Raw genomic sequence first — 115,343 nt, 5'->3', positions numbered from 1 at the left:
GCGCGAAGAACGAATTCAGATAAAAAATCTGCGCACACCTGATGAAGTATAACGAGCAGGAGTTGCTCTGAAATGACCATGGAATTGCACTCTCAAATACAGCCACAGGTCGATGGCTGGCCGGCTCAAAATCATCAGGATAATCCGGTGATCGGTGAGCTTATTTCTCGTTTTGGCCGTGAGATGTTCACGTTACAAACGAGCAAAACAGGCATGCCGGTTATTTGGTTGCCTAAATCGGCATTAGTGGATGTTATTTCCTTTTTAAAAAAAATTCCTAAGCCTTATAACATGCTGTATGACTTGCATGCTGTCGATGAGCGGTTACGCACACATCGTGAACAGCTGGTCGCGCAGGATTTTACGGTTTTCTATCATTTATTGTCGGTTGAGCGAAACAGTGATGTTTTACTCAAAGTGGCATTGTCGGAAAAAAGTCTCACTCTCCCAAGTATCACTTCAATTTTCAGTAACGCTAACTGGTATGAGCGTGAGGTTTGGGATTTATTTGGTATCACTTTTACCGGCCATCCTCATCTGACTCGCATCATGATGCCAAAGTCTTGGCAAGGTCATCCTCTGCGCAAAGATTTCCCAGCGCGAGCAACCGAATTCGACCCGTTTGCATTGGATGTGGCTAAACAAGATTTAGAACAAGAGGCGCTGCGTTTTAAACCCGAAGACTGGGGGATGCGCAAGGGCACCGATAACGAAGACTTCATGTTCTTGAACCTTGGCCCTAATCATCCATCGGCACACGGCGCATTTCGCATCGTTTTACAGCTCGATGGCGAAGAAATAGTCGATTGTGTCCCTGATATTGGCTACCACCACCGTGGTGCGGAGAAAATGGCCGAGCGCCAGTCTTGGCATAGTTATATTCCGTATACCGATCGCGTCGAATACTTAGGCGGAGTGATGAATAACTTGCCTTATGTCTTGGCGGTTGAAAAACTGGCTGGGATCCAAGTCCCCGCCAAAGTAGAAGTGATCCGGGTAATGCTTGCCGAGCTGTTTCGAATCAACAGCCATCTTCTGTTCCTCGGCACCTATATTCAGGATGTCGGCGCGATGACGCCGGTGTTCTATGCATTTTCCGATCGGCAGCGCATTTACAACATCATTGAAGCGATCACGGGGGCGCGCATGCATCCTGCGTGGTTTCGCATTGGTGGCGTTGCACATGATTTACCACAAGGCTGGCAGCGTCTGGTGCGCGAGTTTTTGGACTGGTTACCAAAACGCTTAGAAAGTTACGTTACCGCAGCGCTGCGTAATAGCATTTTGCGTGGACGTACCATTGGGGTGGCGGCTTACAACACCCAGCAAGCGTTGGAGTGGGGCGTGACGGGCGCAGGCTTACGGGCCACTGGGTTAGGATTAGATATCCGCAAGTGGCGGCCTTATTCAGGTTATCAGAACTTTGATTTTGAGGTGCCAACCGGTAGCAATGGGGATGCTTACGATAGGGCATTAGTGCGAGTCGAGGAGATCCGCCAGAGCTTGCGTATTGTGGAGCAATGTTTGAACAACATGCCGGAGGGGCCGTATAAAGCCGATCATCCACTGACCACGCCACCGCCAAAAGAGCGCGCATTGCAGCATATCGAAACGCTTATCAACCACTTCTTGCAAGTCTCGTGGGGGCCGATTATGCCTGCTAATGAGTCGTTTCAGATGATTGAGGCGACCAAGGGTGCTAACAGCTATTACTTGACTAGCGATGGCAGCACCATGAGCTACCGTACCCGCATTCGTACTCCAAGCTTTGCGCATTTGCAGCAAATTCCGAGTGTGATCCGTGGCAGCCTTGTATCAGATCTGATTGTTTATCTGGGCAGTATTGATTTTGTTATGTCGGATGTGGATCGGTGATTATGGACAATCAAGCAGAAAATTCACTACAACAGTTTGTCTTGCCGGCGGCGCTAAAAGCCGAGATCCAGCATGAGATGTCGCATTATGAAGATCCACGCGCGGCATCCATTGAAGCGCTGAAATTAGTGCAAAAACATTTCGGTTGGGTTTGTGATGAGGCCATTGAAGCTATTGCTGAAGTGTTGTCTATTCCCGCGAGCGATGTTGAAGGCGTGGCGACCTTTTATAGTCAAATTTTCCGCCGTCCAGTGGGGCGTCATGTAATTCGCTATTGTGACAGTGTGGTGTGCTATATCACCGGTTATCAAGCGATACAGAAAAAATTAGAGACCCGTTTAGGCATCAAACCAGGGCAAACCACATCAGATCAGCGTTTTACACTCTTGCCGGTGTGTTGTTTGGGTAACTGCGATAAAAGTCCCACACTCATGATTGATGACGATACGCACAGCCATGTCTCGCCCGAAAGTGTTGATTTGCTGCTGGAGAAATATGAATGAGTATTTTGAGCGCAGATTCGCATCCTTTAACTTGGCGTATTCGCCCCGATTTACAGCCGGTTTGGATTGATGAGTATCGTAAGAAAGATGGCTATGCCGCTGTCGAGAAAACGCTGACCAGCATGTCAGCCTCAGATGTCATTACAGTGGTGAAAAACTCCGGTTTGCGTGGCCGTGGTGGTGCAGGTTTTTCTACCGGCATCAAATGGGGCTTGATGCCCACAGACAGCAAGTTCGATCGCAAATATCTGTTATGTAACGCCGATGAGATGGAGCCGGGTACTTATAAAGACCGTTTGCTGATGGAGCAGCTACCGCATCAGCTCGTTGAGGGCATGATCTTATCGGCCTATGCGCTAGGTGCCTATCGAGGCTATATCTTCTTGCGCGGCGAGTATGTTGAGGCTGCCGAGCGTCTGCGCCGTGCAATCAAAGAAGCCAAAGCGGCAGGGTATCTTGGCAACAATATTTTAGGCTCCGGCTTTAATTTTGAGCTGTTTGTGCACACTGGCGCGGGTCGTTATATCTGTGGTGAAGAGACCGCGTTGATTAACTCATTGGAAGGTCGGCGTGCCAATCCTAGAGCAAAACCGCCATTCCCCGCGATTGCAGGGGCGTGGGGTAAACCGACCTGTGTAAATAACGTCGAGACGCTCAACAATATCCCTTACATTCTGCATTTTGGCAGTGATTGGTATAAAGGCTTGTCTGCTGGGAAAAGCAGTGATGCAGGCACCAAATTAATGGGGTTCTCTGGCCGCGTTCGCCGCCCTGGTGTATGGGAAGTACCGTTTGGCACCACCGCGCGTGAGCTATTGGAAGAGTATGCCGGTGGCATGTTAGAGGGCTATCGCTTTAAAGCGTGGCAACCGGGTGGTGCGGGTACAGACTTTTTAATGGAAGAGCACCTTGATTTGCCGATGGATTTTGACTCTATCGCCAAAGCTGGAAGCCGTTTAGGAACCGGGCTGGCGATGGCGGTGGATGACAGCATTAACATGGTTGGCTTGGTGCGCAATCTGGAAGAGTTTTTTGCGCGCGAATCTTGTGGTTGGTGCACGCCATGCCGCGATGGATTGCCATGGAGTGTGAAGATCTTGCGTGCGTTGGAGCAAGGCCAAGGTCAGCCCGGTGATATCGAAATTCTGGAGCAGCTGTGCAGCTTTTTAGGCCCTGGGAAAACGTTTTGCGCCCATGCTCCGGGAGCCGTAGAGCCATTACAAAGCGCACTTAAATATTTCCGGTCTGAATTTGAAGCTGGGATCAGCCGTGATATTCACGGGGCGCTGCGTCAGGTGGCGGGGATACAACCGAATTTACTCAAGCAAACTTGGTAAGCGGTATGCCGGAAAGCAGGTCAGTCGTGCGAGGTTAGCAACACCTGCTGTATTAACCACCAGCTCAGTTCGTGTGGGCATAAAATAAGATTGTTAGGTATGGCGACGATTCACATTGATGGAAAGGATTTCGAGGTCAATGGTGCAGATAATCTCCTGCAGGCGTGCCTCTCATTAGGACTCGATGTCCCGTATTTTTGTTGGCATCCGGCACTGGGAAGTGTGGGCGCTTGTCGGCAATGTGCGGTGAAGCAATATCAGAATGCCGATGATAAACGCGGCCGCTTGGTGATGTCTTGTATGACACCGGCGACAGATGGCACTTACATCTCGATTGAAGATGAAGAGGCCAAAGCGTTTCGTAAAAGTGTCGTTGAATGGCTGATGCTCAACCATCCCCATGATTGTCCAGTTTGTGAGGAGGGCGGAGCTTGCCATCTGCAGGATATGACGGTGATGACCGGCCACAATACCCGCCGTTATCGCTTTACTAAGCGCACGCATAAGAATCAGGATTTAGGCCCGTTTATTGCTCATGAGATGAACCGGTGTATAGCCTGTTATCGCTGCGTTCGTTATTACAAAGATTATGCGGATGGCACTGATCTGGGCGTGTATGGCGCGCACGATAATGTCTATTTTGGGCGAGTTGAAGACGGGGCGTTGGAAAGTGAGTTCTCCGGCAACTTAATCGAAATTTGTCCTACCGGTGTATTTACCGACCAAACCCACTCTCAGCGTTATAACCGTAAATGGGATATGCAGTTTGCTCCGAGCATCTGCCAGCATTGCAGTGTCGGTTGCAATATTAGTCCGGGTGAGCGCTATGGCGAATTGCGCCGTATTGAGAACCGCTATAACGGTGCGGTGAACCACTACTTCTTATGCGATCGTGGCCGTTTTGGTTACGGTTTCGTTAATGCCAAAGATCGTCCGGTACAAGCGCAGCTGAATACCGGTGAAGGCTTTGTCACGCTAAGCCAAGAGCATGCCTTGAATTTGGCCGCCGATACGCTGCGCCATGCCAAACAGGTTATCGGTATTGGCTCTGCCCGCGCCAGCGTGGAAAGCAATTTCGCATTGCGCTCACTGGTCGGGGAACATAATTTTTATGCTGCGGTTGATGAGGCTGAGTGGCAACGCCAGCAGTTAATTTTGGATATCCTGAACACAGCCAATATTGAACTGCCTTCATTGCGTGATATTGAAGAGTACGATGCGGTTTTGGTGTTAGGCGAAGACATTACCCAAACAGCCCCGCGTATTGCTTTAGCGGTGCGTCAAGCGGCGAAAGGCAAAGCGCGCGAGATGGCGGCCGCGTTACGTGTCGATAGCTGGCAAACTGCCGCGATTCAAAATATAGGGCAACATGCCCGTCATCCCGTGATGATCACCGCGTTGGCTCCGACGCGCCTCGATGACATCGCATCAGTGACGTGGTTTGCTCATCCTGAGCAGCAAGCGGAGTTAGCGTTTAACGTTGCTGATTGTATTCAGGGCGCAGGGCATGAGTCGGTCGGTAGTGAGTCTACTACTGATGTCGCCCAGCAAATAGCGTCTTACTTATTACAAGCGAAAAAGCCACTGATTATTTCTGGCTCCTCGGCTGGCTCTGAGGCGTTGCTAAAAGCGGCCGCCAATATCGCTTTGGCATTAAAGGCGCGTCAGTCAGCGGTAGGTTTAAGTCTGGTTGTTCCCGATGTTAATAGTTTAGGTCTGGTGATGTTGGGCGCGCAGCCGCTGCAACCGGCTTTAGCGCGTTTAGCGCAAGTCGATGTCGCAATTGTGATGGAGGCGGACTTATACCGACATGCCTCGGCGGCAAGTGTGAGTCATGCGCTGTCGTCAGTGCCTCACCTGATTGTGCTTGATCATCAGCACTCCGCGACGACGGATAAAGCGACTTTACTGCTGCCAGCAGCCAGTTTTGCAGAAGCCGATGGGACAGTGATCAACCATGAAGGGCGAGCGCAGCGTTTTTATCAGGTCTACGCACCATCTTACTATGCGGAAAATAACCATGTCGCAGAAAGCTGGCAGTGGTTAACCGCATTGCAAAGTCATACGGCGACTCGGCAATCGGAGTGGACGCATTTTGATGTGGTGTCCAAGCAATGTGCGCAGACGATCCCGGCGTTGGCAAATTTGACCGCCGTCGCACCGAAGGCGGATTTTCGTATTCGCAGTTTAAAACTGGCGCGCTCTCCGCACCGTTACAGCGGTCGTACCGCGTTGCGTGCCAATATCAGTGTGCACGAGCCACGTGTGCCACAGGATGTTGACACTCCATTTGCATTTTCTATGGAAGGGTACTCTGGCTCGAAAGAGCTGTATCCCGATATTCCGTTTGTCTGGTCGCCCGGTTGGAACTCACCGCAAGCTTGGAATAAGTACCAAGATAAAGTGGGGGGACGATTAAAAGCCGGTGATCCTGGCCTGCGTCTTATCACACCGCAAGTGCATGAGCCAGCTCACTTGCATTCGTATCCTCACCAAAAGGCCGAGGTGGTTGCGGAAGGTCAGGGTTATCAAGTGGCGGGTCAGTACCACATTTTTGGTAGTGAAGAGCTGTCACAGCGCGCGGGGGTGATCCAGTCGCGTACTCCGGTGGCCACGATTGGGATCAGTGAGACGGATGCACAAAAACTGGCGGTGAATGAAGGAACGCTACTCAGCTTTAGTTGGGATAAGAATTACTTCCGTTTGCCGGTGCGTATCGACAAGCACTTGATGGCGGGCGTGGTTGCGTTACCGGTTGGTTTTGCTGGGATCCCGCTGGGCTTGTTGGGACAGGTGATCACAGATATGCAGGAGGCGGTGTTATGAGCGCATTGTCGCCAACTACGTGGTTGATCCTCACTGACGTAGCCAAAGCCATCGTGATCTTGTTGGTGGTGGTCAGCTGTGGTGCTTTTATGAGTTATGTCGAACGGCGGCTGTTAGGACTGTGGCAAGACCGTTATGGCCCGAACCGCGTTGGGCCGTTTGGCATCCTGCAGCTGGCCGCTGACATGATTAAGATGTTTTTCAAAGAAGACTGGATCCCGCCATTTGCCGACAAATTGATTTTCATGTTGGCACCACTGATAGCGATGGGCGCGTTTTTGCTGACCTTCGCCATTATTCCGATTACCCCGACTTGGGGGGTTGCGGATCTGAATATCGGTATTCTGTTTTTCTTTGCCATGGCTGGGCTCGCTGTTTATGCGGTGCTCTTTGCGGGCTGGTCGAGTAATAACAAATATTCACTGCTGGGTAGCTTACGTGCGTCGGCCCAAACCTTGAGTTACGAGGTTTTTATGGGGTTATCCCTCATGGGGATAGTGGCAATCACCGGCTCATTTAATATGCGCGACATCGTCGCAGCCCAAGAACATGTGTGGTTTGTCGTGCCGCAATTTTTAGGATTTGTCACCTTTTTGGTGGCGGCGATTGCAGTGACTCACCGTCATCCTTTTGACCAACCGGAGGCAGAGCAAGAGCTGGCTGATGGTTATCACATTGAATATGCCGGGATGAAGTGGGGCATGTTCTTTGTGGGCGAATACATAGGGATTGTCTTAATTTCAGCACTGCTAGTCACTTTGTTTTTTGGTGGCTGGCTGGGGCCAGTATTGCCGCCGATAGTCTGGTTTGTGTTGAAAACGGGCTTTTTTGTGATGTTTTTTATCCTGCTCCGGGCTTCATTGCCCCGGCCCCGATATGACCAAGTGATGGCGTTCGGCTGGAAGTTTTGCCTGCCGTTGACGCTATTCAATTTGATCGTAACGGGCGTAGTTGTGCTGTACAACGCCCAGTAACGGGTATTGCAAGGATGATGGCGATGTTAAAAGAAATTCTCATAGGAACAGGAACCCAGCTGCGCAGTTTATGGATGGTGTTTACCCATGCTTGGCGCAAGCGCGATACGCTGCAATATCCTGAAGAGCAGGTTTACCTGCCGCCACGCTACCGTGGTCGGATAGTGTTAACCCGAGATCCTGATGGCGAAGAGCGCTGTGTGGCGTGCAACTTGTGTGCTGTCGCCTGTCCGGTTGGCTGTATCTCATTACAAAAAGCGGAGCAGGAAGATGGCCGTTGGTATCCGGAGTTTTTCCGGATTAACTTCTCGCGCTGTATTTTCTGCGGTTTGTGTGAAGAGGCGTGTCCAACCACCGCTATCCAATTGACCCCAGATTTTGAGATGGGAGAGTACCGTCGCCAAGATCTGGTGTACGAGAAAGAGGATTTGTTGATTTCGGGCCCCGGTAAATACCCCGATTACAACTTTTATCGGGTATCCGGTTTGGCGATTGCCGGTAAACAAAAAGGGACGGCGCAGGATGAAGCCTTACCTATCGATACCAAGGGCTTATTACCATAAGGAGTCGGTCATGAGCTGGGCATTTTATTTATCGGCGCTGGTGGCATTGCTGGCAACGTTTCGCGTGATCAGCAATCGCAACCCGATGCACGCGTTGTTGTACCTGATTGTTTCACTGCTTTCGGTGGCGATGGTGTTTTTCTCCCTAGGCGCTGAATTTGCAGGAGCCATCCAGATAATTGTCTACGCGGGTGCCATTTTGGTGCTGTTTGTCTTTGTGGTGATGATGCTTAACTTAGGCTCAGCGCCAAAGCAAGAGCAGCAGTGGTTAACGCCTCGGGTGTGGGCAGGGCCAGCGCTACTTTCTGCGTTATTGTTTGCGGTATTGGCCTTTGCGTTAATGGGCGTGTCGGCGGGCGGGGCTGGTTTACAAGATGTGCCGTCAAAAGCTGTCGGTATTGCGCTGTTTGGCCCTTACGTTTTAGGGGTAGAACTCGCCTCGTTATTACTGCTGGCCGGTATGGTATCGGCTTACCATCTTGGCCGCGAAAACAAACCGGAAAATCATAAGGCACAAGGAGATAAGCGATGAATGCTGTCAGTGCTATTCCTATGGAGCATGGATTGTTGTTGGCAGCAGCGCTGTTTGCGCTGGGCCTGACAGGCGTGATGATCCGGCGTAACTTGCTGTTTATCTTGATGAGCCTTGAGATCATGATGAGTGCGGCAGGCTTGGCCTTTGTGGTGGCGGGAAGTCACTGGGGACAAGCCGATGGCCAAGTCATGTATATCTTCATCGTGACGCTGGCGGCGGCAGAAGCCAGTATCGGGTTGGCGTTGTTGCTGCAGATGTACCGGCGGCACCACACCTTAGACGTGGACGTTGTGAGTGAGATGCACGGATGAGCCTACTCTTTTTGACGATTTTGCTGCCACTGCTCGGTTACCTGCTGCTGGCATTCTCGGCTGGGCGCTGGAGTGAAAACACCAGTGCGTTGATTGGTGTGGGAAGCGTGGGTTTATCGGCGTTGCTCACTGCTTATATTGGTTATGACTTTTTAGTTCTGCATCCGCAAAACACCTACACTCAGCCACTATGGACGTGGATGGCGGTGGGAGATTTGCAGGTTAACTTATCCTTATATCTGGATGGGTTATCGCTGACCATGCTGTCGGTAGTCACCGGCGTTGGCTTTTTTATCCACCTGTTTGCCTCGTGGTACATGCGCGGTGAAGAAGGCTATTCACGCTTTTTTGCGTATACCAACCTGTTTATCGCCAGCATGCTGTTCTTAGTGCTGGGTAATGATTTGTTGTTTGTTTATTTAGGCTGGGAAGGCGTGGGGCTGTGTAGCTATTTGCTGATTGGTTTTTATTACCAGCAGTCTAAAAATGGCGCCGCCGCAATGAAAGCCTTTATTGTCACGCGCGTGGGCGATGTGTTCCTCGCTATCGGGTTGTTTATTTTATATCAGCAGCTCGGTACGTTGAATATCCAAACGATTTTAACGTTAGCGCCTGAGAAAATGGCCGCAGGCTCTTGGCCGGTGACGTTGGCGGCCTTGATGTTACTGGGCGGTGCGGTAGGTAAATCGGCGCAATTGCCGTTACAAACTTGGTTGGCGGATGCGATGGCCGGTCCAACACCGGTATCGGCGCTGATCCATGCGGCGACCATGGTGACCGCAGGGGTGTACCTGATTGCTAGGACCCATGTGATTTTTACTTTGGCGCCGGATGTTTTGTATCTAGTGGGCTTTATCGGTGCAGTGACCTTGTTACTGTCCGGTTTTGCCGCGTTGGTGCAGACCGATATCAAGCGCATTTTAGCCTATTCCACCATGAGCCAGATTGGTTATATGTTTCTGGCGCTTGGCGTCAGTGCGTGGGATGCGGCTATTTTCCACTTGATGACCCACGCCTTCTTTAAAGCCTTGCTGTTCTTGTCGGCGGGGGCGGTGATTGTGGCCTGTCATCATGAGCAGAACATTTTCCGCATGGGCGGTTTACGTAAATCGCTACCGTTAGTGTATGTCTGCTTTTTGATTGGCGGTGGCGCACTGTCAGCCTTACCGTTTATTACTGCGGGTTTTTACAGTAAAGATGAGATTTTGTGGCAGGCGCTGGCATCTGGGCATCCCGAATTGCTGGCGGCGGGGTTAGTGGGCGCTGTGTTGACATCCATTTATACCTTCCGTCTGATTTTTGTGGTGTTTCATGGCCCTGTGCAAACGCAGGCGCATGCCGGTCATGGATTGGCGTATAGCGTGCCGTTGGTGGTGTTGGCCCTGTTATCGACCTTTATCGGCGCATTAATTGTACCGCCATTACACGGGGTATTACCTGCGGGTGCTGAGGGGGAATTATCGGCCAAGCATTATCTGGAGTTGATATCCGGCCTGATTTCTATCGGTGGGATCTTGATTGCTGCGTGGTTGTTCTTGGGTGAGCGGCGCTGGGTATCGCGGATGGCACAAACCGCCGGTGGTAAAACACTGGTGCAGATCTGGCTGCATGCATGGGGCTTTGATTGGTTGTATGACAAGGTGTTTGTCCAACCGTATCTATGGCTGACGCGTTTGTTAGGTGGCGATCCGTTTAACCGAACCTTGAATATTGTCGCCAGTGCGGTGCGTCAGGCGAACCGACTGGTGGTGTTTACTGAGACCGGACAATTGCGCTGGTATGCAACGTCCGTGGGATTCGGTGCGCTGTTCATTTTGGCGTTGCTGGTGTTGTTTTAATTAGAATGGATTCTCTCAGCTATGACACTACTGTGGCTTATTCTTATCCCCTTTGCTGGCGGATTTCTTTGCTGGCTGACTGAGCGGGATCAATCCAGAGTTCCGCGCTGGATTGCGCTGGCGTCGATGACGCTGGTTTTGGGGTTGGCATTACAATTGTGGTTCAGTGGTGATTATTCGCTGCCACAAACGGCCGGCTCTCCACAATGGCGGTTGGAATTTCAAATGCCGTGGATCCCGCAATTAGGGATCTCCTTTCATCTGGCCCTCGATGGCCTATCACTCTTGATGGTGATCCTGACCGGTTTGCTTGGGGTGTTGGCTATTTTATGTTCATGGCGTGAGATTCAGCGTCATCTGGGCTTTTTCCATCTGAATTTGCTGTGGATCCTCGGTGGCGTGATCGGGGTGTTTTTGGCCGTCGATCTGTTTTTGTTCTTCTTTTTCTGGGAAATGATGTTGGTGCCGATGTATTTCCTGATTGCGCTTTGGGGACACAAAGCGTCTGACGGGAAAACGCGGATCACGGCGGCAACCAAGTTTTTTATCTATACCCAAGCAAGTGGCTTGCTGATGCTGGTGGCTATTTTGGCACTGGTGTTTGTGCATTATTCGGCCACTGGCATGTTGACCTTTAACTATGCCGATTTACTCAATACGCCGATGAGCAAGAGCGTCGAGTTTGTGTTGATGCTCGGCTTCTTCATTGCTTTTGCCGTCAAGATGCCGGTAGTGCCATTGCATGGCTGGTTACCTGATGCGCACAGTCAGGCTCCGACCGCGGGCTCGGTCGATTTAGCGGGGATTTTATTGAAAACCGCCGCCTACGGCTTACTGCGCTTTGGGATCCCGTTATTTCCAGAAGCCTCCATTGAATTTGCTCCGGTGGCGATGGCGCTGGGGATTGTCGGGATTTTCTACGGCGCGCTATTGGCTTTTGCACAGACCGATATCAAGCGGTTGGTGGCATACACCAGTATTTCTCACATGGGATTTGTGTTGATTGCGATTTATTCGGGCAGTCAGCAAGCACTGCAAGGGGCGGTGGTGCAGATGATTGCGCACGGCTTATCGGCGGCGGGGATGTTTATTCTGTGTGGTCAGCTGTATGAGCGCTTGCATACCCGGGATATGCGTCAGATGGGCGGCTTGTGGGGGCGGATTAAGTTCTTGCCTGCGATATCGCTGTTTTTTGCGGCGGCGTCGTTGGGGCTACCGGGAACCGGTAACTTTGTCGGTGAGTTTTTGATCTTACTGGGCACGTTCCAGTTGTTACCAAAAGTGGCGGTAGTGGCAACGTTTGGTTTGGTGTTAGCCTCGGTCTATTCCTTGATTATGGTGCAACGCGCCTTTTTCGGGCCAGCCAAAGAAGCGTCAACATTACCGGCGATGAGTTCACGCGAGTTGTTTATTGTCCTGCTGCTGGCGGTATTACTGGTATTGCTGGGCGTGTATCCTCAACCGATTTTGGATACCACGAATACCGTGATGCTGAGTGTGCAGCAGTGGTTTGTGCCTTTGTCTCTGAGTAAGGTGTAAGAATATGGCATTGTCATTACAGTCGTTAGTCGCCGAGTTGCCATTGATTATTACCGGTCTCACCGTGGTGTTATTGATGTTGCTGATTGCATGGCAACGTCATCACTTGCTGGTTGCCACAGTGTCTGTGGTGGGGCTAAATCTGGCATTGTTATCGCTGTTTATTTGTGCGCAAGTGATCCCGGTGCAGGTAACGACACTTTTACAGGTGGATGGCTATACCCTGTTTTTCTCCGCATTGGTGCTAATTGCTACCTTGGCCTGTTGCACGTTTGCTTACTTGTGGCTGCAAGATTATCCCGACAATCGAGAAGAGTTTTACCTGCTGCTGTTAATTGGCTGTTGTGGTGGCTTGGTCTTGGCGGGGGCGCGGCATCTGGCGGCACTGTTTATTGGTATCGAGTTGATGTCGGTGCCGCTATTTGGCCTGATTGGTTATGCCTATCGACAAAAACGCTCTCTTGAAGCCAGTATCAAATACATGGTGCTGTCTGCGGCGGCGTCGGCGTTTATTTTGTTTGGCATGGCATTGTTGTACGCCGAGACCGGAACCTTGGTCTTCGGTGAAATCGGCGCTCTGCTGCAAAACAAAGAGCTCTTTATGCCGGTGTTGCTGGCCGGGCTTGGCATGATGGTGGTTGGCTTTGGTTTTAAGCTCTCTTTAGCGCCGTTTCATCTGTGGACGCCAGATGTGTATGAAGGGGCGCCGGCTCCGGTGGCAACGTTTATCGCGACCGCCAGCAAAGTGGCGATTTTTGCCGTACTGGTGCGGTTTTTACTGACCACACCAGTAGCCGACAACGGCGTGTTGCAGCAAGTCCTGGGTGTGTTGGCGGTATTGTCTATCTTGTTCGGTAACTTGTTGGCGTTGAACCAGAACAATATCAAGCGACTGCTCGGTTACTCCTCGATTGCGCACTTTGGTTATGTGCTGGTGGCGTTGATTGCTGCTGATACGCTGCGTCTGCCCCAAGAGGCCGTTAGCGTGTATTTGGTTGCGTACATGTTCACGGCACTGGGTGCGTTTGGCGTAGTGAGTTTAATGTCGAGCCCTTACAAAGGGCGCGATGTGGATTCTTTGTATAGCTATCGAGGTTTGTTTTGGCATCGTCCGGTACTCGCTGCAGTGTTAACCGTGATGATGTTGGCTTTGGCTGGTATTCCTTTGACGCTGGGCTTTATCGGTAAGTTTTATGTGATTGCGGCCGGTGTGCAGTCTGAGTTGTGGGGATTAACGTTGGCGGTGGTGCTGGGTAGTGCCATAGGTTTGTACTATTACTTGCGCGTGATGGTAGCGTTATATCTGGCGCCGCAAGTGCAGCGCGTGCGTGATATTCAGGATAACTGGGCGCGTACTGCCGGCGGGGTGGTGCTGTTGCTGTCAGCCGCATTGGTACTGTTGTTGGGGGTGTACCCACAACCGCTGTTATCGCTGGTTGCTATGGTACGGATTTTACCGCTGCTGTAATTGCTATCTTGCGCGGTAAGCAAGTGCCTATGCAGGCATGTTAAAAACACTAAGCGCCCCAGAAGGGGGCGCTTAGTGTTTATCCGGTATCCTTGCTCTTCGTGCTATCACATTAAACTGATTAGCGACTGCGTTTCTCAACCATGACGGTGAGCGGCTGTCTTCCCAGAGTTTAAACGGCTTACAGTTTAAATTGACCCACTTCTTGTTGCAGCTGACGGGTCAGAGTCGCCAGCTGCTCCGCTTGGGTTGCCGAGTGCTGCGCTTCTTGCGCCAACATAGCGGAGACTTCACGGATGGATTCCGTATTGGTGTTGATCTCTGCTGTTACCGAGGTTTGTTCTTCTGCCGCAGTAGCAATATGGCTCGCCATGTCGGAGATTTTGGTAATGGCACCGCCAATGGATTGCAGATTCTCACTGGCCAAATCGGCATCATGAACGCTGGTATTCGCTAACTCATGGCTGGTGGTCATGGTGCTCACCGCCCGGTTGGTGGTGTTTTGCAGCGTTTCAATCATGGTTTGAATTTCTTGAGTAGAGGCATGAGTGCGCTGCGACAGAACGCGCACTTCATCAGCCACGACCGCAAAGCCACGACCTTGTTCGCCAGCACGCGCTGCTTCGATGGCCGCATTCAACGCCAACAAATTGGTCTGCTCTGCAATTCCCGTAATGGTAGCCAAAATCGAGCTAATGGCATGCGCATGCTGATTCAGCTCGCTAATGATTTGACTAGCACTGGCGACCTCGGCAGCCAGATCGCGAATTGAGCTTTGGCTTTGTTGAACTTGCGTTTGGCCTTGTTGACACAGAGATACCGCATTTTGCGATGTGTGGGCGGTTTCCTCGGCATGGTTAGCGATCTCTTGGGTGGCGCTGGCCATCTCGGTGACGGCTGTGGCGACCATGGTGATTTCGTCTTGCTGGGTAGAGATGGCCACATTGTTGCTATTGGCAATATTAAAGGCCGCACTGGACTGATTTGTCAGCTCATCGGAGATCTGACTCAAGCGGCTGACCATGGCGTGCAAACGCTCAGTAAAGCGGTTAAATCCGGCGGCGAGCACCCCGATTTCATCGTGTGGATGTTGAGTATTGATGCGAACGGTGAGATCGCCTTCACCTTCCGAAATGTCATTAAGAGCGGTAGCAACGCGTTCGAGATCTTTAAATTGGCTACGGAAAAAGATCACGAGGAAAATACTAAAGACGATCAAAATGCCCAATGCGATCGCGCTTTGCAATAAGATCAAATTATTGGCATGAGCGAGAATGGCGTCTTTATCCATAATATAAATCATGGACCAGTCAGTTTTTTTAATCGGGGTGGCATAAATCAATTTTTCATCATCGCCGAGCATCAGTGTGGTGAGAGCATGCGTGCTGTCGAGTTGATGAATATAATCCGGGGTAAAGACGCTGCTGATGGCGTTGATATTCTTCTGCCACATCTCTTTTTGCGGGTGGGCCACGATAGAGCCATCGTTGCTGACTAAAATGGCATAGCCATTACCCGGCACGTCCATGTTAATCACTTCGTCGACCAGCTGCTGCAAAGATAAATCTGCGCCCACGACGCCAATAATTTGACCATTTTCTTTTACTGGCTCCGCCATGGTGACAACCATAACTTGCTGGGTAGCGCTGATGTAAGGCGCGGTGGTGGTCAGTTGTCCTGCGCTGATGGCAGATTTATACCAAGGGCGTTCACGCGGATCGTAACCGGCACGGTTTAACGACGGGTCTTGGCGGTACATCTTGCCATCGGCGGTGCCGTAGTAGGTCAGGCTGAAGTTAGCGGCTTGATGGGTTTGCAGTAATGCGGGAACCATATCGGCGGGCGGCGTTTTCTCCAGATGGTACTTTAAGGCGGACAGCGCATTTTGCCGATCGGCTATCCAATCGGTGACACTTTGTGAGTAGGTTTTTCCCAGACGGTTCACTTCGATATAGGCATTGTTTAGAGCATCGTCTGTTACCGTTTTGTTGGAGATCAGCGATAAAGATAACGCGGTAATAATAACTGCAGCGAGACTGCAAATAAGCAGCCTCGCTTTAAGCGAAAGGCGCATAATATACTCCGTTATGTATAGGGTTATTTTCCGTAAAACGGCGGGCAGGAATAATATGGGCAGTGTAAGTAATTAAGCGGGTTTTATCTTTGAATAGGATCACAAGAAATAGGCCCGTGTGGGCTGTTTGCTTTACTATCAAAATGGCCTTAATGGAGTATTTATACATGAAATAGTCAAAGGTGCGTCATTTAAATGGCAGGGTGATTTGTTTTTGACGCTCTGGATGGTTTTTGCTGAAGTAAATAGCGTGATGGTGGCGCAAGCATTTGATGCCCTGTGTTTCATATTCTGAGATTGAGGCGTGTTGTGATATCTGCTGCGTGAATGATTGGCTTTCTATCAGTATCACCTGTTTTTATTGTATTTGTTCTGTTTCTGCTTGGTTTGATTATCCCTCTGTATATTTTTATCGGAGTTTATTAATTACATGGGATGTATATTTTGAATAACATACGAGTGAATATTAACAACAGCAACAATAATAACGCGTAAATAAACGTTTAAGCTCTTATTTTTTTAAGCGCCGATCTTCCATTTTCTTCAATGCCATATCACACAGCTTATCGGCTGCATTTAATTCGCTGAGAACCAAATGGGCATCTTCGATTTGTTGCTGCAGTTGGATGCGTTTATCTTCGATGAGATTTTGCATGCTGCGGATTTGCGCGCGGTTATCCCGCTCTGAGTCGTACCAATCAAACAAAATTTTGATTTCCGCGAGGGTAAAACCAAGGCGCTTGCCACGCAGGATCAGCTGCAGACGGATGCGATCTTGTTTGCCATAAATACGGGTATTGCCTTTGCGCCGAGGCGACAGCAGGCCTTCATCCTCATAAAAACGGATGCTGCGGGTAGTGATCTCAAACTCATTAGCCAGTTCGGAGATACTGTAGTGGATGGAGTCCGGCATAACCTGCGATCCTTGCAAGATAAACGGTTGCTTTATAGATAAACGAGATCTCCCTTTATTTCAACGAATTGCGCGAAATAGCGGTAAATTTGTGTCGGTTATCTCACCGCTTGCTTGTGACGCTGGTCATACAAAAAGGCACGAATCGGTTCAGGAAGAGTGGAGATGCGCAGGTTCGAGGGGGAAGAGTCAGGGGCCGCTCTGCCAGAACAATAGGCAGAGCGGAGCGCCGCAGATTAGGCTTGGATTCCGGACATGGCTAATTCATATTCCGGATTGTCCGTTTTTGGCACTGGACGTGCGCGACCTTCAGGGTCAACGGCTACATAGGTGAAGGTGGCTTCGGTGACGCAATAACGCTGGCCGATAGGCTCGCTGGCCACTTTTTTCACCCAGACTTCCATGCGCACTTTCATGGAGCTGTTACCGACATGGACGGCTTTACCATAGCAGCACACGACATCGCCAACAGCGACCGGCTTGAGGAAGGTAATACCATCAACAGCGACGGTAACCACTCGTCCGTGAGCAATTTCTTTCGCCAAAATGGCACCACCAATATCCATTTGGGACATGATCCAGCCACCGAAGATATCGCCGTTTGGATTGGTATCTGCTGGCATGGCAAGGGTGCGCAGCAATAAGATGCCTTCAGGTTTGCGAGGTTGTTCAGTCATACAGAGATCTCAAATGCTAACGGGCAGGCCCGGACATCAGCAAAGACCTCCACAAGGGAGGTCTTTTATTCAGGTTAATGGGTAATTATCGCTTACAACGGCGTGGCTGACTACGGCTGCTTATCGTTGGAGGCCGAATTGTCAGATTGTTCTGTCTGCGGAATATGGCGGTAGATATAGACTCCGCTGAGGAGGGTAAAGGCCAGTGTCAGCAGTAACAGGCCAAACACTTTGAAGTTAACCCAGACCGATAACGGCAGATAGAACGCCACATAGATGTTGACCAGTCCGCAGGTGGTAAAGAATAACGCCCACGCCAGATTCAACTTCTTCCAAATGGCGTCAGGCAGGGTAATTTCCTTGCCAAACATGCGTTGTACCAGTGTTGTTTTGGTCATCCACTGGCTGATCAGTAATGCAACCGCAAACAAGGCGTATACGGCGGTAACCTTCCATTTGATGAATACCGGATCATGCAAGACCATGGTCAAGCCGCCAAACACGGTGACGAGGCCAAACGTAATCAGCTGCATCTTTTCCACTTTACGCAGCAAGAACCATGTCAGGATAATCTGCACGGCGGTTGCAACAATCAGCGCACCCGTGGCGGCGTAGATGTCATAAAGTTTATAGACCGCAAAAAAGACGATCAGAGGAATGAAATCTAACAGCTGCTTCATTAAATCCGTCTCTTGGTTGTAATGGAGGGCAAACTATACTCCATGATGTGGGGCAAGATAAATCCGTGTCAGGGATAAATTGCCCTTAATTGTTCGATGTCGGGCTGATGAACGCACCTGACTTACTTATCGAGCTTATCGAGCGCGCGAATCAGTACGGAGGTGTCGCAGCGGCCATAGCCGGCGTCTTGCAGTGCGGCATACGCGTGGTCTACTTGACGGGTGATCGGCAGCTGGCTTTGATTACGCGCGGCTTCGTCAAAACAAATGGCCAAGTCTTTACGCATCCAGTCGATAGCAAAACCAAAATTAAACTGATTGGCGGCCATGGTGGCGGCGCGGTTTTCCATCTGCCAAGAGCCGGCGGCGCCCAATTTAATCACATCGCGCACTTGCTCGACATCTAAGCCGGCATTTTGCGCAAAACGCACGCCTTCGGATAATCCGGCCAGTACACCTGCGATGCAGATTTGGTTGACCATTTTGCACAGCTGACCACTGCCGGCAGGACCCATCAGTGTCACGGCTTTGCCATAGGCGGTCATCACTTGCTGTGCGGGCGCAAAATGATTGGCGTCACCACCACACATGATAGTCAGCGCGCCATTTTCAGCGCCAGCTTGGCCGCCAGAGACTGGCGCATCGATGAAAATCAGCTGATGAGCGGTGGCGTATTCGGCCAGCTCACGGGCTAAATCTGCCGAGGCGGTAGTGTGGTCAATTAAGGTTGCACCGGTTTTGGCGCCGGCAAAAATACCGTCGTCACCGAAATAGACGGAGCGAACATCCTGATCGTTGCCCACACAGGTCATGATAAAATCGGCATCTTGCGCGGCTTCGCGTGGTGTGGCAGCCGCTTTACCACCGTGCTCAGCGACCCATTGCGCAGCTTTAGCTGCGGTACGGTTATACACGGTCACCTGATGTCCGGCTTTTAATAAATGAGCGGCCATTGGGTATCCCATTACGCCCAGCCCGATAAAACTCACGTTTGCCATGCTATCAACTCCTTGTGTGTTTTCTGGTGTATTCGCATTATGAGGGGAGTAGGGTATACAACACCAGCATCGATCAGCTTTTTGAGGAAAACGTTTTGCAGGCACCGAAAGCGAAAAAAATCCCCTGTACCCACGTCAAACATGGTGAAGTCCGCCATGATCCCTATTACTGGATGCGAGAGTTGGACACCTCACCCGCGGTGATGGTGCACATTGAGGCGGAAAATGCGTATTGTGCGCATGTGATGTCGACGACGGCGACGCTACAGACGCAGATTGCTCATGAGATCCGCAGTCGGATCCGCGAAGAGTGGTGCTCGGTGCCAGTGAGCGATGGGCCTTACCAATATTATTCGCGTTACACCCAAGGGGCGGAGTATCCGCTGTTTTGTCGTCGTCAAGGTGAGCATGGCGCTGAGGAAGTGTGTCTCAATGAACCTGAGTATGCGCAGGACAAAGCCTATTTTGATGTGGCCGGTGTTGAGGTGAGCCCCGATCATCGGTTGCTATTATGGGCAGCCGATGAGCAAGGGGATGAGCAGTTTTCCCTGCATTTACGTGACTTGACGTTAGAGGCGGATTTACCGCTGACGCTGGCGGCATGCTCTGGCAGTTTCTGCTGGTTTAATGATAATCGACATTTTGTCTATATCCGTTTAGATGAGCAAAACCGGCCGCTTTCGGCGTGGCGCCACCGTTTAGGAACCACACAAGCTGAAGATGTGTGCTTGTTGGATTTGCCAGATGGCGATCTGTTTTTATCGGTTGAGCGCACGCGCGACAACCAATATCTGATTATTACAGCCGGTGGTTCGAGTTGCAGCCAGTGCTGGTATTTGCCGGCGGATAATCCGCAGGCGCAGCCGCAGTTGGTGAGCCCACTGCGCGAAGGCGTGGAGTATTACGTTGACCACCGCCTTGGCGAGTTTTGGCTGTTGACCAACGATGAGCACCCGAATTTCCGAATTGCTCGTACTGCGGTTGCCACCCCATCGGCGGAGCATTGGCAGACGGTGATCGCGGGCAGTGATGAGCGGCTGCTGGATAGTGTCTCTTGCTTTGCTGGGTTTGTGGCTTATAGCGCGGTACGTGAAGGCTTAAGTGCGTTGTATGTCTGGTTTGAGGATCGGCCCGAGCAGCAATTGCAGTTTGCCGATGCGGCTTGGGAGTGCGGGTTTGGCTCCAATCCTGATTTTATGACTCGCCGTTTGCGTTATAGCTACTCGACACTCGTACAGCCAGTGGCTATCTCGGAATACGATGTGGATAGCGGTGAGACGACCTTGTTACAGCAATATCCTTTGCCGGGATTTGATCCGCAGCAGTATGAGATCTTGCGTTTGTGGGCCACTGGTCATGATGGGGTGAAAATTCCCCTGACCATGGTGAAGCCAACGCGTGTAACTGGGGCGGCGCCACTGGTGCTGTGCGGTTATGGTGCGTATGGCGAAGTGGATGACTTGGGGCTGGCACGTAGCTGGTTGCCATTGCTGGAGCGCGGCATGATTTGTGTGCAAGCACACGTGCGCGGTTCGGCGACGTTGGGGCGTGATTGGTATGAGCAAGGTAAACTTGCCCATAAACAAAACAGTTTCCGCGATCTGATTGCCTGCACCGAATACCTGATTGCACAAGGCTACACCCGCGCAGGGATGGTCGGTATTTCAGGTGGTAGCGCGGGTGGTTTGTTGGTGGCGGCGGCGTTGAATTTGCGCCCAGAGCTGTTTGGGGCAGTGGTGGCAGCTGTGCCGTTTGTCGATACGTTGACTACCATGCTGGACCCTTCTTTACCGCTGACCTGCTTGGAATATGATGAGTGGGGCTGTCCAGAAGAGGAGGAAGCGTATCAGTGGATCCGCGCCTATTCCCCGTATGACAATCTGCAGCCGAATGATTTTCCTCCGGTTTTGGCTACGGCTGGACTGCACGATACGCGCGTAACCTATTGGGAGCCGTTAAAGTGGATTGCCAAGCTGCGCGATATGCAGCAGGGCAACGCGCCGCTGTTGTGTCGCACCGAAACCGAAGCGGGGCACGGTGGAGCATCGGGTCGCTATGGCTGGATTGAGGAAGTGGCCTTGATTGATGCGTTTTTAATTCGCTTTTTGCAGGCCAAGACCGAACCGCAAGTTTCAGGCGCGTAATTCGTAAACGTAATGGCGACAGTATTTATGGCCGCTTGATTCGCTGATAACGCGCTCAACGGCAGATAAATAAAGCACGGTAATGTAGCGGAGGACGTGAGCGATCTGTGCTGGGATCTGCTAACGTAACTTTATAGGGCGGAGTAAATATTGCGCTATTGCTATTAAAGTAAAGTTGCTGAGCGCGTGGGTATAGCTTAGGCGTGGCAGGCTACTGCATTTATACAAGGAGTGTCACCGATGTTCCGTAAGGTCATGGCTCGCTGGTTTCCCGGCTTGGCCGCATTAGGCCAGTATCAAAAGGAGTGGTTACGCACGGACATCCTTTCCGGCATCTCGGTGGCGGCGGTTGCGTTGCCGGTCGCTATTGCGTATTCCAGTTTGGTCGGGGTTCCGGCGGCGGCAGGGCTTTATTCTTGTATTTTGCCGATGCTGGCGTATGCCGTGTTTGGTTCATCCCGCCAGCTGATTGTGGGGCCGGATGCGGCAACGTGCGCAGTGGTGGCGGCGACAGTCGCGCCTCTGGCGATGGGTGATAGCGAGCGTTATTGGCAGTTGGTGGTCATGATGACGGTGATGACCGGCATCTGGTGTTTGATTGCCAGCCGTTTTCGCTTAGGGATGTTGGCCGATTTTCTTTCGCGTCCGATTTTGGCCGGCTTACTCAACGGCGTGGCGGTAACCATTATCGTCGGTCAGTTCAGTAAAGTGTTTGGTTTTACCTATGAGCAGCGCGGTTTGATTGAGCGGGTACTGGCTGGGGCGCAGTATTTGCAGCATTCACATGTGGTGACGACTGCGCTCAGTATCCTAACGTTAGCGACCATTTTGGTGTGCCGGCGTTTGCGCCCACGGTGGCCTAATGCGCTGGTGGCGATGATTGTTGCGGCAGCGGCGGTTTGGTTGCTCAATTTGGGGCAGCAGGGTGTTGCGACCATTGGTTATGTGCAGGCCGGATTGCCGGTTGTGCAATGGCCGGTGTTTCCACCTGAGTTACTGCGCAATATGGTGATGCCGGCCCTGAACTTGGCGGTGGTCAGTTTTGTCAGCATGATGCTGACAGCGCGCAGTTTTGCTGCTCGTAATGGCTATGATATCGATGCCGATCAGGAGTTTCGCGCGCTCGGTATTATCAATTTGGCGTCGGCGTTTTCCCAAGGCTTTGCGATTAGTGGCGCAAGTTCGCGTACCGCAGTTAATGATGCCAATGGCGGTAAATCGCAGTTGGTGTCGATTGTCGCGGCGTTGATGATTGCGTTTGTGATGTTTTTCCTGACCAATCCTTTGCAGTATGTGCCCACCGCCGCTCTGGGCGTGGTGCTGATTTACTCCTCGTTTTATCTGATGGATCTGCGTGGGTTATGGGCGCTGCGTAAGCGCAATAAAGGCGCGTTTGGTCTGGCGGTGTTTACTTTTATCAGCGTACTGGTGATTGGCGTGATCCCCGGCATCATGATGGCGGTATTGCTGGCATTAGCGCAGTTTATGAAAACGGTGTTTCGTCCGACCGAACAGCAATTGGGCCTTGATAGCAATGGGCTGGTGCGTTCGCGCGGTAACGGTAATGGGATCCGACCGCTGCCAGAGGTATTAATGTACCGTTTCAATTCACCGCTCACCTACTTTAATGCGCCTTATTTTAAAAAGCGGGTGCTGGAGCTGGTGGATGAGGCCGAAGAGCCGGTGCGTTGGGTGGTGGTGGATGCGGTCTCTAGCTTTACTCACGCGGATGTTAGTGTCATGGCGGTGTTGGAAGAGCTGAAAAATGAACTGCGTAAGCGGCGTACTCGTTTAGTCATGGCAGGGCGTACGACGGAAATCTCGCGTTGGATTAAAAACTCCGATTTGCAAAGTGGCGATGATGGCATGGTGCTGGTACCGGATATTTATCTGGCGGTACGGCTAGTACAAAGTGCGCAGTGTGTGGAGTGTTCACTGGATGGTGGTGGTACGGCGTAATCTGATTACTGCATGTAGGATTTGTGTGTAGAGAGGGAATAGAGATCACCTCTTCGTCCGCTCAAATATCCCCGAATATCCCGAGAACAAAAACGCAAAACGGCAGATTTCTCTGCCGTTTTTTGATGCAATGCCGTTTTATCGAGGCACTTGCTCGTGCTAGCGATTGATTATTACTCCACGCTTGGTGTGCTGGTTTGCTCCTGTTGTGGAGCTAATTTCAGCATATACAGACGGAACAGGAAAATCAGCATCAGGGCGCTGGTCAGGTTGTAGACCACGCTTACCAGCAGAGCAAACAATGATGGATACAGGTTCAGCGCATTATCAATCAGCCCCAAAATGTAGACCGATGGCAGACGCAAACCTAGGTAGATAAACAAATAGCCTTGTAAGACCAAACGCATCCACGGTGTCGCACCGGCCCAGCTTGCTTTCATGGCATCTAGCATGTGCAAACGTTCGCTAACTAAAAAGCAAGGGGCGAAAGACAGACGGATCGCCACATAAATCCCTGGCAGGATCAGCGCTAAAAAGCCGACAAAGGTCGCGAGTCCAGATAATACTTCCAGCCCTAACATCGAGAAATAGAGCGGCACACCGGCTTTCAGTGCGGTCATGGTGTTAGCTTGAAAACCACGGGAGCTTAGCAATACCAGACTCAGCAGACTGACGCTAAACAGCGGAGTGGTCAGGATGTTCAGCAAAGTTTGTGTGCGCATGCTTTGCATCATGATCTGGTCTTGCGACAGTTCGATGGAGTCTGGAGTTCCTATCATCAGGTATTCTGCCAGAACCACAATCACAGCAACGATCAGTGAAAGCAGCAGCACCGTATTCAGGTGATTACGGATAAAGTTAGCGCTGTCGCGTAATAAAGTTTGAGCGGTGATAGGCATGAAGTCTCCCCACAGTTCATGCAAGATTCTGTTTCGGGGGCTGATTGTAGCGGGTAGCAGCCCTCAAATGAAAGGGCTGCAGTGTGGTAATCGGTGTTTGTTCGCTGATGTGGGCTAATTCTGCTGAAAATTTCAGTCTTAGATTAAGGCTCAGGCCGGTTCAGCCTCCGGTAGAGACGGTTGCCAAACGGGAACCGGTAAGGGCGGTAAACCATGTGCGGCGCGGGCTTTATCGCAGTCAGGGTTGTGGACGCCGTTTTCACCGGACATGGCAAATTGCCGACAGGTGCTGGAGCGTTGATGATACATACTGCAACTGACCGACTCGCCAATCTGACCGGTTAACGCCACACAGCGCGCCGGGCGTTGACCGGTGCCCTGCATGCAAACCAGATGCGGGGTCACTTGTTCAGTGAGATGTTCAGGTACTAAACCACCGCCTTCGGTAGTTTCGCCCCAGTAGAAAGAAACGCGGAAATAGGCGCAGCACGCGCCGCAGCTGACACAGGGATTTAACTCATCACTCATGATTGCACACAAACTTCACTGTTATGGAGCAGACCACCACGCCTTTCGTATGCCTCAATGCTCATTTCTATGAGCGGGCGGGCGAAAGGGGTGTTTTCAACGAACTAATTCACTGCTGCGTTTTATAGCGCGGCGGCTACCGCTCTTCAAGAGGGGGCAATAAATATCGCTGTAAATCAGTGCGATGACGGGATGTAGCTCGTAAGTATGCGTTTAACTGCCGCGGCAGCGGTGTGAAATAGGGCATGGTGAGAGCTGATGCGCTCAATCCTCTGGATGTGGAAAAAACAGGCCGGTGGCGCCGACCTGTTATCGGGGATTGGGGTTACGCCCGGTTATGCTGCGAATTAGCCGCGCTGAGTGGCCGCTTTCATGGCCTGAACAAACGCATGCAAGTGTTGCAGCATCTGCTCTGGCTGGGTTTGGTACTGTTCGATGATTTTCACCACCGCTGAGCCGGAAATAGCGCCTGCCGCGCCGGCATCCAGTGCTGCTTTGACTTGAGCTGGCTCTGCAATTCCAAAGCCGAGCAGGGCTGGCGGCGCATTATGATCGCGAAGCTGCGCCATAATGTGCTCCAGTGGCATCACGGCTTTTTGCTCAGCACCGGTTACGCCGGCGCGCGAGAGCAGATAGGTATAGCCTTGTGAGCTCGCAGCCACACTTTGCACGGTGGCACTGTTCGCATTCGGTGGGCAGATGAAGATAGTTTCGATGCCGTGCACTTGCGCCGCCACACGAAACGGCAGTGATTCTTCAACGGGCACATCGGCAATTAACACGGAGTCTACGCCGCTTTGTACACACGCAGCGTAAAACGCATCAATGCCGCGGGCATAGACCAAATTGGCGTACATCAGCAGCCCAATGGGGATTTTGGGATGGCGAGCGCGGATTTCGCTCAGCATGGCGAAGCACTGAGTTGGCGTGATGCCAGATTGCAATGCGCGCAAATTGGCACCTTGAATGGTGGGGCCATCAGCAGACGGATCCGAGAACGGAAAGCCCAGCTCTAGAGCATCGGCACCAGCTGCAATTAAGGTGTCGATAATGGCCAGAGACTGTTCACGGTTGGGGTCGCCCAGCGTAACAAAGGGGACAAACGCGCCTTCATGGCGTTCGGCCAGTGTCTGAAACAGTGTTTGATAACGGCTCATTGCATCACCCCGCGCGCTTGCAAGATCTTGTGAACAGTAAAAATATCTTTGTCGCCACGACCGGAAAGGTTAACCACCAGCAATTGCTCTTGCTGCGGATTTTCGCGCGCCATTTTCAGGGCATGCGCCAGTGCATGTGAGGATTCCAGCGCGGCAATGATCCCTTCGTGACGGGCAATTTCTTGGAATGCGTCTAACGCTTCGTCATCGGTGATCGAAACATAATCCGCACGGCCAATGCTATTCAGGTGTGCATGCTGCGGGCCCACAGAGGGGAAATCGAGACCGGCAGAGATGGAGTAGGACTCTTCAATTTGTCCTTCTGCGTCTTGCATTATGGGGCTTTTCATCCCAAAGAAGATCCCCACTTTGCCATGCTTGAGTGGCGCACCATGTTGGCCGCTCGCAATGCCGAGTCCACCAGGCTCGACACCGATGAGGCGCACGGAGGTTTCATCAATAAAGTCCGCGAACATGCCGATGGCGTTGGAGCCTCCGCCGACACAGGCGATCACGGCATCTGGCAGTCGGCCTTCTTTTTCCATAATTTGGCGCTTGGTTTCTTCACCAATCATGCGCTGAAATTCACGCACAATGGTGGGGAAGGGATGCGGGCCTGCTGCCGTGCCCAATAAGTAGTGGGCGGTGGCATAGCTGGCAGACCAATCACGCATTGCTTCGCTGCAAGCATCTTTTAAGGTTGCCGAGCCTGAGGTGACCGGGATCACCTCTGCGCCCATCAGTCGCATGCGAAACACATTCGGCGATTGACGCTCCACATCTTTCGCGCCCATGTAGATGCGGCATTTGAGTCCGAGCAGCGCGCAGGCCAGCGCGGTGGCGACGCCGTGTTGCCCAGCACCGGTTTCTGCGATGATCTCGGTTTTGCCCATGCGACGCGCCAGCAGCGCTTGTCCCAATACTTGGTTGGTTTTGTGCGCGCCGCCGTGCAGTAAATCTTCGCGCTTGAGGTATAGCTTAGTGCGCGTGCCGGCGGTGAGATTACGGCACAGGGTCAAGGCGGTCGGGCGTCCGGCGTAGTTGACCAACAGGTCGTGCAGTTCAGCTTGAAACGCAGGATCTTGGCGAGCCTCAATGAACGCTTCTTCCAGCTGCTGCAAGACAGGGATCAAAATCTGGGGGACGAACATCCCGCCAAATTCACCAAAATACGGATTAAGCTTGGTCATGCTGAAACTCCCTGCTGACGTAAACGTGAGAAAACGGTACTGATTTTGTCCTGACTTTTGATCCCCGGCGCACTTTCTAAGCCGGAGTTAAAATCGAGGCCGACGGCACCTAAGTGCTGCGCTGATTCGGCGTTATCGGGGTTTAGACCACCGGCGAGCAACACGTTATCGAGCGGTAATCCTTCTAATAACGCCCAGTTAAAGGTGCGCCCGGTGCCGCCGAACTGGCCTTGTGCTTCGCTGTCGAGCACATAGCGATCGACATCCGGCAGATCCAGTTTAGGGACGTGCTCGCCCACGGGCAGTGCTTTCCAAATTTGGCACTGGGTTGGTAATGTTTGCCGTAAGGCGTGGATATACGCCGCATCCTCACTGCCGTGGAGTTGCACCGCATGTAAACCTAGGCGCTCAACGGTCAGTGCGATGGTTTCTGGTTTGGCGTTGCGAAACACGCCAACGTATTGCAGCGGTGCGGCGGCTTGAATGGTTTTTGCTGTGGCAATATCCACATAGCGCGGCGATTTGCCAACAAAGATCAGCCCGCCGTAGTAAGCGCCGGCTTGATAGGCGGCCAGGGCATCTTCAGGGCGCGTCAAACCACAAACTTTGTTTTCCCCCAGCAGCACGCGGCGCACCGCTTGATTCAAATCAGGCTCGGCCATCAGGGCGCTACCAATCAAAAAGCCATGTGCGACTTGCCCGAGTTGACGGATCTGGCGATGTTGGTGGATACCGGATTCGCTGATCACCAGCACATCTGGTGGTAACATGGCGGCTAATTCAACCGTGCGCGAGGTATCAATGCTCAAATCCCGCAGATTGCGGTTATTGATGCCAACTACTCGCGCCCCGAGAGTCACCGCTCGTTCAGCTTCTTCTCGATTGCTCACTTCAGTCAGCACGCCCATGTGCAGGCGATCGGCCACCGCGTGCAGTGTGCGGTAGGTTTCATCATCGAGCACAGACAGCATCAGTAAGATGGCATCGGCTTGATGATGGCGTGCCAGATAAATCTGATATGGGTCAATGATGAAATCTTTGCACAACACGGGCTGGCGCACTTCTTGTCTGACTTGCGGTAAAAACGAAAAGCTGCCCTGAAAGTATTTTTCGTCAGTCAGTACCGAAATGACCGAAGCATAAGGTGCGTAGATCCGAGCAATCGCTGCGGGATCAAAATCAGCGCGGATCAGCCCCTTAGAGGGGGAGGCTTTCTTGCATTCCAAAATAAATGCCGGTCGGTTTTGGCGTAGCGCCGCATAAAAATCCCGATCGCTGGGGTGAATATCCAGAATAAAGCTTTCCAATGGCTGCGCGCTTTTTTGCTGCGCAATCCAATGGTGTTTGTCGGCGACAATGCGACTTAATACAGTCTCTTTCATCCTTAACCTCGGGCTGCAAGAAGTTGAACTTTGCGCAGGGCCTGATCTCCGGCCAGCACAGCTAATGCCTGTTCTGCATTGTGCTTGAGATCCTCGTGCCCGAATAGCCGCAGCAGTAAGGCAACGTTAGCTGCTACGGCATGACGTTGTGCGGTAGTGCCTTGTCCTTGCAGTAATTGCGTGAGAATGCGCGCATTTTCACCCGCATCGCCACCGCGTAAGCTTTCCAGTGGCGCGGCGGTTAAACCAAAATCGTCCGGCGTTAAGGTATAGCTGTGGATATCACCGTCGCGCAGCTCAGCTACTTGGGTAGGGCCGTGCAGTGCCACTTCATCTAGGCCGCTACCGTGGACGACCGCGGCGCGCGTAAAGCCCAATTCGCGCAGTGTTTCGGCAATCGGTAACAGCAGCTCTGGCGAATAGACACCCATCAACTCCAACGGCGGACGCGCAGGATTAATCAAGGGGCCGAGCACATTAAAGATGGTGCGCGTTTTTAGCTGCTGGCGCACCGGCATGGCGTGGCGCACGCCGCCGTGGTATTGCGGCGCGAATAAAAAGCACACGCCTAAGTCATTCATGGCTGCGCGCGCTTGCTCGGCCGGTAAGTCGATGCGAATACCCAGAGCACTTAATACATCGGAAGAGCCGGTTAAGCTCGATACGCTGCGATTGCCATGTTTGGCAATGCGAACATCACAGCAGGCGGCAACAAATGCACTGGCGGTGGAGATATTGATGCTGCCACTGCCATCGCCGCCAGTGCCGACGATATCGGCAAACAGATAATCTGGGCGTGGGAACGGCTGGGCATGGGCCAGCAGCGCTGAAGCCGCGCCGGCGATCTCTTGCGGGGTCTCGCCACGCATTTTCAATGCGATCAAGACTGCAGCCAGCAATTCTGGCGGCATAGCGCCTTGAATAATGCTGTCAAACAGAGTGTGGCTTTCGTCGCGCGTTAAGCTGTCGCGGCGGAATAATTTGTCCAGAATGGCTTGCATCGTCTATTCCTTCTTCGAGCAGTTCCGTATTCGGTCGGTGTCGTGATTCGGGCTGTTGAGCCAGCCTCAAGCTGTTGGGATGGCGCTCTTGGCGCTGGCCCAACGCAGTGCATTCGCCAGCAAGACAGCACCTTGTGTGGTGAGAATCGACTCTGGATGGAACTGGAAACCACAGACGCGATCGCTATCTTGGCGAATGGCCATTGGGATCCCTTGATATTCCGCGCAGACCGTCAGTGTGCTCGGTAGATTGCTACCGGCTAGCGAGTGGTAACGGGCCACGGGCAGTGGTTGTGGCAGGCCGGCGAACATGGCTTGCCCATCATGGCTAATAGCGGAGGCTTTACCGTGAATAATCTCACCGGCCGTGCTGACGGTGCCGCCATAAGATTCGATCAGGGCTTGATGGCCAAGGCAGATGCCAATAATCGGTACTTGCCCTTTGATATCTGCAATCAAGGCTGGCATGCAGCCCGCCGCACTCGGTGCGCCTGGCCCTGGCGAGAGCACTAAGACGGCGCTCGATTGCTGGTTTAGCTCACGTAATTGCGCGGCGATATGCTTGGCATCGACACTGTTACGAAATACGGTGACCGGGCATCCGAGCAAGCGGAATTGGTCGACCAAGTTATAGGTGAACGAGTCAAAGTTATCGAGTAGCACGACATGCGGCATCGCAGCGGTATTGACGTTGGACATCATGGTGCCGGATACAGTGGCCGATGAATTTAGCATGATGATGCCTCCTGTACGTTGGTTTGCCCGAGCAATGCCGCTTGGCTCTGAGGCACGGATTCGTGCAGCGTAAATTGGTGAGCGCGGGCGATAGCACTGATCACCGCTTGTGCCTTAGCGCGGGTTTCGTCGGCTTCGGCTTGTGGTACCGAGTCGTACACCACACCGGCACCGGCTTGCACACAGGCGATACCATTTTCGACGTAGGCTGAGCGGATCACGATGCAAGTATCCAGATCGCCTTGGCCATTCATGTAACCTACTGCGCCACCGTAGCTGCCACGGCGAGTTTGTTCGGTTTGATAAATCAGCTGCATCGCGCGAATTTTGGGCGCGCCGGTCAGGGTGCCCATGTTCATGCTGGCTTGATAGGCGTGCAGGGCATCAAGATCACTACGCAGAGTGCCAACAACGCGTGAGACTAAATGCATGACGTGGGAATAGCGGTCGACGTGCAGCAGATCGGCCACATAGCGGCTACCCGGCTCGCTGATCCGGGCAACGTCATTGCGCGCCAAGTCGACCAGCATCATGTGCTCGGCTAGCTCTTTTTTATCCAACCGTAAATCCAGCTCCAGTCGGCTATCCAGATCGCGGTCTATGTCGCCCTGTACAGTTTTACCGCGAGGACGGGTGCCGGCGATGGGGTAGATTTCGACTTGGCGTGTATCGGCGCTGAACTTCAAGGCACTTTCCGGAGATGCCCCGAATAGCGTGAACAGCGGATCTTGCAGGTAAAACATGTATGGGCTGGGGTTACTGCGCTTGAGTTCGCGGTAAGCCGCTAACGGGTGTGGGCACGGCAAGCTGAAACGGCGAGACGGCACCACCTGAAAAATATCGCCGCACAAAATATGCTGCTTCAGCGTTTGCACGGTGGTACAAAATTCCGCATCCGATTGGCTAAGGTGCAAGTGGGCGATGCTCGCTTCTGGTGCCTGCGCCGGCGCTGGCAAGTGGTGCAGTTGTTGGTTGAGCTGCAATAAGCGGTCACTTAAGCGCTGCTGCTCATGCTGGCAGTGCGCAAATAAAGACGCCTGCAGGTGCGCTTGGCGGTGCTGGTGGTCGATGATCAGCAACGTTTCGGCCACATAAAGGCAAAAATCAGGGCATTGCTGCTGGCTTCCCACCTCGGGCATTGGCTCGAATTGGGCCGCTAAATCGTAGGCGAACAGTCCACCGATAAACAGGGCATGCGGGTGCTGAGGGTCAAAACTCAAGCCGTGCAGTAACGCGCGCACACTGTCAAATACTGACAAACTTTTCAGCCGTGAATCTTCATCTTGCGCCGTCGCAGAGTGGGCGGCTCCTGCGGGAAAGCGTAGTGTTAACGCAGCAGACTCACGCAGGGCATCTACGCTGTCTGGTAGCTTGTGTTGCAACACATCCAGCAGGCGGCGTCCGTTATCACTGTGCGCCTGCACGTTGACCTGATTCCCTTGGCAAGCGATCCGCAATGCGGCATCAATCAGCAGCAAACTTTTCAGGTTTTCCTTGCTATCAATTTCAGCTGAATCCAGCAGTAAGCAGGCCGCTTGTTCGGCGCACAGAGCCTGAAAAATCAGGGTGGGATCCTGATGATACGGAACATCGCGCTGTAAAATCTGAATCAGTGAGGCCATATCGTTTTATTCCTTTAATACTTCTGTTATCTCGTGGCGCGTATAAACACGCATAAAAAAACCCGCAAAGTGCGGGCTTGATGGTGTGACGAGCTGAGTTAACCTCAGGTACGTGCCACAACGCTGCCCGCATAGGTATCACGCCACCAACCTGCCAGAGGCAGAGTGCAGATAGTTGTGTGGTAGTGGCGGACGAACAGCGTTGACATAACAGACTCCTCATTGGTCACAGCAGCAAGAGTGGGTGTGGTGCCGGGTGTGTTACACGGTTATTCGGCATGCCAAACTTGCTTGGCTTGTGTACTATTAAGCTGATACGAGTGGGTGTTGTCAATCCCTTATTGTGAGTTTTTATTATAAAAACGCTGCGATGGTGTTAGTGACGGGTTGTTTTACTGTTTGGCTGCGTGATGTGTCACAACCTCAGGGGTAACGAATATCCGTTTGCATTGCACCGTTTGAACATCATTTTGTTTGGGCGGCGAGTAAGGGATGTGTGTTATAAGGCTGCTGTTAATTTTTTGGAAAACGGAAATGAGTCATGACCGACAACGCAGAACGCGGCGTAGAGCAGGGTGCAGAACAGAGCGCAGGACAGAACTTAGTGCCTTTGTTTGATTTACACAGCCACAGTCAGGCTTCTGATGGCAGTTTATCGCCGGAAGAATTGGTCCTACGGGCAGCCGAGCAAGGCGTTACCGTGTTGGCGTTGACTGATCATGATACGGTGGGCGGGTTAGACGCGGCCCATCACGCCATTGTGCAGCATGCGCTTGCGCTGCGTTTGATTAATGGCATTGAGATATCCACCTGTTGGGAAAATATCGAAATTCATATTGTGGGTTTGGGCATTGCGCCAACGCATCCTGAATTGCAGCAATTGATTGGCGAGCAGCAGCAAAAACGTACCGAACGCTCGGAAGAGATGGCGCGCCGTTTGGAAAAACACCGCATTCCTGATGCCTTGGCAGGTGCGCGCAAATATGTGCAACGCGGCAGTGCAATTACTCGAGCCCACTTTGCCCGTTACCTGATGGAACTGGGCGTAGCGTCCACCATGCAAGGTGTGTTTAAGAAATATCTGGCAAAAGGGAAAATAGGATATGTTCCCCCGCAATGGTGTACAATAAATCAAGCAATTAGCGTGATTCACGCTGCCGGCGGACAGGCCGTGCTGGCTCATCCGGGGCGCTATGGTTTATCGGCAAAATGGCTGCGAAAATTGTTAGAGACATTTTCGCAAGCCGGCGGTGATGCCATGGAAATTGCACAGTGCCAGCAGGCCCCGCAGGAGCGGGCTCAACTGGCGGCGTATGCAAGAGAATTTAATCTGCTGGTTTCACAGGGATCTGATTTCCATCAGCCTTGTTCGTGGATCGAGCTGGGGCGGAAATTGTGGCTACCAGCAGACTGCACGCCGGTGTGGCATCAGTGGCCTGACCCTGACACACGGCAGGAGGAATAATATGAGCCAGTTTTTTTACATTCATCCCGATAACCCACAAGCGCGTCTGATTAATCAGGCGGTGGCTTTGCTGCGCGAAGGCGCGGTGGTGGTGTATCCGACCGATTCGGGCTATGCCATGGGCTGTATGCTGGGCGATAAGCATGCGATGGATCGAATTGTTCGCATCCGTCAATTAGACCCAGAGCATAACTTTACCTTGGTGTGCCGCGATCTGTCTGAGATCTCGTTGTACGCACAGGTCAGTAACTCCGCTTTTCGCTTGATCAAAAATAACACGCCGGGCGCTTACACCTTTATTTTGAAGGCGACTAAAGAAGTGCCGCGCCGTTTGATGACGCCAAAGCGTAAAACCATAGGTCTGCGGGTGCCGGATAACAATATTGCGCAAGCTTTGTTGGAGGCGTTGGGTGAGCCGTTGATGTCCACCTCGCTGATTTTGCCGGGCAATGATTTTACTGAGTCTGATCCAGAAGAGATCCGCGATCATTTAGAACATCAGGTCGATTTGATCATCAATGGCGGTTACCTTGGCCAACAGCCTACCACCGTGATTGATTTGACCGAAGATGCACCGGTTATCGTGCGTGAAGGGGTTGCCGATAGCGCGCCATTTCATTGATGCGCGGCGGTGCATCAGGTATGATGCTGCCCCCTTTGGGTAAAGCCTCAATCGGGCAGCTTACCGAAACGAAATCCGAAACGAAACACACTAGCGACGCCTGTGAAGGCGACAATGAGAGGTTGGCTCAATGAGCGAAAAACTGCAAAAAGTATTGGCCCGTGCCGGTCACGGCTCCCGACGTGAAATTGAAGCAATGATCGAGCAGGGACGTGTCAGTGTCGATGGCAAAGTAGCGACACTCGGTGATCGTGTTGATACTCGCCAACCGCTGAAAGTGCGTATTGACGGTCATATTGTTTCCATCAAAGAAAAAGACGAAGTGATTTGTCGCGTTCTGGCGTATTACAAGCCGGAAGGTGAGCTTTGTACGCGTAAAGACCCGGATGGTCGTCCTACCGTATTCGATCGTCTGCCACGTATGAAAGGGGCGCGTTGGATAGCCGTAGGTCGTCTGGACGTGAATACCTCAGGTCTGCTGCTGTTCACGACCGATGGTGAACTGGCGAACCGTCTGATGCACCCAAGCCAAGAAGTTGAACGTGAGTACTCTGTACGTGTGTTTGGCGCGGTGGATGATGCTATGTTGCAACGTCTGCGTCTGGGCGTGCAGTTGGAAGATGGTCCGGCGTCCTTTAAGTCCATCAAGTTCCAGGGCGGTGAGGGTATCAACCAGTGGTTTAACGTCACCCTGACCGAAGGCCGTAACCGTGAAGTGCGTCGTCTGTGGGAATCACAGGGCGTGCAGGTGAGCCGTCTGATCCGTGTGCGCTACGGTGACATCAAGCTGCCTAAGCTGGTGCCGCGTGGTGGCTGGGCAGAGCTGGAACTGAAAGATGTGAACTACTTGCGTGAGCTGGTGGGTCTGAAGGAAGAGACTCAGACCAAAGTGGCGGTGGAACATCAGCGTCGGACCAAGAATCCGAACCAGATCCGTCGTGCAGTGCGCCGTCATACTCAGCAACAGCAGCAGCAGCGTCGTCCGCGTCGTCCTGCTTAACTGGATGTGCAAATACAGCGAACAACAAAAATACCCGCCATTGGCGGGTATTTTTTTATCAGCACTAATTAACGATTATCTGTGGTCAGTGCTTACTGAGCGGGATCAGGATAGTTACCGCTGGCATCCAGTTGTTGTGCAGGATGAGCGTTACTGGCCGGAGCGGGTGAAGCGGCATTGGTGCTGCCATTCTCACTCTGCGCAGGTTGTGCGGGTTGATTCGTCACGCTCTGCCAGACTTTTTTGCCTTGCAGCATCATGCCATCCCACGACGATTTTAACTGATTTTCTGCTTCTGCGCGGGCCGCTTTATTCTCCGGTGCATTCCATGTGTTTTGCACGTTGCCAATGGTGGTGTCTACCGAGCTTTTCACCGAGTCATACTTTTGCTGCAGTTGCAGCTTTTCACTGGTTTTGTCCCAGCCGGTTTTGACTTGTTCGGCAGCCTTGTCGACCGAGTTACGCGCCGCATCGTATTTTTGCGGCAGCTCTAGCTGCTCACTGGTTTTGCCTGCCCACTCTTTAGTGGTATCCGCTGCTTGCTCCAGTGCTTCGGTAGAGGTGGCTACTGCCTGATCATACTGACGATAAAGGGTTTCGGCATGTGCGGTTGCTATGCTGCCACTGAACAGCATCAACACAGCAATCAGTAACTGACGGTTCATAGAGTAACCTCACGGCTTTTATGATGTTCTGTCATTTATGACCACCATTTTAGGCCGAGATTCCCGTAGCGGCAGGATTTTGTGCGGTGATTATGTAAGCTGATTTGTCTAATTGATGGGGAAGCGGTATTACATGGTACCGCTTCCCTTGATGCCGGTTATGCTTAGTTGATGAATGTGCGCTGTAAAACGCAGGTGTGATACGCTAAATACGCGTGCTCTTAGCGCGCGATTCCCGGTAAGCGATTAGGCTGCGCATCAAAACTTTGGCCGTTTTCTTGTTTGCTGTCATCGCCCATCAAGTAGAGGTAAACCGGCATGATCTCGGCGGCGGTTTTCAGTAATTCTGGATTTTCCGCAGGGAAGGCTTTGGCGCGCATTCCGGTACGGGTACCGCCCGGATTGATGCAGTTGACACGCACTTGCGTGTTTTCCAGCTCATCGGCCAGCACTTGCATCATCCCTTCGGTTGCAAATTTGGATACCGCGTAGGCACCCCAAAACGCTCGGCCTTTTTTCCCGACACTCGAAGAGGTGAAAACCAAGGAAGCAGACGGGGCCGCATGCAGCAGTGGCAGCAAGGCTTGCGCCAGTAAAAACTGCGCCGTGACATTCACTTGCATCACTTCCCGCCACGTTTTCTCATCATATTGGGCAAGCGGTGACAGCACCCCCAAAATACCGGCGTTCAGCAGCGCACCATCAAGGCGACCAAATTGTTCGCGAATTGACTCGGCAATCTGCTGATAATGCTGACCGGTCGCGCCCATCATATCCAGTGCGATGATGGCGGGCTCTTGGCCGCCTTGCGCCACAATAGCATCGTAGGTCGCTTCCAGTTTGCGCACCGTTTTACCCAGCAGGATCACCGTTGCACCATGACGGGCATACGTGAGTGCGGCTTCCTTTCCGATCCCATCTCCGGCACCACTGACCAGAATAATACGGTCAGTCAGTAAGTTTTCAGGGGCTTGATAATCCACGTAATACCCTCTTTTGACAGTCAGACAATGACGCATTGTTAATATTTGCGCATTGTAACCTGATTGTGACGTAATCGCGACATTGGGCATTGGCCAAGCATTTGTTAGGATGTACACAGGATATGCCAAATAAATAAGGTGAACTGTGGAATTTCTTTATCAATACGGTGTTTTTCTGGCCAAATCACTCACCGTATTTGCGGTTATCGGTGGATTACTGTTGCTGGTGTTTGGTTTGGCGCAGCGAAGCAAACCGGGCAAACGCGGCGAGTTGCAGGTAACCGACCTAGGCCAGCAATACCGTGAACTGGTGGATGAGCTCAAAGAGATGCGCTTGGATGAGCATGCGCTGAAAACTGAGCGTAAAAAGCAGAAAAAAGAGGAAAAAGCGCAAGAAAAGGCACGTAAAAAGGCCGAAAAGAGCGTTGAAAAAGAGGGCGCTGAGCGCGAAGAGGGTAAGCCTTGTGTGTACGTTCTGAACTTTAAAGGCAGCATGGATGCCCATGAAGTGGCGTCATTACGCGAAGAGGTCACCGCAGTGTTGGCGATTGCCTCTGAGCGCGATGAAGTGCTAGTACGCTTGGAAAGCCCTGGCGGTGTGGTGCATGGTTATGGGTTGGCTGCATCGCAGTTGGCACGGTTGAAAGCCAAAGGGCTGAAAGTTACAGTCGCCGTGGATAAAGTGGCTGCCAGTGGCGGTTACATGATGGCCTGTATCGCGGATCATATTGTGTCGGCACCTTTTGCGATTATCGGCTCTATTGGCGTGGTGGCGCAGATCCCCAACATCCATCGTTTACTGAAAAAACATGATGTGGATGTGGAGCTGATGACGGCGGGTGAGTACAAACGTACGTTGACCATGTTGGGTGAGAATACCGACAAAGGCCGAGAGAAGTTCCGCCAAGAGTTGGAAGAAACCCATCAGCTGTTCAAAGACTTTGTGTCTCAATATCGCCCTTCTTTGGATATCAACAGTGTGGCGACCGGTGAACACTGGTTCGGCCAGCAGGCGCTGGATAAAGGCTTAGTGGATGAAATTGCCACGAGCGATGATGTGTTGCTGCGCGAAATTGCCGAAAAAGATGTGCTAGAAGTCCGCTATATTTTGCGGAAAAAGCTTACAGACAAACTGGCCCACAGTGTGGAAGAGGGCACTGATCGCCTGCTGCTACGCTGGATGCAACGCGGACAGCGTCCACTGCTGTAAGACAACGTACGACAAAATGTAATGCGTTGTGGCTAACCTGTTCCGGTATGGGCTACTGCCATATCGGAGCGGGATGTGGTTTACTGCATCCATAAGAATATGCGTGCAGAAGTCATTTCCCCGGCTTGAATCTGCCGGGATCAAAACATGCTGTGCACTTATCCAATTGATTAATTGAAATAAAGGTCACCGTGATGTACTGGGCGTGGTTGGTGTTGTCGTTTCGCGGCCGGATTTCAAGGATGCAATTTGGTTTGGGGTTAGGGTTTGCCGTTGGGGTGATGCTGTTTTTCCACGGTCTGGGCGGGTTTGTCACGCTGCTATGGCCGGGGATGGACTTAAACTGGATGGATGCCAGTTTGGCCGTATTCATGGTCTGCGCCTTACTGGCCTTGCTGGTTAAGCGACTGCGCGATGCGGGGTTGAGTGCGTCATGGTTATGGCTGAATGTGTTGCCTGGCGGTGGAACATTATTGCTGCTGTGTGTGGTGCTAATTCGCGGCACTGTGCCTGCATCGGCGAGCCAGACGGGTATTTCTGCATCATCAGTGAGTCAATCTAGCGCTCTATCTATAACGGATGCTACAACGGATGCGTTACAACAGCGTCGCGTGTGAATAACCCGCCGCCAGCGGCTCACGATGGTGATATCGCTGCGCTGTTGGCGGGGCGCTGATGGCCGGATGTGCTAAGCCGGTGTTATGTCGGCGTCATCCCGCAGGGCGCTTTAGTCAATCAGAATGTATTTCTCTGACAGACGGTGCGCCAGATGCTTGAACATGTTGAATACTGCGGTGCTTTTTCCGGTAGGCATGCCTTTCTCATCCAGAAAGTAGTTACCACGGAAAATTAGCACGCCGTTTTTCTGCTCTACATCATCAGCATGCATGCCGTGCATAAAATCTTCGTGTTCCGCAATCATCTTGTTCGCCAGCTCCAGCATGGCAGCACGGGTGATTGGTTGTTTTTCGTCAGTATGAGTAGCAGAAGACATCGTCATTTTATTTCCTTGTACAGCGGTGTAACACAAACAGCCACTATTCTAGCATGACTGCGGTCACTCGCATGCCTGACGTTAATGATTCCACTATTTCACCATTCAATTACTCCTCTGCAGAGTGTCCGACTTGCTGAAAGCGATAGAGACTGCCCAAGTGCAGAATTTGTGTCAGTTCGTCTAGGGCGCGGCATGATTCGTCAAGCAAGGCCGGATCGCGCAAATCTGACAGTGTCAGTCGGTCGCGATAATGCTTGTTCACCCAATGTGTGAGTTGATCGATTTTCGCGTTATCAAGTAGGCAATGGGGCTGAACGGCAGCCATCTCATCGGCAGTGAGTACTATGCGCAAGCGCAGGCAGGCGGGCCCTCCGCCATTTTGCATGCTTTGGCGCAAATCCAGATAAGTGATCTGACTGAGCCGCGGATAGCGCTCTGGCAAAGCTTGCAGATAGGCACTGATGACCGGATGTTCTTGGCATTCGTAAGGCGCGATCAGGGCCATGCTTTGGTCCGGCAAGGTCACTAATTGTGAGTTAAACAAATAACTTTGTACCGCGTCGGTGACGCTCACTTGTTGTTCTGGAACTTCGATAAAGGCGATATCTGCAGCGCTTAAACGTTCTGTTACCGCTTGTTTTAGGCTTTCGGTCGCCAAAAAGGCCTGTTGGTGGTAAAACAGGACGCTTTCATTGCCCACGGCAATAACGTCGTTATGAAATACACCCTGATCAATGACTTGCGGATTTTGCTGAATGAATATCGCATTATCATGATCTAAGCCGTGTTGGCGAGCAATGGCCTGCGAGGCCTCCAGCGTTTGTCTGGCAGGAAAACGGTGCGGGAAAGTGCGGCTTTCATCAAAAAAAGAACGCCCGTACACAAAAATGTGAAGACCTGACATTCCATGCGTGGGGCATATTCGGGTATGGTTGGCCGCACCTTCATCGCTGAACATATCATGCGGTGGTAATGCGGGATGATGAGTAAAGTACTTGTCATCCGCAAAAACGGCACGCAGAATGCGCGCTGTTGTTTCTGATTCCAATGACCGATGAAATTTATTCAGCAAATTGGCCGGGGTAAAGTGAACTTTCCCATCATGGCTATCGGCGCTGGGCGTAACAGTAGCAGCGTTCGCCGTCCACATGGATGAGGCAGAGGTCACAGCGGCCAGCAAGCGCGGATTATACTGATAGGCTTTCTCCAAGATTTGGGCTCGGCTACCCGAAAACCCTAAATGGCGTAGCGCGCTCAGTAATGGCCGCTCGTGCGGTGGCAAAATGCCTTGCGCCAACCCTAGATTTAGCATCAGGCGCATCTTTTCTAGCCCTTGCAGCGCGGCTTGGCGCGGGTTGGAAGGGTGGTGAGCAAAGTGCGTGGATGCGATGTTACCGGCAGAAAGTCCGGCGTAGTTATGCGTCGGGCCGACTAATCCGTCGAAGTTGATTTCGCAACTGGTGTTCCGTGGTCGTGGCATAGGCAGTCATCCTGTCAGTGACAACCAGCATAGGGACATTAACGTCTAGGGAAGCGCTTTCGTTCTGTGTCATGCGATGCGGCATGCCTTCTTGAAGGAATAACAGCAGTCTTGGTTTTGTGCAAGTTGCACGGTCAGGATTGTATAGGTACTAAACAACAAATCAGTGGATAACGAAAAAGAGGTTGATCTCCTGAGTTTGTACCGCAATATAAATAAGAGACATTTTTACGGGCCAGCAGCTTACAGTGAGCGATGCGGTCGGAAAGGATAAATTTAGGTAATCACCACTATGGGTAAATCGCTCGTTATCGTAGAGTCCCCTGCGAAAGCAAAAACAATTAACAAATATTTGGGTAGCGATTTCATCGTTAAGTCCAGCGTGGGTCATATCCGCGATTTACCGACCAGTGGTTCGGCTTCGACCGCCGCTAAAAAAGCGCCGGTAAGCACTAAGGGCCTGTCGCCGGAAGAAAAAGCGATCGTCACCAAGAAAAAAGAGCGTGATTCGCTGATCTCTCGCATGGGGATAGATCCCTACCATGACTGGAAGGCGCATTATGAGATCCTGCCAGGCAAGGAAAAGGTGGTTACCGAACTGAAAACCTTGGCCGAAAAAGCCGATAAAATTTACCTCGCAACGGACTTGGACCGCGAAGGGGAAGCCATTGCTTGGCACCTGCGGGAAGTGATTGGTGGCGATGACACACGTTATCAACGTGTGGTGTTTAACGAAATTACCAAAAATGCGATTCAACAGGCGTTTGAAGCGCCGTCTGAGCTAAATCTGGATCGCGTTAATGCTCAGCAAGCGCGTCGTTTCCTCGACCGCGTGGTGGGCTATATGGTTTCGCCACTGCTGTGGAAAAAGGTTGCGCGTGGTTTGTCGGCAGGTCGTGTGCAGTCAGTTGCGGTGCGTCTGGTGGTAGAGCGTGAGCGCGAAATCAAAGCGTTTATCCCAGAAGAGTACTGGGAGCTGCATGCTGATTTGAATGTGGGTGAAACCCCACTGCGCATGCAAGTGACGCAGCGTAACGGCAAAGCCTTCGAGCCGGTTACCGGTGAAGAAACTGCGGCCGCGGTTTCTTTGTTGCAACGTGCGCAATACGTGGTGGCCGAGCGTGAAGATCGCCCGACCTCCAGTAAGCCATCCGCACCGTTTATCACGTCAACATTGCAGCAGGCAGCCAGTACACGTCTGGGCTATGGCGTGAAAAAGACCATGATGCTGGCGCAGCGTCTGTATGAAGCCGGTCACATCACCTATATGCGTACTGACTCTACTAACTTGAGCCAAGATGCGCTGGGTATGGTGCGTGGTTACATCGAATCAGAGTTTGGTGAGAAATACTTGCCAACCAATCCGGTGGTGTATTCAAGCAAAGAGAACGCTCAGGAAGCGCACGAAGCTATTCGTCCATCTGATGTCAATGTGCTGGCTGAACAGCTCAAAGACATGGAGCAAGACGCGCAGAAGCTGTATCAGCTGATTTGGCGTCAATTTGTGGCTTGCCAGATGATGCCAGCCAAATATGACTCCACCACTTTGCTGGTGTCGGCGGGTGAATTCACCTTGAAAGCTAAGGGCCGTACTCTGCGTTTTGATGGTTGGACTCGTGTGCAACCGGCGATGCGTAAAAACGACGAAGATCAGACTCTGCCGCACGTCGAGCAAGGTCAGATCTTGAGTATGATCGCACTGGATCCAAGCCAACACTTTACCAAGCCGCCAGCACGTTTTAGCGAAGCGTCATTGGTAAAAGAGCTGGAAAAGCGTGGTATTGGCCGTCCGTCAACGTACGCAGCGATTATCTCTACCATCCAAGATCGTGGTTATGTGCGTGTTGAGAACCGCCGTTTCTACGCCGAGAAGATGGGTGAGATTGTTTCCGATCGTCTGGAAGAGAACTTCACCAAGCTGATGAGCTACGATTTTACTGCTCATATGGAAGGTGAACTGGATGATGTGGCAAACGGCAAAGAAGAGTGGCGTCAGGTTCTGAATCGCTTCTTTAAAGATTTCACTTCACGCTTGGAAGTGGCTGAAAAAGATGAAACTGAAGGTGGCATGCGTGCTAACCCAATGGTGCTGACGGACATCGATTGCCCGACATGTGGCCGTCAAATGGGGATCCGCACGGCGACCACTGGCGTTTTCCTGGGCTGCTCTGGCTATGCGCTGCCACCGAAAGAGCGCTGCAAGACCACCATCAACCTGATCCCAGAAGCTGAGCTGCTCAACATTCTGGAAGGGGACGTGGCCGAGACCAACGCACTGATGGCGCGTCGCCGCTGTGCTAAGTGCGGCACGGCGATGGATAGCTATCTGCTGGATAACACCCGTAAACTGCATGTGTGCGGTAATAATCCAAGCTGTGATGGCTATGAGATTGAAACCGGTGAGTTCCGTCTCAAAGGCTATGATGGTCCGGTGATTGAGTGCGACAAGTGTGGCGCTGAGATGCACCTGAAAGTGGGCCGTTTCGGTAAATATATGGGTTGTACTAACCCAGATTGTAAGAACACCCGTAAGATTTTGAAGAGCGGTGAGATCGCGCCGCCGAAAGAAGATCCTGTACCGCTGCCAGAGCTGGCATGTGAAAAATCGGATGCATATTTCGTGCTGCGTGATGGTGCAGCTGGTGTGTTCTTGGCGGCCAATACCTTCCCGAAATCGCGTGAAACACGTGCTCCGCTGGTGGAAGAGTTAGTCCGCTTTAAAGAGCGTCTGCCGGAAAAACTGCGCTATTTAGCCGATGCCCCAGTAGCCGATCCGGAAGGTAATAAGACTACCGTGCGCTTTAGCCGTAAGACTAAGCAGCAGTATGTAGCATCCGAGAAAGAGGGTAAAGCGACCGGCTGGTCAGCATTCTATGTTGACGGCAAGTGGGTTGCTAAAGAGAAGTAATCATCCGGATGGGCAGCTAGTTACTATACAGCACAGAGCCCAACCGTTAGATAACGCGCACTTCGTATAAATAATGGCCGGTTTTCCGGCCATTGTTGTTTTTATGGCTTCTAGTTTCTATGGTTTCTATTGAGTGTGAGGCCGTGGGTTCGTACATGGATGATGTCATAAGGTGGTCAGTGTAGCTGCGTGTTATAGCCTTACGAGGTCGCGTGGCACTAGACTTGCTTAACACGATAACTCTCTCCCATGCAATGACTCGCCTAATCCTGTGCACACAACCTCATTGCGGCAATAAGAATATCTTCTGTGATATACCGGCAGGCGTTAATGCCAGATTGCACGCGATGCTCGCTTGGGATACGTGAATACAGGGATGGCAGTGTACGTGGGAATAAGAAAGCAAAAAGCCGCAAAGCGGCTTTTTAAATGATGAGGTAATTTACAAAATACATTACAGGTCGTGAGGGAAGTCAGATTATTGTCATTATGGCGTTATTATTCTGACTCTTTATAGATTGCTGTGCGGATAATTTATCCTTATGTAGCAAATATCCCTACTACGATTCGCTAATTACCATTTTTTCTTCGGCTGGAACAATATATCTAACTCATCGGTTTCTTTCTGACGGTTTTGTTTATCCAGCTTATTCTTTATTTCGTTCTGATGACGATTAATTTCTTCGATATCAGCCAGCATTCGCGAAGTCATTTTCTCGGCGTAATCATCTTCATATTTCGCCAGTGCATTGAGACCTTTAGTCAGCAGTTGTTTGGCATTAGACCACTGATTGGCCGTTAAGGCTTCACGGGCGCGCTTGTACAGATTGTCGATGTTAATCATCAACTGCAGACGCTCTAAGCGCTGGTTTTCCGTGATAAATGAGCGCGTTTCCATGCGGCCATAGCCATGCTCAGCGCGGATCACGGCACGCAGACGACGGATAAGTTTAAGTAATGCCAGCGCTTGCTTATCGTTTTCTGGTTGCGTGAAGCTGCTTAAGTCTTGACCTTTAAAGGATTGTTTTGATTGTTCGATCTGACTTTGCGTGGCAATCACTTGTTGGGCCAAATCGGCATTCTTATTGTCCAGTGCAGCGAGGCCTTTAATGGCGGTAAAACTGCGAACCTGCAAGCAAAGTAGCAGGTCTTTACTGAAGGGAATGATATTGATTTGGGAGAGCAGTTGGTCTGTCTCATCAATGATTGCTTTTAATTTTTGTGACTCAATTTTCTTTTCGTGTTCAATTCTTGCTCGGTTTTGCACAATAACGTTATAGCCAATAACGAGGAGTAAAAGAACACCAAGCAAGACGAAAAACAGCATTAAGTTCATAGACGGTGCTCTGAATCTGTAATTTTAGTAAAAACTCTGTCAAAGATACACTATCATGGGATTTCATGATAGTGGTTGTGTTTCTATTCTTGTACATGCATACAGAAAAACAAGCGATAAATCAGATTCTCAAAATCTGGTATAGGCTTATGCGCTATTCGCATGGCAATTTTTTGCTTTTATTAATAAACTGTATGTCAAGAGTATGCGCTGTTGGGAACTGGGCATACTTGCAAAGGTTGTATCGGCAATAATGCCAATAGAGTTAAAGGAATAACGGTTGAGTTGGCTATGAAATTACAACAGCTTCGATATATTGTAGAAGTGGTTAACCACAATCTGAATGTCTCTTCTACGGCAGAAGGGCTGTACACCTCACAGCCGGGGATCAGCAAACAAGTTCGGATGTTGGAAGACGAACTGGGCATCCAGATTTTTGAGCGCAGTGGTAAACACCTGACGCAGATAACACCTGCTGGACGCGACATTATCCGTATTGCGCGCGATATTCTGGCCAAGGTGGAAAGTATCAAGTCAGTGGCGGGTGAACATACTCATCCTGAGCGAGGAACGCTCAACATTTCCACTACTCATACCCAAGCACGCTATGCGCTGCCGAAAGTGATTAAAGCGTTTATCGAGCGCTATCCGAAAGTCTCTTTGCACATGCATCAGGGCACGCCAGCGCAGATTTCTGAAGCGGTGGCCAAAGGCGCGGCAGATTTCGCGATTGCCACTGAAGCGTTGCATCTGTATCACGATCTGGTGATGTTGCCATGCTATCACTGGAATCGTTCGATTGTGGTGTCGCCGAACCATCCACTGGCGCATAAATCGCAAATTACCATCCATGATCTGGCGGCGTATCCGCTTGTCACTTACATCTTTGGTTTTACGGGCCGCTCTGAGCTGGACTCAGCTTTTAATCGTGCTGGGTTGACGCCGCGTATTGTGTTTACCGCGACCGATGCGGATGTGATTAAAACCTATGTCCGTTTAGGCATTGGGGTCGGTGTCATTGCCTCGATGGCGGTAGATCCCGCGCTGGATAAAGATCTGATCGCCATTGATGCGAGCCATATCTTCGATGCTAGCACCACTAAAATTGGGTTCCGTAAAGGCACCTTCTTGCGTACCTATATGTACGATTTCATGCAGCGTTTTGCTCCTCACCTGACCAAGGATCTGGTTAATACTGCGATTTCATTACGCTCGAATGAAGAAATCGAAGAGATGTTTGAAGATATCAAACTGCCGGTGCGCTAGGAACCGAGCACTAAACCGCACGTCTAATACGCACGCACAGGTGGCCTGTCATAGGCGCTTGTGCGTTGGCGTTTTCTTATCCCAACTTCACGTCTTATTTTTGTCTTTTGTCTTAGGCTCCTCCGCGCATTGACGCTCATTTTTGCTTACTGACAATTGTTGATTTGTGCGCATTGTTACTCGGTTATCAGGCTATGTGCGGAGTGAGAGAGCAGTCGCGTGAAATAGTCATTGGCGAGCCGATAACGAGCGACTAAGATACGCGCGTTTTCCATCACAGCGCCGTGAATAGCATCAGCCTTGAATACCTTCTTTTAGTATTTGACGCGGGTGAACATGAGATTTCACTGCGCATTCTTGCAAATTCTTTTGTGCGGATACGAATCTTCGGCCATGACGTTGCATGAGCGGTTTGACAGGTTAGACACCTTGCTAGGGCAGTTACGCGAGTTCTGGCAGTTTTCCCCTTTTCACTATACGTCGGCCTATTTTGCCGATAAGGCTCCGGCACTGCAGGCGGCGTTAGACGCGCTGACCCTCGATGATATCGACCGGCTTGATGCAGATAGTGCTGCGCTCAGTGCTTTTTTACAGCCTCATATTCCTGCAGCCTCTGAGCTGGAGGCGTTGTGCGTGCTGCCGGCATTGGCGGCGCAGCAGCAACTGACTGCGCGTTCCGCGCCCAGGTTATCAGAGCGCAAGCAGCAACAGATCCACGATTTCATTGCCGTATTGCCCTCGTACCCGTTGCCGCTCTTAGAGTGGTGTGCAGGGAAGGGGCATTTGGCGCGCACACTGGCACGACATACCACGCAACCGGTGGAAGGCATCGAGTTACAAGCGGAGTTGTGCGCAAGCGGTACGCAGCTGGCGCAGGCCGAAGGGATTAGCCTGATTTTGCATCAGCAAGATGCACTTTGTCCGACAGCGCAGCGCTTTTTCCGTCCAGAACTGCATGCGGTGGGACTCCATGCCTGTGGCGAGCTACACATGCAGTTGCTGCGCCACGGTATCCATGCTGCCTGTGAGGCAATGACGATCTCTCCGTGTTGTTATCATAAAATCAGTGCCGACCACTATCAGCCGATGTCGCAGGTGGCCAATCAGTCAACACTGCAGCTAAGTCGCCATGATTTGCGCCTGAGCTTGCAAGAATCGGTGACTGGCGGTGAGCGTATCCGCCGTTTACGCCGCTTGGAAGTGAGCTACCGGTTAGGATTCGATGCTTTGCAGCGCATGGTGCGTGGTGTGGATGAGTACTTAAATCTACCGAATCTGCCGAAAGCGCTGCTCGGCGAGGGCTTTGCAGCTTTTTGTAATTGGGCTGCCGATAAGCGTGGTGTCACATTACCGCAGCAAGTGGATTGGTCGCATTGGGAAGCCATCGGCGAACAGCGTTATCTGTGTGTGAGTCGTACCGAATTAGTACGTCATCTTTTCCGGCGGCCACTGGAGATCTGGTTGGTGCTGGATCGGGCATTGTATCTGCAAGAGCATGGTTATCAGGTGCATTTGGGGACGTTTTGCGAACGCCACTTAACGCCGCGTAATGTGATGATTCATGCGCGCCGAGCACCGCATGCTTGCGTGCGCGATTCGCTCATCGTGAATAGCCGGACTCATGAATAAGCATAGTTAATAGAGTTAATTGAGTTAATAAAGTTAATAAAGCAGAGATAAAAAAACCGGTGCTAGGCACCGGTTTTTTATGAGCATAACTGGTCAGTGAGATGCACTGAGCGCTGAAAATCAGTCGCAGTGAACCACTTTGATGGCCAGACCACCACGGGAAGTTTCACGGTATTTGGCGTTCATGTCCTTACCGGTTTCCAGCATGGTTTCGATAACTTTATCCAGAGATACACGTGGCTCGCTGCTACGGCGCATCGCCATACGCGCTGCGTTGATCGCTTTCATGGAAGCAATTGCGTTACGCTCGATGCACGGTACTTGCACCTGACCGGCAACTGGGTCACAGGTCAGACCCAAGTTGTGCTCCATACCGATTTCGGCTGCTACACACACTTGCTCTGGTGAGCCGCCCAGAAGCTCAGCCAGACCAGCTGCGGCCATAGAACAAGCCACGCCCACTTCGCCCTGACAGCCAACTTCGGCACCAGAGATAGAAGCGTTCATCTTGTACAGCGCACCAATTACACCTGAAGTCAGGAAGTAACGACGGCAATCTTCTTCAGTGACTGGCTTGATGAAGTGGTTGTAGTAAGCCAGTACCGCAGGGATGATCCCACATGCACCGTTGGTTGGGGCGGTTACCACACGGCCACCGGCGGCGTTTTCTTCGCTCACTGCCAGGGCGAACATGTTTACCCAGTCAACCACGTTCATTGGATCGCTAGACAGCTTGTCAGAAGTAGACAGCAGGCGGTGCAGGGCTGACGCACGGCGAGGTACACGCAGTGGACCTGGCAGGTAGCCTTCAGTATTCAGGCCGCGCTCCATGCAGTCATGCATGGTTTTCCAGATAGCGTTGAAGTACGTAGTGATCTCTTCCATGCTGTGCATGGCCAGCTCGTTTTTCAGTACCAGGCCAGACAGTGACAGACCGGTCGCATGGCAATGCGCTAGCAGATCAGCAGCATGCTGGAACGGGTATGGCATTACCACAGAAGAAGTTTCTGCTTTACCGAAATGCTCTTCATCAACGATGAAGCCGCCGCCGATAGAGAAGTAGGTCTTGCTCAGTACCAGTTGGTCACCGGCAAACGCATGGATTTGCATGCCATTTTCATGCAGCTCTAAGTTAGTGCTGTGGAAATTCATGCCGCCTTCGCGTGGGAATTCCACCTCGTGCGCGCCTTTAGCCAGCAGCAGACGCTCGCTAGCTTCCACGTTTTTGATAAAGCCAGGGATAGAATCAATATCCACCGTATCTGGCATGTTACCCGCCAGACCCATAATGATGGCGATATCAGTATGGTGACCTTTACCGGTCAGGGACAGCGAACCGTACACATCGACGGCAATGCGAGTCACATCCTTGAGACGTCCCATGGTTACCAACTCATCGACGAATTGTTTACCGGCTTTCATCGGTCCGACGGTGTGCGAACTGGAAGGGCCGATGCCGATTTTGTACATGTCGAATACGCTAATCACGGTGTTCTCCTCAATCAGGCCTGCGGCCGAATTGGTCAATCAGGTTTAATTATTAACGCAGATTATCCTGCATTAAAGGTGAGTTTCTAAAATTTCTTGCTGTGGTTATCTACAAACCACAAAGGGGAGCCGGTAACCCAGCTCCCCTCCATCCATGGATGTTTTGTCTTTTTCAGTAATCAGATGAGGCTGAAGACAATCGCAGAAATCGCTACAGAACCCATCAGAACTACGAATGCATTGCTCAGCTTGTCACTACGGTACTTCTGCATCGCAGGTACTTTACGGATGGCATACATTGGCATGATGAACAGGATCATGGCAATAATCGGGCCGCCCAGTGACTCAATCATACCCAGGATGCTTGGGTTGATGGTGGCAACAATCCACAGGGTTGCAATCATAAACACTACAGTGAAACGGTCAATCTTCTTAACATCAGGAGTTTTACCATTTGCACGCATTTGCTTAATAATTAAGCCATTCAGACCTTCACGGGCACCTAAGTAGTGGCCGAAGAAAGAACTTACGATAGCAACGAAGGCAATCAATGGGCCTAAGTAAGAGATAAATGGACTTTCGTGCTTGTTAGCCAGGTAAGACAGAACAGCGATGTTCTGCTGCTTAGCAGCAGCCAGATCGGCTGGGCTCAGGCTCAGTACACAGCTGAATACGAAGAACATTACGAAGCCCAGCAGCATCATAGAAGTGCGCTTCAGGATTTGGCTTGCACGTTGTTCTGCATTTTTACCGTAAGAACGCTCCTGTGCCATAGAGAAGGCAGAGATAGCAGGCGAGTGGTTGAATGCAAAAATCAGTACTGGGATGGTCAGCCACAGAGTTGAACCGAAGCTAGCAAATGATGGCAACGGCGCGCTGATCATCGAGGTGTTCCAGTCCGGAATCAGGTAGATGGACAGGAAAGCAAGGATACCAACCAGTGGGTATACCAAGAATTCAGTTACTTTCAGCATCAGGCGTTCGCCGGCGATCATAACAGACATCATGCCCAGAATCAGGATGATAGACAGTACGCCGCGTGGCAGAGATTCCATGCCCAGCTGGTTCACCATGAAAGAATCCACGGTGTTAGTGATACCTACGCCGTAAATCAGCACGATTGGGTAGATAGCAAAGAAGTACAGCAGAGTGATCAGTTTACCTGCGGTTTTACCGAAGTGCTCTTCTACTACTTCAGTGATGTCGCTGCCTGGCTTAGAAGAAGACAGAACAAAGCGGCACATACCACGGTGAGCCAGGAAAGTCATTGGGCCTACGATCAGCGCCATAACGACCAGCGGCCAAAAACCACCCATACCGGCGTTGATTGGCAGGAACAAAATACCGGCACCTACGGCGGTACCAAACAGGCTCAGCACCCATGTGGTGTCTTGCTTACTCCAGGGAATACTGGCAGCGTTTGCTGCTGTATTGATGCTTACGTCTGATTTCATCTGGCTACCACCTTTGCAGGATAAAACTATATTGTTTGTCAGTTGGCGCGGGAGTATAGAGAGTTATATCGTCAAAGATATGGCGTCACGCACATTCTGTGATCTGACCGAATAGTCTTATGAATTAGTGTGATTCTTATCACTATGTATCCGATTGCGTAACTACAACTAGTGGTTGGGCGAAGGAAAAAACGGATTTCTTATGCAATCTGTAGCATGAGGTTGCGCATTATAGCGGCAGTAGCGCCCCAAATGAACTTTTTTTGAACAGAGATCGCATAAACGGTGTGCAGTTTATGCTTGCGCCAAAAACGTAGCGCCTGATAGTGGTGGGGATTCATGAGGGCGGCGAGGGGGATCTCGAAGATGCCTGCAACTTCATTATGATCAGCCGATAACGTAAACGGCGGCTCGATCAGTGCCACCACCGGCGTCACCTGATAACCACTGACCGTACTCAGTGCGGGTAGGCATCCCCAGATTTCGGCATTGGCCGGTGGCAAACCGGTTTCTTCTTGTGCTTCGCGCAGCGCCGTACAAATTGGCGAGTGGTCTTGGGCTTCTGCACGACCGCCGGGAAAGGCGATTTGTCCAGGATGATGGCGCAGATGCAGCGCCCGCTGTGTGAGTAGAAGCGTTGGCTCCGGTCGATTAACCAACGGGATGAGCACCGCCGCCTGTGCGCCTCCCCGCCACGGCATCGTCGGATGCGTAGCGGGCAGGGTCAGGTTAAAGCGGCTATGCAGGCTGCTGAGGCTCGGTATGTGCGTCATGGCGTGACTCATCACCGCTGTTATCGCCGTGCAGTGTGCAAGTGTTGTCTTGCGGTGCCGATTCATGCGCCGTCTGCGATTCGTCTTGTGCCTTGGACGCCATCGCGCTCGACTCGCTGGGCTCACAGGGAGTCGCACTCAGAATCGGTAAAATCTTAGCGACTTTATCCCGCGTTTCTTGGTATTCCGACTCCCACTGGCTGTCAGCGACCAGACCGCCGCCGGCCCAACAGTGCAGACGCCCCTGCGCCGCAATCAGGGTGCGGATGGTGATACTGGTATCCATCCGGCCGCAACAGCTTAAATAGCCGATGCTGCCGCAATAGGCGTTACGCCGCTGTGGCTCTAACTCATCGATGATTTGCATCGAGCGAATTTTCGGCGCTCCGGTAATTGAGCCGCCGGGGAAGCAGGCGCGTAGCAAATCCGTATTGCTACAGGTATCTGGCAAGCTCGCTTGCACGGTGCTGACCAAATGGTGCACCGCAGGGAAACTTTCTACGATGAACAACTCTGGCACGCTGACGCTGCCGGGCACCGCGACGCGCCCGATATCATTACGCATCAGATCGACGATCATCAGATTCTCAGCACGATCTTTTTCCGACATGGTCAGCGCGGCGGCCTCAGCACGATCAGAAATCGGATCGCTATGCCGTGGGCGGGTGCCTTTAATTGGCCGAGTGGTGACCTGTTGCTGTTCAACGGCCAGAAAACGCTCCGGCGAAACGCTCAGAATGCTGCCTTGCGGTAAACGCAAGAAAGCCGAAAAAGGCGCTTGGTTACTGGCATTTAGTCGCTCAAACGCTTGCCATTCGCTACCTTGATAGTCGGCAGAAAAACGCTGCGCCAGATTGACCTGATAGCAATCACCTGCATGTAAATAGGCTTGTACCTGATCAAATTTTTGCCGGTATTCCTCGGCGCTCATGTTGGCTTGCCACTCGCTGGTCAGCGTAAACGGCATCTCTTCTGCTGCACGGTCGGCATAGCTTTTTTGTGCGGCTAACAGCCAATGCCAGCGCGCATAAATATCGCCGTGGCTCAGTAGCGTCAGGGTTTGTTGCTGATGATCGGCAATTAAGGCCCAGTCATAAATGCCCACCGCCATATCCGGCACACTGATATCGCTGACCGCATGTTCTGGTAGCTGTTCAAAACGTCGCCCCAAATCATAGCCAAACAGGCCCAGAGCGCCGCCTAAAAACGGCAGGGTAGGATGCGCCGGTAAGTTTGGCAGCAACGCCGCTTGTGTCTGCGCCAATAAAGCCAGTGGGTCATCTTGATGTGTGGTTTGCACCTCACCTTGTGTAATGCAAGTGTGCTCACCGGTAGTGCACAACGTAGCCAGCGGCTCGGCCACCAAAATATCGTAGCGGCTGTGTGGATGCGTAGCATGGCCTGAGCTCAGTAACATGGCCCATGGCAAATGCGCAACGCTGCGGAAATGGTTATGTAACGCATCGTGCTGATATTCGAGAGCCAGACACGAGGGAAAGCTATTGTTATTTATAAACATCTCAGTTTTGTGATGTAGGTTAATTGGCGTGTGAGGCAGGACATAGTCACGTCATATTCGGAAGAGTATCATAGCTTCACGCTGTAGGGGATGGATTCGATAAGGATGTTGTTCTCTCTTTCTACTCTACTTCTAAATCTAAAAATTCTTATCAATGACCCCTGCTTACTTTGGAAGCCTAAAACGACAAGAGGATCGACCGAATGACCATCATCCGCAAAGATGACCTCATTGACAGTGTCGCGGACGCATTACAGTACATTTCTTATTATCATCCGCTCGATTTTATTAAAGCGATGGAAAACGCTTACAACAAAGAGCTGAATCCGGCCGCCAAGGATGCGATTGCCCAGATTCTGATTAACTCGCGGATGTGTGCAGAGGGTAAACGGCCTATCTGTCAGGATACCGGTATCGTGACCTGTTTTGTCAAAATCGGCATGCAGGTGCAGTGGGATTCTGACATGACCGTACAGGAAATGATTGATGAGGGTACCCGCCGCGCTTATACCTGCCCTGACAATACCTTGCGGGCGTCCGTGGTGGCCGATCCAGCCGGAGCGCGTAAAAATACCAAAGACAACACCCCTGCGGTGGTACATGTCGAGATGGTGCCGGGTGACAAAGTTGAAGTACTGATTGCAGCTAAGGGCGGCGGCTCGGAAAACAAAACCAAGATGGTCATGCTGAACCCTTCCGATGACATTGCTGAGTGGGTGGAGAAAACCCTGCCAAGCATGGGCGCGGGCTGGTGTCCACCAGGCATGCTGGGCATTGGGATCGGCGGTACGGCTGAAAAAGCAGCGGTGATGGCCAAAGAAGCCTTGATGGAAAGCTGCGATATTCAAGAGCTGATTGAGCGTGGCCCGCAAACCGCAGAAGAAAAGCTGCGTCTGGATATTTACCAGCGCGTCAACAAACTCGGTATTGGTGCTCAGGGCCTTGGCGGTCTGACGACTGTGCTGGATGTGAAAATTAAAACCGCGCCAACGCACGCGGCGTCTAAGCCGGTGGTGATGATCCCGAACTGTGCAGCCACTCGCCATATCCACTTTACGTTGGATGGTAATGGTCCAGCGGAGCTGGTTCCACCATCACTGGATGAGTGGCCTGATATCAGCTGGGAAACCGGTGATAGCGTGCGTCGCGTGAATCTGGATACCATCACTAAAGAAGAGATCCAGAGCTGGAAAGTGGGCGAAACCATTTTGTTGTCGGGCAAGATGCTCACCGGTCGTGATGCGGCGCACAAGCGCATTCAAGACATGCTGCGTAGCGGCCAAGGCTTGCCGGATGGCGTGGATTTCAACAACCGCTTTATCTACTACGTGGGCCCTGTCGATCCAGTACGTGATGAGGTGGTGGGCCCAGCTGGCCCGACAACCTCTACCCGCATGGACAAATTTACCGAGATGATGCTGGGTGAAACCGGTCTGATCGGTATGATTGGTAAGTCTGAGCGTGGTCCGGCGGCTATCGAGAGCATCAAAAAGCATAAAGCTGTCTATCTGATGGCTGTGGGTGGGGCTGCTTATCTGGTGGCCAAAGCCATCAAGAAATCCCGCGTGGTAGCGTTTGGCGATCTGGGGATGGAAGCCATCTACGAATTTGATGTGAAAGATATGCCAGTTACAGTCGCAGTCGACAGTACCGGTGCGAATGTGCACCAGATTGGTCCGGATATCTGGAAAGTGAAAATTGCTGAAATGAATGCCTGATACGGCGTCAATATTTGGCATGTTGTTCACTATGATGAATAAAAAGGCGCAGCGGCGCCTTTTTTGTTGGTGTTCTTTCTTATCGCGCTTATCGTATTTTGCGCCACTTCCCCTATAATCAGCCGCAGTTGTGACACCAAACGCTATTGCGAGGAGAGATCATGTTTGCAGATATGCCGGCGCTGAGCCACAGTGAACAACAGCAAGCGGCAGAGCGGATCCATGAGCTGATGGCTCAGGGATTATCCAGCGGACAGGCGATTGCGCAGGTTGCAGCCGAGATCCGTGCCAGTCGTCAGGGGGAAAGTACACGCGTTCTGTTTGAAGATGATGAACAAGATGAAGAGCACGACGCATGGGATGAGCGTGCCGACGACGACCGCGATGATGCGGATGAAGACGACGAGCACGGCTATTGAGTTGATGCGTGTCGTGTTCCACCGAGAGTCAGCCTTTGTTGGGCAAACAGTGTAGGACAATAAAAAAACCGGTGACGAGCACCGGTTTTTTTATCTCTTGGTATCAAATCATTTGGCTGCAATCAGTGCGCATCGACCCAAATAAATTTGATCAAGAACAGGGCAGCAACTGCCACAACGCACGGGTTCAGTTCACGCCAGCGACCGGTACCCACTTTCAGTACGCAGTAGGAGATAAAGCCAGTCGCAATACCTTCGGTGATCGAGAAGCTAAACGGCATCATGATGGTGGTGATGAACGTTGGCGCCGCTTCAGTCAGATCGCTCCACTTCACCTTCGCCAAATCGGCGGTCATCAGCACGCCCACATAAATTAGCGCACCGGAAGCGGCATAGGCCGGAACCATCGCCGCCAGAGGCGAGAAGAAAATCGCCATCAGGAACAGCAGACCCGTTACGATCGCGGTTAAACCAGTGCGGCCACCCACGGAAACCCCTGAAGAGCTTTCGATGAAGGCAGTCACGGATGACGTGCCCATGAAAGCACCACTGACGGAGCTGATACTGTCCACATACAGCGCTTGTTGCATGCGTGGGAAACGGCCTTTTTCGTCGGTCAAACCGGCTTTATTGGTCACGCCAATCAGTGTGCCGGAAGAGTCAAACAGGTTAACCAGCATGAACGAGAAGATAATGCCGGCCAGACCAATATCCAGTGATTTTGCCAGCTCTAGCTGACCAAATACTGGCGCGATACTTGGCGGCAGAGCAACCAGACCTTGGAATTTGACATCACCGAACAAGATCCCCAACGTGGTGGTCACCACCATAGAGATCAGCACCGCAGAATAAACGCCACGGGCAGCAAGGATAACAATCAGGAAGAAGCCCAAGGCACCCAGTACGCACGGGATGGAGGTCAGATCCCCCACGGCGACCATGGTGGCAGGGTTCGCCACCACGATCCCGGCATTATGCAGGCCGAGCAGGGCAATCAGCAGGCCGATACCACTGGTGATACCAATGCGCAGACTCATTGGAATATTCGATATCAACCAGTAACGGACGCGGAAAATGGTCAGCAATAACAGGCCCACCGCACCCCAGAAAATGGTGCCCATGCCGATTTGCCATGAGTAACCCATACCTACAACCACCACGTAGGCGAAGAAGGCATTCAGGCCCATGGCCGGTGCCAGTGCAATTGGCAGGTTGGCAAATATCCCCATCAGGATACTACCCAAGGCAGCAATCAGACAGGTGGTAACGAAAACAGCTTGGGTATCCATACCGGCACTGGAGAGGATTTGCGGGTTTACGAAGATGATGTAAACCATGGTCAGGAAGGTGGTTATTCCTGCGACCAGTTCCTTTTGAGGATTGGTGCCGTGTGCTTTTAGCTGAAAAAACTTTTCCAGCAAGCCATCTTTTCTTGCAGTATCTACGTGAGTATTCATTGCTCAGTCTTAATTTAAATAAGAGAAAAGTATGCGCTCTGTTCTCCGAAAAGCGGTGTGGCCGTCGCCGAGGGGGAAGTGACAGACAGTGAGAGGCATCACACTCTGCGTATTTTTACATAAAAATGTGATGTGACATAGTTTGATACCAGATCTTTTGCTTGTGCCTGCTCCGCGTAATAAATTTCATGCATATGCAACGCTCGGCCTCTATGGCAGTGTGAGCTATCTTGCAAATTTTGCAGCTCTTGCTCGACATGTTTGCTAATGGCGTGCGGATAGGGGGATACACGGCGTGGTGAGGCGATGAAACAGTTATTTGGCAGGCTGACACTTATCTGGCGGCCATCTGTGCTCATCGGGCATTGCACGAGTGTGCGGCAGTTTTAAAATCCAAACAATCGAGATGTACATCAGCAGCCTGAGCATCCACAATGAGCAGGAGATTTTTTTACGTAGAACAGGAATCAAAATGTCAGAACAGTGGACCACCATTGATGCGATTGCCCGCCAACGTCAGTCAGATGTGCTGATGGTTACGTTTTTCCGTCCAGAAGAATCTGAGCTCGATGAGTTTGATTACGCAACCTGCGCGGTGCGTAACAAGGCGCTGGCATGGTTTGATCAACAAGGTATCGGTTACCGTGAATGTTTTGATTTATGGCCGGATAACGATGCGGATGTGCCGTATCTGGGCGAGCTGTTTATTGATGTGCCGGTGGATGAAAATAACCCACGGTATCTGGATGTGGTGCATAAGTTTGAGCACGAAGACGGTAGCAGCCGTTACCCGGGCGTGAGCCTGTTCATCATCCCGCTGAGCTTGGCGCAAGAGTATCGTCATCGCGATAAAGCGTAATAGCGAAGCGTTTATTCTACGCGGCACGTTGAGTTGTCCGCCTATAAAAAAAGCATGCCGTGAGGCATGCTTTTTTGTTGTGTACGTCTTAACTGCGTACACACTGTATCAATACTGGATTACAGTACGTGTACAGAGGCAGTGTTAGTTGTGCCGCTTGGTACCAGCGCGCCGGAAACCATAACAACCACATCACCTTTCTCACCCAGACCAGAAGCCATCGCGGCTTCTTTGCCCAGACGGTAGAAGTCATCGGTAGACGCGATAACTGGAACTACCATTGGAGTGATGCCTTTGCTCAGGATCAGCTGCTGAGCAGTTTTCTCGTTAGTGGTCAGCGCCAGAATGTTGGCCTGTGGGAAGTACTTACGAACAGACTTCGCTGACTTACCACCTTCGGTAGCAACTACGATCAGTGGCGCTTGCAGTTTTTCTGCAGTCTCAACCGCACCTTTACATACGGCTTCGGTGATACGCAGCTTGGCGCTATCGTTAGAAGCAGACAGGTTGCTTGGCATTACACGGTCAGTACGCTCACAGATGGTCGCCATGATGGTAACTGCTTCCAGAGGGTATTTACCTTTGGCGCTCTCACCAGACAGCATAACGGCATCGGTACCGTCCAGGATGGCGTTAGCAACGTCACCCGCTTCTGCGCGAGTTGGACGTGGGTTCTTGATCATAGAATCCAGCATCTGAGTCGCGGTGATAACCACTTTACGTGCGCGGTTACATTTTTGGATCATCATCTTCTGCGCGAAGATAACTTCTTCAACTGGGATCTCAACACCCAGGTCGCCACGTGCAACCATGATGCCGTCAGAGGCTTCCAGAATTTCGTCGAAGTTGTCCAGACCTTCTTGGTTTTCGATCTTGGAGATGATCTGAATCTTCTCGCCGCCGTGTGCTTTCAGGTGCTCACGGATAGCCAGTACGTCGTCACGCTTACGGATGAAGGAAGCCGCAACGAAGTCTACGCCTTGCTCGCAGCCGAAGACCAGGTCACGCTTGTCTTTTTCAGCCAGAGCTGGCAGCTGGATGGAAACGCCTGGCAGGTTAACGCCTTTGTTCTCGCCCAGATCGCCGTTGTTCAGAACGGTACAGATAACTTCTTTGTCGGTTACCGCAGTCACTTTCATGCCGATCAGACCGTCGTCAACCAGAACGGTATCGCCTTCTTTCAGGTCAGCAGCGAAACCTTCGTAAGTTACCGCTACGCGGTCTTTGTTACCGATGACAGATTTGTCAGTGGTGAAGGTGAAGGTTTGGCCGGCAACCAGAGAAACGTCGTTACCGCCTTCCAGTTTGATGGTACGGATTTCCGGACCTTTGGTGTCCAGCAGGATAGCGGCACGCTTGCCGGTTTCTGCCATTACTGCACGCAGATTGCGGATACGGTTACCATGCTCTTCATAGTCACCGTGAGAGAAGTTCAGGCGCATGACATTCATGCCTGCATCCAGCAGCTTACCCAGCATCTCTTTGGATTCGGTTTTCGGGCCGATGGTACAAACGATCTTAGTTTTTTTCATGATCAAATTATCTGCGACTAGTAATGAATGGATTCGGGTTACCAATCTGCACTGTGCTCAGAAAATGCAGACGGCTAACAGAACAGATTGATAACGCTATATCGCCATAAGAATGTGAACACTTCTTGAATAGAGCCAGAAGTGATTCCTGACAGCGGGAAAAAAGAACAATAGAGAAACGAGGTGAACAAAGATGATAGGCAGGTTTTCGCGGGGCAGTCGCCGTGCATGGGTGCACGTGGAAGGCCTGAAGAACGCGAGAATAACCGGTTAATATCATCATAAAGACGTAAATAACATACCTGATTGTTCAACCTGTGGGGCGGTGATCCGGTCGACGGAATCACTCATGTTATGTGCTGACGTTTCATCAAATCAGTGTAGAGCGTATGTGAAATAACGGTCACACTTTCGTCGGCGATGACCATTATAGGCAGGAAAAGAGGATTTTCAAGCGATCTGAATCGATTCAGTTGTGGCACGTAACAGCATGATTTTATTTTAACCGCGAAAAAAATACAGTAAAGCGACTTTTACGATTGCCTTCACAAACTCAGGTGTGATGAATCAGTCGTAAATGTTGCAACGGTACAGGGCGTCAAAATATTTATCGACATTCTCTACATGAATGACATCGGGATCGCATAACACCGCAGGCGGTGAGACGATCTTCAATACGATGTTGAGCAGGTAGAGTGCGCACCAGATTAGTAATGCGATATACAACACTTTTTTGGTCATATGCACTCCTAATCAGATGGCGGTATTTCGAGCTGACCACAGCAGGTCGTTTTTCATCTCTCGGTTTTATCTAATGTGTAGTGTAATTCGATGGTGAACACAACTGCTATTGCGCTGAGTTTTCTGAATAAAGTTAACAATTTGTCTGATAATGTGAGGTGGGCAGTGACTCAGCATGGAATGGCGCGCTTGGCTCTTTGCTTTTTGTCCCATTTACGCTTTTTAGGGCGTATGCCGTGCTTGGTGGGTCAGGGTTAAGACTTCAGATTGAGGGCTATTTATTGGCTAAGAGCACTTAGGTGGCAGCAAGGCGAGGGAAGGGCTTGGTCTATTGCCAGTGAGCGATTACAATCGCCCCCTTTGCAAGAGAGTGCGCCGTTTTGATAAGCGTTGGCGTACACTTTCTGGCGTAGGTTACTGACAGCTAAAACCCGCAGCCGCACGACGGTATCCGGCGGAATGAGACGAAGGAGTCTGAAAATGGCCATTAACTGGTTTCCGGGGCACATGCACAAGGCGCGTAAAGAAATCGCCGAAGCCATGCCAAATGTCGATTTGATTATCGAAGTGCTCGACTCTCGTATCCCGTTCAGCAGTGAAAACCCGCTGGTTCCGGCTTTGCGTGGTGATACGCCGTGCCTGAAGATTTTGAATAAATCCGATTTGGCCGATCCAGTGGTGACTCAACAGTGGATGGCGCATCTGGAAAAAGAAAAAGGCATCAAAGCGATTGCATTAACGCAGCAGCAACCGGACCAAATCCGTGCTTTGCTGGACCTGTGTGTGCAGATGGTGCCAAACCGTACCACGCCAGATAAGCCACTGCGCGCGATGATCCTCGGGATCCCGAACGTCGGCAAATCCACGCTGATTAATACCTTGGCTGGGCGTACGATTGCCAAAACCGGCAACGAAGCCGGTGTGACTAAGATGCAGCAGCGCATCAAGCTGGATAACAATATTGTGCTGCATGATACCCCGGGATTTTTGTGGCCGAAATTGTCACCGGAAGCGTGTGGTTACCGCTTGGCTATCACCGGTGCAATCAAAGATACGGTGATCGATCACGAAGAAGTGGCGATGTTTGCGGCGGAGTATTTCTTGCAGGCTTATCCTGAGTATCTCAAAGCACGTTTCCAACTGGATGAGTTGCCTGAAAGTGATATAGAACTGATGGATGAGATTGGCCGTCAGCGCGGCTGTCTGCGCCGTGGCGGGATTGCGGACTTGAATAAAGTGGCGACCTTGCTGCTCAACGAATTTCGTACCGCGACCATTGGCCGCATCAGCTTAGAAACGCCAGAGATGATTGTGCGCGAAAGCGAAGCCGAAGCGATCCGCTTGGCACAAAAAGCCGAGCAAGATGAGCTGAACAAGAAGAAAAAGAAAAAACGTAAGTAACTCAATCTACGTAACGAAATATAAGTAACTAGCAAATACTGCGTGTTTGATATGAATAAGAGGAGCCGATAGGCTCCTTTTTTCTGCCACTGTGTTTATACGTTTATTCCTCTATATTTATTCCTCTAAATTCCTCGCGAAACTGTTTGACTTGCTTATCTCGCGGTTAATGATGACGCGTGTTGCAACCATTTACACCTAACCTTCCGCAGCATTTCGCAGAACCGAAATATCGGCTTGCCTGAAATTAACATCTCGTAAACAAATTAAGGGTGCGTAGTTGCGCATGGGCCATCTTCTGTGCGTGTCGTTTATGCAATTTGGATAAGGTGTGTGGGGTGAATGCAAATTACCCTGCGTTGGCCTTGTTCTGTTTCTCTCGTATTGTTTATCAGAGTCAGGAAGAACTATGTCGCAAAACGCTGTGTTACAAGAGGCTATACGACGAGGTGCTATGTTTAAGGCTGGGGCAGGAGCGTGGCTGTCACTGGTTACATTATTGGCAGTGCCGCAGTTCGCTGCTGCGCATGGGTACGTGGAATATCCGGCGGCCCGCCAAGAGATTTGTGATAAAGATGGCGGCTATTGGGATTCGCAAGATGGTTTGACCATCCCCAACTTAGCGTGTCGTCAGGCTTATCAGCAATCCAGTTGGTATCCTTTCGTACAAAAGCCGGAGTTTTCGCGTTTGGTCAGTAATTACCGTGATTTAACTGCGGTAAAGGCGGCGATCCCAGATGGTACGCTGTGTGCTGCGGGTGATATTAAAAAAGCAGGCATCGATATGCCGTCTGCAGCATGGAAGAAAACTCTGATTGATGTCACCCAAGGCGGCAAAGTGACTGTACGTTTCTTAGCTGCGACGCCGCATAATCCCAGTTTCTGGCAGTTTTTCCTTTCCAAACCAGGCTTTGATGCTGCAACACAAAAATTGGCATGGGCGGATTTAGAGTTGATTGCCAATTTCAACGATGTTGCGGTGACCACGCTTGATGGCAAAAAGTATTATCAGATGGAGATTCAACTGCCCACCGATCGTACCGGTGATGCGGTGCTCTATACCCGTTGGCAGCGTGTAGATCCAGCGGGTGAAGGTTTTTATAACTGTAGTGATATTACGTTTACCGGTTCATCAACGGCCACGGCTTGGATAAACAAAGGAAACTTTGTCAAAGTCGGCCTCGATGCGCGTGCTGGTGAAACGGTGTGGTTCCGGATTTTTGATGCGTCAGGTAAAGAGGTGGTGTTTGAGAAATTGCCGGTGACCACCGCGAATGAGGCTGAATCTGTATGGGCGCAGCAATTAGCGGACAAAGTGAATTCAGCGTATGCCACATTGGCGCAAGTTGGCGTCGTGGATGGCCGTGGCAATGTCGCGTATTCCAGCGTGGACTTGTACAGCAATCAGGTTTATACCAAAAACAAAGATTACACCTATCAGTTGGATCTGCGTGCCAGCAATGCAGCGCCAGTAGTCAGTGCTCCGGCGACCCTGACGGTCAAAAGCGGTGAAAATCTGCTGTTTGATGTGCAGGCTACTGATGCTGAGGGCGATAAGTTGACCTTTACGAGCTCTGCCGGCAGCGTATTGGTCAGTGGTAATAAAGCCTCGGTTACGTACAGTGCGCCGGTGTCGAGCAATAATCTCGCGGTAACCATTAACATTACGGTTAGTGATGGTGTTAATAGTGTGGTCACGCCGGTAGCGGTAACAGTGCAGGGCAGCGGTGCGGTCACGCCGCAACAACCTCAAGTGTGGGATGCAAACAGCACCTACCAAGCGAATGCGGTGGTGACTTACAACGGGGTGCAATATAAAGCGCAGTGGTGGACCAAAGGTGAAACGCCGGGTGTCAGCAGTGTTTGGCTGAAAGAGGTATCCACTGGCAGCGGGCAAAATGGTGAGTGGTCATCAGAGACTGCTTATACGGCGGGGCAAGTGGTGACTTACCAAGGCAGTAGCTATAAAGCCCGTTGGTGGACGAAAGGCGAAATCCCATCGTCTTCTGCGGTATGGCTGAAACAGTAGGTGCTATAGTTTCGACGGTGTCACGATTGGCATCTGTTTGGAATCGAGTTGGCCTCTTGTTGGTATTGCTACGGTGCTCGTGTGCCGCCAATAAAACCTCATAATGAGCCACCAGCCGCGGCTGGTGGCTTGTTTGTTACAAGCTGAAACCGAAAACTGTGCGTGGCTTAACGCTGCGTCATTCCGCAGAAAATCACGTCTTTCCCGCTGATGATTCACAAGAGAATTCCGTGGTAATGGGACGAAACGCACATATCGCTAAACTCAAAATGAAGTTCATATATAATCAGTCCTTTGTTCGACTGTTTGGCCATTGATACCGTGAGATATGTGAAAGTTTCAGCTACTGGCGATACAGGCGCCGGTACAAACACGCAAATGCTTTGTCCGCAGTGCGATCTGGTGGTGAATATTCCGCCGCTGAGTGTGGGTCAGCGGTGCGATTGCCCGCGTTGCCACACTGAGCTGACAGCGCGTCACCCAGAGCCGGCATTGCGTCCGGCATTATTTGCTATCAGCAGCCTGATTATGTTGTTGATGGCGAACTTGTATCCGTTTATCACCATGCAGGCGGTGGGTAACAGTAATACTATGTTATTCATCCAAGCCGGTACGGTGCTGTTTGATGAGCACTATCAGCTGCTGTCGCTGGTTGTTCTGGCCTGTATTCAGGGCATTCCGGCCTTTTGCATGCTGCTGGTGATTTATCTGTCGATAGCGACGCGTTTTAAAAAATTACCCGGCAAAGTCTTTTTCTGTCGCTTGCTGTTTATGCTCAAACCGTGGTGCATGGTGGAAATTTTCCTCATCGCCATTTTGGTTAGCTTCGTTAAGCTGGTGGCGTTGGCCGAAATCAGTTTAGACATGAGCTTCTGGGCATTTTGCTTGTTTTGTGTGCTGCAAATTCGTGCCTTCCAACAAGTGGATAAAGAGTGGTTATGGGATCAGATCCAACCGCTGACTTCTCGGATGCCGTTGGAGGCGGGGAAGCCGGGTATCGCACAAGGCGCCAAGGTTTGCCGCTGCTGTTCGAATATATTGCCGCTGGCAGAAAAACATTGCCCACGTTGCCATGCGCGCGTGCATGCCCGAACCCCATATAGCTTGCAGATGACATTGGCACTGCTGATTACCGCCGTGGTGCTCTATATCCCCGCGAATATTTTGCCGATGATGGCCACGGAAGCGTTGGGCAATGTCTCTTACTCCACCATCATGGAAGGGGTGATTTTGCTGTGGGGGATGAAATCGTATCCGGTGGCTTTGGTGATCTTTATCGCCAGTATTTTAGTGCCGCTCAGTAAGATGCTGGTACTGTTTTGGTTGTGTTGGACGGCGTCACGGCCGGATACCGCGCACAAGAAAACGCAGCACTTTTTATATGAAATGGTGGAGATCATCGGCCGTTGGTCAATGGTGGATGTCTTTGTGATTTCAATTCTGGCTGCGTTAGTCCGTATTGGACGTTTGATGAGTATTTATCCCGGTATGGGGGCAATGTTGTTTGCGGGCGTAGTGATCATCACTATGCTGTCGGCGTTTGCCTTTGACCCGAGATTATTTTGGGATTCCTCTTCTCATTCACAGGAGTTAAGTCGTGAGTCATAACAATGAGTCTGAGGCTCAAGTTAAAAAAATAAAGCAATTATCTCCGGTGTGGATAGTACCGATTGTTGCGATAGTGATTGGCCTGTGGATGGTGTATTACACCTTTAGTCACCAAGGTCCATTGATTACGTTTACCGCCAATAACGCTGAAGGCATTGTGGCCGGTAAAACCGAAATTAAAAGTCGCAGTGTTCAGGTCGGTACGGTACAAACCGTAAAACTGGCACCAGACATGAAGCACGTGATCATCACTGCGCGCTTTAATCCTGGCACCGAAAAAATGCTTAACGAGCAAAGCCAGTTTTGGGTAGTAAAACCGCAAATTGGCCGTGAAGGGGTGACTGGGTTAAGTACGTTGCTTTCTGGTGTTTACATTGAGTTGAAACCGGGAAATACCGATACGCGCAAAGACACGTTTAATTTGCTGGATGCTCCACCTATTGCGCCGGCAGATGCGCCGGGGCTACGTATTGAACTGCTGAGTAATGATGCATCCAGCCTGAATGTGGGCGACGTGGTGCTGTACCGGGGTTATACCGTGGGTACCGTGGAGCAGAGTGAGTTTGACCTTAAAGCGCGTAAGATGCGCTACAAACTGTTCATCAATGCACCGTATGACAGCTTAGTCACTAGCAATGTCCGTTTCTGGAAGTCCAGCGGCGTATCCGTTGATTTGTCGGCGCAAGGTGTGCGGGTTGATATGGCCTCATTGAGCTCTCTGATCAGTGGCGGTGTCAGCTTTGAAGTGCCTGATGGCTGGGAGATGGGCGGCAAGGTTGCACAAAATACCTCGTTTGATCTGTATCCGAACCAGCAGAGCATCACTCAAGGGCTGTATGACAAGTATGTGCCGTATGTGTTGTTCTTCGATGAGTCGGTACGTGGTTTGAGTGCTGGCGCGCCGGTTGAGTATCGCGGTGTGCGTATCGGTACAGTGATGAAAGTGCCGTACTACTTTGATAACAAGCTATCGATTTCCGAAACAAATGGCAGCATTCCTGTGCTGATCCGTTTGGAAGTTGGTCGTCTGCCAGATCGCCTGACAGTGGCTGATTTACGTCGAGACATGGAGATTGCGGTACAGCAAGGTATGCGAGCCATGCTGAAAACCGGCAACTTGTTGACTGGCCAGTTGTTTGTTGACCTGAACATGGTGGATAACGCCAAGAAGGTCAAGAAGATGCGCGAAATGGAAGGGATTCAGGTGATGCCGACCATCGCGGGTGGCTTTAGCTCCATTGAGCTCAAAGTGCAGCAGGTGCTGGATAAGCTGAATAAGTTGCCGATTGAGCCATTGCTGACGGAAACGACCGCGACTTCTAAAGAAGCCCGTAAGATGCTGCATGAGACTGCTAAATTGGCGGCTACGTTGGATAAACTGGCGGTACAAGCTGACAGCCAGCAGTTGCCAAAAGAGCTGCGTGAAACGCTGCAAGAGCTGCGTGCTACCCTTAATGGCGTCAGCCCTGGTTCACCGGTTTATGAGCGTCTGAACAACAATCTGCAATCGCTGGATAAAGTGTTGCGGGATACGCAGCCAGTGATGCAGCAAATTAACCGTAAACCGAATGCTCTGATTTTTGGTGCCTCACAAGGCACCGATCCTGAGCCGAGAAAAGCAAAATAAGTGAGGCCGGTAACGATGAAAAAGTGGATTTTAGCCAGTACGTTATTGCTGGCAGCATGCAGCAGTACTTCCGGTGTCTCTTATTACCAACTGCCGGCACAGCCGGCAGTCACTCAGGTTGCGCAGCAGCAGCAAGTGCTGGTGGTTAATCCGGTGTCTGTCGCCGATTACCTGTCCGGTACGGGGCTGGCGTATCAGACCAATGATGTGGAAATGGTACTGACGCAGCAAAACCAATGGGTGGATAACCTTGGTTCGCAGTTAACGCGAACGCTGACCGCGAACCTGACCCATGACCTGCCGGGCTGGCAGGTCACGCCAACCTCGGCCAGTGCCAATGACTGGAAGCTGAATACCCAAGTCGAGCGCTTCCAAGGGCGCTACGATGGCAAGGTGGTGATCAGTGGTCGTTGGTTACTGACGCACGGTAGTCAGCGCTGGCAGAAGAATTTCGAGCTGGTACTGCCACAAAATGCGGATGGTTATCCAGAGATGGTGCGTGTGATGGGCGCAGGTTGGCAGCAACAAGCCGCCGCGATTGCCCGTGAGGTGACTCAGATCGCAGCCAGTCAATCCTAACCGGTATCACCTAATGAATGCGCATCTTCGGCCTAATAGGGATGAGGGCGCGCATTCTACTATTTCCTTCTGTACACGAATAACTGAGTGAAAAGCGTATGCCAATAGAAGAAATTTTCCGGTTGGAAGGGGATGTCGCCATCGTGACCGGTGCCGGAGCAGGGATTGGGCACTCTATTGCGACCGTATTTGCTGACGCCGGTGCAGCGGTTGTGGTGTCTGACCGTGACCTGAAAGCTGCGCAGGCCACGGCCGACGAGATTTGTCGTGCTGGTGGTCAGGCTGTCGCGATTGCGTGTGATGTGACGGATGAGTCTTCACTGCAAGCGCTGGTTGATTGTGCTTTGTCTACATGGGGCAAGCTGACTATTTTGGTCAACAACGCCGGTGGCGGTGGGCCAAAGCCGTTTGAAATGTCCATGCAAGAGTTTGAATGGGCATACAAGCTGAATGTGTATTCGGCGTTTCGCTTGAGTCAGCTGTGCGCACCGCACATGGCGGATAACGGCAGTGGCGCTATTGTGAATATCAGCTCCATGGCCGGTGAAAACTGCAACAGCAATATGGCGTCCTATGCGTCCTCTAAAGCTGCGGTTAACCATCTGACTCGCAATATCGCGTTTGATCTGGGCGCGCACGGAATCCGAGTTAACGCCATTGCACCGGGTGCGATCCGTACTCATGCGCTGTCGACTGTGTTGACCGAAGAAGTCGAGTTCCAGATGCTCAAGCATACGCCACTTGGCCGTTTGGGCTTGCCAACGGATATCGCCTATGCGGCGCTGTTTTTAGCATCGCCTGCGTCCTCTTGGATCAGCGGTCAAGTGCTGACAGTCAGCGGTGGCGGCTCGCAAGAGCTGGAGTAAGCCACGGTAGATAGCATCGTTTCATCGAATAAAAACCACCGCTTGCGGTGGTTTTTGTGTTTCTGATGGCCGAGATTGAGACAGCTGAGTCACATGGCTGTCATAATAGCGCGGGTGTAATCACGGACTTATTTCGACAGAAGAACAGACATGACTGAACAATTGCGGATCTTTATTTCAGCGTCTACGGACCCTTGGTTTAATCTGGCGGTTGAAGAGTGCATTTTTCGGCAGATGCCGGCAAATCAGAAGGTGCTGTATCTGTGGCGTAACGCCGATACGGTAGTGATTGGGCGTGGGCAAAACCCGTGGAAAGAGTGCAATACGCGGCGTATGGAAGCCGATCAGGTGAAGCTGGCGCGCCGGCAAAGCGGCGGCGGCGCAGTATTCCACGATCTGGGGAACACTAATTTCACGTTCATGGCCGGTAAACCGGGTTATGATAAAAGCGTATCGACAGCCATTATTTTGCACGCGTTGGCCTCGCTAGGCATTAACGCCAGTGCCTCTGGCCGCAATGATTTAATTGTTCAGACCGAACAGGGCGAACGCAAAATTTCCGGTTCAGCATATCGTGAAACGCCAGATCGCGGATTTCATCATGGCACGTTATTGCTGAGTGCAGATTTATCGCGTTTAGCCAATTATCTTAATCCGGACCCGAAAAAATTAGCCAGTAAAGGGATTGCCTCGGTGCGTTCTCGTGTCGCGAATTTAAATGAAATTCGTGCCGATATTGACCATGAAATAATATGTGAAGCCATTCAGCATGCTTTTATTGCGTATTATTCTTCGGATGATACAGCTATGCCAATCGTTGAATACATCTCGCCAGAAAATATGCCAGACTTACCAAAGTTTGCTGAGCAATATGCTATTCAAAAAAGTTGGGAATGGAATTTTGGCAAAGCCCCCGAGTTTACCCATTTGCTTGAGCAGCGTTTTGATTGGGGTGGCGTAGAGCTGCATTTTGATGTGCATAAAGGCCATATTAGTCAGGTAAAAAGCTATACCGATAGCCTGTATCCGGAGCTGATTGAAGCGGTAGAGACGTGTTTAGTGGGCTGTATCTACAACCATGCGGAAGTGACGCAGCGTTTGGCGAGCTTGAACGCACAATTTCCAAGCCATAGTGCTGAGCTGCAACAGTTCACGCAGTGGTTAGAGAATGAACTTAGTTAAACACTGCTTCGAATAAATATTCAATCATTATTAAATGCTTGCCTGTATCTCTTGGTAAGCATTTATTTTCTTTTTATAAAAATAAAATAAATTATATCACTTAAATGCAAAGAAATGTAATACAGTGATGCAGGTCACGCGCAAGATAATTCCCCTCTGATATTTATGGTTAATATTCCCATCGAACCCACAAAATAGTTGGAGGGTCGCATGCCGGCCACATTATCTTCAGGTTATAAAACAGAAGAAACCTTCTATCAGGCCATGCGCCGGCAGGGTGTAAGCCGCCGCAGCTTTCTTAAATTTTGCAGCTTGGCTGCCACCACGCTCGGACTTGGCTCCGGCTTTGCGCCTAAGATTGCCTACGCACTGGAAAATAAACCGCGCGTTCCGGTTATCTGGATCCACGGTTTGGAATGTACGTGCTGTACCGAGGCGTTTATCCGCTCCGCGCATCCCCTCGCCAAAGACGTGATTCTGTCGCTGATCTCACTGGATTATGACGATACCTTAATGGCCGCCGCCGGTGCGCAGGCAGAAAGCTTGCTGCAAGAGCTAATGGAAAAACACCACGGCGAGTACATTCTGGCCGTGGAAGGTAACCCACCTCTGGGCGCTAACGGCATGTTCTGCATTAGCGGCGGTAAACCGTTTATCGAGAAACTCAAAACCGCTGCGGCGGGTGCTAAGGCGATTATTGCTTGGGGCACCTGCGCATCATGGGGCTGCGTGCAGGCCGCGCGACCTAATCCAACTCAAGCCACGCCGATTGATAAAGTGATCCATGATAAACCCATCATCAAGGTGCCGGGCTGCCCACCGATCCCTGACGTGATGAGCGCCATCATTACTTACATGGTGACGTTTGACCGTCTGCCGGATGTCGATCGCATGGGGCGTCCACTGATGTTCTATGGCCAGCGTATTCACGATAAATGCTATCGCCGTGCCCACTTTGACGCCGGTGAGTTTGTGCAATCGTGGGACGATGACGCCGCGCGCAAAGGCTATTGCTTGTACAAGATGGGTTGTAAAGGGCCAACCACGTATAACGCCTGTTCATCTACCCGTTGGAATAACGGCGTGTCCTTCCCGATCCAATCTGGTCACGGTTGCTTGGGCTGCGCCGAAAACGGCTTCTGGGATCGCGGCTCTTTCTATGATCGCGTAGTGGATATCCCGCAATTTGGGATCCACGAAAATGCCGACAAGATTGGTCTGGGCGTGTTGGGCGTAGCCGGTGCCGGTGTAGCGGCTCATGCGGCGATCAGTGCTGTTAAACAAACCATGCGTAATAAATCGTCATCGGACAGCGTTGACAATCAGGATAAAGAATAAGGAAGCACAGCATGTCCTATGAATATCAGACTCAGGGTTTCACCTTAAGCAATGCCGGTCGTCGGCTGGTGGTTGACCCTATCACCCGTATTGAAGGCCACATGCGCTGCGAAGTGAATATCGACAGCAATAATGTGATCACCAATGCGGTGTCTTGCGGCACCATGTTCCGTGGTCTGGAAATCATTTTGCAAGGCCGTGACCCGCGGGATGCATGGGCGTTCATTGAGCGGATCTGCGGGGTATGTACCGGCGTGCACGCGTTGGCTTCGGTGTATGCGGTTGAAGATGCGCTCAAAATCAACGTGCCGGATAACGCCAACATCATCCGTAACATCATGCTGGCCACCCTGTGGTGTCACGACCACTTGGTGCACTTCTATCAGCTGGCGGGGATGGACTGGATTGATGTTATCTCCGCGCTGAAAGCCGATCCGAAGAAAACCTCCGAGTTGGCGCAAAGCCTCTCCTCTTGGCCGATGTCGTCCCCAGGTTACTTCTTCGATGTACAAAATCGCCTGAAGCGTTTTGTCGAATCTGGACAGCTTGGGATCTTCCGTAATGGCTACTGGGGCAACCCAGAATACAAGATGCCGCCGGAAGCCAACCTGATGGGCTTTGCCCACTATCTAGAAGCGCTCGATTTCCAAAAAGAAATTGTGAAAATTCACGCCGTATTTGGCGGTAAAAACCCGCACCCGAACTGGATTGTAGGCGGGATGCCGTGCGCGATTAACATCGATGACAGTGGTGCGGTCGGCGCAGTGAATATGGAGCGTCTGAATCTGGTGCAATCGGTGATCACCCGTACCTCTGAATTTATCAATCAGGTGTTGATGCCTGATGCGCTGGCGATAGGTCATTTCTACAAAGATTGGTCAAAAATAGGCACCGGCTTATCCAACCAATCGGTACTCAGCTACGGGGCATTCCCTGATATTGCCAATGACTTTGGTGATAGCAGCTTGTTACTGCCGCGCGGCGCGGTGATCAACGGCGACTTCAACAATATCTTGCCGGTTGACCTGTACGATCCAGAGCAAGTGCAGGAGTTTGTGGATCACTCATGGTACCAATATCCGGATGACCACAAAGGGCGTCACCCGTTTGATGGTCTGACTGACCCATACTTCAACGTTGGCGCGGCGAAAGGCACTGACACCAACATTTTGCAGCTGGATGAACAAGCCCGTTATTCGTGGATCAAAGCGCCGCGCTGGCGTGGTCATCCAATGGAAGTGGGCCCATTGGCGCGTACCTTGATTGGCTATCACAAGAAAGATGCCGCGACTGTAGAGTCTGTCGATCGCATGTTGTCAACATTGAAAATGCCGCTGTCTGGCATGCAATCAACGCTGGGACGGATTTTGTGCCGTGCCCATGAAGCGCAGTGGGCGGCCGGTAAACTGCAATACTTCTTCGACAAGCTGATCACCAACCTGAAAAACGGCGATTTTGCCACTGCCAATACCAGTAAGTGGGAGCCGTCTACCTGGCCACGCCAAGCCCGTGGTTTGGGCTTTACCGAAGCGCCACGCGGTGCGTTAGGGCACTGGACCATCATCAAAGATGAGAAAGTGGACTTGTATCAGTGCGTTGTGCCGACCACCTGGAACGGCAGTCCGCGTGACCCGAAAGGTCAGATTGGCCCGTATGAGGCAGCGCTGTTGGGGACCAAAATGGCCATTCCGGAGCAGCCACTGGAGATCCTGCGCACTTTGCACAGTTTTGACCCGTGTCTGGCCTGTTCTACCCACGTTTTGGGTGACGATGGCAGCGAGCTGGTCAGCGTCAAAATCAGCTGATCATCGCCAATCACGCGAAGGAGTCTGTCATGCAACATGAAAAAGAAGCTTCCGTGCCGCTACAGAACAGGGAAGGGGCAGCAGCGCAGTCGGTTGAGGTGACTTTGCCGGCTGAAGTACAGAGCCATTATGTCTTTGAAGCCCCAGTGCGTATTTGGCACTGGGGGATGGTGCTGTGCATGATGGTGCTGATCCCGACCGGTTACTGGATTGGCAAGCCTCTGCCGTCCGTACAGGGGGAAGCGACCTATCTGTTTTACATGGGTTACATCCGGTTTGCGCATTTTGCGGCTGGATTAGTGTTTATTGTCGGTTTGCTGTTTCGGATCTACTGGGCGTTTGTCGGGAACAAATACTCCCGTGAGCTGTTTGTGCCGCATGTGTGGGAAAAAGATTGGTGGCATCGCTTCTTCTACGAAGTGCGCTGGTACCTGTTTTTAGAGAAAAAACCGCACTCGACCATTGGCCATAATCCGATCGCGCAAACTGCCATGTTTGGCTATATCTTGCTGTCGATTTATATGGCGTTGACCGGTTTGGCGCTATACAGCGAAAACACTCAGTATGCGATTTTCAAACCGTTTCGCGCGGTGGTGGAATTCTTCTACTGGACTGGCGGAAACTCGATTGACATTCACAGTTGGCACCGTTTGGGCATGTGGATGATCTGTGTGTTTATCTTAGGTCACGTCTATCTGGCCATTCGCGAAGACATCATGTCTAACGACACTATGATCTCCACCATGGTGAACGGCTATCGCTCGCCGAAAGTTAAACGCCGCAAAATGCAGGTAATGCAGTCAGATATTGCGGAATCCAAAGCGGCAGCCACAACAAAAAATAAAACCGATAAACAGGGAAATCCAGAATGACGACACAGCAACAGGTTGTGATTATGGGGCTGGGCAACATTCTGTGGGCCGATGAAGGATTCGGCGTGCGGGCGGCAGAGAAAATTTATGCCGAGTATGATTTGCCTGACTATGTGGAAGTGGTCGACGGCGGTACGCAAGGTTATAACCTGCTGCAATACGTGGCCAGAGCCACGCATCTTATCATCTTGGATGCCATTGATTTTGGCCATGAGCCGGCCTCATTGCACACCTACGAAGGTCGGGCGATCCCAGCCTACCTCAGCGCCAAGAAAATGAGTTTGCACCAAAGTAGCTTCTCGGAAGTGTTGGCGCTGGCGGAAATCAAAGATACCTATCCGGAGCATGTGGTGCTGATTGGCGTGCAGCCGGTATTGCTGGATGACTACGGTGGTAGCTTGACCGAGCCGGTCAAGGCGCAACTGGAGCCCGCTGTGCAACAAGCGCTAGGGTGGTTAGCGCGTTGGCAAGTGCCGGTCAAACCGGCCACGACGCAGCGTCGCTTGAATGATGCCAGCTTAGCGATGGAAAAATACGAAGGCGAGCGTCCGCGTCAATATAGCTTGCCGCCGTATCAAGTGCCGCAAGCTGAGCCTCAAACCGCCCTGAACGAGGAGCGTAAGCATGCGTTACTCTGAGGCGGCGTTAACGCGTTTTGCCACCTTGTGGCAGCGCATGATGCAGCGCGGCATGCATCCGATCACGGCCGATTCACTCAATGCATGGGTGGCAGGTCAGGAGTATGTTGCGGTGCTGTTGAGCACCGATCCGGTGACTGTACCGGAAGTGTCAGACAACGTCGTGATCATTCCGGAAGTGTTGGCGGAGTTTGCTCACCTTAATTGGCAAATTGCCACTGCCGATTTGGAAAACAGCGAATTGCTCTCGGATCAGTATCAGATCCTCAAGCGTCCTGCCGTGCTGGTATTTGCGCGCGGGCATTATCTGGGCGCAGTGTGCGGCGTACATGGTTGGGGCGAGATCATCCATCAATTTCATGCGCTGTTACAGCCAGCAGCGCAAGACATCATTCAGACTGGAAACATCTCACATGTCTGACAACACCTATTTTCACCTGCTCGGGCCAGGCTCCCAGCCAGATGATCCGGATTTTGCCATGAACCCGTTGCCGATTACGGTGGGGGTAGCGAGCGAACCGCCAATGGCAACGTTAGAGCAGTACCATAACGTGACAGAAGCTCTGCAACTAATTGAATATTTGCTGGACAAGTGCACAGATTATCAGGGCGATCCGGTGCATTATCCTGTGGCAGATGTGACCGCGCTGGATGATAACAACCGCCATTTTCTTGATGTGTTACTCGGGGAAGGGGAAGTTTCCATCGTTGTGCAGGTGGATGAAACGTCCGAAATCCAGATTCAGGAGTCCATCTTTTGTGGATTTTGGCGCGTGTGGGAAATCCAGCATGGTCAGAGAGTGGCCGATCGCATTGAGATTTGTCCCATTCCGGCCTGTGTCTGTTATCATGCGCAACTTTATGCGCACGAGTCGGCGTTATTGCCGCCGATTGGACAGCGTCAGTTGATGAATGCGTTGCCGTTGGCCCATGAGCTGTTATCCCAAGCAGGGAAAGCGCCACAGCCGGCTCATGTGATTAATCTAACGTCTTTACCGTTGACCGATGATGATCGCAGTTTCTTGGCTGACACCGCTGGACAAGGTAACGTGCGCATCCGTACGCGTGGCTACGGAGAAAGTTTGATTGTTTCCACCGGACTGAAAAATGTCTGGAATATTCGTTGTTTGAACGGATTAAAAGGCATTTTGCTGGAAACATATGAAGTGAGCTGTATACCAGAGGTCGCACTGGCGTCGGTGGAGGATATTGAAGATTCTGCCCAGCGTCTGCGTGATACATATCTGTGGTTTAAGGAGCTGACACATGTTTGAGGGCAGTTACCGCAAGGCGCTAACGCCTTCCGCGCAGCTGGAGTGCAAGATTTGTGGTTGGGTGTATCACCCTGAGCGGGGTGACCCGGTCTGGCAAATCCCTCCCGGGACCGCGTTTAGCGCGCTCCCTGAGCACTGGTGTTGCCCGGAATGTGACAATCCTAAATCACAGTTTCTTTTGTTGCAGGAATAACCCGAGGTGGACCAAGTTTAAGGAGTGATCATGTTTCAGGAACTGGGTAAGCAAAGCCAAGCACAGTTATGTCGTCCGGAACACCGCTCTGTATATGATGAAAATCTGCGATGGTATGAATCCAACCCTGCCAGTATTTTTGAGCAGGCATACCGGCAGGTTTATGAAAAATCGATGCAGGATATCCCATTTATCAATCGGCAGATTCAAATTGAGCTGATTGGTGTCGGTCGCTGGCAGCATTTCTGGCGTGGGATGATGCTGACGCCTTGGAGCATGAACTTGCTGTTGATCCCCGCGTGTGAAGCGGGTTGTATTCACGCCAGCAAAGGCAGTGAGTCGCAGTATCCTTTGCCGCAAGGTTGGTTCCCGTTTGTGGCCTCCTCGGTTGGGGTGACGGGCGCATTTTGGCAAAGCTCGCTCTTTTCAGACATGCGCTTGTTTGAAAGTCATATGGCGGCCAGAGCCACGGGGGAAGAGGTGATTCGTCAGCTGTTCCCGGTGTCCGAAGAGGGGATGGATCTGCAGCGTCGCCGGTTATTTTTGCTCGGCAGCGCAAACTGATCACCGCGTTATTTGCAAGTTGAGTCAACTGTGATTTGATCGCCACATTATGCGCCTATCCTATAGCGGATACTCAATTATGGAGAGTCAGTATTTAGCCGATTAGGATAGGCTCCATGGCATCAGCGAGAAACAGCTAGCACGGTTGTTTCTCGCTGATTAGCGATCACACCCCATCATGGCTGAACATCATGCTGAATATTGTTTTTCTGGATCGTGAAACTTTCCCTGCCGATATTGAAATCCCTCGTCCGGCAGTGCCTCATCAATGGCATGAGTACTCCTATACCCCTAAAAGCAAATTACCTGAGCGCATCGGCGATGCGGATATCATCATCACCAATAAAGTGATGCTGGATGCCGAGGCGTTGTCTTTAGCGCCACGTCTGAAGATGGTGGCCATTTCTGCTACCGGCGTAAACAATATCGATTTGGCAGCCGCTAGCGCGCACGGTATTACGGTGTGCAATGTGCGTGACTATGCGCAAGTGACCGTGCCTGAGCATGTATTGAGTTTCATTTTTGCCCTGAAGCGCAACTTGGCAGGTTGGATTGCCGATCAGAAGCAAAAACGTTGGGCGAGCAGCCGTCAGTTTTGTGCGTTTAACTATCCGATCGCCGATGTACGTGGCAGCACATTAGGGATTGTGGGGCGAGGCTCTTTAGGGCGTGCAACCGGCGCGTTAGCGCATGCGGTTGGCATGCAGGTGCTGTATGCCGAGCGGCCAGACGCTGAGTTCGTGCGTGAAGGTTACACTGCGTTTAGCGATGTGCTGGCACAGGCGGATGTGTTGTCATTGCATTGTCCGCTCACCGAGCAAACCACCAAGTTGATGAATGACAAGACGCTCAGTGCGATGAAGGCGGGGGCGCTCTTAATCAATACCGGCCGAGGTGCGTTGGTAGACGAAGCGGCGTTATTGCGAGCGCTGGACCGCGGTCACTTAGGTGGTGCAGCTTTGGATGTGCTCAGCGAAGAGCCGCCGAAAGCAGATCATCCACTGCTCGTGGCTGCCGCGCAGCGTAACAACTTACTGATCACGCCGCATGTGGCGTGGGCGTCAGATTCAGCAATTCGCGAAGTGTTGGCGCAGGTGGTACACAATATCGAAGCCTATGTGGCGCGTAAGCCACAAAATGTGGTGACGCTATAAAAAAGCGATATGCAATTCACACCAATAAAAAGAGCACGCAATGCGTGCTCTTTTTTGTTCAGCGTTACTTAATTAACAGCTTAGTTAACAGCAATTAATTAACAGCCGATTACTTAACGCGCTGGCCTGGTTTGGCACCGCTATCTGGGCTCAGGATGAACAGATCGCTACCACCGGCACCGGCAGCCAGAACCATCCCTTCAGACAGACCGAAGCGCATCTTACGTGGCGCTAAGTTTGCGACCATCACTGTCATACGGCCTTCCAGATCTTCTGGCTTGTACGCAGCTTTGATACCGGCAAATACCTGACGGGTTTCACCGCCCAGATCCAGTGTCAGCTTAACCAGCTTGTCGGCTTCAGGCACAGATTCTGCTTTAGCAATCAGTGCAACACGCAGATCCACTTTGCTGAAGTCATCAATGCTGATGGTTTCGCTGATTGGGTTTTTATCCAGTTCAGTTGGCTCTTTCGCTGGCATAGCCGCTGCAGCCTCTTCTTTGGACTCTTCAATCATGGCATTCACTTTGTCCGTATCGATACGGCTGAACAGTGCTTTGAATGGATTGACCTGATGGCCCAGCAGTGGCGTGGCGATCGCATCCCATGTCAGTTGGCTGTTTAAGAACGCTTCCGCTCGCTCGCTCAGCTGTGGCATGACAGGCTTAAGGTAAGTCATCAGCACACGGAACAGATTGATACCCATTGAGCAGATGGCTTGCAGGTCGGCATCGCGGCCTTCTTGCTTCGCTACAACCCACGGTGCTTGTTCGTCAACATAGCGGTTAGCTTTGTCAGCCAGCGCCATGATTTCACGAATGGCTTTACCGTATTCGCGGCTCTCGTAGGCTTGGGCAATCAGCTCAGCGGCATCGATAAATTCCTGATACAGCGCGGCATCAGCCAGCGTGTCGGCCAGCTTGCCGTCAAAACGCTTAGTGATGAAACCGGCGTTACGGGAAGCCAAGTTAACCAGCTTATTCACGATATCGGCGTTCACACGCTGTACGAAGTCATCCAGATTCAAATCCAGATCGTCGATACGAGCAGACAGCTTGGCGGCGTAGTAGTAACGCAGGCAATCTGGATCTAAGTGCTTGAGGTAAGTACCGGCCTTGATAAAGGTGCCGCGTGACTTAGACATCTTGGCACCGTTTACGGTCACATAACCGTGCACGAAGACGTTGGTCGGCTTGCGGAATTGGCTGCCGTCCAGCATTGCTGGCCAGAACAGGCTGTGGAAGTACACGATGTCTTTGCCGATGAAGTGATACAGCTCGGCCTCAGAATCGGTTTTCCAGAAATCATCAAAGTTGATGTCGCCACACTTGTCGCACAGGTTCTTGAATGAACCCATGTAGCCGATTGGCGCATCCAGCCAAACGTAGAAATATTTGCCCGGCGCATCAGGAATTTCGAAGCCGAAGTATGGCGCATCACGGGTGATATCCCACTGCTGCAGGCCAGACTCAAACCATTCCTGCATCTTGTTCGCCACTTCGTCTTGCAGGGAGCCAGAGCGGATCCACGCTTTCAGCATGCCTTCAAAAGAGGGCAGGTCGAAGAAGAAGTGTTCGGTTTCCTTCATCACCGGAGTGGCGCCGGATACCGCTGAGCGTGGGTTAATCAGCTCGGTTGGGCTGTAGGTTGCACCACACACTTCGCAGTTATCGCCATACTGATCTTCAGCTTTACACTTCGGACAAGTGCCTTTTACGAAGCGATCAGGCAAGAACATGCTCTTTTCTGGGTCGAACAGCTGGGAAATGGTGCGACTCTTGATAAAACCGTTCTCTTTCAGGCGGCCATAAATCAGGCTAGCCAATTCACGGTTTTCATCGCTGTGCGTAGAGTGGTAGTTATCGAAGCTGATATTGAAGCCCGCGAAATCGGCCTGATGCTCGGCGCTCACATCAGCAATCATCTGCTCCGGTGCAATCCCCATCTGCTGGGCTTTCAGCATGATAGGCGTGCCGTGCGCGTCATCGGCGCAGACAAAATAAGCCTCATGGCCGCGCATGCGCTGGAAACGAACCCAGATATCTGCCTGAATGTGTTCCAGCATATGGCCGAGGTGGATAGAGCCGTTAGCGTACGGCAGAGCGCACGTTACCAGAAGTTTTCTCGCTGAAGGAGCCTTAGCATCTTGAGACATAATGGTTAGTTCTGCTGTCTTGTCATTGGATTTACGGATCCCGTGATGTTACCCCATCATCCGGCACACCGCTACCACCCTGCAATCAATGGGGTTGATTTGCCGGTCAAATTCGCCCAACCTTGGGCGGTCATGAGAACAAAACCCGATCCGACGATCCCTTGTGGTCATGACGGTGTCGATGCGTGGCCTTAAACCACGCGAGCACACCACACGCCATTACGGCCAACAGGGATAGCGGACAAACAAAAAAGGAGAACACGGGATGGGTCTCAAATCACTTTTTAGCTCCGAAACTGATCTGAGTGCGCAAGTATTACCGCTGTTGGATGGCTTTTCTCACCCAACACTGCAACAACCACTCAGCACCCTGAATGCACTTAAGCAAGCCTCATTGCGTCGCGGCGAGTTGACCGTGCGCTTACAAATGCCGTTTGCGTGGCAAAGTGGCTTTATTGCCCTGCAACAAGCCATTGATGCGGCGTTGCTGCAATTACCTGACGTGCGTCAGGTGCGCTGGGTACTGGAATACCAAATCGCAACCTTGAAACGCGCGAATGAGCAGCCTGGCGTTAAAGGCGTCAAAAATATCATCGCGGTGAGCTCCGGTAAGGGCGGGGTGGGCAAATCCAGCACCTCCGTCAATCTGGCATTGGCGCTGGCCGCCGAAGGGGCCAAAGTCGGTTTGTTGGATGCGGATATCTACGGTCCATCGATTCCCTTGATGCTCGGTAGTGAAGACCAGCGTCCTACCTCGCCCGATGGTCAGCATATGGTGCCGGTCAGTGCGCACGGTATTGTGGCGAACTCTATCGGCTATTTGGTCGATCAAGATAGTGCCACGATTTGGCGTGGGCCGATGGCTAGCCGCGCGCTGGGGCAATTGCTGAATGAAACCTGGTGGCCAGATCTGGACTATCTGGTGATCGATATGCCGCCGGGTACCGGGGATATTCAGCTGACCTTATCTCAGCAAACACCGGTAACCGCAGCACTGGTGGTAACGACGCCGCAAGATGTGGCTTTGCTGGATGCGGCCAAAGGCATCGCCATGTTTGAAAAAGTGCATGTGCCGGTGCTCGGCTTGGTGGAAAACATGAGCATGCATATTTGCAGCCAGTGCGGCCACCATGAAGCGATTTTTGGTACCGGCGGCGCGGCACGTTTGGCAGAGAAATATCACGCTGAACTGCTGGCGCAAATTCCACTGCATATTCGCTTGCGTGAAGATTTGGATAACGGCACCCCGACCGTTGTGGCCGCGCCGGAAAGCGAGTTTGCTCTGATTTATCGCCAGTTGGCCGCCAAAATTGCCGCCAAAATGTACTGGTCTGGCGAATCAATCGCCACAGAGATTGCAGTTCGTAACATAAGTTAAAAACAACGCTGGCGTGATAAGGGTCAAATTTCTTATAATCATAAGGTTTATTTTCACGCCACCAGAGTAATCAGAGCTTTTCATATGACAGAACAATCTCAGCAGTGTCTCATCATCGGTATTGCGGGCGCTTCGGCGTCAGGTAAGAGTCTTATTGCTAGCACTATTTACCGTGAGCTGTGCGAACAGCTGGGAGACGCTCAGATCGGCGTGATCTCTGAAGACTGCTATTACAAAGATCAGAGCCATCTGGCCATGGAAGAGCGGGTCAAGACCAACTATGACCACCCAAAAGCCATGGACCACGATTTGCTGCTGCAGCATTTGCAGATGTTACAGCGTGGCGAAGCGGTAGAAATTCCTCAGTACAGCTATGTTGAACATACCCGTAAGCAGGAAACTATCCACTTCGAGCCGAAGAAGGTCATTATTCTGGAAGGGATTCTGTTGTTGACGGATGCACGCCTGCGCGGCGAAATGCATGCCTCGATTTTCATCGATACACCGCTGGATATCTGTCTGCTGCGCCGTGTGAAGCGTGACGTAACCGAGCGTGGCCGGACGATGGAATCGGTTCTCGAGCAGTATCAGAAAACCGTGCGTCCAATGTTCTTGCAATTTATCGAGCCATCCAAGCAGTACGCTGACATCATTGTACCGCGTGGCGGCAAAAACCGGATTGCGATTGATATTCTCAAGGCCAAAATCACTCAGATGTTGAGCGACTAAGCCTGACGATGATAACAAGATAGTGCGCGGCAACGGTATCGAGGTTATCGCGTTAGAAACTGCATTAGACATGTCGATACGTTGCTTAAAAACAGGCTGGTTCTACCAGCCTGTTTTTTAAAGGAAACCGCTGTAAAAGGCAGCCAGTTTGGAGAAGATCAACCATGCGTTTATGTGATACCGATATTGAAGCCGCGTTGGATGCCGGGCGGATCCAGATAGAACCGCGTCCGCCAGTTGAGCGCATTAACGGAGCCACCGTGGATGTCCGTTTGGGCAATAAATTTCGCGTATTCCGGGATCATACAGCGGCGTTTATCGATCTGAGTGGGCCGAAAGATGAAGTCACCGCCGCTCTTGAACGTGTGATGAGCGACGAGATTGTGCTGGAAGAGAATGAGCCCTTTTTCCTGCACCCAGGTGAGCTGGCTCTCGCCGTTACCCATGAATCGGTTACTTTACCGGATGATGTGGTAGGCTGGTTAGATGGTCGTTCATCGCTGGCCCGTCTGGGATTGATGGTACACGTGACCGCCCATCGTATCGATCCGGGTTGGCAGGGGCGTATTGTGTTGGAGTTCTACAACTCCGGTAAATTGCCGCTGGCGCTGCGTCCTAAAATGTTGATTGGAGCCCTGAGCTTCGAGCCATTGACTGGCCCTGCTGCGCGTCCATATAACAGCCGTGCTGATGCCAAATACAAAGGCCAGCAAGGGGCGGTCGCGAGCCGTATCGATAAAGATTGATACCCTGAACTTGTAACTTTAATCTCAGTATATTTAATCTCAGAACAGCGCGGAGCAAGGATGAGAAAGCTGGCGTTAGTGGCCGGTGTTATCGCCGTTTTTGGGTTAGGCATAGCACTGCTGATATTGTCCATTGATACTCGGGCATTAAAGACGCTACTGGTCGATAAGGTCAAAGTCCGTACCGGCCAGACGTTACACATCGACGGCCCTCTGCGCTGGGGGTTTTATCATGGCCTGCAACTGGAAGCGGGGGAGACTCGCCTCAGTAGTCCGGCAGGCTATCGAGATCCTTACATCCTACAAGCGAAAAAACTTTCACTGCATATCAGCTTGCCGGCTTTGTTGACCAAAGATCTGGTCATCAAACGTGTGCAATTCGATCAAGCAGAAACCGCGATTGAAGTAGCCGCCAATGGCGTCAGTAACTGGGATGCGCTGCTCGAGCCGGTAGCCGATGCGGCTGACACTTCCAATAGCGCCTCATCAGAAAATAGCGATGACGGCTTGCTGAGCATATCTGGCTCTAATACGGAAACTCCCGCATCCAAATCTGCCGTGCCGGAGCGCCACGATGGCTGGCAGGTCTCGTTACGCAGCATTCGCATTAATGACGGCAAACTGATCTGGCGCAAAGGCGAGCATCAGGTCGATTTTGAACATCTGAATATGATGTTGAGCGAGCCTGTCAAAGGGCGTTATCCGATTGAGATCACCTCCGAAATTCATCTGCCAGACGATCTGATTCAGCTCAGTTACCAAGGGCAACTGAGCCTCAATCACGATATCAGCGTGCTGAGCTTGACTGAAAATCAACTGCGTTTGAGCCTGCAATCCAAACTGCAACCGGAGCGCGAGCCGCAGCTGATTGATAGCCGCTTTAGCGTACTGCTGGATCGCCGTGAAGGGCGATTGGCGCTCAGTAACATCAGTATTGATTCACCGATCGTCAAATTGGGCGGTGAGCTCATTTTGAAATCTCGCCCAGTGCCGGGCTTTGTGGATATCAATCTGAATAGCCCATATCTGGATTTGGATGAGGTGCTACCGTTGTGGCGTGAGCTGTCTCTGTCTGGCGATAAAACCGCATCCCGAATAACATCAACCAGTCATCAGCCGGATAACCCTGCGATAGCCTCGCAGACAGCCGAGAGCTCCGATGATGCCGAGGTGATGTCATCAGCACCAGCTGACGTATCGGCAGAGAAGCCAGAGCGTTCATTGCGCGATCTGTATCAGGTCGACGGCTTTGTCACGTTGCGCATTCAGCAGATCCGCTGGCGGCAGCAGCCATTCCAGCAAGTGTCACTGGATGCCACCGTCCAACAAGGCGTGGTCGATATCGATCAATTTAGCATGCAGGGTTTGGGCGGCGATGTCAGTGCTACCGGACGCATTAATCTATTGTCTGAACCGACGCAGTTTTCTCTCAATCCAGTGATCCGCAGTATGCCGGTGTCATCGGTGATGGCATGGCTGAATACCGGATTTAACGCCAGTGGCATGTTTAACGCCAGTGGGCGTTGGCAGTTCAGTGGTTGGCCAAGTTTGCAGACCAGTCATGGCTTTTTGACTCTCCAAGCCTCGGATGTCTCGTTTGACGGTATCAATCTATCTTATCTGCTAAGCAGTACTGTCGAACGGCTACGTGGCAAACAGTTTTCCGGCCAGCCCGTGGCTTATACGACCCACCTTAACCGTTTACTGGCAGATCTGAATTTGCAAAATGGGCAGATCAAAATCGCGCGCCTGAATGCGCAGGATGACAAACTGCTGTTGAATGCTACCGGTACACTGGATTGGGCGGCTAAGCAGTGCCAGTTGCAGATTAATAACCGCTTAGATTTAGGGCCAGAGTGGTCGCAATTGAGCATTCCACTGCAGGTATATGGCAGCTTTAATGATTTGCGCTATCGGATCGATGCGGCCAATGTTATCAAACAGCAATTGCGGGCGAACAAACAGCGATTGCTCGATAGGCTGCAAAGCAGCGACAAACTGTCTGACAGTGAGAAAAAAGCGCTGAGTGAGCTCTGAGTTAAGAGTGCTTAGCCAATGTTTCTTAAACCATCTATTTTTTTAAACCATATAGTTCTTAAACCATAATTTACAACCCGAACAACGGTATGCAAGCAGGGCAGGCGGAGTCAGTGATGGAAAAGTATATTGGCCTGATGTCAGGCACCAGTCTCGATGGTGTGGATAGTGTCCTGATTGAAACCGATGGTCAGCAAGTTACGTTGCTGGCCAATGATTTTTTGCCGATGCCCGCCGCGCTTAAACAAGCGGTGTTGGATGTCTGTCATGGGCAAAGCACCACGCTGGTGGCTATCGGTCAGTTAGATCAGCGTCTCGGCACCTTTTTCGCCAATGCCGTGCAGCAGTTACTGGTAAAGAGTGGGGTTGAGGCGGCACAAATTCGTGCCATTGGCAGTCATGGGCAGACCGTTTTTCATGATCCTCAAGGTCCGTATCCTTTCACCCTACAACTGGGCGATGCCAATATCATTACGGCGCGTACCGGAATTTGCACCGTGGCCGATTTTCGCCGTAAAGATGTGGCACTCGGCGGGCAAGGCGCGCCGTTAGTTCCGGCCTTTCATGCTGCGCTATTTGGCGCGCATTCCGCGCGGGCGGTACTGAACATTGGCGGTATGGCAAACATTACCTTGCTGCAGCCACAAGGTCCCGTCTTAGGATTTGATACCGGCCCGGGTAACGTGCTGTTGGATTACTGGGTTATGCAGCATACCGGTCAGTCATTTGATCGTGATGCAGAATTTGCCCGACAGGGGAAGGTGAATGAGGCGTTATTGCAGTGTTTGTTGCAAGAGCCTTATTTTAGCCAGCCAGCGCCAAAGAGCACGGGGCGCGAACTCTTTAATCCTGCGTGGTTGTTACCGAAGTTGCACGCTTTTGCACACCTCTCAGCTGTCGATGTGCAAGCTACACTGATAGAGCTCACTGCCGTGACGATTGCCCAGCAGCTGCAGCATCGCGGTTTGTCGGAAGTACTCGTGTGCGGCGGCGGGGTTCATAATCCTCTCTTAATGGCTCGGTTACAGGCCTTGCTACCATCGAGCACGGTTCTTTCTACGGCCAGTCGTGGCGTAGACCCTGATTATATGGAAGCGATGGCTTTTGCGTGGTTAGCTTGGTGTGGCATGCATCATCAACCGGGTAATTTGCCTGCGGTGACGGGGGCGAGTCAGTTGGCGGTATTGGGGGCGATTTATTCTGCCTAATCTTATTCATGTTTAGCGTGTATCTATAATCATTAATATTTCAATGGGTTGTTGCATCGATACAGCATATTTTGCCAACTGTGTCGCGGATGTGTAATGTAGCTATGGTGAAATATTACTCACTGATATGAAATAAGTTTCTCTGCGAAACTAATGCGCTGGCATGACATTCGCGCTGACATGAAATTTAAGGATGGGTCTCAGCCATGCTGACGGAACAGCAACCGGTTATCTCCAATCCGAGCCTGATACCGATGCACAGTCTGCGTTGGGTATTGTTGGGCGACTTGGATGTCGAACACTTTATTGCAGCCTATCATCAGGCTTTTCGCCACTTTTTGCCCCTACAACTGGAGCAGCTTAGTCTGTGTGGGCATGATATTCCGCTGATTGAACTTGAGCAGGGCTTACCTGCGTGGTTGCATCGACCTTCATCGGCCGGATTGCGAACACTGTTTGTTCATGTAGAGCCGGAGCACTTACAGCTGATTATCACTTGGCAGCGCCAGTACATCAGTCGCCAAGAGGTGTTGGATCTCTTGTGTCAGGTCGCGGAAATTTATAATTCATCGCTGGTATCGCTGAACAGTAATTTGGTGCATGAGTTGCCGTTTTATGAGTTTCTCACCGCGGATGATACGCTGGCGGAGTCGCCGACCTGCTCAAGTGTGATCGATCTGGAGCGGAGCGAATACGAGCTGATCCGGCACAGCCACAGCATTATTTTGCCTGCCGTATGGCATTGGGCGGATTTGCATGGTTTTCATCGCGAACAAGTGCACGCAGAGTGGTTGGAGTGTGAGTGGACCTTACCAGCCGGCATTCATACACAGCGTATTGCGCCGATTATGAATGTCGTGTTGCAGCGGATGGTGGAAGTGTCGTTACTGAGCCTAAATGGTAATGAATCACCGGAGCTAACACTTCAAATTGCTTGCCGACATCCCAAATCGTTATCTTTACCGGCGTTGCTACTTAGTCTCAAACATTGCTTATTGCAGCAAACGTAATTTGCTCAAACAAAAGTCGCTGGCATTGAGCCAATAAAAAAGCCGCATAAATGCGGCTTTTTTGACTCGGTTTCTTACGGTTGCTTTGGTCATGATTAGATCTGACTGACAGCGAGCCGATGAAAGTTCTTCCAAGCTACAGACAAGGTCAGTAAAACCGGTTATCCCTGCATAAAAAGGGATACCCGGAACTACCACTTACTCGACTGACTGCGGCTTAGCTGCAGCAGCGCTGGCGTGATGAGTAGCCGCTTGGCTACCGGCAGCACCACGACCGCTGAACTCATACGCAGGACGAACCCAAGTGCTAACTACAGGCTCTGACGGCGTATAAGCCGGAGCAGGAGCCTTAGTCATACCGGCGCGTGCATGACCACGTACTGCCGCTTCAACGGGATTGATTTCAATCACAGCGTCTTCCAACACGGCGGCAGGCACAACGCACTCACCAGCTTCGTGGTGTGCGCTCATTGGTTCGGCAACCACAGTCTCAACCACTGGAGTGGCCGCAGGCTGCTTTTCAATGATCGCTGGCACTTCCGGCTCGGAGTCGATAACCGGCGCGGTAGTGATTGGCGCAGTGACAGCGTTTTCCACAGCGCTGCTTGCTGGAGCAACTGCTTCAGTAGGCTGAGAAACCGGAGCAACTTCCGCCACACTGGCTGTAGATGCGACAGGGCTTGTGGCCACTGACGCTGGCTCTGCAGACAGCACTGGTGCAACCAGTACCGAGCGAGGTGCTGTGCGCACTTCAGCTTCAGCTGGAGCAACCGCGTTCTCGACGACGGTGTTAACCACGCTTTCGACCACAGGCGTTACAGCCGCTTGTGTTTCGACAGCTTGCGTGACAGCAGCAGAGGCTGCAGTCACTACAGCTTGAGTCACTGGCGTTTCAGTTACTGGTGCTGCAGTTTCGGCCATTGCAGCAGACTCAGCGGCTTGCTGTTCGGCAGCTTGCGCAGCCTGATTTTCCAGCAGCACTTCGTTTGGTACGAACGCTGGAGTTTCTGGAGCCAGATTGTGCTCAACCTGACGCTCAGCGACCTGCACTGGATACTGGATCCAGACTTTACCGCTGGCCAGTTCTGGTGAGAACACCGCCATTTCCAATGGTACTGGAGATTGCGCGTTACGACGATCATCACGATAGCGACGACGACGTTGACCACTCACACGCAGGTGGCGTGGTGAACGACGTGAACGGCGATGACCTTCGAAGTTGCGCTCTTGCTCGGCATCTGCAGCATTGTTTGCCACATCTGCTGCAGCAGAATCGGCAGTCGCCGCATCGGTAGCCGCTGGGGCAACCTTAACGTCCACGGCTGGCGCGTTTGGTGCTACAGGGGCGATAGCTACATCAGCAATCGGCGCGGTGGCAACGGCAGCATCATTTACGCTTTCAGTGGCGTTGTTAGCGTTGTCGTTATCCGAAATACGGACTTTACGACGCAGCTGACGGCGCTGACGGCGCTGTGCTACTTGCTGCTGCTTCTCATCGTCGGCGACTTCAACGTTCGCGGCAGCATTTTCAGCTACTGCGTTCGCTTCCACCACATCTTGGGATTGACGCTTGTCATCCTGACGACGACGCTGCTGACGCTCCCCACGGTTTTGACGTGGTTGCTGCTGGTTGTCTTCACGGCCTTCACGGTTATCGCGTGGTTTGCGGCGCTCTTGAGACTTATCCTGCTCGTTCAGTGCTTTGTCATCGGCGGTTTGACGGTTGCGATCGTCTTGATTACGACGGTTACGGCGGTTGTCGTTGTCCTGACGTTCAGTGCGTTCGTTACGCTCAGTACGCTCTGGGCGATCACCACGCTCATTACGCTCGCCACGTTCAGCTCGCTCATTACGATCGTTACGGTCACGACGCGGCTGACGGCCATCGCGGTTACGATTGTTACGCGGATTACGACGTTGATCGCGTTGTTCGCTCTTCGCCGGCTCGGCTTTTTCTTGCTCTACTTGTGCAGAAGAGCCACCGAACAGAGCCTTGAAGAACTTCACTATACCGCCAATGAAGGAGGTTTTTTCCGCTTCTGGTTTGCGTGGCATTGGAGCCGGAGCCACCGGAGTTTGGATCGCTGGGGTTACCAACGCTACCGGGGTTTCTGCTGGTGCGCTCAGACCAGACAACGCTGGCGTTTCTACCACAGTTGCTGGCTTACGGCGCTCAGAAGCTTGCTCTTCCGCTTCGGCCAACGCTTGCGCTTCGTGAATTTGCGGCAACAGGTAGCTCAGCGCGTTGCTCTCTTCACCTTCACGAATACGCACAACGTTAAAGTGTGGCGTTTCCATGCGGTTATCAGGTACCACGACCACACGCACGTTATGGCGTGATTCAATCATCCCAATAGACTTACGTTTTTCGTTCAGCAGGTAAGACGCAATTTGAACCGGAACCACCGCATGCACCTGAGAGGTATTGTCTTTCAGGGCTTCTTCTTCCATCAAACGCAGGATGGACAGAGACAGTGATTCGTTATCACGTACAGTACCGGTACCGCTACAACGTGGACACACGTGGTGGCTAGACTCACCCAGAGATGGGCTCAGACGCTGACGCGACATCTCCAGCAGACCAAAGCGAGAGATGCGACCGATCTGTACGCGAGCACGATCTTGACGCACCGCATCACGCATGCGGTTTTCTACTTCACGTTGGTGACGCACTGGCGTCATGTCGATGAAGTCGATAACAATCAAGCCGCCTAAGTCACGCAGACGCAGTTGACGCGCGATTTCATCCGCCGCTTCCAAGTTGGTGTTCAGCGCGGTTTCTTCGATATCGCCACCGCGCGTTGCACGGGCGGAGTTGATATCGATAGCGGTCAGGGCTTCGGTCGTATCGATAACGATAGAGCCACCAGACGGCAGACGCACTTCACGTTGGAAGGCAGATTCAATCTGTGATTCGATTTGATAGTGGCTGAACAGCGGCACTTCGCCTTGATACAGCTTCACGCGGTTCAAGAAATCCGGACGCACCAGTTTGATGTGCTCTTTGGCTTTCTCGAAGATTTTCGGGTTATCAATCAAGATTTCACCGATATCGCGGCGCAGATAGTCACGGATTGCGCGAACAATCACATCACTTTCTTGATGCACCAAGAACGGCGCTGGGCGGCTCTCCGCAGTCAGGCGAATAGACTCCCAATGGTGCAGCAGAACTTTCAGGTCCCATTGCAGTTCTTCAGCTGATTTACCCACACCCGCGGTACGAACAATCAGACCCATACCGTCTGGCAGTTCCAGCGCGGATAGGGCTTCTTTCAGTTCAGTACGCTCTTCACCTTCGATACGACGAGAGATCCCGCCAGCACGAGGGTTGTTTGGCATCAGTACCAGATAGCTACCGGCCAAACTGATGAAAGTGGTTAAGGCCGCGCCTTTGTTACCACGCTCTTCTTTATCAACCTGAACAATAACTTCCTGACCTTCGCGCAGCACATCTTTGATGTTCGGACGACCGTGGTAGGAATAATTGGCTGGAAAATATTCGCGGGCAACTTCTTTAAGTGGCAGGAAACCATGACGTTCAGCGCCGTAATCAACAAAGGCAGCTTCCAGACTTGGTTCGATTCGTGTGATTTTACCTTTGTAAATATTAGCTTTTTTCTGTTCGTGGCCCGGACTTTCAATATCCAGATCGTACAGTTTTTGGCCATCAACAAGGGCAACCCGCAACTCTTCCTTCTGAGTCGCGTTAATCAACATTCTTTTCATGCAGTTTACTCATTATTCTTTCGTTGGCATCAGAGCCAGCGGGCGAATCCAGTCTGCCGAACATTATCGACCCCGAGTCTACAGCATGGACGTCAGCCTCCCGGCTGTCACACGCATGGGGCGCATTGATAATGCGGTGCGCAATTTAGCCTGCGTCTCCTTCGCTGATGAGTCCGTGTATGGTCATTTTACATACGACAAGGATTCAGCGACGACACAGGGATGGGTGCACATTCTTCAAGGTATGACTGTATAATGGTTACTACAGTCGGCAGTGCTGCTACCCGTGACTCACTAAGTGCTTGTTATGCTTAACGTCTTACGCCATTGCAGCGTTATCGCAGGCAAGCAAACTTTAAAATTCCATCGGTTGCGTGCAACGACAAATACAATCGTGGAAAATCACGACATTATCCCATTCATAAAGTATGTTAGGCAAGGTTACTTTTTTACAGAAATTGAGATCGGCCTCATGCTAAAATCATTCATATGAAAGAAATTAATACAAAAGTACAAATACTGACCGTTGCCGATGATGAAGCGGGTCAGCGAATTGATAATTATCTGCGCACTCGTTTGAAGGGCGTTCCGAAAAGTTTGCTGTACCGCATCCTGCGTAAGGGGGAAGTGCGGGTAAACAAAAAACGCATCAAGCCGGAGTACAAATTACAAGCCGGAGATGAAGTGCGCGTGCCGCCGATTCGGGTTTCAGAAAAAGAAGAAGCGCCGGTATCTGCCAAGTTGACACGTGTTGCTGCGTTAGCCGATTGCATCTTATATGAAGATGACGGTCTGATTGTGCTCAATAAACCGTCAGGCACTGCCGTGCATGGTGGTAGTGGGCTGAGTTTTGGTGTGATTGAAGGTTTACGTGCTCTGCGCCCAGAAGCGCGCTTTTTGGAGCTGGTACATCGTTTGGACCGAGACACATCCGGTATCTTGTTAGTGGCCAAAAAACGTTCGGTATTGCGCGATCTGCATGAGCAGCTGCGTGTTAAAACCGTGCAGAAAGACTATTTGGCCTTAGTGCGTGGTCAGTGGCAGAAGCACTGTAAAGTGGTACAAGCGCCGCTGATGAAAAACGTGCTGCAAAGTGGTGAGCGTATTGTACGGGTGAGCGCGGAAGGCAAACCGTCAGAAACACGCTTTGAGGTTGTGGAGCGTTTTGAGCAGGCAACCTTGGTAAAAGCAAGCCCTGTGACTGGCCGTACTCACCAGATCCGCGTACACACCTTGCATGCCGGTCATCCGATTGCGTTCGATGATAAGTATGGCGATCGTGACTTTGATGCACAGGTTGCAGCGAGTGGGCTAAACCGTCTGTTCTTGCATGCGGCGGCAATCCGTTTTCGTCATCCGCAAACTGGGCAAGAGATGCTGATTGAAGCGCCGCTAGACGGCATACTTAAACGCACTGTGCAATATTTGCGCAATCAGCGCGGCTCATATTGATTGGGCACGGTTAAACGAGTCTGTTGCTCAACGTGCGTGTGACTACACGTGTTGCTAAAATAGACGATAAGCTCGAATGAATAAGCGCCGAGAGGCGCTTATTCTGTTTATAGCAATATTTTGCGACAATAAATCCACTGATAGAATGGTGTCGGTCAGCTGATGCGGTATTTGGCTGTGGTCAGGGCTGCGATTAGATTAGCAGTGGATTACAACCTTGCTGGATCAGCATCTGATTTAGCCGGATTAAGGGCAGGCCAATGAGCGCATTGGGATCGTCACCTTCCAAGCGTTCAAATAAGGTAATGCCTAATCCTTCGCACTTGAAGCTACCTGCACACCATAACGGCTGCTCTTTGGCTACATAGGCGTGAATTTCAGCGGCAGACAGTGAGCGAAAGTGTACGTGAAAGGGCTCGCAGTAGCTCTGGTATTGGCCGTTACGGCTGTCATACAGGCATAAGCCGGTATAAAAGGTGATGCATTGGCCACTGGCAAGGCTCAGTTGCTCTTCTGCGCGCTCCACGGTTAGCGGTTTACCGGTGATGTGGCCATTGAGTACACACACCTGATCAGAGCCGATAATCAGATGCTCAGGATACAAGGTGGCAACGGCGCGGGCTTTTTCCTGTGCCAAACGAACAACCAATTGCTCGGCGCTTTCATCAGGCCGGGCCGTTTCATCAATGTCAGGGTTGGCGCATTGAAACGGAATGCCTAGTTTTTCCAGCAGTTGCTTGCGGAAAGGAGAGGTTGATGCAAGGATTAATTTTGGCTGCATTTTACACTCTGTCAGTGGATAAAGTGGTTGGCCTATTCTAGACTTGTGCGCAATTTATCGCGAGTGAATGAGAAAGGGGCGTAAAACCTCCCTTTTTCTTTGACTCCAAGGCATTACAAAGTTAATATGCGCGCCCTATGCAAAAGGTAAATCCTATGCAAAAGGTTAAATTACCCCTATCGGTTGATCCGGTAAAAACCGCGCTAAAACGTCTCGATTATGAAGGTGTCTACCCTCAGAGCGTTTTGACACGGGTTGCCGAAGCAACGGATGGCGTGCTCAGTGACGCGCAAGTCACTCTGTCTTTTGAGATAGATGAGCAGAAGTTGACGGTGATTAAGGGTCAGGCAGAGGTAACTGTCCGTTTGATCTGTCAGCGCTGCAATAAGACTTACGAAGATACTGTACACGTAACGTTTTGCTACAGCCCAGTTGCCAATGATGCACAGGTTGAAGCATTGCCGGAAATCTATGAGCCGGTCGAGTTCAATGAGTTTGGCGAGATTGACCTTCTGGGTCTGGTCGAAGACGAATTCATCCTCGCTCTGCCACAGGTTCCGGTGCATGAACCCGAACACTGTGAAGTGTCCACAGCGGAGATGGTTTTTGGCGAATTACCTCCTGAGGCCGATAAACCAAATCCATTCGCCGTACTAGCTAGTTTAAAGCGAAAGTAATTCTCGAGGAGTAAGGTCAATGGCCGTACAACAGAACAAAAAATCTCGTGCAAAGCGTGGTACTCGTCGTGCTCATGATGCACTGACTACTGCAGCTGTGTCCGTAGACAAAGTTTCCGGTGAAACTCACCTGCGTCACCATGTTACTGCCGACGGTTTCTACCGTGGCCGCAAGGTAGTTGCCTAATTATTTAGGTGCTACTTTGACTCGTCTAACCATAGCGTTAGATGTCATGGGCGGGGACTTCGGTCCCCGTGTCACCCTTCCTGCTGCTTTGCAGGCTCTGACATCCAATCCTTTTTTGCATTTGCTGTTGATCGGCGATCAGCAAATCATTCTCTCGTATCTTAAATCCGCGTCAGACTCCGTACGTCTTCGTACCAAAATTATTCACACTGCCCAAGTTATCCCTAATGAAATGCGTCCATCGCAGGCTATTCGTCATAGTCGTGATACCTCTATGCGTATTGCGCTGGAGGCGGTGAAAGAGGGGGAGGCGCAAGCGTGTGTCAGTGCTGGGAATACCGGCGCGTTGATGGGCCTGGCGAAAATGATCCTCAAACCGTTACCGGGTATCGAACGTCCGGCGCTGGTTGCGGCGTTGCCTAATACCTTGCGCGGAAAAACCTTGTTACTGGATTTAGGTGCGAATGTAGACTCTTCAGCCAGTATGCTGTTCCAGTTCGCCGTTATGGGAGCCGTACTGGCTGAGGAATTATACGCGATGCCAGCACCGCGCGTGGCGCTGCTGAATATCGGTGAAGAGGAAGTCAAAGGAAATGATACAATCAGAGCGGCAGCCGAGCGTTTAAAACAGTGCTCGGCGCTGAACTATCAAGGCTATATCGAAGGCAATGATATTCTGACCGGCAAAGCTGACGTGATTGTGTGCGATGGCTTTGTGGGAAATGTGACGCTCAAAACCATGGAAGGCGTAGCCCGATTATTTTTATCCCAGCTGCGTAGCAAAACCCAAACTAACGGATTGCTGCGCTTTTTAGGGCGATGGTTGTTAAAAAAGGCCTTTTCACGCATGGGGGAGTTGAACCCCGACCAGTATAACGGCGCAAGTCTGTTAGGATTACGCGGTATTGTCGTGAAAAGCCACGGTGGGGCCAATCAACAGGCACTGGTTTGTGCCATTGAGCAGGCAGCGCAGGAAGTGAACCGGTCTGTACCGGCGCGGATTGCTGCCCGGCTTGATGCAGTATTACTCAAGAGTGACTAATCGTTCATGTATACAAGAATTCTAGGAACGGGGAGTTATCTGCCTGCCCAAATCCGCACGAATGCTGATCTAGAGCAGATGGTAGAAACGACCGATGAGTGGATTGTTAGCCGTACAGGCATTCGTGAGCGCCGTATTGCGGCTGCTGACGAAACCGTATCCACAATGGCGGCTGAAGCAGCACGTAATGCGCTCGAAATGGCCGGAATCGATAAAGATGATATCGGTCTGATCATTGTCGCAACGGCGTCTGCCACGCATGCGTTTCCAAGCGCAGCGTGTCAGGTACAAGCGATACTGGGTATTAAAGATGCGGCCGCATTTGACTTGGCTGCTGCGTGCGCAGGGTTTACCTACGCACTGAGCGTAGCGGATCAGTTTGTCCGTACTGGCGCGGTAAAAAATGCATTAGTGATCGGCTCGGATCTGTTATCGCGCACGCTGGATCCACAGGATCGCGGAACGGTGATCCTGTTTGGTGACGCGGCCGGTGCGGTGGTCGTGGGCGCATCAGAAGAGGCGGGCATTTTGTCTACCCATCTGCATGCCGATGGCCGCTACGGTGAGTTGCTGTCTTTGCCATACGGTGAGCGCGGACAACCTGAGCTGAGCGATAGCTGCTACCTGACCATGAAAGGCAACGATGTCTTTAAAGTGGCGGTGACTGAGCTGGCTAATCTGGTCGAAGAGACTTTGCAAGCCAACAACGTGCCAAAAGAGCAGTTAGATTGGCTGGTACCACACCAAGCGAACCTGCGCATCATCAATGCGACTGCGCGCAAGTTAGGCATGGGGCTGGATAAAGTGGTTATTACGCTAGATAAACAGGGTAATACCTCTTCTGCTTCTGTGCCCACTGCATTAGATGAAGCGGTACGTGATGGCCGAATTCAGCGCGGACAATTGATTCTGCTGGAAGCGTTTGGCGGCGGTTTCACGTGGGGCTCGGCGCTGGTGCGCTTCTAGGTTTTAATCGCTGTTTTAATAAGCGCTTTATCGCCGTTTTGCGGCGATTAGCCCTGAATCGTTTCTCGCTAGCGCAACACTGAGCCTCCGGCTCTTTTCGGTGCAACGATTTGAGATCTTGTTCGAGCCAACGAAGTGGGTTTACCGGCGTGTGCTTGAACAAGAGCTTCAGTATCGCGGCAGTTAGCCGCAGGTACTCCAGAACAACAGGAAATGAACATGACAACATTTGCGATGGTATTCCCAGGTCAAGGCTCTCAGTCTGTCGGTATGCTGGCTGATTTGGCACAGCAGTTCCCGATTGTTGAGCAGACTTTTGCTGAAGCGTCTGCCGTATTGGGTTATGACCTGTGGGCGTTGGTGCAGCAAGGTCCAGCCGAAGAGCTGAATAAAACCTGGCAAACCCAGCCAGCGCTGCTGACAGCTTCTGTTGCTATCTGGCGCGTATGGCAAGAGAAAAACGGCGCGATGCCGGTCGTGATGGCTGGCCATAGCCTGGGTGAATACTCTGCACTGGTGTGTGCCGGTGTGATGGATTTTAAAGACGCGGTGCGTTTGGTTGAACTGCGCGGCAAGTTGATGCAAGAAGCCGTACCGGAAGGCACCGGTGCGATGGCGGCCATTATTGGTCTGGATAATGATTCTATCGCCAAAGCGTGTGCTGAGTCTGCTGAAGGGCAGGTGGTGGCGCCGGTTAACTTCAACTCACCCGGTCAGGTGGTGATTGCCGGTAACAAAGAAGCCGTTGAACGTGCGGGCGCGGCTTGTAAAGCTGCTGGCGCGAAGCGCGCGCTGCCATTGCCAGTTAGCGTGCCATCTCACTGTGCGCTGATGAAGCCAGCAGCCGATAAATTGGCGGTGGCACTGCAAGAGATCACCTTCAATGCGCCACGCATCCCTGTTATCAACAATGTGGATGTGGCGGCTGAATCTGATGCTGACGCTATCCGCAGCGCACTGGTACGCCAGCTGTATAGCCCAGTTCGCTGGACGGAAACTGTAGAGAGCATGTCAGCGCAAGGTGTTGCTCACCTGCTGGAGATGGGCCCAGGTAAAGTTCTGACCGGCCTGACTAAGCGTATCGTTGACAGCATGACCGCTGCTGCCGTTAATGATGTGGCGTCACTGACTGCAGCGTTAGGCGAATAATCAGCGACTTATCAGCAAAGAATCACAATAAGCATCGGGCGATAAACGCGCGAGCGATAAACGAGTAAGAGGAATACGATGAGCCTTAACGGGAAAATTGCCTTAGTGACCGGTGCCAGCCGTGGTATTGGTCGTGCGATTGCCGAAGCACTGGTTGCTCAGGGCGTATGTGTGATCGGTACTGCAACCAGCGAAAGCGGTGCAGAAGCGATCAGCAGCTACTTGGGTGATAAGGGCAAAGGTTTGGCGCTGAATGTGACCGATCCTGCATCTATTGAAGCAACCCTGGATACCATTCGCGCAGAGTTTGGCGAAGTGGATATTCTGGTGAATAATGCCGGTATTACCCGTGATAATCTGCTGATGCGCATGAAAGATGACGAATGGCAGGATATCATGGATACTAACCTGACATCCGTGTTCCGTTTGTCGAAAGCCGTTTTGCGTGCCATGATGAAAAAACGCCACGGTCGTATTATCAGTATCGGCTCAGTTGTTGGTACAATGGGTAACGCAGGACAAACTAACTATGCCGCCGCGAAAGCCGGTCTGGTTGGTTTTACCAAGTCCTTGGCCCGTGAAGTGGCCTCTCGTGGCATTACCGTGAACGCGGTAGCTCCGGGCTTTATTGAAACAGACATGACCCGTGCGCTGAATGAAGATCAGCGGGCAGGTATTCTGACTCAGGTGCCAGCAGGGCGTCTGGGTGAGGCAAAAGAGATTGCATCTGTTGTGGCATTTTTGGCCTCTGACGGTGCGGCTTACATCACCGGTGAAACAATTCATGTCAACGGTGGCATGTATATGGTGTAATAAATTTGCAAATGTTTTGACTTAATACCGTGAATTTACGGTCAAATTTCGTAAAATCGTGGTTTGACCAGCGTGGTATTGGTTGCAACTTTCGCGTCATTGAATACACTACGGAAACCATCGCGCTATTGAGCGAGTTTGATAGGAAAATTAAGAGTATGAGCACTATCGAAGAACGCGTTAAGAAAATCATCATCGAGCAACTGGGCGTTAAAGAAGACGAAGTGAAGCCAGAAGCTTCTTTCGTTGAAGACCTGGGTGCAGATTCTCTTGACACCGTTGAGCTGGTAATGGCACTGGAAGAAGAATTCGATACCGAAATTCCAGACGAAGAAGCTGAAAAGATCACTACTGTTCAGTCTGCTATCGACTATATCCAGAACAATCAGTAATCGAACACACCTAGGCGGTCAATCGACCGCCTAAGTTTTTCTATACCCCGTAACAGCTTCCCCCCTTGGAGTAGCAAACGTGTCTAAACGTCGAGTCGTTGTGACTGGTATGGGCATGTTATCTCCTGTCGGTAATACAGTTGAGGCTTCTTGGAAAGCCCTGCTCGCCGGCCAGAGTGGCATCAGCCTGATCGAACACTTCGATACTACCGCTTTCGCAACCCGTTTTGCTGGGCTGGTAAAAGATTTTAATTGTGAAGAGTATCTGTCGCGCAAAGACGCGCGCAAAATGGATCTCTTCATTCAATACGGTATTGCTGCCGGTCTGCAGGCACTGGATGATTCCGGCCTGACAGTCACCGAAGCCAACGCACACCGCATGGGTGTTGCCATTGGCTCCGGTATCGGTGGCCTGGGTCTGATTGAAGAAAACCACACGGCGCTGCTCAATGGCGGCCCACGTAAAATCAGCCCATTCTTCGTGCCGTCTACCATTGTCAATATGATCGCCGGTCACCTGTCCATTCTGCGTGGGCTGCGTGGTCCGAACATTGCGATCTCTACCGCTTGCTCTACCGGGGTACACAACATCGGTCACGCTGCGCGCATGATCGCTTACGGTGATGCCGATGCCATGCTGGCCGGTGGCGCTGAAAAAGCCAGTACCCCAATGGGGATGGGCGGTTTTGCTGCCGCGCGTGCGCTGTCTACTCGTAACGATGCACCACAACAGGCGAGCCGCCCATGGGATCGTGATCGTGACGGTTTTGTACTGGGCGATGGCGCGGGCATGATGGTGCTGGAAGAGTACGAGCATGCTAAAGCCCGTGGCGCGAAAATCTATGCTGAGCTGGTTGGCTTTGGCATGAGCGGCGATGCGTACCACATGACTTCGCCTCCGGCGGACGGCTCTGGTGCTGCACTGGCGATGCTGAATGCGATGAACGATGCCGGCGTTGGCGCCGCTGACATTCAGTACGTGAACGCGCACGGTACCTCGACACCTGCGGGTGACGTGGCCGAAACCCGTGCTGTGAAGAGCGTGTTTGGCGATTACGCCCACAAAGTAATGGTGAGCTCCACTAAATCGATGACTGGTCACCTGTTAGGGGCGGCTGGCTCGGTAGAAGCGATCTTCACTGTGCTGTCTTTGCGTGATCAGGCCATTGCGCCAACCATCAACCTGGATAATCCGGATGACGAATGTGATCTGGATTATGTACCGCACGAAGCGCGTCAGGCAAAACTCGAATATGCCCTGTGCAACTCATTCGGTTTTGGTGGTACTAACGGCTCACTGCTGTTTCGCAAAATCTGATTAGTGGCTACGTAGGCATCGTCTGTCGACGATTATTGCGTAGCGCTGATAGCTGATATGATAAGACCTGATGCAGTTTCTGCATCAGGTCTTTTTTGTCTGCTGGGTTCTGTGTGTTTAGTGCATTAGCAACAGTCTCTGGCAGCGCCATTATCGGCGTTCACCCGCAGCAGGAGGCAGAAGTGATATTGATCAATGGCAATCCGGTCGAGAGCATTGCAGCCACCGATCGCGGGCTGGCATACGGTGATGGCTGTTTTACCACTGGGCGAGTGCGAGCTAGTCGTTTGCAGCTCGAACAAGCGCACGTAGAGCGATTGTGGCTAGCTTGTGAGCGGCTGTTTATGACGCCGCCAGAAAGAGATCTGTTGCTGCGTGAGATCCGTCAGCAAGCCGAGCTGGTGCAAGAGGGCGTGCTTAAAGTATTACTGACCCGTGGCAGTGGAGGACGTGGTTATAGCGCGCAAGGCTGTCACCAAACGCAGCGCATTATTTTTACCTCTGCATGGCCAGCGCATTATACCAGCTGGCAAACGCACGGCATTGTGCTGGGGGATAGCAGTATTGCACTGTCTTGCCAGCCGTTACTGGCGGGGATCAAACACCTGAATCGCCTAGAGCAAGTCTTGATCCGGCGCGAGATTGACCAACAGGGCTGGGATGAAGCCGCTGTGCTTGACACTGAGGGGCGGCTGGTGGAATGCTGTGCGGCCAATCTGCTATGGCGCTGTGGTGATACTGTTTTTACCCCACGCCTTGAGCGTGCGGGAGTCAGTGGGATCATGCGAGGGGCCATCATGGCGTATCTCGCGTCCTGCGGTCAGACATGTCTCGAAGTGGATGCCACACGTGCGGCCCTCGATGAGGCTGACGAAATTTTATTATGCAATGCGCTACTACCGGTGGTTCCGGTGCGTATTTACCGGCAACGTGAGTTACATGACTTCACGTTATGTCGGCAACTCCAACGTTTTTTGGACGATAGTTTGTGATGAAGAAAATCGCCCTTGCTGGCCTGATAGTTGTCGCGCTGGCAGCTGCAGTGGCTTATTCGTTGTATTCTCGGATCCTCGGTTTTGCTGAGCAGCCGTTGAATCCTGATTCGGCAGAATTATTGACTGTTAAACCCGGTACTGGGCGTGTCGCGCTGGCCTCCTTACTGGAAGAGCAAAAATTAGTGGCCGATGCGCAGTGGCTGCCGTGGCTATTACGCGTTGATCCTTCCTTAGCCCATTATAAAGCGGGCACATACCGTCTGACGCCGGGTATGACGGTGCGTCAATTGATGCAATTGTTAGTCAGTGGCCGTGAGGCGCAGTTCAGCATTCGTTTTATCGAAGGAACCCGCTTTAGTGAGTGGTTACCGATTTTGCAGCAAGCGCCTTATTTGGAGCATGATCTGCAAGGGCTGACCAACACAGAAATTGCGCAAAAGTTGGGGATCAAACAAGGCTCGGTGGAAGGCTGGTTATTCCCTGATACCTATCATTATGTAGCGGGCACCTCAGCCTTGGATATCTTGCGCCGCGCGCATCGCCGGATGGAAAAAGAGCTGACGGTAGCATGGGATGGCCGAGAAAAAGGTCTGCCGCTGCAGTCGCCGTATGAGATGTTAACGCTGGCTTCCATCATTGAAAAAGAGACGGCGATTGAGTCTGAACGCACACGGGTGAGCTCGGTGTTTGTCAATCGCTTGCGTTTGGGGATGCGTTTGCAAACTGACCCGACTGTGATCTACGGGATGGGGGAGCAGTATAACGGCAATATCACCCGTAAAGATTTACAAACGCCAACGGCGTACAATACCTACACCATTAATGGATTACCGCCGACGCCGATTGCCATGCCGGGATTAGCCTCTTTGAATGCGGCGGCGCATCCAGATACTACCCAGTATCTGTATTTTGTGGCCGATGGCTCGGGTGGCCATCAGTTTTCCACCAACCTGAATGCGCATAATCAGGCTGTACGTAATTACGTAAAACAATTAAGAGAGAAAAAACAGTGACCGGTAAATTCATCGTCATCGAAGGACTGGAAGGCGCGGGCAAAACCACGGCACAAAACACAGTCATACAGACCTTACGTACTCGTGGTATTGCGGATTTGGTCTTTACCCGTGAGCCGGGCGGGACGCCGTTGGCGGAGCGTTTGCGTAGCTTGATCAAAGAAGGCCATCCAGACGAGCCGTTGACTGATAAAGCTGAGGTGTTGATGCTGTATGCCGCGCGCGTTCAGTTGGTGGAGAACGTGATTTTACCGGCAATGGCACGTGGTGCGTGGGTTATTGGCGATCGTCATGATTTGTCCTCTCAAGCCTATCAGGGCGGTGGCCGTCAGATTGATCCGGTGCTGTTACAAACCTTGCGCGATACCGTGCTGGGGGATTTTCGCCCAGACCTGACCCTGTATTTGGATATTGCACCTGCACTCGGTTTGCAGCGCGCACGACAGCGCGGTGAATTGGACCGGATTGAACAGCAAGACTTGTCGTTCTTTGAGCGTACCCGTGTCCGCTATCTTGAACTGGCGCAAAATGATCCGAATACTCGCATCATTGATGCGGGTCAGGCGCTGCCCGTGGTGACAGCGGCGATTGAAGCGACGCTGAACCAGTGGCTCGATGCTCAGGGGCTCTGAGATGTATTATCCGTGGCTGAGTGCTGACTATCAGCAGATTATGCACGGTTACCTGCGCGGTCAGGGGCACCATGCACTGTTGCTGCGCACCTTACCCGGTCTGGGCTTGGATGCACTGGCACGTGCGTTAGCTGTGCGCTTGCTCTGCATGCAGCCAGTGGGTGAGCAGCCGTGTGGGCATTGTCATAGCTGTCAGTTAATGGCGGCGGGTAATCATCCTGATTTTTATCAGCTTGAGCCGGAAAGCGGCAAAAGCCAGATAGGGGTCGAGCGAGTACGGCAAGTCTGCGAAAGGCTCTATACCCACGCCCAGCAAGGCGGCGCTAAAGTGATTTGGATGCCGGATGCCGGACGTTTGAATGAAGCATCGGCCAATGCGCTGCTCAAAACATTGGAAGAGCCTCCGGCGAATACGTTTTTTATTCTTGGTTTGGATGAATCGGCCAGTTTGCTGCCGACCATTGCGAGCCGTTGCCAACGTTGGCGTTTAACGGTGCCGAACGAGTTGCAAGCCCTTGGTTGGATGCAGCAGCAACCGCAGGCGAGTGGATTTAATCACGCACAAGCACTGCAAGCGTTACGCTTGAGCCGCGGAGCGCCACTGGCGGCGCTAGACTTGCTTGCCGGTAATCATATGCAGCGCCGGGCTGATGTGTTGCAGGGGCTGTTGTTGTTTTTGCAAACCACTGATGTGCCGACCTTTATTGCGCAGTTGGTGAAAGAGAATCCAGCCGAAAATTTGAGCTGGATTATTAGTCTGTTGCTGGAAACCAGTGCATTAGCACTGGGAAGCCAAACTGTGCGCATTAATCAAGATATGCAACCGGTGATGGAGCAACTGCTGCAACGGATTGATGTGGTGACGTTGCAGCATTGGCTACAGGTGCTGACTGCGCTGCGCCATGAATTATTGACATCAGGCAGCTTGAATAGCGAATTGCTATTAACCACTTTGTGGCTGCGTCTGAGTAGTGATATCTGAGGAGTTTCCCTTGTTTCTGATCGATTCCCATTGCCATTTGGATGGGCTGAATTATAACGATCTGCATAAGGACGTGGATGCGGTACTGGATAAAGCACGTGAGTGTGGAGTACAGCATTTTTTGAGTGTCGGAGTGACCTTAACCCGCTATCAGGCGTTAAAAGCACTGGTCGGCCATCGTCGTGATGTTTCTTTGTCATGCGGCGTACACCCACTGGATCTGGATGAGCCGTTTGATGCTGTCGCGTTTCGTGAGCTGGCGGCAGAGTCGCAAGTTGTAGCCATTGGCGAAACCGGTCTGGACTACTTTTACAGCGAAGATACCGTTGCTTTGCAGCAAGAGGTGTTCCGTGAGCACATTCGTACTGCGCGGGCAGTGAATAAGCCGCTGATTATCCACACCCGTGATGCGCGTGAGGATACATTACGTATTTTGCGTGAAGAGCAGGCGCAAGAATGCGGTGGGGTGATCCACTGCTTTACCGAAGATGCTGATTTTGCGCGTCAGGCGATGGAGCTGGGCTTTTATATCTCGGTGTCAGGGATCATCACCTTCCGTAATGCGGAAGCGCTGCGTGAAGCGATCCGTGAAGTGCCGTTGGCGCGCTTACTGGTGGAGACAGACTCACCGTATTTGGCCCCAGTACCGCACCGTGGTAAAGAAAATCAGCCGGCGTTTGTTCGTGACGTGGCTGAGTATCTGGCGGTGTTGAAAGGCGTTTCTGTGGAGACCCTTGCGCAAGCAACGACGGAGAACTTCTGTCGCTTGTTTGCTACGGCGCAGGTTGAGCGTAGCTGATATCCGCTGTTATCACAGTGCTCATTTGAGCGCCTGATAGGGCAGGGGCAAACGGGAGTTTGCTACCTGCCTTTTTATCGTCAAAAGTTTGTCTTTTGTCTTTTGTCTTTTGTCTTTTGTCTTTTTAATCTTTATTTTGCTGTTGTCCTCTGCCACTCATTATTTACGACTGAGTGTTGTATAAATAGCATTCCCTTCTTATATCGCTTGCCAACCGTAGGCGTTGTTTCGCGCTTTACTCCTGATTGCGCCCGATTATTACATCCAATGACATGAGTTTGGATGCATAGCCGATTGATTAATGCGCAATTTGCGCGTCGTGAAACGGTATTTTTGTCTTTGCGCTGAAAAAATAGGCGGTTCGGAAGCGATTGCGCTAATAGCTAAGCATGCACTGCTCATTAGGCCGGTATTTTTGTTCTTTGGGTGTAAAATTATTGTGACGTCGGAGCGTTTGTCGAAGAACGGGATTAGCAGGAATAGCGATAATCTATTATTATTAGGCGTAAAATAAATCGGTGCACATTAAATCGGCAGTGAGTGAATGTTATTTTTTGAGAAAAAATATGTCATTTACTTTCAGCTTTTAGTGTTCAAACCGCAATCGCTGAATGTGACAGATATGCCAGCGTATGCGGGCGAGAATCGCACCAAACCTGACAACATAACATTTTATAAAAAGTTTTTTCGCTAAAAATAATTACTTTAGGGCGTGAAATATTTAATTTGTGAAGTTTGAAGGCTTTTGGAGCGGCTGTTTGGACCCAAACTGAGATGTGATCAAGCTAAAAGAAATGCGAACTGGTGATTTGTCGGCTTATTTTAATATGACAGCCGTCAAACAATATCGACATTTATTTTTCTATTATGTCACTAAATTACAAACAGAGTTCTTGGTAATAACTGTAATAATAAAAACCTCTTAGTAACATACTCACTCAGGAGCACATACTCACATGATAAAGGATGCATTCGCTGGCCTACAAAAGGTAGGTAAAGCACTGATGCTGCCAGTATCGGTTCTGCCGGTTGCTGGTATTTTGCTCGGTGTCGGTGCCGCTAACTTCAGCTGGCTGCCGGAAATTGTCTCTAACATTATGGAGCAGGCTGGTGGTTCCGTATTCGGCCAGATGCCTCTTCTGTTCGCCATCGGTGTAGCTCTGGGCTTTACCAATAACGATGGTGTTGCTGCGCTGGCGGCGACCGTCGGTTACGGCGTAATGGCTGCAACACTGACCGTAATGGCCGGTGTGATGGGCGTTGAGAAGATCGATACCGGGGTTCTCGGTGGTATTCTCGCCGGTGCCCTAGCAGGCTATATGTTTAACCGCTTCTACCGCATTCAGTTGCCAGATTATCTGGGCTTCTTTGCGGGTAAGCGCTTCGTACCTATCATCACTGCGTTTACCTGTATCGTACTGGGCGTAGTGCTGTCAGTGGTATGGCCTCCAATCGGTGCCGGTATCCAAGCGTTCTCTAACTGGGCTGTGCACCAGAACCCTGCTATGGCGTTCGGTATCTACGGCGTGGTTGAGCGTTCTCTGATCCCATTCGGTCTGCACCACATCTGGAACGTACCGTTCTTCTATCAAGCCGGTGAAGCTTGTGTGGTGAACAGTAAGGTTGTGGCAGCGATTACCTCTGAGCCTGCGTGTCTGGCAGAAGGTGGTAAGTGGATCACTGGTGAAATTCAGCGCTACCTGATGGGTGACCCAACTGCAGGTAACATGGCTGGTGGCTACATGTTCAAAATGTGGGGCCTGCCTGCTGCTGCTATCGCTATGTGGCACACTGCTAAGCCAGAAAACCGCGCTAAGATCGGTGGTATCATGATTTCAGCTGCGCTGACTTCATTCCTGACCGGTATTACCGAACCAATCGAATTTGCGTTCATGTTCGTAGCGCCAGTGCTGTATATCATCCACGCACTGCTGGCTGGCTCTGCATACGTCCTGCTGATCCTGCTGGGCATGAAGCACGGTATGACTTTCTCCCACGGTGCGATCGACTTCGGTCTGTTCTATCACCTGTCTACTAATGGCTGGATGTTCTTCATCGTTGGTCCTATCTATGCTGCGATTTACTACATCGTATTCCGTGTAGCTATCGTTAAGCTGGATCTGAAAACGCCTGGTCGTGAAGACGAAACTGCTGATGCAAACGAAGCTTCTGGCTCCGAAATGGCGAAAGCACTGGTTGAAGCCTTTGGTGGTAAAGAAAACATCACTAGCTTGGATGCCTGTATCACACGTCTGCGTGTGGGTGTGGCAGATGTATCCAAGGTTGACCAAGCTGGTCTGAAGAAACTGGGTGCTGCGGGCGTGGTTGTTGCCGGCTCCGGTGTGCAGGCTATCTTCGGTACTAAGTCTGACAACCTGAAAACTGATATGGACATCTACATGCGTGGTAACTAATTACCCGCAGTGATGTGCAATCACGTAAGCGAAAGAAAAAGGAGCCTAAGGGCTCCTTTTTTGTTTTGCTGTTTTTTTAATGATGGGGGATGAGAGATAAAAAAATCCCCTGCAAGCAGGGGACTGAAGATTAGAGTGTCACGAGTGAAAAGCGATTAGCCACGATTATTAACCACGATTAAAGCGCAGACGCTGCCCTGGACGAGCGGTAGTGTGAGCCGCATTGCGGAACACCACTTCGCCGTTAACCAATGTGGTATCAATGCGCGCAGGGAAGGTATGGCCTTCAAACGGAGACCAGCCGCACTGATAGAACAGGTTTTCTTTGTTGACGGTAAATGGTGAGTCCAGATCAACCAAGGTTAAATCCGCCCAGTATCCTTCACGCAGATAGCCGCGATCTTGCAGTTGGAAACGTTCGGCTACGGCATGACTGGTTTTTTGCACCAGCAATTCCAGTGACAACGCGCCTTGACGATGCAAGTCAAACAGTGCCAGCAACGGATGCTGTACTAACGGCAGACCCGATGGCGCGCCGAAGTAAGTATTTTGCTTTTCATCCCAAGTATGAGGCGCGTGGTCGGTGGCGATAATATCAATCACGCCATTACGCACCGCTTCTTGCAATGCCAGCTGGTCTTCCACGCCTTTAATCGCTGGGTTGCACTTAATCAAGTGGCCTAAGCGGTCATAATCATTTTCGTTATAGAACAGGTGGTGTACGCAGGCTTCGGCGGTGATTTGCTTTTTACGCAGATCTTCCAGTGTTGGCGCGGCCTCAAACAGCGCCAGCTCTTCTTTGGTGGTGATGTGCAAAACGTGCAGACGTGTACCGTGCTTTTTCGCCAGCTCGACAGCCAGACGTGATGACTTCAAGCACGCAGCAGCGGAGCGAATGCGGCCATGTTCACGGGCTGGCACATCGTCGCCGAAGCGCGCTCGATACTCATCCTCCAGCAATTTGATCGATGGCGTATCTTCGCAGTGAGTGGCGATCAGCACGGGGCTTTCAGCAAAAATGGCGGCTAAGGTATCGGCATTATCCACCAGCATGTTACCGGTAGATGCGCCCATGAAAATCTTCACGCCACAGGCCTGATCGACTGATAAACGACGGATTTCATCCAGGTTATCGTTGGTCGCCCCGAGGTAGAAGCTGAAGTTAGCCACGGAAGAGCTTGCTGCCCGCGCGTATTTATCTTCCAGCGCTTGCAGATTGGTGGTTTGCGGGTTGACGTTCGGCATTTCCATGTAGGAAGTCACGCCACCGGCGACAGCGGCGCGCGATTCGCTGGCAATGGTGCCCTTTAGCGGGAAGCCAGGCTCACGAAAATGCACTTGGTCATCAATCATCCCCGGAATAAGCAGCTTCCCTTTTGCATCAATGATTTCGGCATTGTCCGCCGCACTGATGCTGCTGCTGATGTGACTGATACGGCCATCTTTAATCAGCATGTCGCCTTCACTACGGCGGCCTTCGTTGATCATGGTGGCATTTTTTATCAATAACGTCGTCATTGCTTACATCCTTTCCGCAGAATTTGCCTAACTATACTGGAATTGAAATCGGGCGGGGAGTGTAATTTGTGCCTTGGTTTACTGGATATGCAATCGTTTGGTCAGGATCGCAAACAAGGTCTTGCCAGCGAGCTAACTGATTGAGCGTGGAGGCTTTCGCTATGTGGCGAGATAGCGAGGGGAAGATGTTTGCGCGCATAGCTAAATGCTGTGCGATATAAGGCCGGAGTTTGCCTAAATAAAGCGCCGAGCAAGCCCGGCGCGACAATTAGCGGGATTAACAGAGGTTACAATACGAACTGACGTACCAAGGTTTCTTGGGATGCCGCCAGATTTTCCAGTTGGGTACTGTTACCGGCCATTTGCTCGATGCTGGCAAAGTTCTGGTCGGCCAGCCGCGAGATCTCTTCCAGATTACGGGCGATATCGGTTGAGGTGGCTTCTTGCTCGGTCGCGGCATTGGCGATTTGTGAGTTCATATCGCTAATCTGGCCCAGACCATCGGCGATCACTTTCATCGCTGCGCCAGTTTGGGTGGTCTGGCTGGTGCTGAGCGCCATATCATTTAAGCAGCCTTCAACCGTATTGAGCGCCGAGCGGGTGCCGTTTTGCAGCTCGGAGATCATTTGCTCGATTTGGCCGGTGGAATCTGTGGTGCGCTTAGCTAGGACCCGCACCTCGTCGGCTACCACCGCAAAGCCGCGGCCCATATCACCTGCGCGTGCCGCTTCGATGGCGGCGTTGAGTGCCAGCAAGTTGGTCTGATCGGCAATGCTGCGGATCACATCCAAGATGGAGCCAATCTTCTCACTCATACCCGCCACGGTTTTGACCACGGCTGCCGTGCTTTGCAGGCGATCAGAGAGCTGTTGGGTGGTATGCACATTTTCCTGTACTAGCGCATCACTTTGCGTCACGGTGGCTTCCAGTTGCAGGACCTGATCCAGCGTATGATTCACGCTACGGGCAATCTCTTTAACCGAGTGCTCCATCTGTGACATAGCCGTGGCGACACTGGCGGTTTGTTCGCGCTGTGACTCCACCGCGGCTTTGGCGACCGTAGCGTTATCCTGATTCAGCAATGTCACATGGGTTAGCTGGGTTGAGGAGTGAGAGATCTGCTCCAAGATATGGTGCAGCTGTGCCACCATCTTGTTGATGTGCTCGGCAATCAAGCCAAACTCGTTATCACTGCTGACCGCCACGCGTTCGGTCATGTTACCGCGCTCAATGTTGCGCAAGGTTTGTAAGATGGCTTGAACCGGTTTGCGCACTGAGCGTGCCAGTAACCAGCCGGTGATGACAGCGATCAGCACTACAGCAAGTGATAGCGCACTGGCTACCCAGAAACTGCGTTTGTAGCTGGTATCCGCTTGTTCCGCCAGCAATGACATATGATTTTTCGCGTTGTCGCGCAGCGTTTGCAGCATGCCGAGCGCTTGCTCTAAGGCGGCAGATAGCGCCGCGATGTCTTGATTGACTTGCTGTTCTTGCAAGATGAAATCGTAGTGCTGTTGTAAGACGCCATTTTTGCGTCCGGCATCGGTCAGGAAGGCTTCAAACATCTCACCATAGCGCTCGCCCAGCATCGGGACTTGCGCGACTAAGCCTTTAAAGGCGTAGCCAAGGCGGCCAATGTTGACTTTGTTGGCTTTCATCGCTTTTTCGATGGCGGCCGGATCTTGGCTGGCCAGTGCATCGGAGGTGGTTTGATCCATCTCGCGTAAGCTATTGAAAAATGAGCCGCTGGTGAGTTTGATGACTTCGTTGTCACCGTTATCAATCAGCGTTTTCAGGCCGTATTGCAGCTCCATCTTTTTATTTTGGAAGCTTTGCACTGCCGCGCTGATGGTCTGGCGACCACGTAAAATCGCATCATATTGCTGGAAGGTTTGTAACGCGGGCGCAAAGTAGTGTTTTTCGACCTCCGCCAACTGGGAAACCGGCATATTTTCATGCTCGGCATTGAGTTGCTTGAACTCTTCGAGTTGTTGCAGGTAATCACGATTTCCCTGCTCAAATGCGCTTTGGCTGCTAGAAAGCAGCGCAGGATCGCGGCTGGCGACAAACGATTTGAGCCATTTGTCAGCGGTGAGTAAGGACAAGGTCAGCTCAGAAGCGACCTCGGTGACCGGCACAGCCTCTTGCGTGACTTCGTCCAGACTGTATTTCATCTGGCCAGAGACATTCAGTGCAAACAGGTTAGCCGCAATGAATGCCGCTACCAGTACCACAAAACCGATCACCATATGGCGAATCACAGAAGCGTTTTTTTTCTTGTCCATAGAATTCAACATCACAGATATGAATGTGCGACATCCGGTATCATGCTTACTGTTTATGGTAAACATAGCCTGTAAGTACAGAAGAGGGTCTGCCTGACCTTCTTTAATTCGGGTATCGGCAGGGCGGCAAGCGTGTTGAATTGTAACGGTAACTGGCGTGTTGGTTTTTCGAGACAAATAACGAATTTGCAACCTCGTTTCAGACAACTTGCAGTAATGTGACACCGTTGTATGCACCGGCTAAGTCAGCCATACTAACCGGCATTGTGAATGACTGAGCGTTATGGCTAAAGTGAGGGGAGTGAGTCATGCCAGAAGAAACTATTTTCAGTAAAATTATCCGCCGCGAGATCCCATCGGATGTGGTGTACCAAGATGAACTGGTGACCGCATTTCGTGATATTAGCCCACAGGCGCCGACTCACATTCTGATTGTGCCCAATCATCTGATCCCAACCACCAATGATGTGCAGGCGCAAGATGAGCTGGCCTTGGGTCGTATGATCACCGCCGCGGCCAAGATTGCAGCGGCAGAAGGCATTGCCGAAGATGGCTACCGTTTAGTGATGAACTGTAACCGTCACGCCGGTCAGGAGGTGTTCCATATTCACATGCACCTGCTGGGTGGCCGTCCGTTAGGGCCACTGCTGGCCCGCTAAAGCACGCATTCGTGCGGCTTAAGGGAAAACATAATGCGCCGGCCGATGTCCGGCGCTGTTATTATTGGGATGTATCGCTGACTTATGTATCAGAGCGTATGTCTCAGTGCTTAAGTATCAATTAAGTATCAAGAAGAGCAGCAAACAGTGACTGTGAGCCAAAAGATTTCGCACTTTTATCCGCGTCGCACCCTAGCCATTGTAGGTTGGTTTATGTGCGCACTGCTTTCTGGGTGTGCTAGCCGAGGATTTACTGGCTTTGAGGTCGCGCAGCAGCCATTAGTGTTGGCCGATGCCGCCTTGAGCGAGCAGGTGAACGTGCAAAGCCATCGTGAAGGATTTGGCCAGCCACTACGCGTCGGCATACAGCTGCAAAATCGTCAGGCGCAGCCGCTGACGCTGGAATACCGTTTGTACTGGTATGACGCGCAGGGCATTGAGCTGGATAATGATCCGACGCCATGGCAGCAAGTCACGCTGAGCGCGCATCAGGTCTGGACGACCCGTATCACCGCGCAAGAGCCGCAAGCCACATCCTATCGTTTGCATGTGCGCCCACTCAGTAAAGCGGCATCGCTGCCAACTGGCAATATTGCGCCATGAATGATGCGCAAGACTCGTTGGTGCATGAGCTAAAGTCACTGCCGTGTTGGCCAGCGCCGGTGCAGGCGATTCGTCCGTTAACTGGGTTATCCGGTGGTAGTCTATTGATTGAGCTGTGCGATGGGCGGCGCTATGTTGCACGTAGCCAAAATGCGCAGCTGCAGATGCAAGGTGTCAGTCGTGAGCGCGAGCGGCACCTGCTATGTGCAATTGGCGAGCAGGTTGCAAGTTCGGACTTTTTACCGCTGGTACTGTTTTACAATGCCCGTTGGTTGGTGGTGAGCTGGCTAGAAGGTTCGCCGTGGCCGCATACACTGGCTGACGATGCGTGCGCACAACGCCATCTTGTTACCTTGATGCGCCGCTTCCATCCGATTGATAGCGAACTGCAGCTAGATATTCCCAGCCGTTTGCAATTTTATCGTCAGCAACTTAGCGCAGAAAAACAACCTGAAGCGCTGTTTTCCCTGTGTGCGCGTTTTGCGTCTCTTCGCTCGCCCTGCTGGTGGTTTCCGGTGCTGGCACATCATGATATCCATCCCGGAAATTTAGTGTCTGATGGCGCTACACTGGCGCTGATTGACTGGGAATATGCAGCGCGCAGCCCCTTAGCCTGTGAGCTGATTTTGCTATTTGAGGCCAATGGGTTTAATCGCGCGCAGCGTCAGCAGTTTTGTCGTTATTACGCCGAGACTGTCTATCCTACCGAGACAGTGTATGCCGCTGATAGCGAGTGCGTTGGCTCATCGGCTACTGCGCAGGAGGATTGGTTACACCGGTTACAGCAGGATATCGTCAGCTGGCAGCCGTGGTGTGAAATGCTGATGGCGATGTGGAGTGCGATCCGCTTTGAGCAAACTGATGATGCGCAGTACGCTGTGTGGCGCGATAATTATCTAAAAGCTGCTGAGCAATCTTTAGGCAAGCGTGAGTAAAGGCGAAGAGTTTATCCCGATAGGCTGCTGGCTCTCATAGTTAGCGCTTCCTAACGGAATAGATTTTAAACGATGACGGGCGTGCTCGATTTAGGGGCATGCCGGTCAGTAGATTGGACAACCCCTTTGCTAACGGTGCGAAGAATAGACTGGCACGTAGCGATGGGTAAGAAAGGAGAGACAATGTGGGTCCGGTAATGCTCGATGTGCTCGGTTACGAGCTGGATGCCGAAGAGCGCGAAATTTTACGTCACCCGTTGGTGGGGGGCGTGATTTTCTTTGCCCGTAACTACCATGATCGTGAGCAGATGCAGGCATTGGTTAGCGATATTCGTCGCACGGTGCAGCGTCCGCTGTTACTGGCGGTGGATCAGGAAGGCGGGCGCGTTCAGCGTTTTCGTGATGGCTTCACGCGTTTACCTGCACCACAGGCATTTTCCGCGTTAAACAGCTGGCCACAGGCGCTGGAGCTGGCGTTTGAAAGTGGCTGGATGATGGCGGCGGAATTATTGGCGCTGGATATCGATCTGAGTTTTGCGCCAGTGCTGGATTTGGGCCATACCTGTGCGGCGATCGGTGATCGGGCGTTTGATGAAGACCCGAAAAAAGCGCTGGATCTGGCACGAAGCTATATCGATGGTATGCACTGTGCGGGGATGGCGGTAACCGGTAAGCACTTCCCTGGCCATGGTGCGGTATTGGCGGATTCACACAAAGAAACGCCGCGCGATAATCGCTCGAAAGAGGAGATTTTTAGCCGCGATATGTCATTGTTCCGTCAGTTAAATCAAGAAGGGCGTCTGGATGCGATGATGCCTGCACACGTCATCTATACCGATTGCGATCCACGGCCAGCCAGCGGCTCATCATACTGGTTGCAGGATGTGCTACGTAAAGAGTTGCAATTTGATGGCGTGATCTTCTCTGATGATTTGTCGATGGAAGGCGCGGCGGTCATGGGCTCCTACGCCGAGCGCGCTGCGGCATCATTAGCCGCAGGCTGTGACATGCTGTTGGTGTGCAATAATCGCGCGGGCGCGGTACAAGTGCTCGATACCTTGCCACATCAAACATCTGCGCGTATAGCGCGTCTGCTGCATAAGCCGGCTCCATCGCGCAGCGAATTGGAAGCCACTGCTCGTTGGATCAATGCCCATGAGCGTTTACAAAATCTGGCTGCTGCTTGGCAGGCGCATAAAGAACACATGAACGGCTAATTGTTACCCTGTTTATGCGTATTCTTTATTTGTGTTAATCGTATTGAGCGCGGTTTTTAACCGCGCTTTTTTGATAGCTGGCCTGAGCTATTTGCCAGTAAAAGCACGCATTTTACATTTCCAACCTTTGCCTTGCGCAATTGTGTGCAGATAAATTGCCGTTTTTATGTGTACAGTAAGATTGTATTAACCTCAACTCATAGCCTTATTGTAATGCGGCGCTGATTTTATTTTCTTTCTATACGTATTTATCCGCATAGGGCAACATTTCACATTTTTAATTGGCTATTGATTAACCTAGTTTTCAGGTTATGCGTATGTGTGTGATTCGTCTGATTGTATAACTATTCAACTAATTAATATAAAAGAAGAAAAATCATATTGAACGCTATGTTTATCTACCGACACGCTGGTTTTTTTATGGTTTGAATTGTATTATCAACGACCATGCTACAGGCGTAAGTCATCATTTATTCAGCCATCGGCTGATATCGAAAAATCAGGTTGTTGGGGTTCTATCCATAATGAAATGGGGAAAAAGACATATCAGCATTTGCGTGTGTATTTTTATTGTGCTGTTGAGTTCCCTGTTGTTACCCTCATTGCTCAATGAGCGGGTTGCCAAAGATATACTGATCTGGAAAATGGATAAGCTCGAGATCATGGCATTAAAACGCGATCAGCTGATTAAGCATACGATGATACAGGATATTGCAGATCTTAAATTTGATTGCGGTAAAGATGACATTGAAACATTGCGTAACTTGAACCTCTATAATAGCCAATTTCGGGTGCAAGGGATAAAGCTGGCTAACGGCTCAGGTTGTTCTAGTTTAGGCCCCGATCTGGATATTATTTCTCGGTCGCGAATGCAGCAATCTATGTATAAGCTGGATAACTATAATATCGGGATAACCAGTACAGCACAAAGCTATGGCGTGCATGGCGAGCAAGTTATTTTTGCTAATATCAACGGTAACTATGTTTATTGGGTGCTGAACGGTGCGTGGACTTACGAGCAATTACAGACACCATGCAAAGATTGTTTTTATATGGAGTATCATCCGAAATCATTGCAGTATAAAGCGCTCTCTTTCTCAACTGGCAATTATAGCATTTTAATGCAGCCGGAAGCGCAGCAACTCAGTGTTGCAAGGGAATATAATGGCATGATCTATAAACTCTATGCAGGGCAGGAGTTAATGGATTATACCTATGCCAAAATACAGAGCATAGTGTATCTATTTATCGTGATAGTATTGGGGTTAATGGGCTTCTTTTATGCCATCATTTTCAATTATCAAAAATCATTGAGTGGATTACTGCATACAGGGCTAAAACGTCGTGAGTTTGTGCCTTTTTATCAGCCTGTTGTGGATGCCTCCACCGATAAGGTTGTCGGTTTTGAGGCTTTACTGCGCTGGCAGCATAAAGGCGATACAATTTGCCCGAGCACCTTCATTGATTATGCTGAGAAAAAAGGCATCATTCTGCCAATTACTGAGCAATTGATGGAGCGTGTGATTGATGATTTGAAAAACATCCCAGACAGCTTGTGGGTGAGTATCAATGTGGTGCCTGAGCAGATAGAAAATGGTTCGCTGTATAAGATGTTGGCAAAAAATCGCTGGCCGTATAGCAATCGCTTATGCTTTGAAATTACTGAACGCATTAAAGTCGATGATTTTGAAACTGCTGCGCGAGAAATAGCCAAAATAAAATTGTTTGGTTATCGATTTAAGTTGGATGATTTTGGCACGGGTTATGGTGGGTTTTCCTATATTCAAAAACTGGGTGTGGATGAAATAAAAATTGATAAAATGTTTGTCGATACCATTGGTGTCGATGATCTTAAGCGTGATGTATTAGATTCGATTATTGCTTTTTCTAAAGAGTCACATATGGATGTGATTGCAGAAGGGGTAGAAACCAAAACGCAGCTCACGTATTTACTGGTGCGTGGAATTCATTTGATTCAGGGCTTTATATATGCCAAGCCGCTCTCTTTTGAGCATTTAAAAGTGTGGCTCACAGAACCCAGACGGCACTAATGGTAAATTAAGCATCATCGTGGATGAACTAATTTGCCGTGAACGGCCGAGGAGCCAATGAGCATTACCGATATACTGCACAGCCAAGACGTCTATTTTTGTACTGATGAAGCGCTAGCGCAAGCACAGCAACAGTGTCTGGAAATTCTGTATGACTTTAACCAGACACGCCCATCGGAGATGCCTCGGCGTCAGGCGCTACTTGAGCAGTTATTGGCCGAAGTGGGCACCGATTGTTACATCGAACCGCCGCTGCGGGCTAACTGGGGGCGACATACCCACCTTGGCCATCATGTGTATGCCAATTTTAACCTGACGCTGGTGGATGACACCCATATCTACATTGGTGATCACGTGATGATTGGGCCGAATGTGACGCTGGCGACAGCGGGTCATCCGATTGATCCCGAGTATCGCAAGCGCTTGGCGCAGTTTAACTTACCGGTGCGGATCGGGAACAATGTCTGGATTGGTGCCGGTTGCGTGGTGTTGCCGGGGGTTACCATTGGTGAAAACAGCGTGATTGGTGCTGGCAGCATTGTGACGCGAGATATTCCGGCCAATGTGGTGGCTTTCGGTAACCCATGCGCTGTGGTGCGACCGATCAGTGAGCGCGATCGTGAGTTTTACTATAAAGATCGTCGGATAACGTTGCCGCTGTCCTGATTTTCCCTCTTTTTAGCTTGTCGCGCAGGTCAGCACGTTGTTGGTTGGCCTGCGTATGTTTCGTTTTCTTCCTTCCATCCCATTTTCTCGCTTGTCTTCTGCCATTTGTGAGGCGGGATTTTATCTCTCGATGGCACGGCTATGCTTGATAGATTGGATTTGATGATTACATTTTATGCAAGCGTTAGCGAATCGTAACAATATAACGCTATGGTCGGCGCTGTTGTGACGATTATGCTGAGAAAACTCAAGCGCGAGGCGAAAGATTTCTGTATCGCGTGGAATCAAAACAGTAACTCAGAAATGGCTATATCAAACGCACGGAAAACGGGCGTGGAGGAAATATGACAACGCAACCTAGCAAGTTACCAACTCCAGATAATGCTGAGCACAATGCATTTTTCCCTTCAGCATTTTCGTTAAGTCAGT

General features: G+C 51.4%; 99 protein-coding genes and 1 pseudogene (2 of these 100 cut by a window edge). 70 read left to right on the top strand and 30 right to left on the bottom strand.

Annotated elements, in window-relative coordinates; genetic code table 11:
- From NCTC9997_RS09460 to nuoN, 12 genes are all read left to right on the top strand, one after another.
- Positions 1-52, top strand: the 3' end of a protein-coding gene (locus NCTC9997_RS09460) for a NuoB/complex I 20 kDa subunit family protein (protein WP_010863973.1). It extends 623 nt beyond the left edge of the window; the window shows 52 of its 675 coding nt (coding positions 624-675); its start codon lies beyond the left edge, outside the window; the stop codon is at positions 50-52.
- 26 nt (positions 53-78) lie between these two features.
- Complete coding sequence (gene nuoC, locus NCTC9997_RS09455; RefSeq protein WP_112866433.1) at positions 79-1,875, top strand: NADH-quinone oxidoreductase subunit C/D; 1,797 nt, start codon at positions 79-81, stop codon at positions 1,873-1,875.
- 2 nt (positions 1,876-1,877) lie between these two features.
- A complete protein-coding gene (gene nuoE / locus NCTC9997_RS09450) occupies positions 1,878-2,378 on the top strand; it encodes an NADH-quinone oxidoreductase subunit NuoE (RefSeq protein WP_064977947.1) in 501 nt (166 codons plus the stop codon).
- On the top strand, positions 2,375-3,715 hold the full coding sequence (gene nuoF, locus NCTC9997_RS09445; RefSeq protein ID WP_064977946.1) for an NADH-quinone oxidoreductase subunit NuoF: 1,341 nt from the start codon (positions 2,375-2,377) through the stop codon (positions 3,713-3,715). Before nuoE ends, nuoF begins: the two co-directional genes overlap by 4 nt.
- A gap of 99 nt (positions 3,716-3,814) precedes the next feature.
- Positions 3,815-6,541 (top strand): NADH-quinone oxidoreductase subunit NuoG, encoded by a 2,727-nt coding sequence (gene nuoG, locus NCTC9997_RS09440; RefSeq protein WP_064977945.1) that lies wholly within the window; start codon positions 3,815-3,817, stop codon positions 6,539-6,541.
- On the top strand, positions 6,538-7,515 hold the full coding sequence (gene nuoH, locus NCTC9997_RS09435) for an NADH-quinone oxidoreductase subunit NuoH (protein ID WP_064977944.1): 978 nt from the start codon (positions 6,538-6,540) through the stop codon (positions 7,513-7,515). Before nuoG ends, nuoH begins: the two co-directional genes overlap by 4 nt.
- A gap of 23 nt (positions 7,516-7,538) precedes the next feature.
- Complete coding sequence (gene nuoI / locus NCTC9997_RS09430; RefSeq protein WP_010863967.1) at positions 7,539-8,078, top strand: NADH-quinone oxidoreductase subunit NuoI; 540 nt, start codon at positions 7,539-7,541, stop codon at positions 8,076-8,078.
- A gap of 10 nt (positions 8,079-8,088) precedes the next feature.
- Positions 8,089-8,610 carry an NADH-quinone oxidoreductase subunit J gene (gene nuoJ, locus NCTC9997_RS09425; protein WP_010863966.1) on the top strand — a complete coding sequence of 174 codons (522 nt, stop codon included), beginning with the start codon at positions 8,089-8,091 and terminating at the stop codon, positions 8,608-8,610.
- On the top strand, positions 8,607-8,924 hold the full coding sequence (gene nuoK / locus NCTC9997_RS09420) for an NADH-quinone oxidoreductase subunit NuoK (protein WP_010863965.1): 318 nt from the start codon (positions 8,607-8,609) through the stop codon (positions 8,922-8,924). The genes nuoJ and nuoK overlap by 4 nt, the downstream gene beginning before the upstream one ends.
- Complete coding sequence (gene nuoL, locus NCTC9997_RS09415; RefSeq protein ID WP_064977943.1) at positions 8,921-10,762, top strand: NADH-quinone oxidoreductase subunit L; 1,842 nt, start codon at positions 8,921-8,923, stop codon at positions 10,760-10,762. Before nuoK ends, nuoL begins: the two co-directional genes overlap by 4 nt.
- A 21-nt stretch (positions 10,763-10,783) precedes the next feature.
- A complete protein-coding gene (gene nuoM / locus NCTC9997_RS09410; RefSeq protein ID WP_064977942.1) occupies positions 10,784-12,301 on the top strand; it encodes an NADH-quinone oxidoreductase subunit M in 1,518 nt (505 codons plus the stop codon).
- 4 nt (positions 12,302-12,305) lie between these two features.
- Positions 12,306-13,769, top strand: coding sequence for an NADH-quinone oxidoreductase subunit NuoN (gene nuoN, locus NCTC9997_RS09405; protein ID WP_064977941.1), 1,464 nt, complete (start codon positions 12,306-12,308; stop codon positions 13,767-13,769).
- Between the two features lie 181 nt (positions 13,770-13,950).
- On the opposite strand, the gene NCTC9997_RS09400 is transcribed toward nuoN, so the two are convergent.
- The 5 genes from NCTC9997_RS09400 to NCTC9997_RS09380 form a co-directional block, all read right to left on the bottom strand.
- Positions 13,951-15,843 carry a methyl-accepting chemotaxis protein gene (locus tag NCTC9997_RS09400; RefSeq protein ID WP_064977940.1) on the bottom strand — a complete coding sequence of 631 codons (1,893 nt, stop codon included), beginning with the start codon at positions 15,841-15,843 and terminating at the stop codon, positions 13,951-13,953.
- A gap of 511 nt (positions 15,844-16,354) precedes the next feature.
- Positions 16,355-16,756 carry a MerR family transcriptional regulator gene (locus NCTC9997_RS09395; protein ID WP_010863960.1) on the bottom strand — a complete coding sequence of 134 codons (402 nt, stop codon included), beginning with the start codon at positions 16,754-16,756 and terminating at the stop codon, positions 16,355-16,357.
- 236 nt (positions 16,757-16,992) lie between these two features.
- Positions 16,993-17,433 carry an acyl-CoA thioester hydrolase YciA gene (gene yciA / locus NCTC9997_RS09390; RefSeq protein WP_010863959.1) on the bottom strand — a complete coding sequence of 147 codons (441 nt, stop codon included), beginning with the start codon at positions 17,431-17,433 and terminating at the stop codon, positions 16,993-16,995.
- 110 nt (positions 17,434-17,543) lie between these two features.
- A complete protein-coding gene (locus tag NCTC9997_RS09385; RefSeq protein ID WP_064977939.1) occupies positions 17,544-18,113 on the bottom strand; it encodes a septation protein A in 570 nt (189 codons plus the stop codon).
- Between the two features lie 122 nt (positions 18,114-18,235).
- Entirely contained in the window at positions 18,236-19,111 is an 876-nt protein-coding gene (locus tag NCTC9997_RS09380; protein ID WP_064977938.1) for an NAD(P)-dependent oxidoreductase, read from the bottom strand.
- 95 nt (positions 19,112-19,206) lie between these two features.
- On the opposite strand from NCTC9997_RS09380, the gene NCTC9997_RS09375 reads away from it, so the two are divergent.
- Positions 19,207-21,255: a S9 family peptidase gene (locus tag NCTC9997_RS09375; RefSeq protein ID WP_167550137.1), complete on the top strand. Its 2,049-nt coding sequence runs from the start codon at positions 19,207-19,209 to the stop codon at positions 21,253-21,255.
- A 240-nt stretch (positions 21,256-21,495) separates the two neighbouring features.
- Entirely contained in the window at positions 21,496-23,214 is a 1,719-nt protein-coding gene (locus tag NCTC9997_RS09370) for a SulP family inorganic anion transporter (protein ID WP_064977937.1), read from the top strand.
- A 173-nt stretch (positions 23,215-23,387) separates the two neighbouring features.
- On the opposite strand, the gene NCTC9997_RS09365 is transcribed toward NCTC9997_RS09370, so the two are convergent.
- The 8 genes from NCTC9997_RS09365 to NCTC9997_RS09330 all read right to left on the bottom strand — a co-directional run bounded on the left by NCTC9997_RS09365 (position 23,388) and on the right by NCTC9997_RS09330 (position 31,728).
- Positions 23,388-24,113, bottom strand: a complete 726-nt coding sequence (locus NCTC9997_RS09365) for a YciC family protein (protein WP_064977936.1) — start codon at positions 24,111-24,113, stop codon at positions 23,388-23,390.
- Between the two features lie 150 nt (positions 24,114-24,263).
- The gene (locus tag NCTC9997_RS09360; protein WP_010863953.1) at positions 24,264-24,641 is read right to left on the bottom strand and encodes a YkgJ family cysteine cluster protein; all 378 of its coding nucleotides are present in this window, start codon (positions 24,639-24,641) and stop codon (positions 24,264-24,266) included.
- Positions 24,642-24,988: 347 nt separating this feature from the next.
- A complete protein-coding gene (gene trpA / locus NCTC9997_RS09355) occupies positions 24,989-25,798 on the bottom strand; it encodes a tryptophan synthase subunit alpha (RefSeq protein WP_064977935.1) in 810 nt (269 codons plus the stop codon).
- The gene (gene trpB / locus NCTC9997_RS09350) at positions 25,795-26,988 is read right to left on the bottom strand and encodes a tryptophan synthase subunit beta (protein WP_064977934.1); all 1,194 of its coding nucleotides are present in this window, start codon (positions 26,986-26,988) and stop codon (positions 25,795-25,797) included. Before trpB ends, trpA begins: the two co-directional genes overlap by 4 nt.
- The gene (gene trpCF / locus NCTC9997_RS09345; protein WP_064977933.1) at positions 26,985-28,370 is read right to left on the bottom strand and encodes a bifunctional indole-3-glycerol-phosphate synthase TrpC/phosphoribosylanthranilate isomerase TrpF; all 1,386 of its coding nucleotides are present in this window, start codon (positions 28,368-28,370) and stop codon (positions 26,985-26,987) included. Before trpCF ends, trpB begins: the two co-directional genes overlap by 4 nt.
- 2 nt (positions 28,371-28,372) lie before the next feature.
- A complete protein-coding gene (gene trpD, locus NCTC9997_RS09340) occupies positions 28,373-29,371 on the bottom strand; it encodes an anthranilate phosphoribosyltransferase (RefSeq protein ID WP_064977932.1) in 999 nt (332 codons plus the stop codon).
- Positions 29,372-29,437: 66 nt separating this feature from the next.
- Complete coding sequence (locus tag NCTC9997_RS09335; RefSeq protein ID WP_064978489.1) at positions 29,438-30,046, bottom strand: aminodeoxychorismate/anthranilate synthase component II; 609 nt, start codon at positions 30,044-30,046, stop codon at positions 29,438-29,440.
- A 53-nt stretch (positions 30,047-30,099) separates the two neighbouring features.
- Entirely contained in the window at positions 30,100-31,728 is a 1,629-nt protein-coding gene (locus tag NCTC9997_RS09330) for an anthranilate synthase component 1 (protein ID WP_064977931.1), read from the bottom strand.
- 541 nt (positions 31,729-32,269) lie between these two features.
- Between NCTC9997_RS09330 and rnm the strand changes: the two genes are divergently transcribed.
- The 3 genes from rnm (at position 32,270) to rluB (ending at position 34,815) form a co-directional block, all read left to right on the top strand.
- A complete protein-coding gene (gene rnm, locus NCTC9997_RS09325; RefSeq protein WP_082935536.1) occupies positions 32,270-33,193 on the top strand; it encodes an RNase RNM in 924 nt (307 codons plus the stop codon).
- A gap of 1 nt (position 33,194) precedes the next feature.
- Positions 33,195-33,815: an L-threonylcarbamoyladenylate synthase gene (locus tag NCTC9997_RS09320; RefSeq protein WP_010863945.1), complete on the top strand. Its 621-nt coding sequence runs from the start codon at positions 33,195-33,197 to the stop codon at positions 33,813-33,815.
- A gap of 130 nt (positions 33,816-33,945) precedes the next feature.
- On the top strand, positions 33,946-34,815 hold the full coding sequence (gene rluB / locus NCTC9997_RS09315) for a 23S rRNA pseudouridine(2605) synthase RluB (protein ID WP_064977930.1): 870 nt from the start codon (positions 33,946-33,948) through the stop codon (positions 34,813-34,815).
- 92 nt (positions 34,816-34,907) lie between these two features.
- Here rluB and NCTC9997_RS09310 read toward each other — a convergent pair whose 3' ends face one another.
- Together NCTC9997_RS09310 and NCTC9997_RS09305 are read right to left on the bottom strand one after the other, a co-directional pair.
- On the bottom strand, positions 34,908-35,480 hold the full coding sequence (locus tag NCTC9997_RS09310; RefSeq protein WP_064977929.1) for a hypothetical protein: 573 nt from the start codon (positions 35,478-35,480) through the stop codon (positions 34,908-34,910).
- A 221-nt stretch (positions 35,481-35,701) separates the two neighbouring features.
- Entirely contained in the window at positions 35,702-36,463 is a 762-nt protein-coding gene (locus tag NCTC9997_RS09305) for a YciK family oxidoreductase (RefSeq protein WP_230403001.1), read from the bottom strand.
- A gap of 145 nt (positions 36,464-36,608) precedes the next feature.
- Between NCTC9997_RS09305 and sohB the strand changes: the two genes are divergently transcribed.
- Entirely contained in the window at positions 36,609-37,673 is a 1,065-nt protein-coding gene (sohB, locus tag NCTC9997_RS09300) for a protease SohB (protein WP_064977927.1), read from the top strand.
- Positions 37,674-37,867: 194 nt separating this feature from the next.
- On the top strand, positions 37,868-38,290 hold the full coding sequence (locus tag NCTC9997_RS09295; protein WP_081632882.1) for a DUF805 domain-containing protein: 423 nt from the start codon (positions 37,868-37,870) through the stop codon (positions 38,288-38,290).
- Between the two features lie 110 nt (positions 38,291-38,400).
- Here the strand turns inward: NCTC9997_RS09295 and NCTC9997_RS09290 are convergent, their stop codons facing one another.
- Positions 38,401-38,667 carry a YciN family protein gene (locus NCTC9997_RS09290; protein WP_039044963.1) on the bottom strand — a complete coding sequence of 89 codons (267 nt, stop codon included), beginning with the start codon at positions 38,665-38,667 and terminating at the stop codon, positions 38,401-38,403.
- 109 nt (positions 38,668-38,776) lie between these two features.
- Complete coding sequence (astB, locus tag NCTC9997_RS09285; protein ID WP_064977926.1) at positions 38,777-40,150, bottom strand: N-succinylarginine dihydrolase; 1,374 nt, start codon at positions 40,148-40,150, stop codon at positions 38,777-38,779.
- A 292-nt stretch (positions 40,151-40,442) separates the two neighbouring features.
- Here astB and topA point away from each other — a divergent pair, with 292 nt between their 5' ends.
- The gene (gene topA / locus NCTC9997_RS09280; protein ID WP_039044872.1) at positions 40,443-43,058 is read left to right on the top strand and encodes a type I DNA topoisomerase; all 2,616 of its coding nucleotides are present in this window, start codon (positions 40,443-40,445) and stop codon (positions 43,056-43,058) included.
- Positions 43,059-43,632: 574 nt separating this feature from the next.
- On the opposite strand, the gene NCTC9997_RS09275 is transcribed toward topA, so the two are convergent.
- Positions 43,633-44,394, bottom strand: a complete 762-nt coding sequence (locus NCTC9997_RS09275) for a hypothetical protein (protein ID WP_010863936.1) — start codon at positions 44,392-44,394, stop codon at positions 43,633-43,635.
- Positions 44,395-44,685: 291 nt separating this feature from the next.
- Between NCTC9997_RS09275 and cysB the strand changes: the two genes are divergently transcribed.
- Positions 44,686-45,660 carry an HTH-type transcriptional regulator CysB gene (gene cysB, locus NCTC9997_RS09270; RefSeq protein WP_010863935.1) on the top strand — a complete coding sequence of 325 codons (975 nt, stop codon included), beginning with the start codon at positions 44,686-44,688 and terminating at the stop codon, positions 45,658-45,660.
- Positions 45,661-46,053: 393 nt separating this feature from the next.
- Positions 46,054-47,289, top strand: a complete 1,236-nt coding sequence (locus NCTC9997_RS09265) for a methyltransferase (RefSeq protein ID WP_064977925.1) — start codon at positions 46,054-46,056, stop codon at positions 47,287-47,289.
- A 120-nt stretch (positions 47,290-47,409) separates the two neighbouring features.
- On the opposite strand, the gene NCTC9997_RS09260 is transcribed toward NCTC9997_RS09265, so the two are convergent.
- The 4 genes from NCTC9997_RS09260 to pabB form a co-directional block, all read right to left on the bottom strand.
- Entirely contained in the window at positions 47,410-48,777 is a 1,368-nt protein-coding gene (locus NCTC9997_RS09260) for an L-serine ammonia-lyase (protein ID WP_010863933.1), read from the bottom strand.
- 179 nt (positions 48,778-48,956) lie between these two features.
- Positions 48,957-50,231: an HAAAP family serine/threonine permease gene (locus NCTC9997_RS09255; protein WP_039044871.1), complete on the bottom strand. Its 1,275-nt coding sequence runs from the start codon at positions 50,229-50,231 to the stop codon at positions 48,957-48,959.
- Positions 50,232-50,431: 200 nt separating this feature from the next.
- Positions 50,432-51,004, bottom strand: coding sequence for a CoA pyrophosphatase (locus NCTC9997_RS09250; RefSeq protein ID WP_064977924.1), 573 nt, complete (start codon positions 51,002-51,004; stop codon positions 50,432-50,434).
- Positions 50,970-52,523, bottom strand: a complete 1,554-nt coding sequence (pabB, locus tag NCTC9997_RS09245) for an aminodeoxychorismate synthase component 1 (protein WP_064977923.1) — start codon at positions 52,521-52,523, stop codon at positions 50,970-50,972. Before pabB ends, NCTC9997_RS09250 begins: the two co-directional genes overlap by 35 nt.
- 203 nt (positions 52,524-52,726) lie before the next feature.
- Between pabB and NCTC9997_RS09240 the strand changes: the two genes are divergently transcribed.
- Both NCTC9997_RS09240 and NCTC9997_RS09235 read left to right on the top strand, forming a co-directional pair.
- Entirely contained in the window at positions 52,727-54,241 is a 1,515-nt protein-coding gene (locus tag NCTC9997_RS09240) for a fumarate hydratase (RefSeq protein ID WP_064977922.1), read from the top strand.
- Positions 54,242-54,402: 161 nt separating this feature from the next.
- Entirely contained in the window at positions 54,403-54,660 is a 258-nt protein-coding gene (locus tag NCTC9997_RS09235) for a YoaH family protein (RefSeq protein WP_064977921.1), read from the top strand.
- A gap of 122 nt (positions 54,661-54,782) precedes the next feature.
- Here NCTC9997_RS09235 and NCTC9997_RS09230 read toward each other — a convergent pair whose 3' ends face one another.
- Positions 54,783-56,117, bottom strand: coding sequence for an NCS2 family permease (locus tag NCTC9997_RS09230; RefSeq protein ID WP_036769848.1), 1,335 nt, complete (start codon positions 56,115-56,117; stop codon positions 54,783-54,785).
- Between the two features lie 472 nt (positions 56,118-56,589).
- Between NCTC9997_RS09230 and NCTC9997_RS09225 the strand changes: the two genes are divergently transcribed.
- Positions 56,590-56,976, top strand: coding sequence for a hypothetical protein (locus tag NCTC9997_RS09225; RefSeq protein WP_010863926.1), 387 nt, complete (start codon positions 56,590-56,592; stop codon positions 56,974-56,976).
- A gap of 119 nt (positions 56,977-57,095) precedes the next feature.
- On the opposite strand, the gene pykF is transcribed toward NCTC9997_RS09225, so the two are convergent.
- Positions 57,096-58,508 carry a pyruvate kinase PykF gene (pykF, locus tag NCTC9997_RS09220; protein ID WP_039044867.1) on the bottom strand — a complete coding sequence of 471 codons (1,413 nt, stop codon included), beginning with the start codon at positions 58,506-58,508 and terminating at the stop codon, positions 57,096-57,098.
- Positions 58,509-59,075: 567 nt separating this feature from the next.
- On the bottom strand, positions 59,076-59,249 hold the full coding sequence (locus NCTC9997_RS09215; RefSeq protein WP_156121220.1) for a hypothetical protein: 174 nt from the start codon (positions 59,247-59,249) through the stop codon (positions 59,076-59,078).
- A 480-nt stretch (positions 59,250-59,729) separates the two neighbouring features.
- On the opposite strand from NCTC9997_RS09215, the gene ylqF reads away from it, so the two are divergent.
- The 16 genes and pseudogenes from ylqF (at position 59,730) to NCTC9997_RS09135 (ending at position 76,379) form a co-directional block, all read left to right on the top strand.
- On the top strand, positions 59,730-60,650 hold the full coding sequence (gene ylqF / locus NCTC9997_RS09210; RefSeq protein ID WP_047709096.1) for a ribosome biogenesis GTPase YlqF: 921 nt from the start codon (positions 59,730-59,732) through the stop codon (positions 60,648-60,650).
- A gap of 454 nt (positions 60,651-61,104) precedes the next feature.
- Positions 61,105-62,679, top strand: coding sequence for a lytic polysaccharide monooxygenase (locus NCTC9997_RS09205; protein ID WP_064977920.1), 1,575 nt, complete (start codon positions 61,105-61,107; stop codon positions 62,677-62,679).
- Between the two features lie 378 nt (positions 62,680-63,057).
- Positions 63,058-64,287 carry a PqiA/YebS family transporter subunit gene (locus NCTC9997_RS09200; protein ID WP_039044866.1) on the top strand — a complete coding sequence of 410 codons (1,230 nt, stop codon included), beginning with the start codon at positions 63,058-63,060 and terminating at the stop codon, positions 64,285-64,287.
- On the top strand, positions 64,277-65,914 hold the full coding sequence (gene pqiB / locus NCTC9997_RS09195) for an intermembrane transport protein PqiB (RefSeq protein WP_010863921.1): 1,638 nt from the start codon (positions 64,277-64,279) through the stop codon (positions 65,912-65,914). Before NCTC9997_RS09200 ends, pqiB begins: the two co-directional genes overlap by 11 nt.
- A gap of 15 nt (positions 65,915-65,929) precedes the next feature.
- Complete coding sequence (locus tag NCTC9997_RS09190) at positions 65,930-66,493, top strand: ABC-type transport auxiliary lipoprotein family protein (protein ID WP_064977919.1); 564 nt, start codon at positions 65,930-65,932, stop codon at positions 66,491-66,493.
- A gap of 98 nt (positions 66,494-66,591) precedes the next feature.
- Entirely contained in the window at positions 66,592-67,359 is a 768-nt protein-coding gene (gene hdhA / locus NCTC9997_RS09185) for a 7-alpha-hydroxysteroid dehydrogenase (protein WP_010863919.1), read from the top strand.
- 150 nt (positions 67,360-67,509) lie between these two features.
- Positions 67,510-68,541: a lipoate--protein ligase gene (locus tag NCTC9997_RS09180; RefSeq protein ID WP_064977918.1), complete on the top strand. Its 1,032-nt coding sequence runs from the start codon at positions 67,510-67,512 to the stop codon at positions 68,539-68,541.
- A 210-nt stretch (positions 68,542-68,751) separates the two neighbouring features.
- Positions 68,752-69,879, top strand: coding sequence for a hydrogenase small subunit (locus tag NCTC9997_RS09175; RefSeq protein WP_010863917.1), 1,128 nt, complete (start codon positions 68,752-68,754; stop codon positions 69,877-69,879).
- An 11-nt stretch (positions 69,880-69,890) separates the two neighbouring features.
- Positions 69,891-71,684, top strand: coding sequence for a Ni/Fe-hydrogenase large subunit (gene hyaB / locus NCTC9997_RS09170; RefSeq protein WP_064977917.1), 1,794 nt, complete (start codon positions 69,891-69,893; stop codon positions 71,682-71,684).
- A gap of 29 nt (positions 71,685-71,713) precedes the next feature.
- Positions 71,714-72,454, top strand: a pseudogene (gene cybH / locus NCTC9997_RS09165) (Ni/Fe-hydrogenase, b-type cytochrome subunit); the annotation flags it as partial.
- 98 nt (positions 72,455-72,552) lie between these two features.
- Positions 72,553-73,194 carry a hydrogenase 1 maturation protease gene (gene hyaD / locus NCTC9997_RS09160; protein WP_064977916.1) on the top strand — a complete coding sequence of 214 codons (642 nt, stop codon included), beginning with the start codon at positions 72,553-72,555 and terminating at the stop codon, positions 73,192-73,194.
- Complete coding sequence (locus tag NCTC9997_RS09155) at positions 73,181-73,615, top strand: thioredoxin domain-containing protein (protein WP_064977915.1); 435 nt, start codon at positions 73,181-73,183, stop codon at positions 73,613-73,615. Before hyaD ends, NCTC9997_RS09155 begins: the two co-directional genes overlap by 14 nt.
- Complete coding sequence (locus NCTC9997_RS09150) at positions 73,608-74,468, top strand: hydrogenase expression/formation protein (protein WP_064977914.1); 861 nt, start codon at positions 73,608-73,610, stop codon at positions 74,466-74,468. The genes NCTC9997_RS09155 and NCTC9997_RS09150 overlap by 8 nt, the downstream gene beginning before the upstream one ends.
- Complete coding sequence (locus tag NCTC9997_RS09145; protein WP_010863911.1) at positions 74,461-74,661, top strand: rubredoxin; 201 nt, start codon at positions 74,461-74,463, stop codon at positions 74,659-74,661. Before NCTC9997_RS09150 ends, NCTC9997_RS09145 begins: the two co-directional genes overlap by 8 nt.
- Before the next feature lie 30 nt (positions 74,662-74,691).
- On the top strand, positions 74,692-75,225 hold the full coding sequence (hybE, locus tag NCTC9997_RS09140) for a [NiFe]-hydrogenase assembly chaperone HybE (protein ID WP_010863910.1): 534 nt from the start codon (positions 74,692-74,694) through the stop codon (positions 75,223-75,225).
- A 191-nt stretch (positions 75,226-75,416) separates the two neighbouring features.
- Positions 75,417-76,379, top strand: coding sequence for a D-2-hydroxyacid dehydrogenase (locus NCTC9997_RS09135; protein ID WP_064977913.1), 963 nt, complete (start codon positions 75,417-75,419; stop codon positions 76,377-76,379).
- A gap of 109 nt (positions 76,380-76,488) precedes the next feature.
- Here NCTC9997_RS09135 and metG read toward each other — a convergent pair whose 3' ends face one another.
- Complete coding sequence (gene metG, locus NCTC9997_RS09130; protein WP_064977912.1) at positions 76,489-78,534, bottom strand: methionine--tRNA ligase; 2,046 nt, start codon at positions 78,532-78,534, stop codon at positions 76,489-76,491.
- A gap of 45 nt (positions 78,535-78,579) precedes the next feature.
- On the opposite strand from metG, the gene NCTC9997_RS09125 reads away from it, so the two are divergent.
- From NCTC9997_RS09125 to NCTC9997_RS09095, 7 genes are all read left to right on the top strand, one after another.
- On the top strand, positions 78,580-78,729 hold the full coding sequence (locus NCTC9997_RS09125) for a hypothetical protein (protein WP_156669261.1): 150 nt from the start codon (positions 78,580-78,582) through the stop codon (positions 78,727-78,729).
- A gap of 70 nt (positions 78,730-78,799) precedes the next feature.
- A complete protein-coding gene (gene apbC / locus NCTC9997_RS09120) occupies positions 78,800-79,912 on the top strand; it encodes an iron-sulfur cluster carrier protein ApbC (RefSeq protein ID WP_010863907.1) in 1,113 nt (370 codons plus the stop codon).
- A gap of 84 nt (positions 79,913-79,996) precedes the next feature.
- On the top strand, positions 79,997-80,641 hold the full coding sequence (gene udk, locus NCTC9997_RS09115; protein WP_010863906.1) for a uridine kinase: 645 nt from the start codon (positions 79,997-79,999) through the stop codon (positions 80,639-80,641).
- Positions 80,642-80,805: 164 nt separating this feature from the next.
- Positions 80,806-81,387, top strand: a complete 582-nt coding sequence (dcd, locus tag NCTC9997_RS09110; RefSeq protein ID WP_039044857.1) for a dCTP deaminase — start codon at positions 80,806-80,808, stop codon at positions 81,385-81,387.
- Positions 81,388-81,447: 60 nt separating this feature from the next.
- The gene (locus NCTC9997_RS09105) at positions 81,448-83,424 is read left to right on the top strand and encodes an AsmA family protein (RefSeq protein ID WP_064977911.1); all 1,977 of its coding nucleotides are present in this window, start codon (positions 81,448-81,450) and stop codon (positions 83,422-83,424) included.
- A gap of 116 nt (positions 83,425-83,540) precedes the next feature.
- Positions 83,541-84,632: an anhydro-N-acetylmuramic acid kinase gene (locus NCTC9997_RS09100; protein WP_064977910.1), complete on the top strand. Its 1,092-nt coding sequence runs from the start codon at positions 83,541-83,543 to the stop codon at positions 84,630-84,632.
- Between the two features lie 206 nt (positions 84,633-84,838).
- A complete protein-coding gene (locus tag NCTC9997_RS09095) occupies positions 84,839-85,642 on the top strand; it encodes a hypothetical protein (protein WP_064977909.1) in 804 nt (267 codons plus the stop codon).
- Between the two features lie 198 nt (positions 85,643-85,840).
- Here NCTC9997_RS09095 and rne read toward each other — a convergent pair whose 3' ends face one another.
- Positions 85,841-89,368 carry a ribonuclease E gene (rne, locus tag NCTC9997_RS09090; RefSeq protein WP_064977908.1) on the bottom strand — a complete coding sequence of 1,176 codons (3,528 nt, stop codon included), beginning with the start codon at positions 89,366-89,368 and terminating at the stop codon, positions 85,841-85,843.
- Between the two features lie 489 nt (positions 89,369-89,857).
- Between rne and rluC the strand changes: the two genes are divergently transcribed.
- On the top strand, positions 89,858-90,820 hold the full coding sequence (rluC, locus tag NCTC9997_RS09085) for a 23S rRNA pseudouridine(955/2504/2580) synthase RluC (protein ID WP_047709051.1): 963 nt from the start codon (positions 89,858-89,860) through the stop codon (positions 90,818-90,820).
- Between the two features lie 193 nt (positions 90,821-91,013).
- Here the strand turns inward: rluC and NCTC9997_RS09080 are convergent, their stop codons facing one another.
- A complete protein-coding gene (locus tag NCTC9997_RS09080; RefSeq protein WP_064977906.1) occupies positions 91,014-91,601 on the bottom strand; it encodes a Maf family protein in 588 nt (195 codons plus the stop codon).
- A 155-nt stretch (positions 91,602-91,756) separates the two neighbouring features.
- Between NCTC9997_RS09080 and yceD the strand changes: the two genes are divergently transcribed.
- From yceD to ptsG, 14 genes are all read left to right on the top strand, one after another.
- Positions 91,757-92,278, top strand: a complete 522-nt coding sequence (gene yceD / locus NCTC9997_RS09075; RefSeq protein ID WP_010863898.1) for a 23S rRNA accumulation protein YceD — start codon at positions 91,757-91,759, stop codon at positions 92,276-92,278.
- Between the two features lie 19 nt (positions 92,279-92,297).
- Entirely contained in the window at positions 92,298-92,465 is a 168-nt protein-coding gene (gene rpmF / locus NCTC9997_RS09070) for a 50S ribosomal protein L32 (RefSeq protein WP_010863897.1), read from the top strand.
- A 16-nt stretch (positions 92,466-92,481) separates the two neighbouring features.
- Positions 92,482-93,507: a phosphate acyltransferase PlsX gene (gene plsX / locus NCTC9997_RS09065; RefSeq protein WP_010863896.1), complete on the top strand. Its 1,026-nt coding sequence runs from the start codon at positions 92,482-92,484 to the stop codon at positions 93,505-93,507.
- Positions 93,508-93,513: 6 nt separating this feature from the next.
- Positions 93,514-94,473, top strand: coding sequence for a beta-ketoacyl-ACP synthase III (locus NCTC9997_RS09060; protein ID WP_010863895.1), 960 nt, complete (start codon positions 93,514-93,516; stop codon positions 94,471-94,473).
- A gap of 219 nt (positions 94,474-94,692) precedes the next feature.
- Positions 94,693-95,622, top strand: coding sequence for an ACP S-malonyltransferase (fabD, locus tag NCTC9997_RS09055; RefSeq protein WP_039044849.1), 930 nt, complete (start codon positions 94,693-94,695; stop codon positions 95,620-95,622).
- Between the two features lie 78 nt (positions 95,623-95,700).
- Positions 95,701-96,435, top strand: a complete 735-nt coding sequence (fabG, locus tag NCTC9997_RS09050) for a 3-oxoacyl-ACP reductase FabG (RefSeq protein WP_064977905.1) — start codon at positions 95,701-95,703, stop codon at positions 96,433-96,435.
- A gap of 158 nt (positions 96,436-96,593) precedes the next feature.
- Positions 96,594-96,827: an acyl carrier protein gene (gene acpP / locus NCTC9997_RS09045; RefSeq protein ID WP_010863892.1), complete on the top strand. Its 234-nt coding sequence runs from the start codon at positions 96,594-96,596 to the stop codon at positions 96,825-96,827.
- 79 nt (positions 96,828-96,906) lie between these two features.
- Positions 96,907-98,145, top strand: a complete 1,239-nt coding sequence (fabF, locus tag NCTC9997_RS09040; protein ID WP_010863891.1) for a beta-ketoacyl-ACP synthase II — start codon at positions 96,907-96,909, stop codon at positions 98,143-98,145.
- Positions 98,146-98,327: 182 nt separating this feature from the next.
- Entirely contained in the window at positions 98,328-99,137 is an 810-nt protein-coding gene (gene pabC / locus NCTC9997_RS09035; RefSeq protein ID WP_064977904.1) for an aminodeoxychorismate lyase, read from the top strand.
- A complete protein-coding gene (gene mltG, locus NCTC9997_RS09030; protein ID WP_064977903.1) occupies positions 99,137-100,153 on the top strand; it encodes an endolytic transglycosylase MltG in 1,017 nt (338 codons plus the stop codon). The genes pabC and mltG overlap by 1 nt, the downstream gene beginning before the upstream one ends.
- Positions 100,150-100,785, top strand: coding sequence for a dTMP kinase (gene tmk / locus NCTC9997_RS09025; protein ID WP_039044847.1), 636 nt, complete (start codon positions 100,150-100,152; stop codon positions 100,783-100,785). The genes mltG and tmk overlap by 4 nt, the downstream gene beginning before the upstream one ends.
- A gap of 1 nt (position 100,786) precedes the next feature.
- Complete coding sequence (gene holB / locus NCTC9997_RS09020) at positions 100,787-101,767, top strand: DNA polymerase III subunit delta' (RefSeq protein WP_064977902.1); 981 nt, start codon at positions 100,787-100,789, stop codon at positions 101,765-101,767.
- A 10-nt stretch (positions 101,768-101,777) separates the two neighbouring features.
- On the top strand, positions 101,778-102,566 hold the full coding sequence (locus tag NCTC9997_RS09015; protein WP_064977901.1) for a YchF/TatD family DNA exonuclease: 789 nt from the start codon (positions 101,778-101,780) through the stop codon (positions 102,564-102,566).
- 956 nt (positions 102,567-103,522) lie between these two features.
- Entirely contained in the window at positions 103,523-104,980 is a 1,458-nt protein-coding gene (gene ptsG / locus NCTC9997_RS09010) for a PTS glucose transporter subunit IIBC (RefSeq protein WP_010863885.1), read from the top strand.
- A 168-nt stretch (positions 104,981-105,148) separates the two neighbouring features.
- Here the strand turns inward: ptsG and NCTC9997_RS09005 are convergent, their stop codons facing one another.
- Both NCTC9997_RS09005 and NCTC9997_RS09000 read right to left on the bottom strand, forming a co-directional pair.
- A complete protein-coding gene (locus NCTC9997_RS09005) occupies positions 105,149-106,498 on the bottom strand; it encodes a dihydroorotase (protein ID WP_064977900.1) in 1,350 nt (449 codons plus the stop codon).
- 287 nt (positions 106,499-106,785) lie between these two features.
- Positions 106,786-108,783, bottom strand: coding sequence for a methyl-accepting chemotaxis protein (locus NCTC9997_RS09000; RefSeq protein WP_167550136.1), 1,998 nt, complete (start codon positions 108,781-108,783; stop codon positions 106,786-106,788).
- A gap of 308 nt (positions 108,784-109,091) precedes the next feature.
- Here NCTC9997_RS09000 and hinT point away from each other — a divergent pair, with 308 nt between their 5' ends.
- The 7 genes from hinT to hchA form a co-directional block, all read left to right on the top strand.
- Complete coding sequence (gene hinT, locus NCTC9997_RS08995; protein WP_010863882.1) at positions 109,092-109,442, top strand: purine nucleoside phosphoramidase; 351 nt, start codon at positions 109,092-109,094, stop codon at positions 109,440-109,442.
- A 147-nt stretch (positions 109,443-109,589) separates the two neighbouring features.
- Positions 109,590-110,045, top strand: a complete 456-nt coding sequence (locus NCTC9997_RS08990; RefSeq protein ID WP_064977899.1) for a YcfL family protein — start codon at positions 109,590-109,592, stop codon at positions 110,043-110,045.
- Positions 110,042-110,980 (top strand): phosphotransferase, encoded by a 939-nt coding sequence (locus tag NCTC9997_RS08985; protein WP_064977898.1) that lies wholly within the window; start codon positions 110,042-110,044, stop codon positions 110,978-110,980. Before NCTC9997_RS08990 ends, NCTC9997_RS08985 begins: the two co-directional genes overlap by 4 nt.
- Positions 110,981-111,165: 185 nt before the next feature.
- Positions 111,166-112,197 carry a beta-N-acetylhexosaminidase gene (nagZ, locus tag NCTC9997_RS08980; protein WP_064977897.1) on the top strand — a complete coding sequence of 344 codons (1,032 nt, stop codon included), beginning with the start codon at positions 111,166-111,168 and terminating at the stop codon, positions 112,195-112,197.
- Positions 112,198-112,721: 524 nt separating this feature from the next.
- Entirely contained in the window at positions 112,722-114,248 is a 1,527-nt protein-coding gene (locus NCTC9997_RS08975) for an EAL domain-containing protein (protein WP_064977896.1), read from the top strand.
- Between the two features lie 57 nt (positions 114,249-114,305).
- Entirely contained in the window at positions 114,306-114,914 is a 609-nt protein-coding gene (locus NCTC9997_RS08970; protein ID WP_010863877.1) for a sugar O-acetyltransferase, read from the top strand.
- A 344-nt stretch (positions 114,915-115,258) separates the two neighbouring features.
- Positions 115,259-115,343, top strand: the beginning of a protein-coding gene (hchA, locus tag NCTC9997_RS08965) for a glyoxalase III HchA (protein WP_064977895.1). It continues 767 nt past the right edge of the window; only the first 85 of its 852 coding nucleotides appear in the window; its start codon is at positions 115,259-115,261; its stop codon lies beyond the right edge, outside the window.

The sequence above is a fragment of the Plesiomonas shigelloides genome (assembly GCF_900087055.1).
Classification (GTDB): Bacteria; Pseudomonadota; Gammaproteobacteria; order Enterobacterales; family CAMTGL01; genus Plesiomonas; species Plesiomonas shigelloides.
Note: the sequence above shows the minus strand (reverse complement) of the source record. Positions and strands in the feature narration are given on the sequence as shown.

Excerpts from the sequence above, each read along its gene's own strand:
- NCTC9997_RS09330 (WP_064977931.1), bottom strand. The coding sequence starts at position 31,728 with ATGGCCTCACTGATTCAGATTTTACAGCGCGATGTTCCGTATCATCAG.
- trpCF (WP_064977933.1), bottom strand. The coding sequence starts at position 28,370 with ATGAAAGAGACTGTATTAAGTCGCATTGTCGCCGACAAACACCATTGG.
- NCTC9997_RS08970 (WP_010863877.1), top strand. The coding sequence starts at position 114,306 with ATGAGCATTACCGATATACTGCACAGCCAAGACGTCTATTTTTGTACT.
- NCTC9997_RS09150 (WP_064977914.1), top strand. The coding sequence starts at position 73,608 with ATGTCTGACAACACCTATTTTCACCTGCTCGGGCCAGGCTCCCAGCCA.
- NCTC9997_RS09265 (WP_064977925.1), top strand. The coding sequence starts at position 46,054 with ATGACGTTGCATGAGCGGTTTGACAGGTTAGACACCTTGCTAGGGCAG.
- NCTC9997_RS09295 (WP_081632882.1), top strand. The coding sequence starts at position 37,868 with ATGTACTGGGCGTGGTTGGTGTTGTCGTTTCGCGGCCGGATTTCAAGG.
- rpmF (WP_010863897.1), top strand. The coding sequence starts at position 92,298 with ATGGCCGTACAACAGAACAAAAAATCTCGTGCAAAGCGTGGTACTCGT.
- NCTC9997_RS09145 (WP_010863911.1), top strand. The coding sequence starts at position 74,461 with ATGTTTGAGGGCAGTTACCGCAAGGCGCTAACGCCTTCCGCGCAGCTG.
- trpD (WP_064977932.1), bottom strand. The coding sequence starts at position 29,371 with ATGCAAGCCATTCTGGACAAATTATTCCGCCGCGACAGCTTAACGCGC.
- cysB (WP_010863935.1), top strand. The coding sequence starts at position 44,686 with ATGAAATTACAACAGCTTCGATATATTGTAGAAGTGGTTAACCACAAT.
- hdhA (WP_010863919.1), top strand. The coding sequence starts at position 66,592 with ATGCCAATAGAAGAAATTTTCCGGTTGGAAGGGGATGTCGCCATCGTG.
- NCTC9997_RS09100 (WP_064977910.1), top strand. The coding sequence starts at position 83,541 with ATGGAAAAGTATATTGGCCTGATGTCAGGCACCAGTCTCGATGGTGTG.
- NCTC9997_RS09175 (WP_010863917.1), top strand. The coding sequence starts at position 68,752 with ATGCCGGCCACATTATCTTCAGGTTATAAAACAGAAGAAACCTTCTAT.
- topA (WP_039044872.1), top strand. The coding sequence starts at position 40,443 with ATGGGTAAATCGCTCGTTATCGTAGAGTCCCCTGCGAAAGCAAAAACA.
- fabD (WP_039044849.1), top strand. The coding sequence starts at position 94,693 with ATGACAACATTTGCGATGGTATTCCCAGGTCAAGGCTCTCAGTCTGTC.
- astB (WP_064977926.1), bottom strand. The coding sequence starts at position 40,150 with ATGCCACGACCACGGAACACCAGTTGCGAAATCAACTTCGACGGATTA.
- trpA (WP_064977935.1), bottom strand. The coding sequence starts at position 25,798 with ATGAGCCGTTATCAAACACTGTTTCAGACACTGGCCGAACGCCATGAA.
- NCTC9997_RS09370 (WP_064977937.1), top strand. The coding sequence starts at position 21,496 with ATGTTCCGTAAGGTCATGGCTCGCTGGTTTCCCGGCTTGGCCGCATTA.
- NCTC9997_RS09225 (WP_010863926.1), top strand. The coding sequence starts at position 56,590 with ATGTCAGAACAGTGGACCACCATTGATGCGATTGCCCGCCAACGTCAG.
- nuoG (WP_064977945.1), top strand. The coding sequence starts at position 3,815 with ATGGCGACGATTCACATTGATGGAAAGGATTTCGAGGTCAATGGTGCA.
- NCTC9997_RS09190 (WP_064977919.1), top strand. The coding sequence starts at position 65,930 with ATGAAAAAGTGGATTTTAGCCAGTACGTTATTGCTGGCAGCATGCAGC.
- NCTC9997_RS09005 (WP_064977900.1), bottom strand. The coding sequence starts at position 106,498 with ATGACGACGTTATTGATAAAAAATGCCACCATGATCAACGAAGGCCGC.
- rluC (WP_047709051.1), top strand. The coding sequence starts at position 89,858 with ATGAAAGAAATTAATACAAAAGTACAAATACTGACCGTTGCCGATGAT.
- ylqF (WP_047709096.1), top strand. The coding sequence starts at position 59,730 with ATGGCCATTAACTGGTTTCCGGGGCACATGCACAAGGCGCGTAAAGAA.
- hinT (WP_010863882.1), top strand. The coding sequence starts at position 109,092 with ATGCCAGAAGAAACTATTTTCAGTAAAATTATCCGCCGCGAGATCCCA.
- NCTC9997_RS09290 (WP_039044963.1), bottom strand. The coding sequence starts at position 38,667 with ATGTCTTCTGCTACTCATACTGACGAAAAACAACCAATCACCCGTGCT.
- udk (WP_010863906.1), top strand. The coding sequence starts at position 79,997 with ATGACAGAACAATCTCAGCAGTGTCTCATCATCGGTATTGCGGGCGCT.
- NCTC9997_RS09095 (WP_064977909.1), top strand. The coding sequence starts at position 84,839 with ATGCTGACGGAACAGCAACCGGTTATCTCCAATCCGAGCCTGATACCG.
- NCTC9997_RS09230 (WP_036769848.1), bottom strand. The coding sequence starts at position 56,117 with ATGAATACTCACGTAGATACTGCAAGAAAAGATGGCTTGCTGGAAAAG.
- NCTC9997_RS09080 (WP_064977906.1), bottom strand. The coding sequence starts at position 91,601 with ATGCAGCCAAAATTAATCCTTGCATCAACCTCTCCTTTCCGCAAGCAA.
- acpP (WP_010863892.1), top strand. The coding sequence starts at position 96,594 with ATGAGCACTATCGAAGAACGCGTTAAGAAAATCATCATCGAGCAACTG.
- NCTC9997_RS09135 (WP_064977913.1), top strand. The coding sequence starts at position 75,417 with ATGCTGAATATTGTTTTTCTGGATCGTGAAACTTTCCCTGCCGATATT.
- hybE (WP_010863910.1), top strand. The coding sequence starts at position 74,692 with ATGTTTCAGGAACTGGGTAAGCAAAGCCAAGCACAGTTATGTCGTCCG.
- NCTC9997_RS09235 (WP_064977921.1), top strand. The coding sequence starts at position 54,403 with ATGTTTGCAGATATGCCGGCGCTGAGCCACAGTGAACAACAGCAAGCG.
- pykF (WP_039044867.1), bottom strand. The coding sequence starts at position 58,508 with ATGAAAAAAACTAAGATCGTTTGTACCATCGGCCCGAAAACCGAATCC.
- pabB (WP_064977923.1), bottom strand. The coding sequence starts at position 52,523 with ATGTTTATAAATAACAATAGCTTTCCCTCGTGTCTGGCTCTCGAATAT.
- NCTC9997_RS09255 (WP_039044871.1), bottom strand. The coding sequence starts at position 50,231 with ATGAAATCAGACGTAAGCATCAATACAGCAGCAAACGCTGCCAGTATT.
- NCTC9997_RS09215 (WP_156121220.1), bottom strand. The coding sequence starts at position 59,249 with ATGACCAAAAAAGTGTTGTATATCGCATTACTAATCTGGTGCGCACTC.
- NCTC9997_RS09125 (WP_156669261.1), top strand. The coding sequence starts at position 78,580 with ATGTTACCCCATCATCCGGCACACCGCTACCACCCTGCAATCAATGGG.
- ptsG (WP_010863885.1), top strand. The coding sequence starts at position 103,523 with ATGATAAAGGATGCATTCGCTGGCCTACAAAAGGTAGGTAAAGCACTG.
- NCTC9997_RS09250 (WP_064977924.1), bottom strand. The coding sequence starts at position 51,004 with ATGACGCACATACCGAGCCTCAGCAGCCTGCATAGCCGCTTTAACCTG.
- nuoK (WP_010863965.1), top strand. The coding sequence starts at position 8,607 with ATGAATGCTGTCAGTGCTATTCCTATGGAGCATGGATTGTTGTTGGCA.
- NCTC9997_RS09275 (WP_010863936.1), bottom strand. The coding sequence starts at position 44,394 with ATGAACTTAATGCTGTTTTTCGTCTTGCTTGGTGTTCTTTTACTCCTC.
- hyaD (WP_064977916.1), top strand. The coding sequence starts at position 72,553 with ATGACGACACAGCAACAGGTTGTGATTATGGGGCTGGGCAACATTCTG.
- rluB (WP_064977930.1), top strand. The coding sequence starts at position 33,946 with ATGAGCGAAAAACTGCAAAAAGTATTGGCCCGTGCCGGTCACGGCTCC.
- nuoN (WP_064977941.1), top strand. The coding sequence starts at position 12,306 with ATGGCATTGTCATTACAGTCGTTAGTCGCCGAGTTGCCATTGATTATT.
- NCTC9997_RS09400 (WP_064977940.1), bottom strand. The coding sequence starts at position 15,843 with ATGCGCCTTTCGCTTAAAGCGAGGCTGCTTATTTGCAGTCTCGCTGCA.
- nuoI (WP_010863967.1), top strand. The coding sequence starts at position 7,539 with ATGTTAAAAGAAATTCTCATAGGAACAGGAACCCAGCTGCGCAGTTTA.
- NCTC9997_RS08975 (WP_064977896.1), top strand. The coding sequence starts at position 112,722 with ATGAAATGGGGAAAAAGACATATCAGCATTTGCGTGTGTATTTTTATT.
- NCTC9997_RS09335 (WP_064978489.1), bottom strand. The coding sequence starts at position 30,046 with ATGCCGCATGTCGTGCTACTCGATAACTTTGACTCGTTCACCTATAAC.
- metG (WP_064977912.1), bottom strand. The coding sequence starts at position 78,534 with ATGTCTCAAGATGCTAAGGCTCCTTCAGCGAGAAAACTTCTGGTAACG.
- nuoF (WP_064977946.1), top strand. The coding sequence starts at position 2,375 with ATGAGTATTTTGAGCGCAGATTCGCATCCTTTAACTTGGCGTATTCGC.
- NCTC9997_RS09105 (WP_064977911.1), top strand. The coding sequence starts at position 81,448 with ATGAGAAAGCTGGCGTTAGTGGCCGGTGTTATCGCCGTTTTTGGGTTA.
- NCTC9997_RS09385 (WP_064977939.1), bottom strand. The coding sequence starts at position 18,113 with ATGAAGCAGCTGTTAGATTTCATTCCTCTGATCGTCTTTTTTGCGGTC.
- NCTC9997_RS09200 (WP_039044866.1), top strand. The coding sequence starts at position 63,058 with ATGCTTTGTCCGCAGTGCGATCTGGTGGTGAATATTCCGCCGCTGAGT.
- NCTC9997_RS09180 (WP_064977918.1), top strand. The coding sequence starts at position 67,510 with ATGACTGAACAATTGCGGATCTTTATTTCAGCGTCTACGGACCCTTGG.
- holB (WP_064977902.1), top strand. The coding sequence starts at position 100,787 with ATGTATTATCCGTGGCTGAGTGCTGACTATCAGCAGATTATGCACGGT.
- nuoJ (WP_010863966.1), top strand. The coding sequence starts at position 8,089 with ATGAGCTGGGCATTTTATTTATCGGCGCTGGTGGCATTGCTGGCAACG.
- NCTC9997_RS08985 (WP_064977898.1), top strand. The coding sequence starts at position 110,042 with ATGAATGATGCGCAAGACTCGTTGGTGCATGAGCTAAAGTCACTGCCG.
- NCTC9997_RS09365 (WP_064977936.1), bottom strand. The coding sequence starts at position 24,113 with ATGCCTATCACCGCTCAAACTTTATTACGCGACAGCGCTAACTTTATC.
- NCTC9997_RS09310 (WP_064977929.1), bottom strand. The coding sequence starts at position 35,480 with ATGAACCGTCAGTTACTGATTGCTGTGTTGATGCTGTTCAGTGGCAGC.
- hyaB (WP_064977917.1), top strand. The coding sequence starts at position 69,891 with ATGTCCTATGAATATCAGACTCAGGGTTTCACCTTAAGCAATGCCGGT.
- yceD (WP_010863898.1), top strand. The coding sequence starts at position 91,757 with ATGCAAAAGGTTAAATTACCCCTATCGGTTGATCCGGTAAAAACCGCG.
- nuoL (WP_064977943.1), top strand. The coding sequence starts at position 8,921 with ATGAGCCTACTCTTTTTGACGATTTTGCTGCCACTGCTCGGTTACCTG.
- yciA (WP_010863959.1), bottom strand. The coding sequence starts at position 17,433 with ATGACTGAACAACCTCGCAAACCTGAAGGCATCTTATTGCTGCGCACC.
- NCTC9997_RS09205 (WP_064977920.1), top strand. The coding sequence starts at position 61,105 with ATGTTTAAGGCTGGGGCAGGAGCGTGGCTGTCACTGGTTACATTATTG.
- NCTC9997_RS09380 (WP_064977938.1), bottom strand. The coding sequence starts at position 19,111 with ATGGCAAACGTGAGTTTTATCGGGCTGGGCGTAATGGGATACCCAATG.
- nuoM (WP_064977942.1), top strand. The coding sequence starts at position 10,784 with ATGACACTACTGTGGCTTATTCTTATCCCCTTTGCTGGCGGATTTCTT.
- NCTC9997_RS09240 (WP_064977922.1), top strand. The coding sequence starts at position 52,727 with ATGACCATCATCCGCAAAGATGACCTCATTGACAGTGTCGCGGACGCA.
- rnm (WP_082935536.1), top strand. The coding sequence starts at position 32,270 with ATGACCGACAACGCAGAACGCGGCGTAGAGCAGGGTGCAGAACAGAGC.
- nuoH (WP_064977944.1), top strand. The coding sequence starts at position 6,538 with ATGAGCGCATTGTCGCCAACTACGTGGTTGATCCTCACTGACGTAGCC.
- nuoC (WP_112866433.1), top strand. The coding sequence starts at position 79 with ATGGAATTGCACTCTCAAATACAGCCACAGGTCGATGGCTGGCCGGCT.
- mltG (WP_064977903.1), top strand. The coding sequence starts at position 99,137 with ATGAAGAAAATCGCCCTTGCTGGCCTGATAGTTGTCGCGCTGGCAGCT.
- NCTC9997_RS09155 (WP_064977915.1), top strand. The coding sequence starts at position 73,181 with ATGCGTTACTCTGAGGCGGCGTTAACGCGTTTTGCCACCTTGTGGCAG.
- nuoE (WP_064977947.1), top strand. The coding sequence starts at position 1,878 with ATGGACAATCAAGCAGAAAATTCACTACAACAGTTTGTCTTGCCGGCG.
- NCTC9997_RS09000 (WP_167550136.1), bottom strand. The coding sequence starts at position 108,783 with ATGGACAAGAAAAAAAACGCTTCTGTGATTCGCCATATGGTGATCGGT.
- NCTC9997_RS09395 (WP_010863960.1), bottom strand. The coding sequence starts at position 16,756 with ATGCCGGACTCCATCCACTACAGTATCTCCGAACTGGCTAATGAGTTT.
- rne (WP_064977908.1), bottom strand. The coding sequence starts at position 89,368 with ATGAAAAGAATGTTGATTAACGCGACTCAGAAGGAAGAGTTGCGGGTT.
- NCTC9997_RS09360 (WP_010863953.1), bottom strand. The coding sequence starts at position 24,641 with ATGAGTGATGAGTTAAATCCCTGTGTCAGCTGCGGCGCGTGCTGCGCC.
- NCTC9997_RS09320 (WP_010863945.1), top strand. The coding sequence starts at position 33,195 with ATGAGCCAGTTTTTTTACATTCATCCCGATAACCCACAAGCGCGTCTG.
- dcd (WP_039044857.1), top strand. The coding sequence starts at position 80,806 with ATGCGTTTATGTGATACCGATATTGAAGCCGCGTTGGATGCCGGGCGG.
- NCTC9997_RS09060 (WP_010863895.1), top strand. The coding sequence starts at position 93,514 with ATGTATACAAGAATTCTAGGAACGGGGAGTTATCTGCCTGCCCAAATC.
- fabG (WP_064977905.1), top strand. The coding sequence starts at position 95,701 with ATGAGCCTTAACGGGAAAATTGCCTTAGTGACCGGTGCCAGCCGTGGT.
- apbC (WP_010863907.1), top strand. The coding sequence starts at position 78,800 with ATGGGTCTCAAATCACTTTTTAGCTCCGAAACTGATCTGAGTGCGCAA.
- trpB (WP_064977934.1), bottom strand. The coding sequence starts at position 26,988 with ATGACCAAGCTTAATCCGTATTTTGGTGAATTTGGCGGGATGTTCGTC.